This is a genomic window from Flavobacterium rhamnosi, assembly GCF_048286515.1.
In the GTDB taxonomy this organism is placed as follows: Bacteria; Bacteroidota; Bacteroidia; order Flavobacteriales; family Flavobacteriaceae; genus Flavobacterium.
This window is the reverse complement of the sequence record NZ_JBLVPS010000005.1, coordinates 173,014-258,220: the sequence shown is the minus strand read 5'-3', so window position 1 is coordinate 258,220 and position 85,207 is coordinate 173,014. Positions and strand designations below refer to the sequence as shown.

71 protein-coding genes, 1 tRNA gene and 1 CRISPR repeat array are annotated in these 85,207 nt (G+C 33.5%); of the genes, 43 read left to right on the top strand and 29 right to left on the bottom strand.

Annotation, left to right across the window (positions count from 1 at the left end; genetic code table 11):
• Positions 1-4,663: beta strand repeat-containing protein (locus ACNQGN_RS06615; protein WP_417987053.1), on the bottom strand; the 4,663-nt coding region annotated here is incomplete at its 3' end.
• 269 nt (positions 4,664-4,932) lie between these two features.
• Positions 4,933-5,403: a T9SS type A sorting domain-containing protein gene (locus tag ACNQGN_RS06610; RefSeq protein ID WP_417987052.1), complete on the bottom strand. Its 471-nt coding sequence runs from the start codon at positions 5,401-5,403 to the stop codon at positions 4,933-4,935.
• A gap of 299 nt (positions 5,404-5,702) precedes the next feature.
• On the opposite strand from ACNQGN_RS06610, the gene ACNQGN_RS06605 reads away from it, so the two are divergent.
• On the top strand, positions 5,703-6,875 hold the full coding sequence (locus ACNQGN_RS06605; RefSeq protein ID WP_417987051.1) for a helix-turn-helix domain-containing protein: 1,173 nt from the start codon (positions 5,703-5,705) through the stop codon (positions 6,873-6,875).
• A 48-nt stretch (positions 6,876-6,923) separates the two neighbouring features.
• On the opposite strand, the gene ACNQGN_RS06600 is transcribed toward ACNQGN_RS06605, so the two are convergent.
• Positions 6,924-10,133, bottom strand: coding sequence for a cytochrome c biogenesis protein CcsA (locus tag ACNQGN_RS06600; protein ID WP_417987050.1), 3,210 nt, complete (start codon positions 10,131-10,133; stop codon positions 6,924-6,926).
• Positions 10,134-10,331: 198 nt separating this feature from the next.
• On the opposite strand from ACNQGN_RS06600, the gene ACNQGN_RS06595 reads away from it, so the two are divergent.
• From ACNQGN_RS06595 to ACNQGN_RS06535, 13 genes are all read left to right on the top strand, one after another.
• The gene (locus ACNQGN_RS06595) at positions 10,332-11,105 is read left to right on the top strand and encodes a Rossmann-like and DUF2520 domain-containing protein (protein WP_417987049.1); all 774 of its coding nucleotides are present in this window, start codon (positions 10,332-10,334) and stop codon (positions 11,103-11,105) included.
• Positions 11,089-11,616, top strand: coding sequence for a KdsC family phosphatase (locus tag ACNQGN_RS06590; RefSeq protein WP_417987048.1), 528 nt, complete (start codon positions 11,089-11,091; stop codon positions 11,614-11,616). Before ACNQGN_RS06595 ends, ACNQGN_RS06590 begins: the two co-directional genes overlap by 17 nt.
• 57 nt (positions 11,617-11,673) lie before the next feature.
• Positions 11,674-12,594 (top strand): geranylgeranylglycerol-phosphate geranylgeranyltransferase, encoded by a 921-nt coding sequence (locus ACNQGN_RS06585; protein WP_417987047.1) that lies wholly within the window; start codon positions 11,674-11,676, stop codon positions 12,592-12,594.
• Entirely contained in the window at positions 12,587-13,171 is a 585-nt protein-coding gene (locus tag ACNQGN_RS06580; protein WP_417987046.1) for a Maf-like protein, read from the top strand. The genes ACNQGN_RS06585 and ACNQGN_RS06580 overlap by 8 nt, the downstream gene beginning before the upstream one ends.
• Before the next feature lie 14 nt (positions 13,172-13,185).
• Positions 13,186-13,716 carry a mechanosensitive ion channel domain-containing protein gene (locus ACNQGN_RS06575; RefSeq protein WP_417987045.1) on the top strand — a complete coding sequence of 177 codons (531 nt, stop codon included), beginning with the start codon at positions 13,186-13,188 and terminating at the stop codon, positions 13,714-13,716.
• 180 nt (positions 13,717-13,896) lie between these two features.
• Entirely contained in the window at positions 13,897-15,096 is a 1,200-nt protein-coding gene (locus ACNQGN_RS06570) for an AI-2E family transporter (protein WP_417987044.1), read from the top strand.
• Positions 15,097-15,138: 42 nt separating this feature from the next.
• On the top strand, positions 15,139-16,959 hold the full coding sequence (locus tag ACNQGN_RS06565) for a BamA/TamA family outer membrane protein (protein ID WP_417987043.1): 1,821 nt from the start codon (positions 15,139-15,141) through the stop codon (positions 16,957-16,959).
• Between the two features lie 167 nt (positions 16,960-17,126).
• Entirely contained in the window at positions 17,127-17,444 is a 318-nt protein-coding gene (locus tag ACNQGN_RS06560) for a hypothetical protein (RefSeq protein ID WP_416852644.1), read from the top strand.
• Positions 17,445-17,615: 171 nt separating this feature from the next.
• On the top strand, positions 17,616-18,116 hold the full coding sequence (locus tag ACNQGN_RS06555; protein WP_417987042.1) for a hypothetical protein: 501 nt from the start codon (positions 17,616-17,618) through the stop codon (positions 18,114-18,116).
• 305 nt (positions 18,117-18,421) lie between these two features.
• On the top strand, positions 18,422-18,739 hold the full coding sequence (locus ACNQGN_RS06550; RefSeq protein WP_417987041.1) for a hypothetical protein: 318 nt from the start codon (positions 18,422-18,424) through the stop codon (positions 18,737-18,739).
• A 179-nt stretch (positions 18,740-18,918) separates the two neighbouring features.
• Positions 18,919-19,515 (top strand): hypothetical protein, encoded by a 597-nt coding sequence (locus tag ACNQGN_RS06545; protein WP_417987040.1) that lies wholly within the window; start codon positions 18,919-18,921, stop codon positions 19,513-19,515.
• Between the two features lie 163 nt (positions 19,516-19,678).
• Positions 19,679-22,210: a PIG-L family deacetylase gene (locus ACNQGN_RS06540; protein WP_417987039.1), complete on the top strand. Its 2,532-nt coding sequence runs from the start codon at positions 19,679-19,681 to the stop codon at positions 22,208-22,210.
• 123 nt (positions 22,211-22,333) lie between these two features.
• Positions 22,334-24,052 carry a sodium:solute symporter family protein gene (locus ACNQGN_RS06535; protein ID WP_417987038.1) on the top strand — a complete coding sequence of 573 codons (1,719 nt, stop codon included), beginning with the start codon at positions 22,334-22,336 and terminating at the stop codon, positions 24,050-24,052.
• A gap of 67 nt (positions 24,053-24,119) precedes the next feature.
• Here the strand turns inward: ACNQGN_RS06535 and ACNQGN_RS06530 are convergent, their stop codons facing one another.
• The 5 genes from ACNQGN_RS06530 to ACNQGN_RS06510 are packed head-to-tail and all read right to left on the bottom strand — an operon-like array spanning position 24,120 to position 27,741.
• Positions 24,120-24,965, bottom strand: coding sequence for a DUF2911 domain-containing protein (locus ACNQGN_RS06530; RefSeq protein ID WP_417987037.1), 846 nt, complete (start codon positions 24,963-24,965; stop codon positions 24,120-24,122).
• A 50-nt stretch (positions 24,966-25,015) separates the two neighbouring features.
• Positions 25,016-25,690: an HAD family hydrolase gene (locus tag ACNQGN_RS06525; protein ID WP_417987036.1), complete on the bottom strand. Its 675-nt coding sequence runs from the start codon at positions 25,688-25,690 to the stop codon at positions 25,016-25,018.
• Positions 25,691-25,740: 50 nt separating this feature from the next.
• Positions 25,741-26,457, bottom strand: coding sequence for a tRNA threonylcarbamoyladenosine dehydratase (locus ACNQGN_RS06520; protein ID WP_416836881.1), 717 nt, complete (start codon positions 26,455-26,457; stop codon positions 25,741-25,743).
• Between the two features lie 25 nt (positions 26,458-26,482).
• Positions 26,483-27,139 carry a TatD family hydrolase gene (locus tag ACNQGN_RS06515; protein WP_417987035.1) on the bottom strand — a complete coding sequence of 219 codons (657 nt, stop codon included), beginning with the start codon at positions 27,137-27,139 and terminating at the stop codon, positions 26,483-26,485.
• Positions 27,139-27,741 (bottom strand): DUF1684 domain-containing protein, encoded by a 603-nt coding sequence (locus ACNQGN_RS06510; RefSeq protein WP_417987034.1) that lies wholly within the window; start codon positions 27,739-27,741, stop codon positions 27,139-27,141. Before ACNQGN_RS06510 ends, ACNQGN_RS06515 begins: the two co-directional genes overlap by 1 nt.
• Positions 27,742-27,836: 95 nt before the next feature.
• On the opposite strand from ACNQGN_RS06510, the gene ACNQGN_RS06505 reads away from it, so the two are divergent.
• The 4 genes from ACNQGN_RS06505 to ACNQGN_RS06490 all read left to right on the top strand — a co-directional run bounded on the left by ACNQGN_RS06505 (position 27,837) and on the right by ACNQGN_RS06490 (position 31,943).
• Complete coding sequence (locus tag ACNQGN_RS06505; protein WP_417987033.1) at positions 27,837-29,054, top strand: MDR family MFS transporter; 1,218 nt, start codon at positions 27,837-27,839, stop codon at positions 29,052-29,054.
• 370 nt (positions 29,055-29,424) lie between these two features.
• Positions 29,425-29,793, top strand: a complete 369-nt coding sequence (locus ACNQGN_RS06500) for a BlaI/MecI/CopY family transcriptional regulator (RefSeq protein ID WP_417987032.1) — start codon at positions 29,425-29,427, stop codon at positions 29,791-29,793.
• 71 nt (positions 29,794-29,864) lie between these two features.
• Positions 29,865-31,724, top strand: coding sequence for a M56 family metallopeptidase (locus ACNQGN_RS06495; protein ID WP_417987031.1), 1,860 nt, complete (start codon positions 29,865-29,867; stop codon positions 31,722-31,724).
• Positions 31,725-31,802: 78 nt separating this feature from the next.
• Complete coding sequence (locus tag ACNQGN_RS06490) at positions 31,803-31,943, top strand: SsrA-binding protein (protein ID WP_417987030.1); 141 nt, start codon at positions 31,803-31,805, stop codon at positions 31,941-31,943.
• Here ACNQGN_RS06490 and ACNQGN_RS06485 read toward each other — a convergent pair.
• Positions 31,940-32,452, bottom strand: coding sequence for an adenine phosphoribosyltransferase (locus tag ACNQGN_RS06485; protein ID WP_417987029.1), 513 nt, complete (start codon positions 32,450-32,452; stop codon positions 31,940-31,942). The genes ACNQGN_RS06490 and ACNQGN_RS06485 overlap by 4 nt on opposite strands.
• A 70-nt stretch (positions 32,453-32,522) precedes the next feature.
• Between ACNQGN_RS06485 and ACNQGN_RS06480 the strand changes: the two genes are divergently transcribed.
• Positions 32,523-32,596 (top strand) — tRNA-Arg (locus ACNQGN_RS06480).
• A gap of 520 nt (positions 32,597-33,116) precedes the next feature.
• Here ACNQGN_RS06480 and ACNQGN_RS06475 read toward each other — a convergent pair.
• Positions 33,117-33,257 (bottom strand): transposase, encoded by a 141-nt coding sequence (locus tag ACNQGN_RS06475; protein ID WP_417987054.1) that lies wholly within the window; start codon positions 33,255-33,257, stop codon positions 33,117-33,119.
• Between the two features lie 578 nt (positions 33,258-33,835).
• Here ACNQGN_RS06475 and cas9 point away from each other — a divergent pair.
• Genes cas9 through cas2 form a run of 3 tightly spaced genes read left to right on the top strand, consistent with a single transcriptional unit; the run spans position 33,836 to position 39,112 of the window.
• Positions 33,836-37,873 (top strand): type II CRISPR RNA-guided endonuclease Cas9, encoded by a 4,038-nt coding sequence (cas9, locus tag ACNQGN_RS06470; protein ID WP_417987028.1) that lies wholly within the window; start codon positions 33,836-33,838, stop codon positions 37,871-37,873.
• Between the two features lie 2 nt (positions 37,874-37,875).
• Positions 37,876-38,772 carry a type II CRISPR-associated endonuclease Cas1 gene (gene cas1, locus ACNQGN_RS06465; RefSeq protein WP_417987027.1) on the top strand — a complete coding sequence of 299 codons (897 nt, stop codon included), beginning with the start codon at positions 37,876-37,878 and terminating at the stop codon, positions 38,770-38,772.
• Positions 38,765-39,112: a CRISPR-associated endonuclease Cas2 gene (gene cas2, locus ACNQGN_RS06460; protein ID WP_132066196.1), complete on the top strand. Its 348-nt coding sequence runs from the start codon at positions 38,765-38,767 to the stop codon at positions 39,110-39,112. Before cas1 ends, cas2 begins: the two co-directional genes overlap by 8 nt.
• A gap of 117 nt (positions 39,113-39,229) precedes the next feature.
• A CRISPR array of direct repeats spans positions 39,230-44,585; the repeat unit is 46 nt; unit sequence GTTGGGAATCATAAGCTAAAATACAATTTTGAAAGCAATTCACAAC.
• A gap of 661 nt (positions 44,586-45,246) precedes the next feature.
• Here the strand turns inward: cas2 and ACNQGN_RS06455 are convergent.
• From ACNQGN_RS06455 to ACNQGN_RS06425, 7 genes are all read right to left on the bottom strand, one after another.
• Positions 45,247-45,468 carry a Fic family protein gene (locus ACNQGN_RS06455; protein ID WP_417987026.1) on the bottom strand — a complete coding sequence of 74 codons (222 nt, stop codon included), beginning with the start codon at positions 45,466-45,468 and terminating at the stop codon, positions 45,247-45,249.
• Positions 45,469-45,597: 129 nt separating this feature from the next.
• A complete protein-coding gene (locus ACNQGN_RS06450) occupies positions 45,598-45,993 on the bottom strand; it encodes a hypothetical protein (RefSeq protein WP_417987025.1) in 396 nt (131 codons plus the stop codon).
• A 653-nt stretch (positions 45,994-46,646) separates the two neighbouring features.
• A complete protein-coding gene (locus tag ACNQGN_RS06445) occupies positions 46,647-46,832 on the bottom strand; it encodes a hypothetical protein (RefSeq protein WP_417987024.1) in 186 nt (61 codons plus the stop codon).
• A 45-nt stretch (positions 46,833-46,877) separates the two neighbouring features.
• Positions 46,878-48,494, bottom strand: a complete 1,617-nt coding sequence (locus ACNQGN_RS06440; protein WP_417987023.1) for a hypothetical protein — start codon at positions 48,492-48,494, stop codon at positions 46,878-46,880.
• A complete protein-coding gene (locus ACNQGN_RS06435; RefSeq protein WP_417987022.1) occupies positions 48,491-49,123 on the bottom strand; it encodes a hypothetical protein in 633 nt (210 codons plus the stop codon). The genes ACNQGN_RS06440 and ACNQGN_RS06435 overlap by 4 nt, the downstream gene beginning before the upstream one ends.
• An 11-nt stretch (positions 49,124-49,134) precedes the next feature.
• Positions 49,135-49,428, bottom strand: a complete 294-nt coding sequence (locus ACNQGN_RS06430) for a hypothetical protein (RefSeq protein WP_417987021.1) — start codon at positions 49,426-49,428, stop codon at positions 49,135-49,137.
• A 151-nt stretch (positions 49,429-49,579) separates the two neighbouring features.
• Positions 49,580-49,744 (bottom strand): hypothetical protein, encoded by a 165-nt coding sequence (locus tag ACNQGN_RS06425; protein ID WP_417987020.1) that lies wholly within the window; start codon positions 49,742-49,744, stop codon positions 49,580-49,582.
• Between the two features lie 180 nt (positions 49,745-49,924).
• Here ACNQGN_RS06425 and ACNQGN_RS06420 point away from each other — a divergent pair, with 180 nt between their 5' ends.
• Positions 49,925-50,329, top strand: coding sequence for a helix-turn-helix domain-containing protein (locus ACNQGN_RS06420; protein ID WP_417987019.1), 405 nt, complete (start codon positions 49,925-49,927; stop codon positions 50,327-50,329).
• 1,213 nt (positions 50,330-51,542) lie between these two features.
• Here the strand turns inward: ACNQGN_RS06420 and ACNQGN_RS06415 are convergent.
• The 3 genes from ACNQGN_RS06415 to ACNQGN_RS06405 all read right to left on the bottom strand — a co-directional run bounded on the left by ACNQGN_RS06415 (position 51,543) and on the right by ACNQGN_RS06405 (position 53,044).
• Positions 51,543-51,887: a 5-carboxymethyl-2-hydroxymuconate Delta-isomerase gene (locus ACNQGN_RS06415; RefSeq protein ID WP_417987018.1), complete on the bottom strand. Its 345-nt coding sequence runs from the start codon at positions 51,885-51,887 to the stop codon at positions 51,543-51,545.
• Positions 51,888-51,997: 110 nt separating this feature from the next.
• A complete protein-coding gene (locus tag ACNQGN_RS06410) occupies positions 51,998-52,480 on the bottom strand; it encodes a lipocalin-like domain-containing protein (protein WP_417987017.1) in 483 nt (160 codons plus the stop codon).
• 3 nt (positions 52,481-52,483) lie between these two features.
• On the bottom strand, positions 52,484-53,044 hold the full coding sequence (locus ACNQGN_RS06405) for a short chain dehydrogenase (protein ID WP_417987016.1): 561 nt from the start codon (positions 53,042-53,044) through the stop codon (positions 52,484-52,486).
• A gap of 95 nt (positions 53,045-53,139) precedes the next feature.
• On the opposite strand from ACNQGN_RS06405, the gene ACNQGN_RS06400 reads away from it, so the two are divergent.
• Positions 53,140-53,979 (top strand): AraC family transcriptional regulator, encoded by an 840-nt coding sequence (locus ACNQGN_RS06400; protein WP_417987015.1) that lies wholly within the window; start codon positions 53,140-53,142, stop codon positions 53,977-53,979.
• A 408-nt stretch (positions 53,980-54,387) separates the two neighbouring features.
• Positions 54,388-54,765, top strand: a complete 378-nt coding sequence (locus ACNQGN_RS06395) for a hypothetical protein (RefSeq protein WP_417987014.1) — start codon at positions 54,388-54,390, stop codon at positions 54,763-54,765.
• 124 nt (positions 54,766-54,889) lie between these two features.
• On the opposite strand, the gene ACNQGN_RS06390 is transcribed toward ACNQGN_RS06395, so the two are convergent.
• A complete protein-coding gene (locus tag ACNQGN_RS06390) occupies positions 54,890-55,918 on the bottom strand; it encodes a rod shape-determining protein (RefSeq protein WP_417987013.1) in 1,029 nt (342 codons plus the stop codon).
• Positions 55,919-56,240: 322 nt separating this feature from the next.
• On the opposite strand from ACNQGN_RS06390, the gene ACNQGN_RS06385 reads away from it, so the two are divergent.
• Positions 56,241-56,978: a hypothetical protein gene (locus tag ACNQGN_RS06385; RefSeq protein ID WP_417987012.1), complete on the top strand. Its 738-nt coding sequence runs from the start codon at positions 56,241-56,243 to the stop codon at positions 56,976-56,978.
• A 440-nt stretch (positions 56,979-57,418) separates the two neighbouring features.
• Positions 57,419-58,969 (top strand): hypothetical protein, encoded by a 1,551-nt coding sequence (locus tag ACNQGN_RS06380; protein ID WP_417987011.1) that lies wholly within the window; start codon positions 57,419-57,421, stop codon positions 58,967-58,969.
• A gap of 255 nt (positions 58,970-59,224) precedes the next feature.
• On the opposite strand, the gene ACNQGN_RS06375 is transcribed toward ACNQGN_RS06380, so the two are convergent.
• The 3 genes from ACNQGN_RS06375 to ACNQGN_RS06365 form a co-directional block, all read right to left on the bottom strand.
• On the bottom strand, positions 59,225-59,830 hold the full coding sequence (locus tag ACNQGN_RS06375) for an NAD(P)H-dependent oxidoreductase (RefSeq protein ID WP_417987010.1): 606 nt from the start codon (positions 59,828-59,830) through the stop codon (positions 59,225-59,227).
• Between the two features lie 2 nt (positions 59,831-59,832).
• Complete coding sequence (locus ACNQGN_RS06370; protein WP_417987009.1) at positions 59,833-59,967, bottom strand: hypothetical protein; 135 nt, start codon at positions 59,965-59,967, stop codon at positions 59,833-59,835.
• 103 nt (positions 59,968-60,070) lie between these two features.
• On the bottom strand, positions 60,071-60,931 hold the full coding sequence (locus tag ACNQGN_RS06365; RefSeq protein ID WP_417987008.1) for an AraC family transcriptional regulator: 861 nt from the start codon (positions 60,929-60,931) through the stop codon (positions 60,071-60,073).
• A 268-nt stretch (positions 60,932-61,199) separates the two neighbouring features.
• On the opposite strand from ACNQGN_RS06365, the gene ACNQGN_RS06360 reads away from it, so the two are divergent.
• The 9 genes from ACNQGN_RS06360 (at position 61,200) to ACNQGN_RS06320 (ending at position 68,779) form a co-directional block, all read left to right on the top strand.
• A complete protein-coding gene (locus tag ACNQGN_RS06360; protein WP_417987007.1) occupies positions 61,200-62,063 on the top strand; it encodes an AraC family transcriptional regulator in 864 nt (287 codons plus the stop codon).
• Positions 62,064-62,151: 88 nt separating this feature from the next.
• Complete coding sequence (locus tag ACNQGN_RS06355; RefSeq protein ID WP_417987006.1) at positions 62,152-62,385, top strand: putative antibiotic biosynthesis monooxygenase; 234 nt, start codon at positions 62,152-62,154, stop codon at positions 62,383-62,385.
• 119 nt (positions 62,386-62,504) lie between these two features.
• A complete protein-coding gene (locus ACNQGN_RS06350; protein WP_417987005.1) occupies positions 62,505-63,413 on the top strand; it encodes an NAD(P)/FAD-dependent oxidoreductase in 909 nt (302 codons plus the stop codon).
• Between the two features lie 11 nt (positions 63,414-63,424).
• Positions 63,425-64,060 carry a class I SAM-dependent methyltransferase gene (locus ACNQGN_RS06345; RefSeq protein ID WP_417987004.1) on the top strand — a complete coding sequence of 212 codons (636 nt, stop codon included), beginning with the start codon at positions 63,425-63,427 and terminating at the stop codon, positions 64,058-64,060.
• Positions 64,061-64,301: 241 nt separating this feature from the next.
• Positions 64,302-64,898 carry a short chain dehydrogenase gene (locus ACNQGN_RS06340; RefSeq protein WP_417987003.1) on the top strand — a complete coding sequence of 199 codons (597 nt, stop codon included), beginning with the start codon at positions 64,302-64,304 and terminating at the stop codon, positions 64,896-64,898.
• A gap of 523 nt (positions 64,899-65,421) precedes the next feature.
• On the top strand, positions 65,422-65,685 hold the full coding sequence (locus tag ACNQGN_RS06335) for a hypothetical protein (protein ID WP_417987002.1): 264 nt from the start codon (positions 65,422-65,424) through the stop codon (positions 65,683-65,685).
• 10 nt (positions 65,686-65,695) lie between these two features.
• Positions 65,696-66,157: a GNAT family N-acetyltransferase gene (locus ACNQGN_RS06330; protein ID WP_417987001.1), complete on the top strand. Its 462-nt coding sequence runs from the start codon at positions 65,696-65,698 to the stop codon at positions 66,155-66,157.
• Between the two features lie 424 nt (positions 66,158-66,581).
• Positions 66,582-67,964: an alginate export family protein gene (locus tag ACNQGN_RS06325; RefSeq protein WP_417987000.1), complete on the top strand. Its 1,383-nt coding sequence runs from the start codon at positions 66,582-66,584 to the stop codon at positions 67,962-67,964.
• 233 nt (positions 67,965-68,197) lie between these two features.
• On the top strand, positions 68,198-68,779 hold the full coding sequence (locus ACNQGN_RS06320) for a Crp/Fnr family transcriptional regulator (RefSeq protein WP_417986999.1): 582 nt from the start codon (positions 68,198-68,200) through the stop codon (positions 68,777-68,779).
• A gap of 14 nt (positions 68,780-68,793) precedes the next feature.
• On the opposite strand, the gene ACNQGN_RS06315 is transcribed toward ACNQGN_RS06320, so the two are convergent.
• On the bottom strand, positions 68,794-69,762 hold the full coding sequence (locus ACNQGN_RS06315) for an NAD(P)-dependent alcohol dehydrogenase (protein ID WP_417986998.1): 969 nt from the start codon (positions 69,760-69,762) through the stop codon (positions 68,794-68,796).
• Positions 69,763-70,988: 1,226 nt separating this feature from the next.
• Here ACNQGN_RS06315 and ACNQGN_RS06310 point away from each other — a divergent pair.
• Positions 70,989-71,333, top strand: coding sequence for a DUF4870 domain-containing protein (locus ACNQGN_RS06310; RefSeq protein ID WP_417986997.1), 345 nt, complete (start codon positions 70,989-70,991; stop codon positions 71,331-71,333).
• Between the two features lie 391 nt (positions 71,334-71,724).
• Here ACNQGN_RS06310 and ACNQGN_RS06305 read toward each other — a convergent pair whose 3' ends face one another.
• Positions 71,725-71,853, bottom strand: coding sequence for a hypothetical protein (locus ACNQGN_RS06305; protein ID WP_417986996.1), 129 nt, complete (start codon positions 71,851-71,853; stop codon positions 71,725-71,727).
• A gap of 15 nt (positions 71,854-71,868) precedes the next feature.
• Here ACNQGN_RS06305 and ACNQGN_RS06300 point away from each other — a divergent pair, with 15 nt between their 5' ends.
• The 5 genes from ACNQGN_RS06300 (at position 71,869) to ACNQGN_RS06280 (ending at position 80,519) form a co-directional block, all read left to right on the top strand.
• Positions 71,869-75,942 carry a T9SS type B sorting domain-containing protein gene (locus ACNQGN_RS06300; protein ID WP_417986995.1) on the top strand — a complete coding sequence of 1,358 codons (4,074 nt, stop codon included), beginning with the start codon at positions 71,869-71,871 and terminating at the stop codon, positions 75,940-75,942.
• Between the two features lie 469 nt (positions 75,943-76,411).
• Positions 76,412-76,903 (top strand): T9SS type A sorting domain-containing protein, encoded by a 492-nt coding sequence (locus tag ACNQGN_RS06295; protein ID WP_417986994.1) that lies wholly within the window; start codon positions 76,412-76,414, stop codon positions 76,901-76,903.
• Positions 76,900-77,058: a hypothetical protein gene (locus ACNQGN_RS06290; RefSeq protein ID WP_417986993.1), complete on the top strand. Its 159-nt coding sequence runs from the start codon at positions 76,900-76,902 to the stop codon at positions 77,056-77,058. The genes ACNQGN_RS06295 and ACNQGN_RS06290 overlap by 4 nt, the downstream gene beginning before the upstream one ends.
• Before the next feature lie 376 nt (positions 77,059-77,434).
• On the top strand, positions 77,435-80,104 hold the full coding sequence (locus ACNQGN_RS06285) for a PAS domain-containing sensor histidine kinase (RefSeq protein ID WP_417986992.1): 2,670 nt from the start codon (positions 77,435-77,437) through the stop codon (positions 80,102-80,104).
• Positions 80,091-80,519, top strand: coding sequence for a response regulator (locus ACNQGN_RS06280; RefSeq protein ID WP_417986991.1), 429 nt, complete (start codon positions 80,091-80,093; stop codon positions 80,517-80,519). Before ACNQGN_RS06285 ends, ACNQGN_RS06280 begins: the two co-directional genes overlap by 14 nt.
• 30 nt (positions 80,520-80,549) lie before the next feature.
• Here ACNQGN_RS06280 and ACNQGN_RS06275 read toward each other — a convergent pair whose 3' ends face one another.
• From ACNQGN_RS06275 to ACNQGN_RS06265, 3 genes are all read right to left on the bottom strand, one after another.
• Positions 80,550-81,122, bottom strand: coding sequence for a Crp/Fnr family transcriptional regulator (locus ACNQGN_RS06275; protein ID WP_417986990.1), 573 nt, complete (start codon positions 81,120-81,122; stop codon positions 80,550-80,552).
• A gap of 716 nt (positions 81,123-81,838) precedes the next feature.
• Positions 81,839-82,402, bottom strand: coding sequence for a Crp/Fnr family transcriptional regulator (locus ACNQGN_RS06270; RefSeq protein WP_417986989.1), 564 nt, complete (start codon positions 82,400-82,402; stop codon positions 81,839-81,841).
• Between the two features lie 706 nt (positions 82,403-83,108).
• Positions 83,109-84,281 carry an MFS transporter gene (locus tag ACNQGN_RS06265; RefSeq protein ID WP_417986988.1) on the bottom strand — a complete coding sequence of 391 codons (1,173 nt, stop codon included), beginning with the start codon at positions 84,279-84,281 and terminating at the stop codon, positions 83,109-83,111.
• Between the two features lie 92 nt (positions 84,282-84,373).
• Here ACNQGN_RS06265 and ACNQGN_RS06260 point away from each other — a divergent pair, with 92 nt between their 5' ends.
• Positions 84,374-85,207: an AraC family transcriptional regulator gene (locus ACNQGN_RS06260; RefSeq protein WP_417986987.1), complete on the top strand. Its 834-nt coding sequence runs from the start codon at positions 84,374-84,376 to the stop codon at positions 85,205-85,207.

Sequence of the window (85,207 nt, the reverse complement as noted above, 5' to 3'; positions counted from 1 at the left end):
TTTTATTGGAATCAATAGTGGCTTGTAAAGTAGTATCGGCTGAATCGCTTGCCGCTTTATTAGCATCAACATCCGACTGAACTCCCGCAATAGCGCTATCAGTAGCGGTTTTATTGGTATCAATAGTAGCTTGTAAATTAGTCTCTGCTAAATCACTTGCCGCTTTATTAGCATCAACATCCGACTGAACTCCTGCAATAGCGGTATCAGTAGTCGTTTTATTGGTATCAATAGTGGTTTGTAAAGTAGTATCGGCTAAATCACTTGCGGTTTTATTGGAATCAATAGTGGCTTGTAAAGTAGTCTCCGCTAAATCACTTGTCGCTTTATTAGCATCAACATCCGACTGAACTCCCGCAATAGCGGTATCAGTAGCGGTTTTATTGGAATCAATAGTGGCTTGGAAAGTAGTATCGGCTGAATCGCTTGCCGCTTTATTAGCATCAACATCCGACTGAACTCCCGCAATAGCGCTATCAGTAGCGGTTTTATTGGTATCAATAGTGGTTTGTAAAGTAGTATCGGCTAAATCACTTGCGGTTTTATTGGTATCAATATTAGCTTGTAAAGTAGTCTCCGCTAAATCACTTGTCGCTTTATTAGCATCAACATCCGACTGAACTCCCGCAATAGCGGTATCAGTGGCCGTTTTATTGGTATCAATATTAGCTTGTAAAGTAGTATCAGCTAAATCGCTTGCTGCTTTATTAGCATCAACATCCGACTGAACACCTGCAATAGCGCTATCTGTAGCCGTTTTATTGGTATCAATATTAGCTTGTAAAGTAGTATCAGCTAAATCACTTGCCGCTTTATTGGTATCAACGTCAGACTGAACCCCTGCAATAGCGGTATCAGTGGCCGTTTTATTGGTATCAATATTAGCTTGTAAAGTAGTATCAGCTAAATCACTTGTTGCTTTATTAGTATCAACATCAGATTGAACACCCGCAATAGCAGTATCAGTGGCCGTTTTATTGGTATCAATATTAGCTTGTAAAGTAGTATCAGCTAAATCACTTGTCGCTTTATTAGTATCAACATCAGATTGAACCCCCGAAATAGAAGTATCAGTGGCCGTTTTATTGGTATCAATATTAGCTTGTAAAGTAGTATCAGCTAAATCACTTGTCGCTTTATTAGTATCAACATCAGATTGAACTCCCGCAATAGCGGTATCAGTGGCCGTTTTATTAGAATCAATATTAGTTTGTAAAGTAGTATCGGCTAAATCACTTGCCATTTTATTGGTATCAACATCCGACTGAACTCCCGCAATAGCGGTATCAGTAGCGGTTTTATTGTTATCAATATCCGCTTGTAAAGTAGTATCAGCTAAATCACTTGCCGCTTTATTAGCGTCAACATCCAACTGAACTCCCGTAATAGCGGTATCAGTAGCGGTTTTATTAGTATCAACATCAGATTGAACTCCTGCGATAGCGGTATCAGTAGCCGTTTTGTTAGAATCAATAGTGGCTTGTAAAGTAGTCTCTGCTAAATCGCTTGCCACTTTATTAGTATCAACAGCCGATTGAACCCCTGCAATAGCAGTATCTGTAGCCGTTTTACTAGAATCAATAGTGGTTTGTAAAGTAGTATCGGCTAAATCGCTTGCCGTTTTATTGGTATCAACATCCGACTGAACTCCCGCAATAGCGGTATCAGTGGCTGTTTTATTAGAATCAATACTAGTTTGTAAAGTAGTATCAGCTAAATCACTTGCCATATTATTAGCATCAACAGCAGATTGAACTCCCGCAATAGCAATAGCAGCGGCCGTTTTATTAGAATCAATAGTAGCTTGTAAAGTAGTATCAGCTAAATCACTTGTCGCTTTATTAGTATCAACATCAGATTGAACTCCCGCAATAGCGGTATCAGTAGTCGTTTTATTGGAATCAATAGTGGTTTGTAAAGTAGTATCGGCTAAATCACTTGCTGTTTTATTGGTATCAATAGTGGTTTGTAATGTAGTATCAGCTAAATCACTTGCCGCTTTATTAGTATCAACATCCGACTGAACCCCTGCAATAGCGGTATCAGTGGCCGTTTTATTGGAATCTATATTATCTTGTAAAGTAGTATCGGCTAAATCACTTGTCGCTTTATTAGTATCAACATCCGACTGAACTCCCGCAATAGCGGTATCCGTGGCCGTTTTATTGGAATCAATATTAGCTTGTAAAGTAGTATCGGCTAAATCACTTGTCGCTTTATTAGTATCAACATCAGATTGAACTCCTGCGATAGCGCTATCAATGGCCGTTTTATTAGAATCAATATTCGTTTGTAAAGCAGTATCGGCTAAATCACTTGCCGCTTTATTAGTATCAACATCAGATTGAACTCCTGCGATCGCGCTATCAATGGCCGTTTTATTAGAATCAATCTTCGTTTGTAAAGCAGTATCAGCTAAATCACTTGCCGCTTTATTAGCGTCAACATCAGATTGAACTCCTGCGATAGCGCTATCAATGGCCGTTTTATTAGAATCAATATTAGTTTGTAAAGTAGTATCGGCTAAATCACTTGCCATTTTATTGGTATCAACATCCGACTGAACTCCCGCAATAGCGGTATCAGTAGCGGTTTTATTGGTATCAATATTAGCTTGTAAAGTAGTATCAGCTAAATCACTTGCCGCTTTATTAGCGTCAACATCCAACTGAACTCCCGTAATAGCGGTATCAGTAGCAGTTTTATTAGTATCAACATCAGATTGAACTCCTGCGATAGCGGTATCAGTAGCCGTTTTGTTGGAATCAATAGTGGCTTGTAAAGTAGTCTCTGCTAAATCGCTTGCCACTTTATTAGTATCAACAGCCGATTGAACCCCTGCAATAGCAGTATCTGTAGCCGTTTTACTAGAATCAATAGTGGTTTGTAAAGTAGTATCGGCTAAATCGCTTGCCGTTTTATTGGTATCAACATCCGACTGAACTCCTGCGATCGCGCTATCAATGGCCGTTTTATTAGAATCAATCTTCGTTTGTAAAGCAGTATCAGCTAAATCACTTGCCGCTTTATTAGCGTCAACATCAGATTGAACTCCTGCGATAGCGCTATCAATGGCCGTTTTATTAGAATCAATATTAGTTTGTAAAGTAGTATCGGCTAAATCACTTGCCATTTTATTGGTATCAACATCCGACTGAACTCCCGCAATAGCGGTATCAGTAGCGGTTTTATTGGTATCAATATTAGCTTGTAAAGTAGTATCAGCTAAATCACTTGCCGCTTTATTAGCGTCAACATCCAACTGAACTCCTGTAATAGCGGTATCAGTAGCGGTTTTATTAGTATCAACATCAGATTGAACTCCTGCGATAGCGGTATCAGTAGCCGTTTTGTTAGAATCAATAGTGGCTTGTAAATTAGTCTCTGCTAAATCGCTTGCCACTTTATTAGTATCAACAGCCGATTGAACCCCTGCAATAGCAGTATCTGTAGCCGTTTTACTAGAATCAATAGTGGTTTGTAAAGTAGTATCGGCTAAATCGCTTGCCGTTTTATTGGTATCAACATCCGACTGAACTCCCGCAATAGCGGTATCAGTGGCTGTTTTATTAGAATCAATACTAGTTTGTAAAGTAGTATCAGCTAAATCACTTGCCATATTATTAGCATCAACAGCAGATTGAACTCCCGCAATAGCAATAGCAGCGGCCGTTTTATTAGAATCAATATTGGTTTGTAAAGTAGTACTATTCGTTTGTAAAGCAGTATTGGCTAAATCAATATTGGTTTGTAAAGTAATATCAGCGGCTGTTCTTGTAGCTTTTTCTAATCCGATATCTGTAGCCAAAACTCCTTCGGCAGTTGTAGATCTGAGAACTTCACTAGATAAATCTGTACCCAATTTAGTATCATTAGCAGCTCTAATTGTGGCTTCAGTAAGTAAATCAGAAGTTAAAATGCCTTCAGCAGATTTAGCTCGTGCTATTTCAAATTTTAAGGCTGCATTATTTGTTGACACATTAGCATCAAGATAGGATTTAACAGCTTTTACACTTGGGTATTTTATATCAGAATTACCATCTATAACAATGTCTGAGCTTTTATTTGAACCATCTTCTTTTGAACTCAATGCATTTACTTCCGCCAAACTAAGAGGCTTATCTAAATCACTTGTGTTATCAACATTTTCAATACCCAAATTCTTTTTTGCATCCAGAAGAGTCGTTGCATTCGTTCCTCCATTTTCAATAGATACAACCCCAATAACATTTGTAGCATTCTTCGCTGAATAGGCAAAAGGAACATAGGTAAACGGTTGATTGCTAATTTCCGTAAATGAAGAACAGTTCCCATTCGTATTTATAGCGACTACTAAACTTTTCTTTAAGGAATCCCATAAAATTGTTTCAAAAGAAGTGGCATAACCGTCAATTTGTGATCCAGTCCCTATTACCAAATTAACCATTCCATATTGATCCGTTTTAGTCTGAATAAGCTCTTGATATTCCAATTTTGAATACTCATCGAAGAATTCAAAGGACAAACAAACTTCTTTATCAACTAAAGGCAGATTTAAATTATTTGTACTTGATGATTGCGCTCCACTTGGATTTAAAATTACGGCTTGATACGTAATTCCATTGGTCTGAGCAAAACTTTTTGTAGCTAAAAAAAGTATAAAGAGTAAAATTATTTTTTTCATAATTTAAATAAATTGATGGTGAAAATGAACCATTATTATATATGACAGGTATTAAAATGATCTTATTTATTCTGTAACGCCAATGCAATTCTAACGTTTACAAAAAAAAATAATCAATATTAAAAAACCAAAATAAGTAATGGGATACTATACCTGAAATCTTAGAAATTCCATAAGATTTCGATAAAATTATTTCCAGTTGAGATAATTTTCTTTTAAAACCATTTGGTGTGTAGTAATCGAAATAGTAAGCAGAAAGTAGTTTTTTATCATCGTTTTATAATTTTAGTAAAAAAATTGAAGTTAGTTGCATTTAGTCGAACCAGATATTCTCCACTTGGTAATAGTGGTAAATCAATAGTCAAAATGTTATTATTTGCTTTTTTCTTTTCTTCATATATCAAATGCCCGCTAATGTCAAAAACATTTACATTGATAAAGTCAAAAATTGGTTTTGAAAATTCAAGATTAACAGTCTGAACAAATGGATTAGGATAAGTTGTGGCTGTTATACCATCTGATAAGTTTGATGAAATATATCTTCCCCAAACACTTTGCTGAAATCCTTGCATAACTAAATAATTGTTACTTGATGTACCAATTATAGACTGTTGTCCGATAGTCTGCGTGATAATCGAACCACCTGGCATCTTTCTAGAAATTCCTTGCGAGGAAAGCATTTCATGATGTAAAACTTGTCCATGAAAAGTCATGGTAAAAAATATAAGTAAGTACCTCATAAAATTTATTTTAATACGAATTTAACAATAAATATTGTATTTCATCGGTAAAATTTGCCTTTAAACGTAATTAAGTCTAATCAGTAAGAACTTTGCAGTTTTTAGTAACCATGAAATCGAAATGAAGTGAAATGGATAGACCTTCTAATCAATCCATAAAAGGAATATTTTTATAAGTAATTAATTTTTAACGAAACTCTGATTTAAGAATACCGTGTAGCAAATTTTCAATTTTTAGTAACTAAACCGTCTAACTGTTTTAAAAATAATGTACTTTTAGACTTGTAAAAATTAAATAAATGGCTACAAATTTACTTTTCATTATTACCGGCTTAATCGGTATAATTACCACCCTATTAGTTTTTACAAATTATAGATCTAATAAAATAATGAATTTATATATCATTTTGTTAATTGTTATAATTTCATTACGTTTTTTTTTATCTGGCTTAACGTATTTTATTTTTGATCTCTCTTTTAGAAGTACTTATTTTAAATATTCAAACTTATCAATAGTGGTTATCCCTATTTGTTATCTCTATTTTAAAGATTTGGCTGTGAATAAGACAACGTTTGATAAAAAAGAACTGTTACATTTCATCTTCCCAATATCCTTTTTCTTTTTCATGATACTGCATAACAATTTCTATTTCTATTCTATACGACTCGAAGTTATTTTATATACACTGTTTTTTATTTTCGCTTCTGTGTATGTTATTTTATGTTTTCGAATATTAAAAAATAATATTTGGAATAGAAAAGGTGAAATCAAAATAAATGAAAGGCATCATAAATTAATTAATAATTGGACATTTTTTTTATTTATTGCTCTCTCTTTAACAACATTCAGACTCTTTGTATCCATCTTTATAGAAATGTACTATAATGAAAGTATCAAAGGACATAGTTATCAGTGGATATCAGCGATTATTTGGCTAACTATTATACTAAAAATATTAATTTCTCCCGAAATTCTTTATGGATATAATGCACTTCAAAAAAAAATAAGTGAAAATAGAAATGTCTGCTTAGTATTAAATAACATTTGGAATATGGCTCCTACCATAGAATTAAATAATAGCCAACATTTAATTCTGAAAGAAAAAATAGATCAAAATATTCTTGACTATATCAAGGAAATTGAAACCATTTCATTCAAATTTGAACTATTTAGAAATTCAAAAATGACCATTACTGATCTAGCTAATAAATTAAATATTCCAAAAAGCCACCTCTCTTACTTATTTAAATACCATTCGACTATCTCTTTTTCCGAATATAAAAAAGTAATCCGTATTCATGATGCCATTAAGCACATCGAACTGAATTACCTAAAGAATAACACCTTAGATTCATTATCCAAAAAAGTTGGATTTACTTCCTACAATCCCTTTTTTACAAGTTTTAAAGAAATTTCAGGTGTATCTCCGTTGGAATATTACAAAATGACAAAAGTAGAAGTTGAAGAATAAAAAAAGGCTCAACAGAAGTTGAACCTTTATGATGGAAATAATTAAATCCTATTTCTTATAATACTTTTTGTATTTTGGATACGTAATAGCTCCAAATAAAGTTATTACTCCTAATGAATACCATATCCAGTTTAAGGAATGAGCTTCCCCACTCGCATAAGAATGTAATCCTACTAGATGAAAGTTCACTCCATAATAGGTAAACAAAATAGATATAAAGGCAAACATACTCATCAGGTTAAAAATCCATTTCCCTCTTAAAGATGGAACAAATCGAGCATGAATAACAAAAGCATACACCATAATACTGATTAATGCCCAAGTTTCTTTTGGATCCCATCCCCAGTAACGTCCCCAACTTTCATTAGCCCATTGTCCACCAAGGAAATTCCCAATGGTAAGCATGATTAAACCTATGGTCAAAGACAATTCGTTGATATATGTTATTTCTTGAATATTCAAATCCATTTTGGCTTTGTTTTTTTCATTTGTAAACAAAATCAGTAGTAGCGAAACCGCTCCTAAAATCATTCCCAATGCAAACGGACCATAACTGGCCACAATTACCGCAACGTGAATCATCAACCAGTACGAGTTCAAAACAGGCTGTAAATTGGCAATTTCCGGGTCAATCCAGTTCATATAAGCCGCCGCCAAGATCATCGCGGTCACAAAAGCTGAAGAAGCAACGGTAAGTTTCGATTTTATGTCGAAAGCCAAACCAAAGAACATCGTTGCCCAAGCCACATAAATAATAGATTCATATGCATTACTCCAAGGTGCGTGACCCGATATATACCATCGTGCGATCAAACCGAAAGTGTGCAATGCAAATAATAAACCTACTATTACATGCATAAAATTAACAAGATAATGCAATACCTTTCGCTCTTTGAAGATTTTAAGAATTGTAAACAGCAGCATTAAAATAGAAGCAAAAATATACCAGTACGGTAATTTTTTAAAAACATCGTATTTGTTATACAACACTTCTGATGTTATTTTTTCTTCGCTTGGTCTTACTTTACTACCAAATCTTTTTTGAAAACCATTAATGCTTTCCAGTAACTCATCCGCAGTTTTATATTCGTTCGAAGTTGAAGCGTTAGCCAAAGAACCAAAATACAAAGGCAATACATTTTTGGTGTACGTTGCTTCCATTCCTTTTAATCCAGCTTCATTTAATTCCAAATAGGAAATCCATTTATTGTTTTTATCATCCGGAATTGGAAAAATTTTCAATATTCTTCCGCTTAAGGCCGATTCCATTAGATTTACTTTTTTATCCGTTTCAATAAAATCTTTTTCGAATTGGTTTGGATTCGCTGATTTGAATGCCTGATCTAAATACTTAGAGAGTTTATAGTTCCCCTTTTCATCAAAAAAGGATACAAAAGGAGCAAATTCTGCTTTTTTATCAATTCCAATAATTTTTCTAATACTGTCATTCCCGCTTTTGATATAGATAATTGGAATTTCTATCCAATAATTGGCATATTGTGTCATTGATAGAAACACTTGGTCCGCATTCATTCCTTTGTAAGTATCATCATGACTCACTTTTCGCAACAATTCAGAAGAAAAAGTATTGATTGGTTTCATTCTTCCACCAGCATCCTGAATAATTAACCTTCCAAATTTTTCCGCATGCACTTCAGGAACTTTATATTTACTGATAAGCTCATCTAATTCCGTTTGACTTAATACTTTTTTAGTATGATTTGCATGGGTTGCCGGTGCTTCTTCGGCTTCCGTATGAGCATGTCCTTCATGATCCGCATGATTGTGCTCTTTTTCTTGTGCAAAGCTATTGAAACTGAATAACAAAACTAAAATGGTCAGCAGTTTTGCTTTTTTAGTTTTAACTACTTCCAGTTTTCTTTTTACATCAGCAAAACGAGAATGCTTCGTAAACATAATCGCCATCATGGCAAAAAACAACATAAAATAACCAGCGTACGTAATGCAGGTCCCCCAAAAATCATGATTTACAGACAATATTGTTCCTTTTTCGTCTGGATCAAATCCCGATTGGAAAAAGCGATATCCTTTATAATCCAACACATTATTCATATATATTCTGGCATCGAAAGGTTTAACGGAATCCTGAACCGTCACTTGACTTTCAAATGAGGAATAACTTTTCTCGGTCCCAGGATATTTCTCTGCAATAAAATCATTCAATTTTATCTTGAAAGGTAGGATATAGGCTTTACTACCGTAAAATAAAGTGTAATCATTCTTTCCTATTTTTACTGTTTTGGCGTCTCCAATCTTACCTTTTGAGCCTACTACCGTAACTGTTTTTTCTTGTCCGTCGGCGGTTATTTTTACCGTTAATGCATCTTCTAAATTCTTAGCTTTAAAATCATTCTTGGATTCATAATCAATTACACCTTTTACCGCTGGATCAGGAAACACAAATCGCATTTCACCAATAGTATACAACGAACGCATCATCAAAGGCTGACTATTGTCTTTTGTTACTTTACCTTGAAATTTATCGGCCATACGCATAAACGCACCTTCAAATGGGGTTTGAATGGTATAACTACTTCCCTTTGTATTGATATTTATAGCACCATCAGTATATTTATTCAAAGCAAATAATACATTGTGGATATTTTGCACTTCACCATCTTTCAAAAAATGCTCCTCACGTCCACCATCTCCTGCTTCCACTAATTTTAAATACCAAACTCCTTTAGGATCCGGCTTGATATACTCTTTAGCCCCCATGATAAAATTTTCATAGTTTACCTCAAACTCTGTATCGGCAAACTTATCAGAAATACTGAAATTATTATTAGTAGCCGGAGAAAGCAGTACTTGTTTTTCAAAAATCCTGCGCTTCATTTCCCCTTTATATTCGCCATCTACGAAAAGAGTAAGAAAGATTTTATCGGAAAAAATCTGATTTTCAGCTGCACCTTCGCGAATGGGCATCATTCCTTCGTAACTAATATAACGCGTCACGAAAGCTCCCAAAAGGATAAAAACAAAAGATAAATGGAGCAATAAAGTAGCCCATTTCTCTTTTTTCAACAATTGGTATCTTTTGATATTTCCAATAAAATTAATCAGGAAGAAAACCATGATAGCCTCAAACCACCAGGAGTTATAAACTAGAATTCGGGCTGTATCGGTGTTGTACTTGCTTTCGATGAAAGTTCCTGCTCCCATTGCGATTGCAAAAGTTAAGAATAGAATGGCCATTAATCGTGTAGAAAACAAAATCGAGAATATTTTTTTATCCATTTGTAAGGGATTACGTTTTATAAAAGTCGCACAAAAGTACTCAAAAATGTTGACTTCTATATTCCTACATTTGTTAATTTAATCCAAAATTAAGTCTTCCCATTTTGCTTAGAAAAGCATATTTCTACGCTAATTACGTTTTACAACCGATCCGAAATTTGAATAAAACTCTTAATATTTTTTTGCTAATTTTGCCAAATGACTAAAGTAATTATTATTGGTTCTGGAAATGTAGCGCAACATTTGATTGCAGCATTTCAAAATCCTCAAAATTTGGGGACAGAAATCGAATTGGTTCAAGTTTTTTCAAGACAAATAGGAAGCGTCTCTCACCTACTCGATTTAGATCATATTACAAATGATTTAGATACTTTAGCAGAAGCTGATTTGTATATCATTGCGGTTTCCGATGATGCAATTGCAGAGATTTCCTCAAAACTTCCGTTCAAAAATCGTTTGGTGGTTCATACTTCCGGAAGCGTTGCTTTGAATGCTTTGGATGACAACAACCGAAAAGGGGTTTTCTATCCATTGCAAACTTTTACCAAAAACAAAGACGTAGATTTTAGAACTATTCCCATTTGTTTGGAAAGCGAAAATGCTACCGATTATCAATTATTAGAAAAAGTGGCAAAAGCAATTTCTGACAAAACTTATGCGATCAATTCAGAACAACGAAAAGCATTACACATTGCAGCTGTATTTGTCAATAATTTCACCAATCACCTGTACCAGATAGGTCAGGAGATTTGTCTGGAAAACCAAGTCCCTTTCGAAATTCTGAAACCTTTAATTGCTGAAACCGCAAATAAAATCATGGTTCTCTCTCCCGAAGAAGCACAAACAGGACCTGCAAAACGGAATGACAGAGAGACTATTAAAGCGCATGAAGCCTTTCTATCCAATCAAAATCACTTAACAATCTATAAAACGCTAACACAATCTATACAACAAAATGGCAAAAAGTTATAAAGAAATAATGAACGACATCACCACTTTTATTTTTGATGTTGATGGCGTACTTACCGATAGCTCCGTTTTTGTAACCAATGAAGGAGAGATTCTGCGAACCATGAATATCCGCGATGGTTATGCGATGAAAGCAGCGGTAGAAAGTGGCTATAACGTTTGTATTATTTCCGGTGGAAGTAACGAAGGCGTTCGGGTTAGACTAAGAAATCTGGGAATTACCGACATTCATTTAGGGACACCCAACAAAGTGGAAACCTTTGATGAATACACCGATGTGTACCAAATAAATCCAGAGCACGTGTTGTATATGGGCGATGATATTCCCGATTACCACGTTATGAAATTGGTAGGATTACCTGCCTGTCCTCAAGATGCAAGCCCAGAAATTAAAGCCATTTCAAAATATATTTCGCATAAAAACGGAGGAAAAGGCGCTGCACGTGATGTAATTGAACAAGTCATGAAAGCACAAGGAAAATGGATGGCCTATTTTGACGGAAAACACGATTAGATTTCAGATTAAAACACAATTGCCTATTAACCGCACTCAAAAATTGCAACCTAAACAATGAACTTTTTAAAACTCATCCGATACCAAAACTTACTGATGCTTGCTTTTATGCAGCTTATTTTTAGGTACGGTTTTTTTGAATTTCAGAATATTCCATTGGCATTAAACAACTGGCAATTTGGGTTATTGGTAGCATCAACTGTGTTACTTGCTGCCGGAGGTTATGTCATCAATAATATTCTTGACCAAACTACAGATCATATCAATAAACCCAAAAACGTAATTGTAGGTAAAACAATTTCAGAAACCCACGCCTATAATCTATACATTGGACTTACTATAGCTGGCGTTGCGATTGGTTTTTATCTATCGAATGTCATACTTAAACCTGGTTTTGCATCTATTTTTATTTTGATTGCCGCTACACTCTATTTTTACGCAACTAGCCTAAAACAAATGATGCTTATTGGCAACAGTATAGTTGCTTTATTACTTTCATTTAGTGTTATAATCATTGGTGTTTTTGATTTGTATCCGGTAACATTTGAAAGCAATCAACAAAAAATGGCTATTGTTTTTTCAATCCTTTTAGATTACGCACTCTTTACTTTCCTACTTAATTTTATTCGTGAAATCGTAAAAGACTTAGAAGATGTAGATGGAGATTACAATCAAGGAATGAATACATTACCTATTGCTATAGGAATCAGTAGAACTTCAAAAATAGTTTTCGCATTAAGTTTTATACCTGTTCTGGCAATTCTTTTTTACATAAATAATTATCTTTTTCAACTGCAGTATGCAACACTATATCTCCTTATTTTTGTATTGGGACCACTTCTTTTTTTTACTTTGAAAATTTGGACAGCAAAAACTAAAAAGGACTTTCACAAATTGAGCTTACTTCTTAAGTGGATTCTTCTTTTCGGGATTATATCTATTGCTGTTATTACTATAAATATGAAACATAATGCTTAGAAATAAATTAAAAAAATACACCTTGATTCTGGCTTCAGGATCACCAAGACGTCAGCAATTCTTTAAAGATTTAGATTTAGACTTTGAAATTAGACTAAAAGAAATTGAAGAGGTTTATCCTCCGGAGTTAGAGGCTGCCCAAATCACTAATTATTTAGCAGAATTGAAAGCAAGTGCTTTTGAGGGTGAATTGCAAACCAATGAAATTCTTATCACAAGCGACACCATTGTCTGGCATAACAGCAAAGCACTGGGTAAACCAAAAGACGAGCAAGACGCCTTTGAAATTCTGAAATCTTTATCAAATACAACACATGAGGTGATTACTTCAGTTTGCTTTAAAACCAATGAAAAAATTGATTTATTGCACGAAATAACCAAAGTCACTTTCAATGAATTAACCGACGAATCCATTCGCTATTACTTAGAAAACTATAAACCCTATGACAAAGCAGGTGCTTATGGGATTCAGGAATGGATTGGCTTTATAGGCGTTTCAAAAATTGAAGGTTCCTATGCTAATGTGATGGGTATGCCAACGGATAAAGTTTACGAATATTTGAGTAAATTAGCTTAATTAAAATTATGGATATGTCTTTCTTTACCCAATATACAAAAGAACTAATTGCCACAGGAATTCTGTTTCTTTTGTTGATTTTATTACGAATTATTTCTACCAAATTGGTACGACAGTATGCAAAATCAAGCCATAGCATTGAGCATCGCACCAATTTAGTAATCAAATACATACATTTGTTTATTAATATCCTGGTAGTAACTGCTTTAATAATAATTTGGGGAGTGCAGACTAAAGATATTTTTATTGCACTTTCCTCAATTACAACTGTCGTAGGTGTTGCCATGTTTGCGCAATGGTCTATTTTAAGCAACATTACCTCTGGTATTATTCTTTTTTTTTCTTTTCCGTTTAAAATTGGTGATGTAATACGAATTCATGATAAAGATTTTCCTTTTGAAGCAGAAGTTGAAGATATCGGTGCTTTCCATGTGTACTTAAAAACCAATGAAGGAGAAAAGATTATTTATCCTAATAATTTGCTTTTGCAAAAAGGAATTTCAATTATGAAAAATCATTTTGACGATAAAGAATTCGTGGATTGATACCAACTTTATGCAAATTTAGGTTTCATTTCATCCCTAGATCAATAGCGTAAAAGTGATAATTATACAACTATTGATAAAAAATATATAATACTTTAGAATTTTTATTAAATCATATTTGCTTGTTAAACTTAGAACTAATCATAATTGATTTTTAATATAAATAAAAACAAAAAAGGTATGAATGACATTTTAAAATTCCCATTTTATGCAAAACTAACTCTGGTTCTACTGAGTATAATGGCTATTCTCTTTATTTTTTATATTGGTCAAGACATATTGATTCCTGTAATGATGTCGTTTTTATTTGCGATATTATTGTATCCTATTGTTCAGTTTTTAAAATCTAAACTTCGTTTTCCGCATGTTTTGGCAGTAATGCTTGCAGTGCTTTTATTCGTGTTGCTTTTTATTGGCCTTTTTGTTTTTCTATCCTTTCAAATTAGTGATTTCGCAGCTGATTTTGATAAAATTGAAAGAAACATTAATATTCATCTCCGAAATATTCAAGGGTTTATCAGAGACAATTTTCATTTAAGTTCAAGAGAACAAAGGCAATATATAGATACTGCCACTGAAGATTCAATGGAAAAAGGAAAAGAGCTGATTGGCACTACTTTGATGTCGTTTACGGATACTTTAGTAAATCTGACTTTGATACCTATTTATACTTTTTTAATTCTTCTGTACAGAACTCATTTTTTGCTGTTTTTATCTAAGTTATTCAAAAAAGAGAACCATGAACAGTTAAAAGATATACTAACAAATATAAGAGTAGCCATTAACAGTTACATCGTGGGCTTAATTATTGAAATGATTTTAGTCTCAACAATGACAACACTTGGATTTATGGTTATTGGTGTGAAATATGCTATTTTGTTGGGAGTTATCACAGGAATTTTAAATCTTATTCCTTACATCGGAATTCTATTTGCAGGAGTTTTAAGTATCGTTGCTTCACTTACCGGTTCACCTGATTTATCAATAATTATTGGCGTAATTGTGATTAGTATCGTAGTTCAGTTAATTGACAATAACATTCTGGTTCCTCTGATTGTAAGCTCCAAAGTGGAAATAAATGCATTTGTATCGATTGTTGGGATCATTATAGGAGGAGCAATCGCTGGAGTTTCCGGTATGTTTTTGGCACTTCCAATTCTTGCCGTACTTAAAGTGATTTTTGACAGGATAGAAGCATTAGAACCCTGGGGTTACCTGATGGGTGATCATTTACCAAAAACATACACTTGGCGTAGTATCAAATTCCCCTTGTTTGATTCCGATATATCTCCAAAAAAAACCATAATTAAAACAGATATTGCAATTCCAACGTTTACAGAAACAACTACAGAATCTGATGTAAATCGAACTGAAAATTAGGCGCTTAAATCTCAAAATCTATTTAAAATTAATTTTTTTAAGATGCTCCGAAAACAAAAACTGATATTAATCTTATTACTGCTCTCCTATTGTCAGGTTTCTTTTTCACAGGTAGATAAACCTAAAAAAGATTCTTCCGAAGTATATAGAGATATCCAAACCTTTTCCAAAAAAAGAAAATTCACCAAGGTATTGCACAAGTTAATTTTTGAGCCAATTAATTTAAAAACTAAAAAGAAAAAGGTAATACAAAAAAAATACATTGCCTTTGAAGGGAAAATCATCCGAAATATAAATATTGTAACACTAGACCCTTTTGGATTTTCAGAAATTGATTCTACAAAAGGTCCTAGAAACTGGGCAGAAGAAACCGGTAACCGGATACATATTAAAACCAGGAGACTTGCTATTCTGAATTTATTGCTCATTAGAAAAAACAGACCGCTGGATTCTTTATTGGTAAAAGAATCAGAACGTTTAATTAGAACGCAACGCTATGTCAACAGGGCTAATATAACACCCCAGTTAATCAAAAACAATCCCGATTCTGTCGATGTATTCATTCGTGTTCTGGATTCTTGGAGTATTATTCCAAAAGGTTCCATTTCAGGCACAAGGACTACTATTGAATTGAATGAGCGTAACTTTTTGGGGTCTGGACATGAATTTGACAATGAATACAAAACGAGATTCAGTGATGGAAAGAGCGCTTACAAATTCGCCTATAGCATTCCCAACATCAAAAACACCTACATAAAAACAAGGGTAAGTTATCAGATTGACTTAGACGGCTACTATGGAAAAAGTGTAACGGTTGATCGCCCTTTTTATTCTCCTTTTACAAAATGGGCCGGTGGTATTGCTATCGATCAACAATTTAGAAAAGATACACTACAGGATTCCAGTCTGACCTATGCCAAACAAAATTTCAAATACAATTCACAAGATCTATGGCTAGGCCAGGCTTTTCGAATATTTAAAGGAAATACAGAGGGAGAAAGAACTACAAATCTAATTTTATCTGGTAGATTTTTAAATATAAAATACATCGAAAGTCCAACGGTTGCCTATGATCCTATTGATTTCTATTCCGATGAAAAATTTATACTTTTCGGTATTGGTGTTACCTCTCGAAAATTCCTTGAGGATAAGTACATTTTTAAAAATGGAATCATAGAGGACGTTCCCATTGGTAAAATTTATGGAATAACAGGAGGCTATCAACTTAAAAATAACGCTGAACGCTATTACTTGGGTGGTAGAGCGGCATTTGGAAATTTCTATAAGTGGGGATTTTTAAGCGCCAATTTTGAACTAGGCTCCTTTTTTGATAAATCAATTACAACCCAGACCGCTTTTTCTTTTCAGGCAAATTATTTCACTAATTTAATTACGCTTGGAAAATGGAAATTACGACAGTTTGCAAAACCCCAGTTTATTCTTGGTATCAACCGTTTAAACTCTAATGGAGATCGGCTTACAATTAATGAAAATTATGGAATATCTGGTTTTAATAGTGCCGAATATGGCACCCAAAAAGCAGTATTGACACTACAAACTCAGGCCTATGCGCCATGGAACCTTTGGGGATTCAGATTGAATCCTTATTTTAACTATTCAATCGCTATGCTGGGAAATCCCGAAAAAGAGTTAGGTAAAAATAAAGCATATTCTAAAATCGGTATCGGATTTATTGTAAATAATGATTATTTGGTATTTAGTTCTTTTCAAATATCGCTTTCCTATTACCCGTCAATTCCTCGTGATGGCGAAAATATTTTCAAAACTAATTCTTTTGAAACCACGGATTTTGGTTTTCAGGATTTTGAATTGGCGAAGCCACGAACCGTTATTTATAAATAAAAAAAAATATTTAATACGTCTGGTTTAAAACGAGTTATACCACCACCCCTTTTTCTATAAGGTGTGAATTATATAATTCTGACCTATAATTCTATAAGTACCTACATGTAGTTATACTTTATCTTTACTGTACTAAAAATAGTATTAACTAAAACTACAAAAACAAGATGAAAAAAGTTACTGTTTATTTAATGATGATGGTATTATCATTAAGTGTAATTCCAACCACAATTATTGCTGCTGAAAAAAATCCAACAACAGTATCAAACAATCCTAAAGAAGTACCTGCAGAGGTTAAAGTTTTACTTTCTCGTTTAGATGAGATAAAAATGATGGACAAATCTTCCATGAAATCTTCAGAGAAAAAAGCGCTTCGTAAAGAAGTTCGTGCTATTAAATCTGAGTTAGCATCAACTGGAAATGGTGTTTATTTATCTGTTGGTGCAATTATAATTGTTATCCTTTTATTGATTCTTTTATTGTAATCAGTTTTCGAAATAAAATTTAAAGAGAAGCTAGAATACTTCTCTTTTTTTATGAAAACCAACGCCCCAATTAAACGTTAATTATTAAAATTGGCACAGTTGTTGGCTTTACGTAAGAAATAGTAACACAAACTAGTAACATTACATAACTATTAATTAAATATTTAAAAAATGAAAACATTAAAATTAATCGCCGTTGGTATAATTCTATTAGTATCAAGTGCAATACAAGCCCAGGTTTCTGTAAATGTAAACATAGGTTCACCTCCATCATGGGGACCTGTAGGATACTCTAACGTAGACTACTATTATTTGCCAGACGTTGAAGCCTATTATGATATCAGGGCGACACAATTTATTTATTTTGGTGGAGGAAATTGGATACGATCCAGAAATTTGCCTGGACAATACAGAAATTATAATTTATACAATGGATACAAAGTAGTCTTAAACGATTATCATGGTTCAAGACCTTATAGCAACTTTAAAAATCATAAAGTAAAATACTATAAAGGATACAAAGGTAAACCACAAAAATCTATAGGTTCTAATCGCAATAACAACCATAAAGCATACAAAAGCAATGGTAATAAAAGCAACGGAAATAGTAATGGAAATAGCAACGGTAATAATGGAAAAGGAAACAATGGTCATGGAAATGGAAAACATTAATACGTATTGATCTAAATTTAAAGAGAGTCCAAATTGGGCTCTCTTTTTTTGCTATAAACCCTTATGAAAATCATTTTTATAAGGGTTTCATACTTTCTAACTTTTACCCAATTCTTATACTCCCGACCTTTAAAACATAAAAAGACGCTAAAATTAAACTGTTTTGTAAAATCAAATAACATACTGTCTATTAAGCATATATAATATATTTCTTCTAAATAATTTATAAAATTTTGTAAAAAATTATTCTTATTATTCTTATATTTACACTAACAATATTGTTAAACCAAAAAACCATAAACAAGATGAAAAAGCTCACCTTTTATTTAATGATGATGGTATTATCATTAACTGTTGTTCCAAACACAATTATTGCCGCTGAAAAAAATCCAATTACAGTAACAAGCAATAGTAAAGAAGTTCCTGAAAATGTTAAAAAGTTGCTTTCCCGTTTAGATGAGATTAAGGCAATGGATAAATCCTCTATGAAATCCTCAGAGAAAAAAGCACTTCGTAAAGAAGTACGTGCGATTAACGCTGAGTTAAGAACTACCGGACACGGTATTTACTTATCTGTTGGCGCAATAATCATTGTTATTCTTTTATTGATTCTTTTGGTATAATTTTATTCAAATAAATATAAAAAAGAGAAGCCCCCAAAGCTTCTCTTTTTTATTGGAGCAAAGAAAGAAAATAGATATTTAAATGTTAATTATTTTATATTGGCACAGTTGTTGGATTTACAAAAAAAGTATTACCAAAGAGTAACTATTAAAATTATAAATCTATAAATATTAAAAAAATGAGAACATTAAAACTAATCGCCGTAGGAATTATCCTTTTTGCCTCTAGTGCAATACACGCACAAGTTTCAGTAAGTTTAAATATAGGTTCAGCTCCATCTTGGGGTCCTGTAGGATATGCAGAAGCAGAATACTATTATTTGCCAGATGTAGAAGCATATTACGATGTAAGAGCAACACAATTTATTTATTATGGTGGAGGAAGATGGGTACGATCTCGATATTTACCAAGACATTACAGAAATTATGATTTGTACAGCGGATACAAAGTAGTATTGAATGATTATCATGGTTCAAGACCTTATAATAACTTTAATCATCATAAAGTAAAATATTACAGAGGCTACCATGGTAGAGAACAAAGATCTATAGGACACAATAATAACCGCAGACAATATGATAACCATAGACAATACGATAACCATAGACAATATGATAACCGCAGAGTAGCTGATAATCGTAGACAAAATGATAACCGTAGAGACTATGATAATCGCAGACAAAATGATAATCATAGAGACAATAGAGATCGTGATCATGGAAATAATGGACATGGAAATGGACGCGGAAATGGAAATGGTCATGGAAGAGACTAATACCTGAAATTTAATATCAAAAAGAATAAAAATAGAGAGAGCCAAAATTGGTTCTCTCTATTTTTGTTTAATCAAATTTTTATTTTAAAGAAAACCCAAAACTATTTCAGAAAAAATTATTTAATTCCTACATTTGAAGCTATTGCAAATTAAATTTAAAAAAATGCAAAAAAAACACCTACAAACTATTGTCGTATTTCTTTTTTGTTTTCAAATAACAATTGCGCAACACCATCAAAAACCAAATGCAGTTGAAATTTACAATCAAATCCAAAAACTTAATTTTTTAGGTTCTGTACTTTATATAGCTGCACACCCGGATGATGAAAATACCCGTTTGATTTCTTATCTATCAAATCAGACTAAAGCAAGAACCGGCTATCTGTCTTTGACCCGAGGCGACGGAGGCCAAAATTTAATTGGCCCTCAATTACGGGAATTACTAGGTGTCATTCGTACCCAAGAACTCATAGAAGCCAGAAAAATTGATGGTGGAGAACAATTTTTTTCACGTGCCAATGATTTTGGATATTCCAAAAACCCAACTGAAACTTTAGAGATTTGGGACAAACAAAAAGTCCTTTCTGATATTGTCTGGGCAATCAGAAAATTTCAGCCTGATGTAATTATCAATCGCTTTGACCATCGTTCAGCAGGAACGACACACGGTCATCATACTGCATCGGCAATGCTGAGTGTAGAAAGTTTTGATTTGGCCAATAATCCCGCAATTTTTCCTGAACAACTGCAATCGGTTCAGCCGTGGCAAACCAAACGCCAGTTTTTTAATACATCATGGTGGTTTTATGGCAGCAAAGAAAAATTTGATGCCGCTGATAAATCAAATTTATCAGAGATGCAAATTGGTACTTATTTTCCATCTATAGGAAAATCAAACCAGGAAATTGCAGCTCTGAGCCGCAGCCGCCATCAATCTCAAGGTTTTGGAAGTACCGGAAGTCGCGGTGAGGAAACAGAATATTTAGAATTTATAAATGGTGAAGCCTTAAAAAACAAATCGTCTCTTTTTGAAGGGATCGATACAAGCTGGAACCGAGTAAAAGGTGGAAAACCCATTGGAGAATTAGTAGCAACAATTGCTGCTCAATATGATCATACCAATCCTTCGGCTAGTATTCCCAATTTGGTAAAAGCCTATACCATGATACAAGCTTTGGATGAAAAACATTGGACAGTACTAAAATCTAATGCCATCAAAGAAATTATTGCGGCATGTTCTGGATTGTATTTGGAAGCAGTTGCCCAAAATCAAGAAGCAACTCCAGGCAGCATTGTCAAACTAAAGCTTGAGACTATCAACAGAAGTGCCATTCCGATGCAATTAATAAGCATATCCACTTTGCCAGAACAAAAGAACACTCCACAAAACATCCCTTTAAACAATAATATACTAAAAAACAGTACGCTCGATTTACAATTACCACCAACCATCGACTACACCCAGCCGTATTGGTTAAAAGACAAAGGAACAGTTGGGATGTATGCCGTTGAAGAACAAAAAAACATCGGTATTCCTGATATTATTCGTGTAACAAAAGTAGTTTTTAATATCCAAATCAATGGAGTCGAAATCCCTTTTGAACGAAACGTTGTCTATAAATACAATGATGACGTAAAAGGCGAAATGTATAATTATTTAGACATTGTTCCCGAGATAACAACAACTATACTTGATAAAGTATCACTTTTTAAGGATACTAAAAATAAAACTGTAGCTGTAAAAATCAAAGCTGGAAAAGATGCGGTGAAAGGGAATCTACAACTGGAACTACCCAATAATTGGATCGTTTCCCCAAAATTAATTCCCTTTAATTTAGAAAAAAAGGGAACAGAACAAATCGTTTATTTTGAGGTAACTCCGCCAAATCAGCCTGATGCAGTTGTAGCCAAAAGTATTGCCATCATTAACAATATTCGATACGATAAAGACCAGGTTATCATCGATTACAATCATATTACAAAACAACAGGTATTAAAACCAGCCGAAGCCAAATTTATCAAGATGGATTTAAAAACCAACGCGGAAAAAATTGGTTACATTATGGGAGCTGGAGATGAAGTTCCTGAAAGCTTGGCACAAATGGGTTACAAAGTAACCCTCTTGAAAGCAGAAGAAATAACACCTGAAAAACTAGCCAGCCTTGATGTGGTTATCACCGGTGTACGAGCTTATAATACAGTACACGCATTAGCCAATAAACAAAATATTTTATTAGAATTTGTAAAAGAAGGGAAAACAATGCTGGTACAATACAATACTCCCGATGATGTTGTTCCTGTAAATATTGCTCCGTTTCCGCTAAAAATTTCACGTGACAGAGTCACTGAAGAAAATGCTGAAGTTCGATTTTTAGCGCCTGATCATCCCATTATGAATTCACCAAATAAAATCACATCAAAAGATTTTGAAGGTTGGAAACAAGAACAAGGATTGTACTATCCTAAAGAATTTGATAAAGCCTTCACTCCTATCCTATCGTCAAATGATAAAGGAGAAACACCAAAAGATGGCGCCTTATTAGTCGCTCCTTACGGAAAAGGGTATTATATTTATACCGGTTTAAGTTTTTTTAGAGAATTACCTGAAGGTATTCCCGGCGCTTATCGATTATTATCAAATATGATTTCGCTAAAATCAGCTATTAAAATCCCTGCCCAAAAAATTAAGCCTTAAAAAATAAATAAAATGTACCCAAAAAAAATAAAAACCTGGAAAAAAAACTACACTTGTGTCCTTGTAGCCAATGCCATTTATATTTTAGTTTTTTATCTAATAATGGAATTATACTCTTAAATTATGCAACTATTCGATTGGGTCATACTCATAGTAACTTTACTATTTATTGTAATTTATGGAGCCTGGAAAACCAGAGGAAGTAAAAATGTTGAAGATTTTATTCTTGGTGGTAACGAAACGCCATGGTATGTGGTTGGACTTTCGGTAATGGCTACACAAGCCAGTGCCATTACTTTTCTTTCAACTCCCGGACAGGCCTATCACGACGGAATGGGATTTGTACAATTCTATTTCGGATTGCCTATTGCCATGGTAGTTATTTGCGTAACTTTTATCCCCTTGTACCACAAATACAAAGTGTATACCGCTTACGAATACCTTGAAAAAAGATTTGATTTACAAACACGTTCACTTGCCGCCATACTTTTCCTGTTTCAAAGAGGTTTAGGAACAGGCCTTACCATATATGCTCCGGCTATTATTTTATCCGCAATATTGGGTTGGAACCTTACCATTATGAATATCATAATCGGTGTTTTGGTAATTATTTATACGTTTTCCGGTGGGACAAAAGCGGTAAACGTGACTCAAAAACAACAAATGTTTGTAATCATGTCAGGAATGTTAATCACATTTTTCCTCATATTACATTATTTACCTAATGATATGACTTTTACTAATGCTTTGCACATTGCAGGGGCAAATGATAAAATGAATATTGTGAGTTTTTCAACTGATCCAGAGGAAAAATACACTTTTTGGAGTGGTATCACGGGAGGTTTTTTCTTGGCATTGGCTTATTTTGGTACTGATCAATCGCAAGTAGGACGTTATTTATCTGGAAAATCTGTGCGGGAAAGTCAAATGGGATTAATCATGAACGGCCTTTTAAAAGTTCCTATGCAATTTTTTATTTTGCTGACCGGAGTTATGGTTTTTGTTTTTTTTCAATTCAATCCTGTTCCTTTAAATTTTAATCCCAACAATAAAATAGCCATTGAGAAATCACAATTCAAAGATGAGTATCACGTTTTAGAAAAAAAACTGGATGCTTTATCCGAAGACAAAAAGGTTATCAATCTATTGTATATCGATCAGCTCAATCAGGATTATGACAATCCAAGTCTTCGCAAAGAATTAATTGCATTATCCAACAAAGAAAAAGATTTGAGAGATCGTGCTAAAGAAATTATCCTAAAAGCTGACAATAACAGTGAAACCAATGATAAAGATTATGTGTTTTTTCACTTTATCCTGAATTATTTACCTAAGGGACTTATTGGTTTATTGCTTGCTGTGATTATTTCTGCAGCCATGTCTTCAACAGCATCCGGGCTCAATGCTTTGGCATCTACAACTGCAATTGATATTTACAAACGTAATCTGAAAGAAGAAAAATCAGAAAAGCATTACCTCAATGCTACAAAGTTTTTCACACTGGTGTGGGGAATTATCGCCATTCTTTTTGCTTGTGTCGGTACACTATTCGAAAATTTAATCCAATTGGTAAATATCATAGGATCCATTTTTTACGGAACTGTTTTGGGAATTTTTCTGGTTGGTTTTTATATCAAAAAAGTTCATGGTAAAGCCATTTTTAGCAGCGCCATAATAAGCCAACTGACCATTTTCATAATCTATTATTTCGCCATTTATATATACCCCAGCGGAGAAGAAAAGCTAGGTTATTTATGGCTCAATTTCATCGGAGCCTTGCTAACAATTGTAATATCTTCATTATTACAATGGACTATTTTTAGAAAGCAAAAAACTAATTAATGTTACTATATAAAAAATCCCGTCTAAAATTAGACGGGATTTTTCAGCTAAGAAGGAGTGCGAATACTTAATTTTTACTCCACTCGGCTATACTTTCTTTATTCATTTTTACATAGTCTTGGTTTTTAGCAGCCTCTGCTGCTGCAAGTGATAATTTAGCAGACTCAATAGCCCCTTTTTTATCCCCAAGCTTAGCTTGTATTAATGATTTCAACCTGTTATACCAAAACGGTTTTTCTGTACTCATATCCAAAGCTTTGTTTATATAACCTAATGCTTTTGCATTATCGCCATTCGACTGATATAAAAACTGTGCTGCAGAAAAATAGTCTCCGGCAGCTGGACCAGCTAATGCTTTCTCTATGTTAGCGGTTGCTTTTTTCTGTGTAGGCACTTCAAATTTTAAAGCTGCATACGAATTCTCCCAAGATATTTCTAAAAAAGCAAAATTATTGTCTAAACCACTTATTCCAATAGTAAATGTTTCCACATTTTTTGATAGCGTTTCAGGAGTAACAGTAGCTTTAAGCGCTACATTTTCTTCTTTCCATTCTTCCGGATTACCCCAGTTATCAGTAGTAGAATAAAATATTATTTCCCAACTTTCAATTTTCGGAATCGTATACAAAGCATATTTCCCTTTTTTCAAGGTTTTGCCATCAATAACCACATCATCACTAAATGATACCGTTGTGTTTTCATTTGCTCCTGTTCTCCATACTTTTCCAAAAGGAACCAAATTACCAAAAACAGCTCTTCCTCTGGCGCTAGGTCTAGAATAATTAATTTCCACATCTGTCAAGCCCACCGCTTGAATAATTGTAGCTTTCGGACTTGATTGAGGAGTCTTTACTTGCGCCTCCATAGCAAAATTTGCAATAATGATCGCTAATGCAATAAGTATTTTTTTCATATTATAAGTTTTTATGTTTCCAAATTTACAAATTCAGTTATTCCTAAATGTTAATTATTCCTTAATTTAGAATCCATATTTTGCACTTCATCAAAACCTAATTCATTGAAATGTTGGATCACTACATCTGCTTCTGATAAATCCTGATCTTTTGAGTGAATGCTGTTGTAACCCACACAAAAAATCCCGGCAGCTTTCGAAGCTCTAATTCCGTTTGTACTGTCTTCAATTACAATACAGCTTTCCTTTGGAACAATCGATAATGAAGCAGCGTGCTCAAAAATGGCAGGATGTGGTTTTGATTTAGGAAAATCTTCTCCACTGACCACATGCGTGAAATATTCATGCAGCTTAAAACGACGAAAAACACGCTCAATAGTAACTTTTGAAGCGGAGGAAGCCAAAATCAACTGCACTCCGTTTTGGTGCAATTCCTTGATTAATTTTTCAACACCTTCCAATAATTCCAAATCTTCTTTGCTATCAAAAGCATCATTAAAAATGGCTCTTTTTCTCAAAATCAAATCCTCAACATCTTGCTCAAGATTAAATTTTTCTTTTAATTTCTGAAATATATTTCGAGTGGAATTTCCGGTAAATGAAGTATACATTTCTTCGGTGACTGCAATGTTCATTTCTTCAAATTGTTTGAAATAGGCGTAACGGTGTACTGGTTCTGTGTCGACAATTACACCATCCATGTCGAAAATTACTGTTTGTATCATTTTGTTTTTTAGTTTTTTGAATCTGCTTTCCGCTATCTGCTGAAATCTGACTACTCTTTTTTAAGTAAATATCGAATCACCGTTTCAGCAGCATATAAACCAAACAAACCTGGCATATAACTATTGGTCCCGTAAAATGATTTTTTAAAATTGGAACCATCGGTCATTTTCAAACTTGATTCGTCTTGAATTTCAGAAGAAAACACCACTTTTAATTTATCAATTTTCACTTCTTTTAATCGTCTTCTGATCGTTTTCGCAAAGAAACAATTGACTGTATTTGTGATATCCGTTACTTTTACTTTGGAAGCTTCCATCTTTCCACCGGCACCCATACTACTTATGATTTTTACTCTTTTTCTTTTTGCTGCAATAATCAGATTCAATTTTGGAGTCACACTGTCAATACAATCCAAAACATAATCGAATTCCTCCGAAACGATCTCAAAAGCACGCTCGGGTGAAAGAAACTCTTGCACGCGTGTCAATTTTAATTCTGGATTAATGTCCATTAAACGATCCCCTACAACAGTAACTTTGGGTTGCCCCACTGAAGAGTGCAAAGCAGGCAATTGCCTGTTTATATTGGTAATATCAACCACATCGCCATCTACAATCGTCATTTTCCCCACTCCAGCTCTTGCCAAAAATTCTGCTGCAAAAGAACCTACTCCACCAAGTCCTACAACTAATACATTTGCATTTTGCAATTTATTTAAACCTTCTTTTTTAAATAAAAGTTCGGCTCTTTCTGTCCACTCTGCCATAATAAAAATTTATTCGTTACTTTATTTATCTGTTTTTTTTGTTAAACACAGTATCAAAATTACTATTTACCTGTTTCTGAATTTCTGTTACCGAAATTCCTTTGTATTTTGCCGCCAAAGCATAAACCGTCGCCAAACTTTCCGTTGCTGTATCGGTTTCCAGAAAAAATCGATCCTTCGGCATATTTTTAAAAACCGTTTCCAGTTCCGGATTTTGTAATAAATATTTTCCAAAGGAAATATAAAATCCATTATCCAGTAACTGTTTTGCCAACTGTTCGCTTTTAGAAAACCCATGAATCAGTATTGGAACCGAAATAGTTAACTTTTTCGTAATTTCAATCAATTCCTGAAAAGCAGCAACACAATGGATCACCACTGGTTTTTTATATTTCTGTGCCAAAAGCAATTGCTTTTCGAACACTAGCCGTTGCAATTCCATCGGAATTTCGATGCGCTTGTCCAGTCCACATTCGCCCACAGCAAGACAACCTGAATTCTGCAATTTGCTTTCGATTATTTCAAAATCAGATTCCAATCGGTCTTCAACAATAAACCAAGGATGAATTCCTATGGAATAAAATGGAATCATTGCATCGAACTCCCATGGATACTGATTGACTAACTCCAACAAATCAGGTTGGTTTGTATATTTATGTGTATGTAAATTAAAGAACTCCATTAGTCGTGAAATTTTTTAACACCTGCTTTTATTTCAATATTCAAATCGTTTTCCAAAGGAACTTTTGGACACGAATAGTTATGATTATAAGCACAGTACGGATTGTAAGAAGTATTGAAATCGATCGCAATTGTGTCTCCTTTCGGGGTTCTCAAATCGATATATTTTCCACCAATATAAGTTTCATTACCCGAAGTCAAATCAGAAAATGGTAAAAATAAATAATCTTCAAAGGATGCTTTTTTCGAAAGTTCAATATTTCGGTAAACATTCAATTTAAAATCCTGACCATCAATCGTAAAAAAAACTTCTCCGGATTTTACATACAAAGGCTTTCTGTCGGTAGAGGTTTCCATCTTAAATGGTTTTTCTTTTTTTGTTCTGACAAATCTAGCATTTACAAAAAAAGTATTATTGGCAGGGTAAAAATCCAATCCTTCAAATACAGCCAGATCTTCTGGTGTCAAAGGACTGGTCTTGACATCTGCGTATTCAGTGTTTATTTTTTTTTGAAATTTGGCAACAGCTGCCACATCAAATTTCTCCTGGCCAATGCCAAAGTTAAACTGTAACAAAAAAACCAAAGCGAATAGCGTTCTCATTTTTATAATTTTAAGCAAAAATAGTTTAAAAGTTACAATGGTACAAAGACGCATCGTTACAAAGTTTTCTACCTTTACAAAATTAGAACTTATATATGATCCAAACCGCTTTCCAACGCTACATTAATAATTTTAAAGGATTCACAAGAGAAGTATGGATTCTTACCTTAATTACTTTTATCAATCGCGCCGGCACGATGGTTCTGCCTTTTCTATCCAAATACCTGAAAGAAGATCTGAATTTCTCCTATGCACAGGTAGGATGGATTATGGTAGCTTTTGGTTTTGGATCCATGTTGGGATCCTGGCTGGGCGGAAAATTATCTGATAAAATTGGATTTTATAAAATTATGGTTTTCAGTTTATTTACCAGTGGAATCCTGTTATTCCTAGTACAATACATCCGTACTTTTTGGGGACTGTGTATTGGAATGTTTTTTATCATGACCGTCGCCGATATGTTTCGTCCGGCAATGTTCGTTTCTCTTGGGACGTATGCCAAACCTGAAAATCGCACCAGAGCACTGACATTAGTGCGATTGGCAGTTAATTTAGGCTTTACTGCAGGACCTGCTTTGGGAGGCTTAATAATCATGTATTTGGGATATAGTGGGCTTTTTTGGGTAGACGGGAGTTCTTGTATTGTATCGATTTTAATTTTTACACTATTGGTAAAAGAACGTAAAAAACCTGCCGATTTAAATGCCGACACCAGCACAACAGAAATACCTGCTTCCGTTTTCAAAGACAAAATATTCTGGACCTTTCTATTTGTCTGCTTTATTACAGCAATGCTCTTCTTTCAGCTTTTCACCACTTTACCATTGTATCACGCTGAAAAATTTGGACTTACAGAATTTCAAAGCGGACTTTTATTATCATTAAACGGATTATTGATTTTCTTTCTGGAAATGCCAATTGTCAGCATCAGCCAAAGAAAAAATATTGATAAACTAAAAATTATCCTTTGGGGCTCCCTGCTTATGTCCATTAGTTTCTATGTTTTAATGATCAATACATGGGCTGGAATACTAATTGTAAGCATCATTTTTATCACTTTTGGAGAAATGTTTATCTTCCCATTTTCGAATTCATTTGCCTTAAGTCGGGCACCAAGAGGACATGAAGGCCGCTACATGGCTTTGTTTACGATGAGTTTCAGCTTAGCACATATAGCAAGTTCAAAAACCGGACTTGAAATCATTGCCCATTTTGGTTATCAAAGCAATTGGTTTATCATGGGTACTTTAGGCATTCTATCGGTTGCAGGCTGTATTTGGCTGCAAAAACTTGTTCAAAATGAACAAAATTAATTCCCATTAAAATTTTTTTTTATATAACTACATTTAGAAAAAGGGTCTTCTCAGTATAACAGTACAGGAGACCCTTTTCTACTGTCTGGTTATAGATACTACCTTGGTAGTTAGCTGCAAATCACGCACTCCAGATTCCTGTCATAATACACTTGAAGTAAATCCGTACACATTCTAGTTCCTGTCGTAACACCGCTCTCATCCAAAGTCTTTCTACTTCCAAATTTCATTATATTTAAGGTTAACCCTATCTCTTGGATTCCATAATTACAGTCCAAATCAACTAAAAACTAAAAATTTAGTTAATTAACTATATCTATAGTTGCGTAACTAGAAATATAGTTGTAAGTTTGATTCAAATAATAAAATCATGCAAAAGTTAACCAACAAAGAAGAAGAAATCATGCACATTTTATGGAAGCTCAAAAAAGCTTTTGTAAAAGAAGTCATGGCCGAAATCACTGAAGACCAACCACATTACAACACCCTTTCCACTATTGTGCGCAATCTGGAAGAAAAAGGCTTTGTTTCTCATAATGCCTTTGGAAATACTCATCAATATTATCCTATCGTTAGTTTAGAAGACTATAGAAAACGTTTCATGAATACAGCAATCGATAACTACTTTAATAGTTCGTATAAAAATATGGTCTCCTTTTTTGCTAAAGAAGAGAAAATTTCTGCAGCGGAATTACGGGAGATTCTGATGATGATTGAAAATCAAAAAGAAGAGAAATAATTCCTATCAATAGGAGTTTAGTTACAGCAATAAAAGAATTAGTAAAGTAGAATAAAATAAAAACACATAGCATGGAAGCACTGTTTATTTATCTCATCAAATCCAGTGGACTAATTGTCCTATTTTATTTAGCCTATTTTTTCATGTTGCGAAAAGAAACCTTTTTCAACAGTAACCGCTGGTTTCTACTTGCAGGCCTAATTACTTCCGTTCTCCTGCCTTTTGTTGTTATTACAAAAATAATCTGGGTAGAACCAGCTACAACTCCAATGGATTGGTCCAATATTCCACTTACGAACTATACGCAGAAAAAAACATTTGAAGATTACTTACCAGTACTTACAGCTATTGCTTACGGAATCGGTACGCTGCTGCTACTGGCCAAATTTGTCTTTGACTTTTATAGCTTAAATATTGTTTTAAAAGGAAAATCCATTCAGCAGCAAGCCGACTTTAAATTTATAGATCTTAAAGAAAATGTTGCGCCATTTTCTTATTTCAATACTATTGTTTACAATTCGGATTTATACACAGCTTCTGAATTGGAAAATATTTTGGAACATGAAAAAGTCCACAGCGAACAAAACCACACGATCGATGTGTTAATTTCGAGACTGTTTTGTATTGTATTTTGGTTCAATCCATTCGTTTGGTTGTATACAAAAGCGATTTTGCAAAACCTAGAATTCATTGCCGATAACGAAGCCACAAAGAAAATATCAGACAAAAAAGCATACCAAATCACACTTCTAAAAATAACAACACACGAAAATTGTGTTGCCATCACCAATCATTTTTATCAATCATTAATCAAAAAACGAATCGTTATGTTAAACAAAAATCAATCAAAAAAATGGAATTCTTGGAAGTACGCCTTTATACTTCCAATACTAGCGGTATTTGTGTTTTTATTCCAAATTAAAACTATTGCGCAAGAGAAAACTGTAGAAATTCAAGAAATTGAAAACAAAAAAACAGATCCTAATTCCGTAGATGTTTACAAAATAAATAAAAACACAACAGATGAAGAATTAGATGGAAAAGCCTCAGCTATGAAAGATGCTTACGGTATTATAGCTACTTTTTCTAATGTAAAAAGAAACTCAGATAATGAACTAATTGCTATAACAGCTGAATTGAAAAAAGGAAACGAAATATCAAAAGTTATGGAAACCCAAGGAAACGAGGCTATAAAAACGTTCGGAATTGTAATTTCAAAAAACGCAGCAGGAATGTTAGCAATAGAGTTCGCTGCAGAGGATAAAATGAATACCAAGAGCGGTATCGTTTCACCAGACGAACCAATGATCATAAACAAAGAAATCTATATTAATGGAGAAAAAGCTAGTCAAAATGATTTGGATAAATTAAATCCGGATAAAATTGCAACCATGGATGTCAATAAAAATAAAGACAAACAAGAAATCCGAATAATTACAAATGAGCACTCCAAAATGCTTAATGAGAATGACATTTATATCAATGGTCAAAAGGTAACTCAAAATGAATTAAACCGTTTAGATCAAAATACCATTGACAAAATGGATGTCGATAAAAAAGAAAAAACAATTAGAATAGTTACCAAAACCAGAACCCAAACTTTTAACGGTAAGGATATTCCAACTCCTCCAACTCCTCCAAAATTTCCTGAAGGACCAATGCCAACACCCCCGGTTCCTGATATGTCAAAACTACCTGCTCCACCTACTGTTCCGTCGGATGTAAAAGATAAAAAGGCGATGGCATCGTTTGAGAAAAAAATGAAAGAATTCGAAAAAAAGATGGAGTCATTCGAACCTGATATGAGTGCTTATGAAAAACAAATTGAGGAAGTAATGGCTAAACGCGAACAAATATTTGAAAAAGAAATGGCTAAATATGAAGAAGCCATGGAAAAGTACAGAGAGACTATGGAAAAGCACAATAATTAAAACTATACTTCAAAAATCATTAAAAAGACGATCTCTAATCAAGAACGTCTTTTTTTATATCTTTGAAAAAAAATAGGTATGTTTAAAATATTAGCCCAAATCAACAAAGTCATTTTTCCAAGTTTCACCAAACAGAGATTGGATTTAGCCAAAGCTAAAAAGTGGCAAATGGCTATTATTGGCTATAGATATTATATAACAACCCGCGCCCTGGATTAGTATGTTATTGCCGCAAAAATCTCGTTTCCTTTAATCTTTGTTCTTCCATTAAGAAAAGCCAATTCCATAAGGAAATTACATTGTACTATTTCGCCTCCCAATCTTTCTACCAATTCACAAACAGCTTTTGCTGTTCCTCCTGTTGCCAAAACATCATCGTGAATTAGAATCCTGTCTCCTTTTTGAATCGCATCAATATGTATTTCTAAAGTATCCGTTCCATATTCCAAATCATAGGTAGCGGAAATGGTTTTATAAGGCAATTTTTTAGCTTTTCTGACAGGGATGAAACCAACATTCAACTCCTGTGCTATGAGCATACCAAAGAAAAAACCTCGACTCTCCACTCCTATTACCTTGTCAATTTTTTTATCTTTAAGTGTTGAAACCAATATTTCCAAGCATTTATTCCTCGCTTTCGGATCAATTAACAAAGGAGTAATGTCTTTAAATAAAATTCCTTCTTTTGGAAAGCCTTGAATATCACGTATGTAATTCTTTAGTGGCATATTTTTTAATTTTTTTATTTATTTAGACTTGCAAATTACACAATTATACTTATATTTGCACCCGCATAAAGGCCTTGTGGCGCAACTGAATAGCGCACTTGATTACGGCTCAAGAGGTTACTGGTTTGAATCCAGTCAAGGTCACTTTAAAAATCCCTAAGCGCTTGGTTTTCAAGACTTAGGGATTTTTTATTGCCTTATTTTGTACGATTTTTGTATTGTCAAGCTTTAACTTCTTTATTTTGTTATTAAACTAAATTTAAAAACTCATAATAAATACATTATATATCGGGATTAAAAGGGATCATGCGTAAAAGTTGTGGGGAAATATAAAAATCTAGATATTTGTACTTCCAAATTTTATACAAATGCAAGATTCTTTTACCAATATACTGAAGTTATTGTTACCTGAAATAATAGTAGACTACTTTGAGCTTACTTCTTATAAGAAGGAAGATGAAATACTTCATTTATATCTAAAAGAGATCTATTCAATTCCTAAAGAATACCGAGGGTCTAAGTTAACATCAAAAGGGATCAATCCTAAAACCTGTGGGGAAGCAAAAATTAAGCATAAATATTAGTTAGCCTAAAAAGGAAAAATGCAACGTTTCTCACTCCTCTAAATTGTGGATCAATCCGAAAACCTGTGGGGAAGCAAAAATTAAGCATAAATATTAGTTAGTCTAAAAAGGAAAAACGTAACGTTTCTAACGCCTCTAAATTGTGATCTAAATGCTTTTATTTTGGCATTGAAAGATTCCGCTGAAGTATTACTGCTTCTATTATCAAAATAGTTTAAAATAGTTTGATAATGATTTACTATAGATCGTGAGATAGTATTAAAGGATTTGAACCAGATTGATTTACTTTCTCATGCCATTTGGCTAACTTTGAAAGCCCAATAATTTTATCTGTTGTTTAATTAATGAAAGTGCTTAAATTCATTTTTTTTAATAGGTCAAATAAATTCAAGCATATCCATTTTTATTTTAACAATGGCTGCATTATTTTATATTAACAAGAATACGATCTATAAATTCACGTTCTTTTATTTTGCAATCACTATTTTCATTTTCTTCATTAAATTCAATACCTTCAATAATAAAGTTTAATTTTTTCCCATCCTCAATTATCAAATAATCACTTTTATATTTTTTAAAATCGGGCTTATCAATTGATATTTCAAAAATATCAAAAAAAAAAGCGACAACCGTAAGGATGCCGCTTTGAATGTTTTCACAACGGAATAATCCTTATTGTGAATTGCTTCAAAATTGTATTGCAAGTATACAACAAAAGTTTTAATGTTTGAATGAGGGTTTCCGTAAAGGAGTTAATTATTTTATTCGTAAGTTTCAAGCTACTAAAAAGCAATGAGTAATGAAAAAAATATTAGGTTTAGATTTAGGAACAACATCTATTGGATGGTCTTTTATAAACGAAGCAGAAAATGATAATGAAAACTCATCAATAATAAATATAGGAGTCCGCATTGTTCCACTAACAGCAGATGAAGAGTCAGATTACAAGAAAGGAAATACCATTTCTATCAATGCTGATAGAACTTTAAAACGCGGTGCGAGAAGAGGTTTACAACGTTTCAAACAAAGAAGAGATGCATTATTGGAATCTTTTAATAAAATAAAGCTTATTTCTTCCACTTTTATTTATGCAGAAACTGGTAAAGAAACCACTTTTTCGTCTTATAAATTAAGGGCTAAAGCAGCTAATGAATCCATTACTAAAGAAGAATTAGTAAAAGTTCTTTTGATGCTGAATAAAAAGCGCGGTTATAAAAGCAGTAGAAAAGCAAAAACAGCCGAAGAAGGACAAGCAATTGATGGAATGGCGATTGCTACCGCACTTTTCGAAAATAATCTCACTCCAGGGCAATGGGTTTATAATTCCTTGTTAAATGGCGGAAAATACATTCCTGATTTCTATCGTTCCGACTTGCAAAAGGAATTAGAAAAAATCGTGCATTTTCAGAAACAATTCCATCATGAAATTATAAATAACAACTTACTTGAAGATATTCAGGGAAAATCAAGAACGCAAACGTCTCAACATTTTAATAAAACATTAAAAATAGAACTTGCTGAAAATAAAGGCTCCCGAGAAGAAACAAAATTACAGCATTACAAATGGAGAAACGATGCTTTAGTAAATAAACTAGATTTAAAAGTTATTGCATTTATCACTACTGAAATCAATAATCAAATAAATCAGTCAAGCGGTTATCTTGGAGCTATCAGTGATCGAAGTAAAGAATTGTATTTTAACAAGGAAACTGTTGGACAATTTCAATACAAACAACTCCAAAACAGTGTACATTCAAAACTTAAAAACCAAGTTTTTTATCGTCAAGATTATTTAGATGAATTTGAAAGAATTTGGGAAACCCAAACCAAATATCATCCTGAATTAAACGACAAGCTAAAATCAGAAGTTAGAGATATTACTATTTTTTATCAAAGAAAATTAAAATCTCAGAAACATTTGATTAGCCATTGTGAATTTGAAAAAGGACATAAAGCTATTCCAAAATCATCTCCTTTATTTCAAGAATTCAGAATTTGGCAAAACTTGAATAATATTGCCGTTAAAAACGAAACTACAAAAGAAACCTATTTATTAAGTGAAGAATTAAAGCAACAAATTGCAGAAATTCTTCAGTTTAAAGACGGAATGACGGACATTCAGCTGATGGATTTCTGTGAACTGAAAAAAGGCAGTCACTCAGTTAATTTCAAAAAGATAGAAGGAAACAGAACCAATACGGCACTTTACAAAGCTTTTGAAAAATTACTTGAGGTTGAAGGTTATGAAATGGATTTTTCTAAAATGAAACCTTTTGAAATAAAAGAAGCTATTGTAAAAATATTTGAGAATTTAAATATTAATATTAATATACTCAATTTTGATCCAACCATTCAGGGAAATGAATTTGATAAACAGCCCTATTACCAATTGTGGCATTTACTCTACTCTTCGGAAGATGATGAACCCTTGAAAAAAACGTTAATTAATAAATTTAATTTTAAAGAGAATCACATTCCATTCCTTCTAAACATTAATTTACAAGCTGATTACGGTAGCTTAAGTGCAAAAGCTATTAAAAAAGTATTACCACATTTAATGGATGGACAAATTTATGATCAAGCTTGTTTCCTTTCTGGATACAATCATTCTTCTTCATTAACTAAAGAAGCAAATGACAGTAGAGTTCTAAAAGACACCTTAGAATTACTTAAGAAAAACAGTTTACGAAATCCAGTGGTAGAGAAAATCCTTAATCAAATGATTAACGTGATTAATGCCATAATTGCAGACCCAACAATGGGAAAACCAGATGAAATTCGTGTGGAATTAGCTCGTGAGTTGAAAAACAACAATGAACAACGTAGTGAAATGACTAAGGCTATTAATAAAAGTACAGCCGAACACGAGCAAATCAGAAAATTATTGCATACGGAATTTGGAATCCATCGTGTAACCAGAAACGACATTATTCGTTATAAACTTTGGAAAGAATCCGATGGAATTTCACTTTATACAGGAAAACCAATAGAACCATCAAAATTATTTTCAAAAGAATACGACATTGAACATATTATTCCAAAATCACGCTTGTTTGACGATAGTTTTTCTAACAAAACAATTTGTGAACGTCAGTTGAATATTGACAAAAGCAATAAAACAGCCTACTCTTTTTTAAAAGACAAATTATCTCCTGAAGACTTTGACCAATTCGAAAAAAGAGTAAAAAATTTATTTGGTAAAATAAGCAGAACCAAGCAGAATAAACTATTGATGGCAGACAGTGATATTCCCGAAGGCTTCATTGACCGACAATTAAGAGAAACACAATATATTGCCAAAAAAGCAAAAGAAATTCTTTTAGAAGTTTCTAGAAATGTAACAGCTACTATTGGAAGTGTTACCGACAAATTACGTGAAGACTGGGAACTTGTTGAAGTAATGAAAGAACTGAATTGGGACAAATATCATAAACTGGGATTAACAAAAGAGGAAGAAGGCAAAAACGGAGAACGTTTATACAAAATACAAGATTGGACCAAACGAAATGACCATCGCCACCACGCCATGGATGCCATAACAGTTGCATTCACTAAACCTGCTTATATTCAGTATTTGAATAACCTGAATGCTAGAGATATCAATAATAAAAAAGCACCTGTAATTTTAGGTATAGAATCAAAATATTTAAAAAGAGATAAAACCAATAAATTGCGATTCATTGCTCCGATGCCAAACTTTAGGGAAGAAGCAAAAAAACAATTAGAAAGTATATTGATTTCCTACAAAGCCAAAAACAAAGTAGTTACCAATAACAAAAATACCACAAAGATAAAAGGCGGCAGTAATCAAAAAATTCAACTCACGCCTCGTGGTCAATTGCACAAAGAAACCGTTTACGGAAAACTACAACAATATGTGACTAAAGAAGAAAAAGTGGGTGCTAATTTTACAACGGAATACATCAATAAAGTTGCTAAAAAACAATACCGTGAAGCATTATTGGTTCGTTTAGCAGAAAATAGCGACGACCCGAAAAAAGCTTTTACAGGAAAAAATGCCTTTGCTAAAAACCCTATTTATTTGGATTCAGAGAAAACAGAAATGGTTCCTGAAAAAGTTAAAACGGTTTGGTTTGAAGATAATTATACCATTAGAAAAGATATTACTCCCGATTTAAAAATCGACAAAGTTATCGACACAGGATTAAAAACCATTCTTCAAAATCGTTTGAACGAATATAACAATGATCCTAAAAAAGCTTTTGTCAATTTGGATGAAAATCCTATTTGGCAAAACAAAGAAAAAGGAATAGCGATAAAAAGAGTAACTATTAGTGGTGTGAGTAATGCACAATCTTTACATACTAAAAAAGATCATTTTGGAAATGAAATTTTTGACGAAAAAGGCAATCCAATTCCAGCAGATTTTGTCAGTACTGGAAACAACCATCATGTAGCTATTTACAAAGATGGAAAAGGAAATTTACAAGAAGAAGTAGTTTCTTTTTATGATGCTGTAGTTCGTCAGAACTTAGGATTATCTATTATCAATAAAAATCATGCAAACGGTTGGGAATTTATGTTTACTATGAAGCAAAATGAGTTTTTTATATTTCCGACGGATTCTTTTAATCCTCAAGAGATTGATTTAAAAAACCCCAATAATTATTATTTGATTAGTCCCAATATATTTAGAGTTCAGAAAATTGCAACTAAAAATTATATGTTTAGACATCATTTAGAGACAATCATTGAAGAGAAAAACGAATTAAAAGATGTAACCTATAGGAGTATTAGAAGTACATCTCCTTTATCAGGGATTGTCAAAGTTAGAATTAATCATTTAGGTAAAATTGTTCAACTAGGAGAATATTAACTATGATAAAACGAACCCTTTTCTTTGGTAATCCAGCTTATTTAAGCACTAAAAATGAGCAAATTGTAATCTCTTATCCTGACAAAGAACAAGAGACTAAAACTGTAGCTATAGAAGATATTGGGGTTGTCGTTTTGGAAAATCAACAAATCACGATTACCAATGGTTTGTTAGAAAAATTAATTCAGAACAATGTAGCGCTAATCAATTGCGACCAATACCATTTACCTATTGGTTTGTTAATGCCTTTGAACGGACACACGGAACAATCAGAACGGTTCAAAAACCAAATTAATGCTTCTGCCCCTCTCAAAAAGAATTTGTGGCAACAAACCATATCTGCCAAAATTAATAACCAAGCGGGACTGCTCAAAGAAAAAGGAATACCGTGCCGAAAAATGGAGCTTTGGGCAAAGGAAGTCACGTCGGGAGACGCACTCAATCATGAATCGAGAGCGGCAGTTTTTTATTGGCTAAATCTTATTCCATTAGAAAACTTCACTAGAGGACAAAAAGAAATTCCGCCAAATAATTTACTAAATTATGGCTATGCCATTTTACGAGCTATTACAGCACGAGCCATTGTGAGTTCGGGGATGCTGCCCACTCTAGGCATTTTTCATCGTAACAAATACAACGCCTATTGTCTTGCCGATGATATAATGGAGCCCTATCGTCCTTATGTGGACTTAATTGTTTGTCATATTATGGAAACTGAGGATACTTTTGAGAAGTTAACCATAAACATCAAAAAACAATTATTGAGTATTGCCACCATAGATGTTTTTATTGACGGAAAAAATAGTCCGTTAATGGTCGCAATGAGCAGAACAACACATTCCTTGCATGAATGTTTCGAGGGAAAGACAAGGAAAATTTTATACCCTGTTTATGTATGACGAACATTACACCCGTTTAAACCAATATAGAAGTTTGTGGATATTAGTATTTTTTGACCTGCCAACGGAAACGCGAAAAGAGCGCAAAATAGCCAGTACATTTCGCAAGAAATTATTAGACGATGGGTTTTCTATGTTTCAATTTTCAATCTACATGAGATTTTGTGCCAGCCGAGAAAATGCTGAAGTACACACCAAAAGAATAAAGAATAACTTACCCGAACATGGCAAAATTGGCGTCATGCAAATAACCGATAAACAATTTGGGATGATGGAACTTTTTTATGGAAAAAAATTGGTAGAAACAGACAAACCTTCACAACAATTAGAATTATTTTAGTGCTACAGGATTAGAAAAAGGATATCATCCTGTATTACACCACATAAAACACTTCCTTTTTTCGATTTCAAAACAAACCTATAACTATCAACATATCAAATGATTACATCACGATATGTTGGGAATCATAAGCTAAAATACAATTTTGAAAGCAATTCACAACCAAAACCGCCAATCCTTCGAGATTCTTAATGTTGGGAATCATAAGCTAAAATACAATTTTGAAAGCAATTCACAACGGTAAAAACGAACGCGACAACACGCTTTCCGTTGGGAATCATAAGCTAAAATACAATTTTGAAAGCAATTCACAACGGAACGGTATAACAATTATGAAGAACTTCGGTTGGGAATCATAAGCTAAAATACAATTTTGAAAGCAATTCACAACGGACTCGGCATCAACGAGCGCGTCGGCTGGGTTGGGAATCATAAGCTAAAATACAATTTTGAAAGCAATTCACAACAAACGAACCATTCATGGAGTATAGAATTGGTTGGGAATCATAAGCTAAAATACAATTTTGAAAGCAATTCACAACGGTAAAAACGAACGCGACAACACGCTTTCCGTTGGGAATCATAAGCTAAAATACAATTTTGAAAGCAATTCACAACCGTTCGTCGCAACATCAATAAGTATTGGCAGTTGGGAATCATAAGCTAAAATACAATTTTGAAAGCAATTCACAACTGCAAGTGGTTACAACGCTCTAGGAAACTCGTTGGGAATCATAAGCTAAAATACAATTTTGAAAGCAATTCACAACTATTCTGAAAAAAGATCGTTCCTGCAGGTGTTGGGAATCATAAGCTAAAATACAATTTTGAAAGCAATTCACAACGGAAACGGAAAAGTAGCCGTTACAAAAGGAGTTGGGAATCATAAGCTAAAATACAATTTTGAAAGCAATTCACAACATAGCGTTGTTATGTTACCAATCGGTAAACGTTGGGAATCATAAGCTAAAATACAATTTTGAAAGCAATTCACAACGGTTGGTTTCTTCACTGTTCGCCATCTGAAGTTGGGAATCATAAGCTAAAATACAATTTTGAAAGCAATTCACAACATGTACTCTGCTTTGGATTTCAGCACATTCGTTGGGAATCATAAGCTAAAATACAATTTTGAAAGCAATTCACAACCATTAATCCAAACGGGTTCTTGAATTTTTGTTGGGAATCATAAGCTAAAATACAATTTTGAAAGCAATTCACAACTCCAGCACTTGTATAACCAAAAGTAATTGTGTTGGGAATCATAAGCTAAAATACAATTTTGAAAGCAATTCACAACAACAGCGTTCAGTCCTTTGAGCAAGCGCAAGTTGGGAATCATAAGCTAAAATACAATTTTGAAAGCAATTCACAACCCATATTGCCATGGTTGGTACTTTAAAACTGTTGGGAATCATAAGCTAAAATACAATTTTGAAAGCAATTCACAACTAACGACTTAGATATTATAAAGTCGTCATAGTTGGGAATCATAAGCTAAAATACAATTTTGAAAGCAATTCACAACTCCGGAACAATTACGACATCATCAGCAGGGTTGGGAATCATAAGCTAAAATACAATTTTGAAAGCAATTCACAACGATAGAGAATGGAAAAACGATAAAAGAGATGTTGGGAATCATAAGCTAAAATACAATTTTGAAAGCAATTCACAACATAAAAGGCATTTATAAATACTTCCCAGAGTTGGGAATCATAAGCTAAAATACAATTTTGAAAGCAATTCACAACGTCAATCGTGAAGATGTGTTGAATAAACAGGTTGGGAATCATAAGCTAAAATACAATTTTGAAAGCAATTCACAACAATTTTTAGAGAATCCATTTGGTTTGCCATGTTGGGAATCATAAGCTAAAATACAATTTTGAAAGCAATTCACAACCTTCGTTTTAACTTCGTCTTCATGTAACCAGTTGGGAATCATAAGCTAAAATACAATTTTGAAAGCAATTCACAACACTTCGTGAAAAACAATATTACTGCTCGTAGTTGGGAATCATAAGCTAAAATACAATTTTGAAAGCAATTCACAACCTAATGGATATATTCCTATAAGATACGATAGTTGGGAATCATAAGCTAAAATACAATTTTGAAAGCAATTCACAACCCCGGAAGTAATCTTTATACATGGCTATCTGTTGGGAATCATAAGCTAAAATACAATTTTGAAAGCAATTCACAACTATATCGTGGCGCTTAATTTATTGCTTGAGGTTGGGAATCATAAGCTAAAATACAATTTTGAAAGCAATTCACAACACTCAAAGAACACTTAGAAAAACGTAGACTGTTGGGAATCATAAGCTAAAATACAATTTTGAAAGCAATTCACAACACTTTTAGCGTTATCTTTTCGCCTCCGGTTGTTGGGAATCATAAGCTAAAATACAATTTTGAAAGCAATTCACAACGGGCAATAGCAACCAAAGAAAGTATGTGCGTTGGGAATCATAAGCTAAAATACAATTTTGAAAGCAATTCACAACTATACAATTGTTTTTAGGTAGATAGTCTTTGTTGGGAATCATAAGCTAAAATACAATTTTGAAAGCAATTCACAACGTGCAATTTGAAACGGCGAAATAACGCTAAGTTGGGAATCATAAGCTAAAATACAATTTTGAAAGCAATTCACAACGTGGGTAATGATGGGCAAACGATCATTTGGTTGGGAATCATAAGCTAAAATACAATTTTGAAAGCAATTCACAACCGACTGCAAAAAAACATTTCAGAAACCTATGTTGGGAATCATAAGCTAAAATACAATTTTGAAAGCAATTCACAACTAATTTGTTTGAACGGTCTTCATTGTCTTTGTTGGGAATCATAAGCTAAAATACAATTTTGAAAGCAATTCACAACGGAGTAGGTAAAAATATGCAGCCTTATATTGTTGGGAATCATAAGCTAAAATACAATTTTGAAAGCAATTCACAACCAAATATATAAACATATTTCAAATACATCCGTTGGGAATCATAAGCTAAAATACAATTTTGAAAGCAATTCACAACGTTCCTCAATGGTAATTTTGATTTTCTTTTGTTGGGAATCATAAGCTAAAATACAATTTTGAAAGCAATTCACAACTGGAGTGAAGTTGTCGAAACCATCACCAAAGGTTGGGAATCATAAGCTAAAATACAATTTTGAAAGCAATTCACAACGATCTACTGTTTCTTTACCATCGACAAAAAGTTGGGAATCATAAGCTAAAATACAATTTTGAAAGCAATTCACAACTGACGGTTGATGTACATGGAAATGCGGCTTGTTGGGAATCATAAGCTAAAATACAATTTTGAAAGCAATTCACAACGTCCGAATAGTCTTTTTGCGCCTTTCTCAAGTTGGGAATCATAAGCTAAAATACAATTTTGAAAGCAATTCACAACTAGCGACAAGCAAGGGAAAGTAAGAATTGAGTTGGGAATCATAAGCTAAAATACAATTTTGAAAGCAATTCACAACGAAAACCTTGAAATGATACCATGGTATTGTGTTGGGAATCATAAGCTAAAATACAATTTTGAAAGCAATTCACAACGAGAGTCAGTATTTAAGAAGTGATCCCGATGTTGGGAATCATAAGCTAAAATACAATTTTGAAAGCAATTCACAACATACCAACTACCTTATTTGTAGTTGAAAAAGTTGGGAATCATAAGCTAAAATACAATTTTGAAAGCAATTCACAACCGCAGTATATGCACTCGGTTACTATTTTGAGTTGGGAATCATAAGCTAAAATACAATTTTGAAAGCAATTCACAACCAGCTTTATGATGGCACGATAGAGATTTACGTTGGGAATCATAAGCTAAAATACAATTTTGAAAGCAATTCACAACCGTTTCAACATCCCCCCCGAAAGAGCGTATGTTGGGAATCATAAGCTAAAATACAATTTTGAAAGCAATTCACAACTATTGTGGTGCATCGGAAAGAATAGGGATGGTTGGGAATCATAAGCTAAAATACAATTTTGAAAGCAATTCACAACTATCTTTGCTGAACTATTAATCAGTAAAACGTTGGGAATCATAAGCTAAAATACAATTTTGAAAGCAATTCACAACGGAAGCAAGCGACTAAGAAATTCAGAATACGTTGGGAATCATAAGCTAAAATACAATTTTGAAAGCAATTCACAACTCTGTAACTAAAGTTTCCTGTTTTTCTTTCGTTGGGAATCATAAGCTAAAATACAATTTTGAAAGCAATTCACAACCGACACCTTCAAGGCATTGTTCGTTTGCAGTTGGGAATCATAAGCTAAAATACAATTTTGAAAGCAATTCACAACAATGCAATTCTATTAAAAAAAGATCAATCGGTTGGGAATCATAAGCTAAAATACAATTTTGAAAGCAATTCACAACAACACACGCACCACTGCTCCCACCGCGGCGTTGGGAATCATAAGCTAAAATACAATTTTGAAAGCAATTCACAACTAAATCGTCAACTTGGAACTTTACTATAAAGTTGGGAATCATAAGCTAAAATACAATTTTGAAAGCAATTCACAACCGTAGTGTTTCGCATTCATCACCTGGTAAGTTGGGAATCATAAGCTAAAATACAATTTTGAAAGCAATTCGCAACTCCACCGCTAAGCTATTTTGTTTGTTCGTTGTTGGGAATCATAAGCTAAAATACAATTTTGAAAGCAATTCACAACACGACTACTCCTCTAGCCAACAAAGATGTTGTTGGGAATCATAAGCTAAAATACAATTTTGAAAGCAATTCACAACCCTATGGTAATAGTATCATTGTATAACATTGTTGGGAATCATAAGCTAAAATACAATTTTGAAAGCAATTCACAACCGATACCGCTATCGGAATACCTTAAGATTGGTTGGGAATCATAAGCTAAAATACAATTTTGAAAGCAATTCACAACGAAAATAACATACGTATATCAGGCGGTTTTGTTGGGAATCATAAGCTAAAATACAATTTTGAAAGCAATTCACAACCCAGCAGTAAAATAAGCGTGTTGACCGTTGGTTGGGAATCATAAGCTAAAATACAATTTTGAAAGCAATTCACAACACCGAGGCGTCACTATTTCAGCAACAAGTAGTTGGGAATCATAAGCTAAAATACAATTTTGAAAGCAATTCACAACACTTTAATCATTCACTTAAAAAACTAGAAAGTTGGGAATCATAAGCTAAAATACAATTTTGAAAGCAATTCACAACAATCAGGCTGTTGGAATAATTAGCAACATCGTTGGGAATCATAAGCTAAAATACAATTTTGAAAGCAATTCACAACAAAAACCGTGCGTTACTCCAGTTAAAGATCGTTGGGAATCATAAGCTAAAATACAATTTTGAAAGCAATTCACAACAAAGAAGAAGGAGACGAACTGAAGCATTGGTTGGGAATCATAAGCTAAAATACAATTTTGAAAGCAATTCACGGATCATGCGCAAAAGTTGGGGATTAGGCAAAAAGATTAGATAATCTGAATCACCATATTGACTTCCAATAGCAAACTCCTTAGGACTTACCCTATATCGGGTAAAATTCCCCTCATGCAAAGCGAGAATTTCGGTTTCTGCTGCCTCGATAAACTGCGCCTGGTCTACTTGTGGTAATTTAGCCGAGGTATTTTGGATCAACTTTATGGCATCTTTGGAATTCATAGGTTCTTTCATAATGATACTAATCAGTTCGCGTATTTGATTACGGTACAACAACCTGAAAGGGTCAGGATTACCAAGTGATTCCCTGACTACTGCATATCGTGATGCTGAGCGCTCGTAAGCCCATAAGAATACATCTTTCAACAGACAGGTCTCATTTAGCTCGTAAACAGCCACCATCCCTTGGATATAAAGATCATCCGGAACATCTATAAAAGACAGTGGTGAAAGATTACACTGAACCAAGGAGATATTCGCGGCGAGACGTGAAACCCGCTTATTGACATCATCGAAAGGCTGAAGATATGGGAGATGTACCATCATAAAAAAAGCTTGTTCAAATGGGTCTTCGATCTGTTTAGCCTTTTCCAAAATAATCAAACAATTCGCTTATAAGCTGGGGGATTGCCAAGGGGGTATAAACTGATCCGGAAATACCTACAGCCATCGATCCGAGTCGGGAGCCTGAGGGTCTGGCAACAGGTTATTGGCCAGCATAGCATGAAGATTTAGTAACGTGTAGCGATTAAATCCAATCTCTTCCGCTGCCTGGACGATAAACTCTATCGCGTCTTTGTGATTAAGTATCATTTGTGCTTCCTTGGCTGATTTTGTATCATCAGCCTGACCCTGATCTATTAGGCGTTCGGTATCAAGCAAGCTGTAGGTATTGCCTTCCAGTCTGCTGGAATTCCATGACAAATCTATAAGCAATCGGTTAAGTATCTGTTGTGCGTATGTTCCGGCCGGTTGATCAATTTTAGTACCTCCGATTGCCGCAAGACCTGTTCATTCTTCCTTGGTGAGATAACTGTCAACATTTGGTCGGTAAAATTCCAAAAAATATCGCTGATAGCCGATAGGTTTGCGCTGTTGTATAAGCGCAGTAACTAAAGAACGTACCTGTTCACTTTCCTTTGAAATTGGGATTAAAATTGCAGGCCGCGTTACCTCTGCCGATGCGACTCGGTTAACTGCAGGATGCTTATAAAGGGTCGCACGTGCATTTCCGGAGATGATAATCGCACTCTGTTCCGACAATTTAGCCAACCGCCGCTGTAGGGTACGAATCTTTATTTCAGAGTTATGAGCCAGTCTTATTTCATCAATATTCGCCCCGTTAGGGAAGTTTTTCAGAATTGACAAGATTTCGTCATTTTGCGGATAAACCTTATTGACTTTCATAGTATTGCGACAATTAATAATTAATCCCGACAAATACAAATCTATATTGTCGCAATACCACAAATAACGACAGTTTTCAATCGTTTTTGTCGGGATAATTTTATAGTGACAACAAAAGAAAATGATCCTATTCCTGAGTATCATTGTATCAGACATAGGACTGATCCTGTTTTTCCTTATCAGCGATTTGCCTTTGCCCTGCCCTTTGCATTTAAAAATACAATTGAAATTAACTATCCTTTCAAATAAGTGATTATTGGATCAACCCATTTTTGAGCCATGTAAATGGATTTATGAAAATCAAAAGAACAATGTGTGGAAGGGCTGGATTTCAATTATTAAGAAACCATGGTGTTATCCATCAGGTCGATTTTAGATCACCAAAATTGACGAAGAACTAGTTTGCCCCGGAATACCTATAAAGATAAGATCTTGATTTCTAATGATCATAAGTAAAATATATTTATGACGGCTGTGGATTGTTATTCTTTGAGAATATTTTCATCTTCATTTCTAGAATCTGCAGGAAACAATATTCTGATTTCATTTAGCAGCTCAAATTCATCAATTGGGAATAATTGCAAAGCAATCCCCAGTATAAGTCCGACATCAATCGACTGATTTTTTATCGTAATCGGAACTTCAGCGCCATCTTAATCCAGAGCCACGATACATAATTTCAGTAGATTTCTAATAACCGAAGCGAGTTCATAATAATCATACACTCTTATTTTTGCGGTATGAATCCCGCTTTTATCGTCAACTGGCTTCAGAGTGTTGAGACAATTGAAAGTTAATCTTTTAATAGCCTCTAGCTTTTCAATTTCATCTTTTTCCATGATCTTTATTTTTAAATCGGTTAATTTTTATTAAATGATAATGTATTAGTCTCGCTCAAAGCTTAATAATAAGCCGTCCTCAATAACCAAATTGTGTAATTCATGCATTAGTTTTTCAACAATAACATTCATCTGATCAACCTCCTCTTTGTTGAGCTTTGACAACTTATGATGAAGTATTATATGTCTATCCAAATAAGGGAAGAAATCAGTCCAGAACTGCTCTATTAAATAATTATACTTTCTCATGTCGGAATCGGCATAAATACATAATTGCCATAACGTTTGAATTGACAGATAATTAGGCAGGTAATAAGTCTTAATAAAAATATATGTTCTACAAAAGGACATAAAAAACAATGTAAAAAGGGAATCTAAACCTTGATAGTTTTCTTTACTATCATTGACTATTGTGAAAAATTGCAAGGCAATGTCCTTCGTCGGCTTATAATAAAAATGTAGATCAGCGTGATAAGGATTGTGAGGAATCTCCCAATGAAGTTCTGGATGATACTCGTTGGATGAATATATTAGGTACTTCCCTTGAATAATGTTGGCAAAGAAACTTTGATGCTGATACAGATTAGTTTGTATCCAGTAACGGCTGTGGCTTAACAAAACGAAATTATATTTTTCACCAATTTTGCTTTTTAGAGATTGTGTGATTAATTTTAATTTTTCATTGCCTGTACCCATCGCTATAAGCATCAGGTAATAAGTCGTTTTTTCATGGTCAGTAATTTGATGATATAAGTAGATCTGTTCGACTTCAACCGAATTCAATATGGTTTCTATTGCAACGCTGAGAATTCTATTTTTAGGTTTATCATCAATTTGACATACAACTTCATTACTTTCAAATAATCCTTTTTTTATCTGATTTTTTAATTCATCAAACCTTTCTTCGATAAGATGATAGAGACTTTGTTCAGCAATCCCAACAGCTTTATACATTTCCTCCTTATAAATTGCCTCATCATCGGCGGTTGCTTCTTTTACTTTCACAAACAAATCAGTAAGATAAAATTTGTTATGGCTATATCTTACAAAGTATTTTTGAATATCAGGAATGTATTCTATAAGATTATTGATCCTTTCATCTAAACTTAGTAAAGCAGATTTATTTCCCGAATACAGTTCTTCTAAATATTCAAGATCATATTCAATCAATCTTGCATAGGATGTAAAAACACTGTTTGAAGAACCTTCTGAAATCAGATTTTGGACTTGTGACATATGAAGATCGTGATCATGATGAAAATGGTCTTGAAACACATTAAACCTCTTCTTGTATTTTTTCCAATCCCTTGTAATGATAAGCGGATTTTCCAACTCTTTATTTTGGTAGATAATAGCTGAAGGCTTGCAGTAAAATTCAATAAACGGATGTCCTAAAGAAAATCTATGATGAAGCCTTTCAGAGTAAATGAAATAGACATCGATCTGATAGCGTTTTCTAACTTTTTTTACCCATTTGTTCTGTTGTAGCTCTTGTGCATCTATATTTTTTTCGATGTGGATAATAAGATATGAAAACATGCACGAGGGCTGTTTGCTAAAAAACATCTGAAAGATATTGTGCTGATTAACCAATTGTCTCAGGATATTTTCTAAAAACTCATTTTCGAGTTTTGGAAATGAAAGTTTTTTTGAAGTTTTCATACTGTCGTGTTTTTGAGGTTTTGATCAGGATTGTTGAAATAAGTATAAACTGATTCTAAAAATAGACGGGCTAATGCAAACCAGACCATCAGGTCAATGTGTTCCTGCAATTCAGGATCGCTTTCCAGATCTATTGCATTTTTTAAATCAAAATCTAAGTATTGAATTCTCTGCTGAAACTTTTCGTAATAGTTTTCTCCGACCACAGATACGATCGTAATGAGCAGTTCGTTTATGAATTGGGAAGAAGTAATCGAATTTAAGATATACCTTAGACTATCAAATCTATTATCATCTGGATTTGGATTTTCTTTTAGTTCATAACAAAAATGTATCAGTAATTCTAGGCACGAAAGCAGTCCCGCCGTCTTTACGTCCTGCCTCTCTATATCAGTGATCTCAAGACTACCTGAAAGCAATTGTTCCAAGTCGTATTCCTGTAGGAGATCAGGATATCTGTCCAGTAATAAATTGAGTTTGGGATTTTTTAATTTGTCTATAAGTCCTGAAATTCCGCTTTCAAGATTCAGATTTTCTGAATCTTGAAGTAACATATTCAATGCTGTCTTGGCCTGTGCAAAGGATTTTACAAGCCTTTTTTCTTTCTTAAAGTTTTTATCATTTTTCATATCAAAAAAATTTAGCTTTGGTAAAGTTGGGAATGTGTAAAGGGATATTCTATTCCGTTACAGGATATTTTATCCTCAAGGCTGTTCAACATTTTTAATCTTTTCAACGCCTCTTTCACGAATAAGATGGCTTGCATCCAGCATATTAAATGGATATAGGGCGTCATCAGATCGTAATCAAATTCTATGGTACTAGGAGATAAAGACAGATGTGTTATTTCGCATAGGAAGAATTCGAAGTCATTTAAGGATTTCGCTGCAAATGCATTTTGGAAGACAATAAAAGGATTAATGTACTCTTCCATTGTAAGGGAAGCCTGTTGGAGAATTGACCTGCGCTCAGATGATAGCTCCTTTACTTTCCATTTTTTATTTTTATATTGCAGACAAAAGCAAGCTTTAACAAAAGAGCGAAGTCCAGTATAGAAAACAAAGACTTCTCCCGGATAATCTTTTTTATACACTTCCTCTTTTATTGATATAAAACACCGCTTCGCATAAAGTCTGTTTATAGTAATCAAGATGGGCATAGTCAAAAAATGCATTAACGACCTCAAACGGGTTTGCTATCTCATAGGCTACCCAAAAATTAGTTTCAAAGGATATTTTATTCTTTTTCATAATCAGAAGATTTAATATTGATTAGCGAAGTTCTATTCTTTGAAGAGGATAATCTATTAGAAATGCGGATATAATATCTGATAAAATGGATATTTTACAGGATATTTTTTTATCTTTGAAACTCAGACTTTTTAATCCAAATAGCTTTATCTTTGAGCCTTTAGAAAATTGATACTCATTATGGAACAAAAAATACATCAGGGAAAAAACGTAAAACGCTTCAGAGAAATGCTTGGCATCAAACAAGAGGCATTGGCTTTTGATTTGGGACATGACTGGAATCAAAAGAAAATTTCTATGCTGGAGCAAAAAGATATAATTGAAGATGATATGCTTAGGCAAATCTCAGATGCGTTAAAAATTCCCGTGGAAGCGTTTCAGAATTTTGGTGAGGAGCAGGCTGTGAATGTAATTGCAAATACTTTTGGTAATAATGGTATCGGATATCAGAGAAATGATAATCCTACTTTTAATCCTATAGAACAAGTGCTAAAGATGCACGAAGAAAAAATTGCTTTATATGAAAGGATGTTGAAGGAGAAAGATGAAATGATGGTAAGGCTTGAAAAATTAATCAATAAATAATTTCAGAATAATTCAAATTCATATTTGGAAAAACTAAATGCGAAATAATCATTTATAAAAGATATATTAATTCCAAGAGGCTGCCCGAAAAATTACTTTTCGGACAGCCTCTTTTTCATGCGCTTTTAACACCTTTTAACCAGTATACACACCTAAAAATAGAAATGGTTTGAATGTCCCGTAGAGTTACCTCAAGCCTTGCACTATCATAAATACTGATTTAAAAGCTTAAACAAAGTTTCCCTAATACCCTAATCAAATAGGCAAAAATGCTAAACTAGTATGTACTAATCAGGCGGCGTAACCCCGGATTGTAATATTGCTTAGCCCATGGCAGGGACTGGAGATTTTAATCCAGGACTTCCGGAAATAACCTGAAAAGTAATTTGACATTATCAATGCCGCATCAGTATTTCTCTATATTTACGACTAGGGATATCATCTGTATAAATACCAACAACTCCTCTTTCTTGTAATTCCTTCAAGAACTTAAGCGCTTCTATAAATCGTTCACGTGGTGCTGCCATAACTTTTTTAAGATGTTAAATACAAATGGATTTATCTATTAAATAATGTTGTGCAAATTCTATTAAATTATGTCGTTAAAAATCTATTATATTGTGTTGTGTAAAATCTATTAAACAGTGTTTGTGTGAGTTTATTAACCAAAGTAATAAAAATTCTATTAGATGATATATGTGGAAAAACCGGTCAAATTGACCAAATTTTTCCAACCATATTACCTTATAAAGTCTGAGTTCCTGAATGCTAGGATGTAGTGTTTTTTAATTCTTATACTGTAAAGAGTAATTAACGAAAGGAATGGGTAAATAATAATTTTCATGATTAATTTAATTATGACTATTGTTTGTTGATAATGTTTTGGATGAGCGTAAAAATCAAATAGTAAAAAGCAAAATTCCAGTGCCTCAATAAAAACAAAACAACTTGTTTATAGCGATTAAAACAAAATGGAATCTCAAAATCCCGCTAAGTATGTAATTATTGGTGGAAGTGTTGGCGGCATTCAAATATTAGTACCAATGGTGTTATCTAGGTCGATTCTATAGCTCCACAATTGACGAAGAACCCCTTTGCAGCGAAATATCCAATGAGTAAAGCAAATTAAGATAAGGATAGAATAAACCGTTTTATTACTATTATTTTTTACTGCTCAGATTTGATTTTCGTTTAAATTTATTGTCATAATTTTTTAAACCATTTCTTTATTACAATAAGTAGCTTTTTCAAAATCTCTGATATTTATCGAAAGCATTGAAACTTCCGGAAACATTACTTTTAAGTTTTTAATAATTTCTTTTGAAAGCATACTTTTTTGAATCGTAGTCCTTCCTTCTAATAAATTTCCAAAAATATGAATAAAATCATCCTTTGAGTTTCCAACATTATAATATTGAAATGGATTAATTCTTACTTTGATATCCCCTAAATCGAAAAGTTCTGTCGATTCGGCAGAATTATATACATTTTGCATTATTTCTTCTGGAGATTTCAATTTCAATATTTTTTCTGAGCAATCAATTACAAAATGCGGCATATGTTTTTAATTTAGATTCTATTTCTATTGTTTTATCTGTTGCCATATGATGAGAGCTATATCTGTCTGCTCCCATCATAGTTGGCTTTTTCTTTTAGATATCAAATGCTTTATAACTTCCGCCATACTACTTCGGCAATTATAGATTGACCACCTTGTGTTGTATTGGTTACAACATATTTAATTTCATTTTCAGTGCGAATATAAGAACGTTTTTGAGTCGTCCCTTCCCAATTAGGGAACGATGCAGATTCTATTTTGAACACCATTATTTTATGCTCTTCATCCATTTCATATTTGCCAAAATGAGAATTACTTCCTTGTACGAGTGTTGCGTTTTCTTCAGCAGTGCAGGTGTTTTTATCACCAGATACAATTTTTGATCTTACTGCTTTTAGGATTTGAATGGCATAATTTCCATTGGCATCAAAGATTAATAACCCTTTTGGATTTTCTCCGTATGGATGAACTCTACTGCTATCAGGATAAATATTGTCTATAGAAACTAATGACCAGCTTCCAACCAGCTTTTCTTGTGCAATTGATAGCGTTACGTTTAAAAATGCAAATGTTAAGATTATTCCTTTTTTCATTTTTTAATAATTTATTTTAATAATTTCTCCATTTGCTATACCTTCAATACTTTTAAGATAGCCATTAATTAAGTCATTCATCGGAATGTCGGCTACCTTTGAAGGGCTTACTACATTGATTCTTAAACCACGTGGCATTTCTAGTGAAGCCGCCAGTCCAAAACTATTAACCCCTCCATTAACAATTGCTTTACCAGCTGCATTTTTCACAGGTTTATCTCCCATTTTTCCAGATGTTAAGGTAAATGAGCCATTTTCATTCAAGTAGTTTTGTCCAATAAGAACCAGATTGGCTTGTCCGATAAGCTTATTTTTAATTCCAAGATTCAGATTCTCTTCGGTAAGTGACAATAGATCTCCTGTGTAGCTATCCCCGGCAACACAAACACAAGCATCAATATTTTTTACTTGATTAAACATTGCTTCAATAGAGCTAGCCGAAGAAAGATCAACTTTAATATCTCCACTATTTCTTCCTGCGGTAATGACTTCGTGCTTTTGTTCAAGAATTGGAGTTATTATTTCCCCAATTGCACCGGTAGCACCAATAATAAGAATTTTCATTTTGTTTGTTTTTTGAATTACTAATACTGCAAATTTATACTGTTAATACTATTCTAAAATTGTATATTTTCGCACTAATTCAGTAAATTTGCAAAATGAAAAACGTAAATCTATACCACCCATTTGAAGTTGATGTTAAAGAATTGGATAGTTTTCCTAAAGTATTGGAAGTGAATAATTTCTTTAAATTAATTTATATTATTGATGGAACGGGAGTTCAATTTATTGGTAATAATAAGTTTAATTATCGCAAAGGGAATTTGTTTTTAATAACACCGCAGGATGTACACTCTTTTGAGATAGTAACACGTACAAAATTCTTTTTTCTTCGCTTTGAAGATTCTTTTATTACTCCAAAAGCCAATAAAGAAAAGGATACTATACAACATATGAATTATATTCTTCAAAATGCAAGTCATCGCCCTGGTTGTATTATGAAAAACAAAGTAGACAAACCTTTCATAGCTTTATTAGTTGAAAGTATTCTTAATGAATTAGAAAATGAGCAATTATATCATCATAAAATCATAGAGCAAATTGTAAATACTATGATCATTATTGTAGCTAGAAATATTGCCTTAAAATTGCCTAAAAACATAAAAGAAAATACCGGTGAAACCGTACTTGAAATATTACACTATATTCAGCAAAATATATTTGAACCCGAAATGCTAAAAGCCGAAAAACTGAGTATACATTTTAGTATTTCGATCCATTATCTCGGGAAATATTTTAAGAAACAAACAGGAGAAACCTTGCAAGGCTATATCTCCAATTACAAGTTACGTTTGATAGAAACTAGATTATTACATAGCGATATGCGTATTAATGAAATTGCCTACGAATTAAATTACACCGATGAAAGTCATTTAAATAGGGCGTTCAAAAAGTTTAAAGGAATTAGCCCATCGGAGTATAGAAAACAATTTTCTTAATGATTTACGAAAATAAATTTGCAGCATTCAGATACCGATTTTGGTTATTTGAGTAAAGTGAACAAAGGATGTTTATAAAGGATCAATCCCATAAATTGCTACCTGGAAAAAAAAAACCTTTTCAAAAAAGCAGAAAAAATCAAAAAACACATTCAAAAAATCACGGACAAATGGTTACAATCCTAAAAACCAGCCATTCCATCCGCAGCATTTTTAACTACAATGTAAACTAAGTTACGGCTGGTGTTGCTTAGTGCATCGCAGCGGGGATAATCCATTTTGCAAATCGAATAATGGATTTATTATTGCCAATATTGCGGTCAATCTTATGTTACGGTAAATCATAATCTTTACACAAAAACTCCTATTTTAGTTTATAGAAGGTTATCTTTATTAAAATATAAAAATATGTCAGATAAAAACAAAAAGTCGTTTGGAGTTTGGATGGATTCACACAACGCAACAATCGTAGGAAAAGAAAATGTTGATAATGGAGAATTTGTGATACTCGGACATGTAAAAAATGCAGGACCGGATAATAATTCGAATGAAAAAACTTCAAACAATCAAGAAATTAGCTTAACACAAAAATTTTTTAAAGAGATTACCAGTAAGATGCCCAACATTGATCAAATTCATATAACTGGAACGGGGCAAAGCCAAGAACAGTTTATAAATTATTTAACGGAAACTCCACAATATAAAAACGCAGTAGCAAGTGAAAGTACGTCAAATAAAATGAATGATGAAAATCTTCTTACATACATTACGAAATATTTCAATTAGATATTTTTCAAAAATTGTAATATTATTAGAGGCAGTTCAATTTTGAACTGCCTCTTTCAATACATCCAACAAAATTTTGTCGAATTAGGCACTAAAGATCAATGTTATAGATGCAATATTGAGCTTATTTTATCAGTACCCTTTTATATTTAGGAATATCTTTTAAGACAGCACCGGTACCTCTAACCACAGCTTTTAAAGGATCTTCCGCAATATAAACTGGCAAATCCGTCTTTTGCGAAATCCTTTTATCAAGACCGCGCAGCATTGCCCCTCCCCCCGCAAGATACAAGCCTGTATTATAAATATCAGCAGCCAGTTCTGGTGGTGTCAATGAAAGCGTTACCATAATAGCGTCTTCAATTCTCTGTATTGATTTATCCAAAGCTCTTGCAATTTCCCTAGAGGCAATGCTGACCTCTTTAGGCTTCCCGGTAAGAAGATCTCTTCCCCTGACCGTTATATCATCAGGAGCATCCTCAAGTTCTTCCATTGCAGCGCCAACATCAATTTTTATTCTCTCAGCAGAAGCGTCTCCAACATACAAATTATGCTGCGTTCTCATATAAAACAATATATCATTGGTAAAAACGTCCCCAGCAATTTTTATGGATTTGTCACAAACTATTCCTCCGAGTGCAATAACCGCAATTTCCGTAGTCCCTCCTCCTATATCAACGACGATAATTCCCTTAGGCTCCATCACATCTAAACCCATTCCGATAGCAGCAGCCATAGGCTCATGAATTAAATACACTTCTTTCCCGTTTACCCGTTCGCAGGACTCCTTTACGGCTCTCATTTCTACCTCGGTAATACCACTGGGAATACATACAACCATTCTCAGTGCGGGAGTGAAAAAATTTTTCTTTAATTCAGGTATGTTTTTTATAAACCAACTGATCATTTTCTCTGAGGCATCAAAATCTGCAATAACCCCGTCTTTAAGCGGTCGGATTGTTTTAATATTCTCATGTGTCTTACCCTGCATTAAACTGGCCTCTTTACCTACAGCAATAATTTTCCCGTTTCTAATATCCCTGGCCACCATCGAAGGACTGTCCACCACAATTTTTCCATCATAAATTATTAAAGTATTAGCCGTCCCTAAATCCATAGCTATCTCCACTATCATAAAATCAAATAAGCCCATAATATAGTTTTGTTTAAGAACGCTATTGTTGCTGTTTTATTCTCTACAAGATAAAATACACTGCATATAGAATAATATACTTCGTATAACAATGATCTTTAGTATTCAAAATGGAACGATTTTTAACTCCAAAATTAATCTTACCCTTAGATACGACAGAACCTAAACCAACTTAATTAATCGTACTGTTTTCGATAATTTGTCTTTTTCTATAACTCTTTGGAAAGCATAAATCCCTATATTTACTTTCTGGTTGACAAAATTACGTTGTGCGAATAGTCAATTCCTGCAGCGTTAGGCCAATTAATTTTAAGTAGTCAAGATGGAAAAATATCCTATATCAGTAGCATCGTTACCTCTGGGTGATAATCCAATACCGAATAGTCAAATAATGAAAGCCGATTTACTACCCGATCCGGAATCTCAGTTAGATTCTATGGAAATGAAGGAAAAACCTATCGCAGATTCCAGTATTCCATTTAGAGATCTGACTGATTCTGCCAGTAAAAAAGAAAGTATTGCCCGACTCATTGACAAACTGGATGTTGCTACAAATGTCAGGTATCAAAGAACAGTAGAAGATACTTATTGCAATGTGTACTCTTACGATTATTGTTATTTCTGTAAAGTGTATCTTCCCACAGTTTGGTGGACGGATGAAGCTCTGGAAAAAATAGTGCAGGGACAGGAAATAGAAGCTATTTTTGAGCAAACTGTTGATCGCATTTACTCCAGTGCCATACACGATTGGTTCTTACAATGGGGCGCCAGTTTTGGTTGGAAAAGAATGCTTACTGCTGATGAAATTCAAAATAAAGTGAATGCCACTGGCGGAATTGGAATAATTTGCGCCAAAAGAAAAGAAAAAGGACTCTCTGGACATATTGTTCCTGTTGTTCCCGAAACGGATTTGAATAAAGCGTATCGAGAGAATGGCATAGTAGTGTATCCACTGCAATCACAAGCAGGAAAGTTGAATTACAATTACTTTTCGGATGTTAGAAAAGATTGGTGGAATGATGCGTTATATTCCTCTTATGTTTTTTATTACCATGAATAAACAAAAACAATTAACCCGATTGTTCAGACATCCAAAACCTTTATTGATTGTCAGCATGTTAACTACTTGGAAATGACACAATAAAGAACTACTTTTGCAACTTGGAAAAAACAAGAATTGTAAAAGTTGTAATTGGGCTATTCGTCAGCTTAAATCATTGATATAAAAAGTGATAATAGTAATTTTATAACCCCATTATAAAATTTTGCTTGTTTATCAATCTTTCAGTCGATACAAGTGCAAAATTTCTGAGACTGAAATTTAAATTCCTATAATTTAAAAAGTAATATGAAACTTTTTAATGGATCTAAAACAATCCAGTTTTAGACCCATTAAAAGATTTCTTCCCTTTGATTTCTAATAGATTAGATTCGTATTTCCGAATAAAAATAATGACTTTAAAAAGTTCAATAAACCATAAAAAAAGAAAAGTAGTATAAATGAAAGACAATCAGACAAAAAAATATTATTGGGGAATAGGATTAGAAAACGAAACCTACATGCAATTTGAAGAATCCCTAGTAGTTTCTGGTGAATTTATACAAGAAAAAATTGGTTTTGAGAAATACAGTATTGACTATAGAAAATGCTATAAACCTGACAGCTTAGCTCCTTTGCTGAAAAAAGCTTTTGGCATGAATGAAAATTATAAAGTGAGCCGAATGATGAATAGTCATTCGCTTGAAAAACTGGATATAAATTATCAGCACAAAACATTATCGGCAGTAAAAACAGTAGTTGCTACCCCAGAAACAACTGAAGTAAACCCACAGCCACTTGAAAATCCTGAATATCTAGGAAAATCAATTATGGAGCTTTTCCTTGAGGATCAACCGTACAATATTCAAAGTATGATTACCCAAAGAAACAAAACGATGGGGTCGGTACATTTTGATGGAGATTCTATTGAATTTGTGACCAAATATTTTGAAAACCGAACGATAGCTGATTCGTGCAAAGAACTAAAAGCTACCAAAAAGCTATTCCTCGATAAAATCAATGAATCATCTGTGCTAAATGGGAAATTAAATTTTCCCGATTACAACAATGGTCTTAATATGTTCATGACTAATCAGGAAAACCTCGTTTTGTTTAACAATGGAACGTACCATTTTCATATTACTTTACCGTCATTAACTGAAGACAGTAGGATTGTGGATTACAATGCTTTTGATAAAACACACGCCAACGCCATTTATTTATTACAATGGTTTGAGCCATTTTTTATAGCAACTCTTGGAAGTCCTGACATTATGGGAGTGATCAGTGATACGTACAGTTTGGACAAAAAATTTACTTTGGGTTCTATGAGAAATGCTATGTCTCGTTACATTGGCGTAGGAACTTTTAATAAATCGATGCCAAAAGGTAAAATTCTAACGTATAAAGTAGATGATTTTAGAAAACTGCTGAAATTTGAAAAAGAAGAAAATATCTGGTGGCGAGATCAGATTGAAGTAGACATGGAATATGAATTGCTTTCAGATGTGGGTCTTGATTTTAATCAGGAAAAAATGTACCAAAGCGGTTTTGAATTCAGAAGCTTTGACGAGTTTCCGGCAGAGTACTTAAATGATGTTCTTTTTTCCATTATTCTAATTTGTGAGCATTCTTTAAATCTACCCAATATTCAATGGGGACACGATAGTGTGGCTTGGAATAATTTGGTTTTTAAAACTTTAAAAATGGGTTATTTAGCTGAAATCAATGAAGCTGAAAAGAACGAAGTTCTAGATTTACTGAAACTATTAAATCCATCAGATAGTAATTATAATACACTAAAATCAGAATTTGAAGCTATCGTAATGCTAGATCAATTTTTCTTTAAAATTTTGGCTGTTTTACATGATAAATACAAAGATAACAATGTTTGTCTGGATTCCATGTACGGACAAAAAACAAGTTCTCCTCCAAAATGGGATAACTTTAATAAATACCAAACCGAGAGACATTTGCAACAAATAGGGTCGTTCTGTGAGATCATCCACTAGAATTCTCAAAAAAAACATTACTACAGATTAATGTCTTCCAATTGAAGTAATGGTTAAAGTTTTGCTCTTTTTATTTTGATATAAATTGCACTTATCTTGTATCTCAAAATCTGTAAATCCTAGTCAATATTGGTCTCCCAATTCTTACAGGGAAAATCAAATTGCAAAACTATAATCATTTACATTGTCGTGACAGTGTCACGACAATGTAATATCATCTCTAAATTTTAGTCATGATATTACTGACAATACGTTTTAAAAAATTAAGGCATCTGATAAATGTGACGGATAATTTTGTAAGTCTTCTTCAATTTGAGCGCTTTTAAAAATGTCGAAACAATTGTAATCCGGCAAAATATCAAAACCACAGAATCGGTAGTTGCTGCTTATGTTTAAGAACAAATCAGCAGTACTTTTTCCTTTCATTAGCATTTGATTTGAGTTCTCAAAAGCTTCGGCAGGAGCATTCCAAGTTGCAGTAATCATAAATTTTTTTCCTTGCATTTTGCCACCCGTACCATATTGTTTTGTTACATCTTCTCTTGTTCTCCCGTCGCCGGAAAGGAATTTTTGACTGTTAAGCCCACTATTAAAGACTTCGTCCACATATTTTTTGTATATCCATGGTGCGCCAAACCAGTTTATGGGAGTTTGCAAAATAACAATATCGGCCTGTAAATGTTTTTCCACTTCTTCTTCTGGATTATAGCCTTCCTGTATTTTTGTTTCTATTACTTCATAGGATTTTGAAATAAAGAAATCCCTCGCGATTTGAATAAAGGCATTGTTTAAGGTTCCCTCTGTCCAATTGGGATAGATTAAATGGGTATTGATTAGTAATACTTTTTTTACGTTTTTCATATTTAAAATCGATTTTTATTAATTTTCAGGCTCCCGTTTTTGAATGTTACCCTTGAAAAGGAAGCTGTTTGAGCCGATATACTATATCCTGCTGTTAACATAGTTAGTAGTGCCAGAACTACGATTTTTGTTTTCATTTTGTTTCCATTTAATTACGGGACAAAATTAAAAATTAGCTTTGTTGCTTAAGGACACAGACTACTAAAAAAAAGGAATCATTTTACTGATACAGTACAATTATTACTTTACTTTTCGAACGCTTTTACGGTATTCTTTTGGTGTAAGGTTCAGGTGTTTTTTAAAAAACTTGGCAAAGTAATTAGGATATTCAAAGCCGAGTTCATAGCCAATTTCAGTATTGTTTAAATCGGTCCGTCCTTCTAACAATTCTTTGGCTTTTTTAATAATGACTTCATGTATCGTTTCAAGAGCCGATTTACCAGAAAAATGTTTGATAATGTCGCCCAAATAGTTCGGTGTTAATTTTAATTGATTAGCAAAATAATAAACAGTTGGTAACTGCTTAATGGGCTGATCATAATATTCGTTCAACAATTGTTGAAAATCAGATAAAATGCGATTGTATTGCTTGGGATTGGTATCAAATTGTCTTTTGTAAAATGCTTCAACCAAAGATATCAGTACATGAACATAGGACAGCAGTATTTCAAAATGTTCGTGCTTTGAATCATAATATTGGAACATTAGATTAAAAATAGTTCTAATTTCCAGTTCTTCTTTTTCAGTTAAAATTAGTGCCTCGTGTTCGCCATAATCTAAATAATGTTTGAAAAGAAAACGGTTTTCTTCAATAAGTGTTTTTGACAATTGAACATACATACCGTTGTAAGTTGGCTCTATATCCCAACCATTGGCTCGTTCAGGGCTATTAAAAAAAACTGCTGTGATGGGCTTTGGATTAGGAACGGATTTATCTGTAAAGTTAGCCTTAATAGAAATACGGTAAAAATCTACCATCACCGGCTCTGATTGCAGGCGCATTATTTTGGGATCATAATAGCCAATATCGAGGTTGCTGTCCAATGGTTTTGGCAGGCCCACATATTCGTTAAATGAGGTAAAGTCCTTGAACAATTTCATTTTGCAAATTTACGATTTTACCTGTCAAATTTAATTTTAAAACAGAAACAAACTACTTATTAACGTTCATTTAATAAAACCGATCATACAACATCTCTTGGTAAAATGCGCATACTTTAGCTACGACACAATTTTAAGTGCCCCATATAACTAAGATCACAATCGATAAACGGAACACTTCCTATAGCTGAACTTTGGTAATTAAAAAAGGTTTCGCTTCCTTTGTAAAAATTTATCAGCTTTCCAATCCGCCGAGAATCAAACAAAAATGGAAAAAATTCCAATAAGGCATATTCATGAAATCCAGAAAGAACCCAACTTATCTGGGAGCTTTAGTATAAGGGATATTGAGGAGTTGCTGGATGGAAAGGACCTGATTCAGGAGCTTCACAGGCATGATTTCTTTTATATACTAGTTTTGAAAAAGGGACAGGGTTCTCATGAGATAGACTTTACACATTATGAAGTTCAGGACCATTCTGTATTCTTAATGCGCCCGGGACAGGTGCATCAGCTTACGTTGAAAGCTGGAAGTGCCGGATATTTACTTCAATTTAAGAGCGATTTTTTTTATTCTCAAAACAAATTATCACAAGAGCTTTTACGCAAGGTAAGTCATCTGGTTTTTTGCAACCTTGATAGCATTGGATTTAAAAAACTGGATGCCATTTTGGCTTATATTCTCAAAGAGTTTATAGAAAAACAAGAAGAATACCAGGAGGTTATAAAATCAAATCTTAGTATTTTCTTAATTGAGCTTGTTAGACATCGACAAAATAAGACAATTGCTTCTACTGATAGTAACCCATACTCACAAGAACAATTAGAGAAATTTTTACACCTTTTAGAGACTAATATCACTAAAAATAAACAAGTGTCTCAATACGCCGAGCTATTGAACATCTCCACGTATCAACTTAATGCTATTACTAAGAAATCATTACATAAAACGCCTTCGGAACTTATTAATGAATATATTATTTTAGAATCAAAAAGACAACTTCTTGCAACATCTAATCAGGTAAATCAAATAGCAGATCATCTGGGTTACGAAGACATTTCCTATTTTATAAGGTTTTTTAAAAAAAATACCGGGTATTCACCCGAGGCATTCAGGCACAATTTAAAATAAGTCCTATTCAACTTCATTTTTGTCCTATCCTATAGATTTCATCTCGTAATACCTTTGCTGAATATAAACATTCAAAAAAGTAGTCTGTATGAAAACAAAAATGAAATTAATTGCATCGATAAAGATCTGGGTTGTAATTTACCCTTCCATTACAGTGTTTCTTTATCTATTAGGAAAATCGTCATTGGTTTTACCTTTGTATCAAAAAACGTTATTCCTTACGTTAACACTAGTTCCTTGGATCGTTTTTATTGGTGTTCCTTTTGTGGATTTTATCATCGGTCTCTTTCAGACAAAAGTGACCAAAAATAATCCAAGCTGAAAGTTGTAAAGGAAACTTTATCCTCTTCTTCCAGACGTGAATTTATCAAGCAAAGTGGACTGGCAATTACAGCACTCAATTTACTATTCCCTTTATCAAAAATTTCAAAATATACTAGAATGACAGCTAACAAACAATTTGATGTAATTATCATTGGGGGAAGTTACTCAGGGCTTGCGGCAGGCATGGCTTTGGGAAGAGCATTAAAACGGGTTTTAATTATTGATAGCGAAAAGCCTTGTAATGAGCAAACACCTCATTCGCATAACTTCCTGACACAAGATGGAAAAACCCCGACAGAAATCGCAAACCTTGGAAAAGAGCAAGTACAAATATATAAAACAGTAACGTTTTTAAACAGTTTAGCCACTAGTGGAAGAAAAAGGAATAATCTTTATGAAGTCCAAGTAGCATCAGGTGAAATATTTCAGGCAAACAAGTTGATTTTTGCAACGGGCATCAGAGATGCTATGCCTGACATTGACGGATTTTCAGCCTGTTGGGGTATTTCGGTGCTGCATTGCCCTTATTGTCACGGATACGAGGTAAGGAATGAAAAAACCGGCATTCTGGGCAATGGAGAATATGGTTATGAGCTATCCAAGCTTATTTCTAATTGGACAAATGATTTAACGCTGTTTACCAACGGAATCTCAACATTGACAGTCGAGCAAAGGGAGAAACTGGAGAAACATCATATTAAAATAGTAGAAAAGAAAGTTGAAAGATTGGAACATACCAATGGCCATCTTCAAAACATCATTTTCACAGGCGGCACCAAATCTTCCGTGAAAGCAATCTACTCACGTAACTCCTTTGAGCAGCATTGTCCCATTCCGCAATCTTTGGGATGCGAATTAAATGACGAAGGTTATATTAAGGTTGACCATTTTCAAGAAACCACGGTTATTGGTGTTTTTGCCTGCGGCGATAATACGACCCGTATTCGTACCGTTGCAAATGCTGTAGCAATGGGAACAACGGCTGGCATGACCGCAAGCAAGAAAATGATTTTGGAACAATTTTAACAGTAAGACTTATGAATGAATCTTGGGATAATGCATACAAAAATATGTGGGATGATCGCTATAAAGAACAGGGTCACTCCTATGGAAAAGGTCCAAATGTCTTTTTTAAAGAATGGCTTCAAAAATTTGAACCTGGAACTATATTGATGCCAGCGGATGGCGAAGGACGTAACGGAGTCTTTGCTGCACAATTAGGTTGGGAAGTAACTTCTTTTGATCTAAGTGTAGAAGGAAAATCAAAGGCACTAGAACTTGCAAAGGAGAACCACACTACTCTGGATTATATTGTCGGAGATCTGGAACAACTTCAGTTTAAAAAAGAATCATTTGATGCCATTGGATTGGTCTATGCCCATTTTGCGGCCGAAAAAAAAGCACTTTTTCACAAAAAATTAAATGAATATCTCAAACCAGGAGGCATAATTATTTTTGAGGCTTTTAGCAAAAAGCACTTGCGCTTTAATGAACTTAATTCAAAAGTAGGAGGCCCAAAAGATAGTGCTATGTTATTTTCTAAAGCAGAAATAACAGCTGACTTTGAAAACTATGACACAATATTACTAGAGGAAAGAGAAGTCCTTTTAGACGAAGGAAAATACCATAATGGAAAGGGATCTGTGATTAGATTTGCCGGAAGAAAAAAATAAATTACTCTAAATAGCTCACACTAAAGACAAGAAGAAAAGACTATAAATTGCAGGCTAATTTCTATTATCCTGATGACAAAATACCGGGACAGCTATTGCCTAAAAATTCATTAAAAAAGCCTATCCCCTGCAGCGTTCACACAATTTCAAATAAGTCCTATTCAACTTCATTTTTGTCCTATCCCGCAGATTGCATCTGGATCTACCTTTGCTTAATCAATTAAATAAATAAACATAAAAAATGAAAATTATCATCGTAGGTGCATCAGGTACCATGGGAACGCACTTAGTAAGTGCATTTGAAAAAGATCACGAAATAATAAGAGTCGGTTCCAAAAGTGGAGACGTCCAAGTTGATATTACTTCACCTGAAGAAATAGAAAATTTCTTCAAAAAAGCAGGTCCATTTGATGCTCTTATATCAACAGCAGGACCAACCTATGTAGGGCCTTGGAAAAAAATGACCGATAAGGAATTCAGAAAAGGAGTCGAAGGAAAAATGATGGGACAAATTAATTTGGTACTTATCGGGCAGCATTATATCAATCCTAAAGGCTCATTTACATTGATCACCGGTGGTTTAACGCATGAACCACAATTAAATTTCGCAAATGCATCGGCCGCCAACGGAGCGGTTGAGGGATTTGTACGCGCAGCGGCAATTGAACTCGAAAACGGAGTTCGTATCAATGCTGTGAGTCCTACTGTTATAGAAAATTCTCCGCAATATTTTCCTTTTTTCCCTGGAGAAATTCCGGTAACAATGAAACAACTCGAATATGGCTTTCGCAAAAGCGTGTTCGGGGCCAACACAGGACAAGTAATAAAGCCTTACTGATTTTAATACGCGAAAGCGACAGCACCCATAGGTCATTATTAATATGATAATGATCTGCGGTTGACTGTAAGTTTTCAATTTGACATCGAGAATTCCAACTTACTAAAACAAAAAAAAGGCCCGCAATTCTAAAAGGCGAGACCGTTGAATTAGTACCATTAAAAAAAGTAATCGTGAAAATTTATTTTTAGGCGGCTTCTGAAAAAAAAATTGGGTACTTTTAGCTGGAGATTGTTCAAATAGAAATACGTTTGATGCTGCGTATGCTATTATAAACGATACCTTTTAGAGAGTCGCTGCTTTTCGTAAATCCCGTAACAAATTTTGAAAAGAAATTATAAATATTAAATTGAATAACTCAATAAATAACTGCAGCTAATTATCACTTTCCTATATGACACAAAATGAAATAATAATTCTAAATTTTGAAGAAATCAGAAGACGAAGTTTGAAACTTTGAACAGGAATTACTCCAGAAATTTATTTTTGGAAACCCGATAATGAAGCAATGAATACAATTGAAATGATAAGACACATTTTGGAAGCAGAACATTTGTTTCATAAAATTGTAAATGAAAGAGGGAATATTGGAGATTATGTTTCACCGTGGAGTGAAAGAATATTTGCTAAGAATTTCATATCACGAATCAGTTCATACCGGGCAAATCTTGTCATATATGAGAACTTTTGGACTAGAACGTCCGTTAATTTGGGATTAAAACATGAAATAAAAAAAATAGAAATACACCTGAATAACAACACACTAACGCCAATAAAATCGTATTGAAAATAAAAAAATGGAAACAATAGAAGTTAATTTTGAAGACTTTATAATTACGACCGATAAAACCAAAATGGACGTTTTATCAATTCACGATTTCCTGTCAAATTATTCGGGCTGGAGTGATAATATTTCTATTGAATCAGTCAAAATTTCTATTGAAAACTCACTTAATTTTGGGCTGTTTCATCAAAACAAGCAAATCGGATTTGCAAGAGTAATCTCTGACTTCTCCACAATTGCATATTTAGGAGACATTTATGTATTAGAAAATTACCGTGGAAAAGGGCTTTCAAAAAAGCTTATGAACACTGTTATGAAACATCCTAACTTACAGGGTTTGAGACGCTGGATTTTATTAACATCAACAGCAGACTGGTTATATGAAAAATATGGATTTTCAAAATTGCCAAAACCAGAAATATATATGGAACTTTTCAATCCAGATATTTATAAAAATGCACGACAAAAAAAATAAACTGCTAAAAATACAAAAAGGCTTTTTTTATTTAGTTGACCGGGTGACCAGAGCTTTGTACTCTGAAAAACAACCAAATGTAAAGTTCGAAAACGTTATTAGCTTCCAATCAGTGAACCTAAGCAATTAAAAATATAAATTCTCACACAAATCGGTTGGTAACGAAACCGGATAAGACATACAATATCATTAGTAAAACTTAGCCTTCTTATTGAGAATGATGCCTCTACATTGATTCAAATAAAAAGAGATGTATAGCTATATTTAAAACTGAAATAGAAATTTGAAAATAAACCGCATACTCACAACGGCAATTTCACGAAATGTGGGTTGCAGGCACACTTTATAGCCAATCTTACAGTAATCAAAAATTTAAATTTAATCAATCGACGGAGGGTTCTAAAACCAGCCGACTACACTACCTATGAAAAAAATTAATCATTTAATTTACAGAATAACGGTTGTCTTATCAATGGTAGTTGCTCCTACTCTAGCGCAAAATAAAATCAGCCTATTGCGCCAGGATGACGACTTTTCGCTTTTAAAAAATGACAGCCTTAAACAAGGGCTTGATCAACTGAAATATATTGCGGCAGGAGATAAAAATTATATTTCTTTTGGAGGCGAATTGCGCGAACAGTTTCAGGTTTTCAACAATATAAACTTTGGAGACGTACCACCAACCTATCCGGATAGTAACAGCAGTCAACTTCTTCATAGACTTCTGCTGCATTCTAGTATTGACCTGGGCAATCATTTTCGATTCTTTGTCCAGCTTAACAATACACTCCGTTTGTTTAATGACAGTCCAGTTGTTCCAGAAATGGATGAAAATCAATTAAGTCTGCATCAGGCCTTTGCTGAAATAAAATCAAACCATTGGAAATTAAGAGTAGGAAGACAAGAATTCTTTTATGGTAATCATCGGTTATTAACAGGGAGAGAAGGTCCAAATACGCGACAAGCTTTTGACGGAGTCATAGTTAAAAATTCATTTAAAAACGGAGGAATTGACTTCATTGCAGTTTCAAAAGTAATATCAAGACAATATGCTTTTGATGATGAGCACTTCAATGAAGGATTGATTGGTATCTATGGAACGCACTATTTTTTTAATCGTAAAATAGGATTGGATTATTTTGCTGTTAATTTTCAATCCAAATTGAGAAAATACAACTATCAGTCAGGATTTGAAAACAGGCAAACTTTTGGCACGCGCTTATTTTCAAATTATAAGACATTAAATTTTGAAATAGAAGGAGCTTATCAGTCCGGTAAATTCAATGCTTTAACTATTAGTGCCTATACTATTTTAGCGGATGTTAATTTAATGCTACTGCCCGCTAAAAAGGGAATAATTGGTTTTGCGGCCAATGCAGCTTCGGGAGATAAAAATAGCGGGGACAACAAATTAAATACCTATAATTTATTGTATGCCAAACCTGCTTATGGCCTGGCAATACCTATTGGATCTACAAACATAATAAGCTTATATCCGTACCTTAAAATAAATCCAACCCAAAAACTAAACATTGTGGCACAACTATTCTTTCTGGCAAGAAATAACAATCAAGACGGAACTTATTCACCAGGAATGGTCCAAAACAGACCCAGACCAAATTTTCTTTTTAGTTCTACTAAAAGAACCTTGGGTACATTCTATGTTGTTGAAACCATCTACCAGCAAACAAAAAATCTATCTTTCTCTTTTGATGCATCTTATTTTAAAGCAGGAAGCTATCCTATGTCCACAGGAAGTGGCAAAGACATTACCTATGTATCTTTTAAAGCAACATTCAAATTATAAATCAAAGAGAAACACATTGCTACTTTTAGCAATCGCATCACAAGCTATTTGCATTAAAAACCCCTTAAAACATTTGCGTAATTCATTGAATTTCATTATTTTTAGTACTAGAATTCATCATTGGACAACACCTACAGAAATACCAGCATTAAGGTCTTAAAACACCTACAATTCTGTGCTATTATCAACCATTGACATAACACAGGTGTTAAATGGCAAACTAAAAGACGACTATGCAAAATAAATTTGTAAACTATTTTTCAAGAATGACAACTCTTTCAGAAGAAGAATCAAAAGCTATTTCCGAGAGTATGGTTACTAAGACATTCAAAAAAGGGTCTCTTTTATTAGAAGAAGGACAGCAATCTATTGACACCTACTTTATTCTGGAAGGTTGTATCAGAGAGTATATTGTGAGTGACGGGGAAGAAAAAACCACTAATTTTTTTACCGAAGAACAATGGGTAATTTCACTCAGCAACTTTAATACGGAAAAACTTGTAGTACATAATCTGGTTTGCGTTGAAGATACAACTGTGAGTATTGGGAATGAACAACAAGCCCAGGAAATGTTTAAACGGTTCCCAAGATTTGAAACACTGTCGCGAATTATAGTGGAAGCTGATTTTGCTGAGCAAAAGAAATTATTAACTTCGTATCTTACTGATTCCCCCGAACAACGCTATCTAAAGTTATTAAAAACGAGGCCCGATTTATTTCAAAGAATTCCTCAATATCAATTGGCAAGTTATATTGGTGTTAAACCTGAATCATTGAGTAGAATCAGGAAAAGGGTTCTTCTAAAGTATAAGTAGTCCTTGGCCTTAACTTAAACGCAAATTACAACGCTCCCTCTTTTGTGCCCTTTTTCTACGTAAGTATGGGCTTCTGCAACTTGTGATAATGGATAACAAGTATCAATAACAGTTTTAATTTTTTCTGTCTCCAATAATTCTTTAAGTTCAATAAAATAGTTTAAGCGTTCTTGAACCGGAAGCATTCCTGTTGCCGAAGACTTTACTTTTTTACCACTAAATAGTGAAGTCCAAATCATTTCCATAAAAAGTGTTAAATCAAGAACTGCTGAAAGATAAACACCATTTTTCGTGAGTGAATTTTTACATTCTGAAAATGATCTTTTACCTACTGTGTCAAAGATTATATCATATTGTTCCCCGCTTTTCGTAAAATCTTCCGCACTATAGTCAATCACCTTGTCGGCTCCCAAAAATTTTACCAACGCTACATTATTGGTGCTACATACTCCGGTAACTTCCCCCCCGAAATGCTTTGCAATTTGAATCGCATAGGTCCCTAACCCTCCTGAAGCGCCGTTAATCAAAACCTTATGATTTTTCTGAATTTTGCCTAAACCCTTTAAAAAGTTCATGACGGTGATAGCGCTTCCATTTACAGGAGCTGCTTCCTCATAACTACTATTATTTGGCATCGTAATTACAACATCTTTTTCATTTACACAGACATACTCTGCATAACAGCCCAGCATAGTGGTTCCTCCAAAAACCTTGTCTTTAATCTTAAACAAGGTGACCTCTTGACCCACCTCCACAATCTCACCAGCAAACTCAAATCCAAGGATTCTTCTTTTTGGTCTTTTTAAACCAGTGTAAAATCGACCTATATATGGTTTACCTTTTCTCATCATAACGTCAGCTCCCGTTACTGTGGTGGCATAAACCCTAATTAACAACTCGTTTGGCTTAGGACAAGGTTTTGCTACCTGACTTAGGTGAAGAACTTCTGGAGATCCGTATTGTTTATATTCAATTGCTTGCATTCTAATTTGTGTTTTTAGTACGTGTTTCAAAGCATAAAAGTAAACACTTCGTTTTCCAATCTAGTTAACTATAGTTAAGAAATCCAAGCCTTACGCTACCAACCAATATAAAAGCACGTCCTATAAAATTACACTACGGTTTGTTACACTCCTTTTGTTTTCGCAAATAAATTCGCTGTAATTCATTTATTAACTTAGGTGCATAAAAAATAAAAAAAACTAACGCAAGTTTGCAGCATAATAAAAAAACACATAAAAATATGTTAGCAAATCAATCAAAAAACAGTTCCTATCATTCATCTAATACCGCTAAAAAAAGTTGTAAATAAGTTTTTGCAGTAGTATCACATCAATCTTTACAGACTACTTTCAGCGCCAGTTGACGCTATTAAAACTTGGGAATAATACTCCTTATGCTTTTAGGAATTTAGTGTACTGCAAAAAAATGATACCCTAAAATTACTTTAATGTTCCGATAGATTTTAGTACAGATTTGTTTTTGTTGTTTCAGGTGGCTCCTACTTATTTATTAAGAATTTGTAGTATTGTTTTAAGTAGTGAATTAATTTGGGGAAATTTAGCTGCCTGATCAACAATTATAAATTAAAATAAAGTTTCAATGCTTTATACCTATCCATTTTTTTCTACCTATATATCAAAAATCTAAATCCAAAATAAAACACCTTAATGACTGAATAACTTCCCAGGAGAAGGACAAAAAAATTCAAAATTTATCAAGAGATCTAAAATAAAATTACAGAATAATGCATAAAAAAAAGGGGTTAGTTTTTGATAACCAAAATTATTTTTCGAAGCTCATAAAAAAGAATTTCAAGGAGCAAATTTCTTTTGATACCTGTAAAAATTTTAGATACTTCGATAAAATATTAAATAACTATTCTGTAATAATATTTGTAATCTATTCTGAAGATGAAATCTTTGAATTTATAAAGGCCTACAATATAGGAGTCCCTTTGATACTATGTACGTTCAACAAAGAAATCCTAGTAAAACTACGTAGAATTGATGACATCATGCTATTGGATGCATCCAAAATACTGCCCGAAATTGTTACGGAATTGAGGTCTTATTTTGGTCTAAAAAATCTTCTTTGACTAAAAAAATTGTCTCGTACGATTATAACAACAGTTAAGTATTTCAATATTAATATACTATTTCACAGACATACTAAGTGCGAATGATTAAAGCTTTTACTTAATGAGTATATGAAATTTAAAACCAAAATGAATAAAAAAAAAATTTCACTTATTAGCTACATTACTATATTAGGCTGGATAGTCTCATTTATATTGTATAGCAACGGTGGGAAATCCCCATTAGCAAAATACCACCTAAAACAATCATTTGGTTTAGGAATCCTGGGAGTTTTACCTAGTATTACCCCCATAATAATTGATTCTACTTCTCCAACAATTACGATACTATTCATCCTAACAGAACTTGTGTTATTTATCCTTTTGACTTTGGGAATTCGTAATGCCATAAACCAACAAAAAAAACCCATACCCGTAATTGGTTCAATCTTTATCGATAGGTTTTATTTTATCTAATTATAACAGAGGTTTTGCATACTAAAGTCCCCTATAAGTTACAACCATAGCAAGGTTAAAATTTCATTTTTCAATTTAAAAAATCATAAAAACAACTTTTACTATTCATAAGAACTAAAAAAATAATTATGTCAAATTGCAGCAATTGTGGATTCCATATACTTCCTAACAGGGAATCAATGCGAGAAATCTATACCGCACCAACGATCCAAATAAACTATATAAAAAGAAAATTATTCCGAAAACGAATAGATTATAAAAAACAATTGGTATGCCGCATTTGTGCAAGAGAGATTGATCTTGCCAATATGAAATACGAATTTTATATAGTAATTATACTTTTAATTTTTACAATGGTTCTTATCTCTGCGCTCCTATTTTAAGCGAATGGCTATTCCCAATAGACTCCTGAAAGCAAAAATTTTATTTGTAAAAAGCCATTACTATTTCCATGATAGTCCCTATAGTGAACTAAATAGTAGCTGGCATCAATTTCAAGCAATCCTAAAAACTCATTCATTATTATAATTTATTTATGAAAATTTTTATTTTTTTGCTCCTAATACTGTTTCCTTCTATTTCGTTTTCACAAGGAATTACAGTTGACACTACTACATTAAGTGTTCCACAGCTGGTTCGAAATGAATTGATGCAAAACTCTTGTTCTAACCTAACAAATTTTGTATTTTCTTCCCATAAAGGTATTGGGCAGTTTACCAATACAAATGCACTTTTTCCCATCTCAAATGGTATAATTATCCGAAATGGTATTGCAAAATATACCGAAGGTACCTACACAGGAATCAATGAAAGCAGCCAGATCACCACTACTGTAGCTCTTGATGTTCAATCCATAAGCGACAACAATGGACAAACTGCGCCAATAACGGATGTAGCTTTTATTCAATTCGATTTTACCCCCTTATCCAGTAATTTTAGTTTCGATTTTTTGTTTGCTTCTAATGAATATGGCCAATACCAATGCGGTTTCAGTGATGTTTTTGCTTTTTTGCTGACTGATTTAACCACGGACACTACTGTTAACTTGGCAGTAATTCCCGGAACAGCTATTCCGGTTTCTGTAAAAAACATTCGAGACTTTGCCTATAATTCCTCTTGTTTATCCGCCAATGCAAATTTATTTTCTACCTATAATGTATCCAACTCAGCTACTTCAGCTATAAACATGCGGGGCGAAACCGTACTCTTAAAAGCATCATCTACTGTTATTCCCAATCGAACCTATCGAATAAAATTAGCTATTGGCGATTATAATGACAGTAATTTAGATTCTGCCGTATTTATTAAAGGAGGAAGTTTCACTACTACGACCAACTTAGGTCCTGATCAAACTATCTGTCAAAGCGAAAACATTCTTCTTGACAGTGGACTTGGCATAAATTATAACTACTCCTGGACATTAAACGGCTCAATTATTCCTGGAGCAACTACCGCTACATTAAAGGCAACACAAGCTGGAACATATGGAATTAATGCAGTACTTCCAGCTTCAGGATGTACGATTACTGACGAAGTTACTCTTTTCGATTTACAAACTATCTCACCAAAAAATTTATCCACTTGCTATACTGGTCAGACCACATATCAGTATGATTTGACACAAAACAATCTTGTTGCATTAGGATTAAATTCTGATGAATATTCCATTCAGTATTTTGATTCTTTAGCCAGTGCGAATGCCAATGGACCACAAATTCCTGCAGCGCAAGTATCGTCTTATACAAGTATTGGAAACCAGACCCTATATATTAAAGCAATCCATATTTCAAATGGAAATACAATTTGCGACAACTTACTATCATTTAATCTTTTAGTAAATGCCCCCATTAAAGCCACTACCCCTCCACCATTATCTTTTTGTGACAACAATTCAGGAACAGTAATGGCCAATTTAACAGTTCAAAATGCTGTAGTACTCAATGGACAAAATACTGCCAGTTACATTATTTCTTATTTTACATCTCAATATGACGCTCACAACAATATAAATCCAATAGCAAATCCAAGTGCTTTCCCTATAACCATTGCACAATCAGTGCAAACAATTTGGGTCAGAATGGTTGATGTTTCAAACTCTTCCTGTTTTAATAGTGTCAATTTCGATGTTACAGTTTCACCGTTGCCCCCAGTGGATATTATTCCTAATGCAATTGAATGCAGTAAATATATCTTACCCCCGATAAACAATGGTAATTATTACACTGGCACAGACAAAACAGGACTTCTATTAAATGCCGGCGATGTGATACATAATGGTGGCACCTACTATATTTCTAATGGTCCTTATACTTCCGACCGTTGTATGAATCAAAGTTCTTTTACCATAATTTTAATTGATGAAATCAGTATTCCAACTACTGGTTGTGGTCACTATATAATTCCTGCACCACCCGCGGGAAATTTCTTTACAGCGCCAAGCGGAGCAGGTACGCAAATTCCAGCAGGAACCGTTTTAACCAGTGACCAGACCATATACTATTATGCTGTTATTAATGGTGTTGTCTGTAGAGATGAAGCTCTAGTGATTACGATTTTTCCGCTACCTCTGGTTGATAGTCCAGACGATGTGGTTACCTGTAATTCTTATACGCTGCCTCCATTAAACAACGGAAACTACTTTTCCGGCCCTGGAGGAACAGGAAATAATTTAAATGCAGGCGATGTACTGACTTCTAGTCAAAATGTGTATGTATTTGCAATTGATGGCCTTTGTACAAATCAGGATGTGTTTAGTATTTATATTGTTGATACCTCATTGTACCAACCAATTTTTTCATGCGGAAGTTATACTTTACCCGCTGTTCCTTTTGGCAATTATTATGATCAGCCTTTAGGAGCTGGAACTATTATTTCGGCCGGAACAGTAATTAGAAGTTTGCAAACTGTTTATTATTACGTTAACACATCAACCGCCCCCAATTGCACCGCTAATTTAAGTTATCAAATTACAATACAACCAGTACCAGAGATAATTGATATAGCCGACGAAACCAGATGTGAAGATGACTATTTTATTTTACCGTATCTATCCAATGGAAGCTATTACGATCAGCCTAATGGCGGTGGAAACAAATTAAAAGAAGGAAATCCAATCACCCTATCCGGAACATATTACATTTACGATACCAATAGTATTGGGTGTACAGCACAGGATTTATTTACCATTACCTACAGAAAGAAACCTGATGCTGATAGCTTTACTGATGTGTTCACCTGCAATGGTTTTACCCTTCAAACATTAAATAATGGAACGTATTATACCGCTTCCGGAGGGAGACATGGTGTTGGATCTGTCATTCCTTCGGGAACTGTTATTACTACCTCACAAACAATCTATATTTATAATGAATGGAATGATTTTAGCTCTTGTAGTTCTGAAACTTTTTTTAAAGTTGATGCTGCAGGTATTGAAGTTGGTACTTTTACAGATGTAAACAGCTGCGACAGTTATACACTGCCGATGTTAACGATTGGTAATTATTATTCTCAATCCAATGGAAAAGGGCCCATTATTTCTGCAGGAACAGTAGTAACTACGTCGCAAACAATTTACGTTTATGCAATAGCCGGCAGCCGACTTACCTGTTCTGATGAGGATAATTTTATTGTCACCATTTCTGCAACACCTATTTTAGCACGCCAGCCAGACGTAGAGGCTTGCGGAAGATACGCACTCCCTTCACTATTGTTAGGCAATTATTTTTCCGGACCGAATGGAACAGGAACTAGATATGTTGCCGGTCAAAATATCTTTATAAATCAAATAATGTATATCTATGCTGTATCACAATCCAGTCCAGGTTGTTCCACTCAAGATCAATTTAACATCACAGTTTATCCATTAAGAAACCTTGTAATTGAAGGTGGGGTGCTTTGTGTCGATCTCAAAAATGGTGCTCTCCTAAATCCTCTCGAACTAGTTACAGGTCTTAATCCTGCTATTTTTACAGCAGAATGGTACTTAAACGGCACATTAATGGGCACTGGAGTTAATTATAATGCTATCTATGAGGGAACTTACACCGTTAGTGTTCTAAAAAAAACAATTGATACAGGCGATGATTGTAACTACAATCCAACAACAGTTCTTGTTGAAAAATCGAGCTTAGCATCTGCAAATATAACGGTGACTGCTCCTTTTGAAGACCGTATTGATATAGTCGCAACTATTAACAGCGGCTTTGGGTCTTACGAATACCAATTGGACAATGGTTCTTATCAGACAAACAACGTTTTCCAGGATGTACCCTCAGGCAGGCATAGTATTAGTATTAATGATACAAAAGGAGATTGCGGCGCTATTACATTATTTGCTAATGTATTGAAATATCCGATTTTTTTCACCCCTAATGCAGATGGTTATCACGATAACTGGAATATTTGGGATTTAGCAGATCAGCCTGATGCCATAATCTATCTTTATGACCGCTATGGGAAACTTATAAAACAACTAAGTCCTGCGGGTCCAGGATGGGATGGTACCTCTAATGGATATCCTCTCCCTTCAGCAGATTACTGGTTTCAGGTATTTTATAAGAACAGTGGTGCTATGCAGGAATTCAAGTCGCATTTTAGTATGAGAAGATGATCATTATTCAGTATAAGACATAGTGCACTATATCCTGTCGCTTTACCTCCATTTTCAATCGGAAACATCCTTAACTCTTTAAATTATAAGAATAGGGAAAGATCACTATTATATTCTTTTCATTACCTTATAAAACAGCTGTTTAGCTGGCTTATATTCTTATAAAATTCTCGTACCTGCTTTTTAGACATTTGTCTAGTGTAGTCCTCTCAATATTTAGAAAATTTGTCCACAAAAAATTTGACATAAATCATCACAATATTATGCAGATTCAATATGTATTTTTAAAATACAATGGATTTAAAAATCCTTTGATTCTTTGGGAATACCGATGTAAAAATATTTTTTACAGGGATATATAAAACGGTTTATTAGTAATAGCCAAAAACACAAAATTAAAGCCGTAGTAGCTCTTTAACAATTGTCTAAATCAAAAAAACAAACCTTTCTATTCTATAAATAGCTAAAAATGATAAAAAAAATATTGATTATTCTATTTTTTGGTTTCAGTGTTCAGGGACAAGGACAGGAATTGCATCATCAGATGCTATCTGGCCAGGGTGACCGTAAACTTTTGCCAAGTGGGGTCACCGTATGGCAAACGATAGGGCAACAGAGTATATCAGGAAATTATAAAAATAATAATTTGGTAGTTGGCCAAGGTTACCAGCAAAGTACCTATTCTCGGGAGAATTTACATAATATGCCATATGCCATGACCACAACGACCTATCCAAATCCCGTTTCAGACTATGTAAGTTTTAAGTTTTCATCTGTAATAGATGGCTTCATTAAAGTAATCATTTTTGATTTACTAGGAAAAGTGGTTTTTTATCAAGAAAAAAAGGCCTACCAAAATATTCTGACTATTGACAATATTTATCTATCAGAAGGTACCTACTTGGTAAAATTAACTGCCTCAAAATACAATTATTCAACCAAAATATTAAAATTAAAATGAACAAATCATTTTTTATGGCTCCTACAAATGGATATTCCCAAACAGTATATTTCTATGCAGGAAAGAACTATACCCAATGTAAATTTAAAAGCGCGACCGAAACAGCAAGTATAGACTTCCAAATCAGCACAGGAAGTAACTTTGAAATCGGCTAAAAAATAAAAACTGTATTGTCTATCCTTCTTATTTTGTGGCTTCTCTGTTACAAATAGGTCAAAACACTAAAACGTATTAAACATACTGAAGAACAGCATATACTAAAAAAGGTCTACTCTATTCTATCTCTTCTGCCCTGCCATTTAATAGATAGCCTCTGATTATTTATCAACTCCTAATTTAATTTTTAGACTTATGTCCATTAAATTCAATTTGTTCTTATAGATATTAGCACCGTTAAATAATACAAAAGCAATATGCAATTTATTAAAAAGAAACTCCCCACTCCTTCTTTCGGTTGTCAGAAACTCCAATTAGGATAAATCAACCAGTCGTAAAACAAATAAAAATAATACCTAAATGCCTTAAAATGTAATGGAAAAATTGAGTCGTGAGAAAGTTAGCAAAAAAACAATAAACTTATTTATAAGCAATCTAGAGAACCCGACCCTTCAAAAATTGGGAAGTCTGGGCAAAATAGGTTTTATCGAATTTAATCTGCAGACTGCTGCTCTTTATTGGAGTGATGAAGTTTTTACAATATGGGGAAAGGATAGAATGTCCTATGTCCCGTGTTGGAAAGACTTTATTGAAACCATCCATTTTGATGATCAGGAAAATTACAACCAAGAACATACCTCTTTTGTGCTGGGGTTAAAAAAGTTTGATGTTGAGTACAGGATTATTTTACACGATGGTGCAATAAAATGGATTCAGGAGCGAGGTGAATTGCTAAAAGACAGTCAAAGCAATCAACTTAGCAGACATGGAATAGTACAAGACATTACGGAGTATAAAAAAGAAATTGATAAATTAACTCAAAAAGAATCGCTCTACAGAACTATCATACAAAAGCAAACAAAATATATAATCAGAACAAATCTAGAAGGATCATTTACCTATTTTAATGATAAATTTCTAGAAGATTTTTGCGACAGATTTGAAACCAAATGCTTTCTTGGCACTAATTTTCTTTCCACTTTAAAACAATATCATCAAAACAAGATAATTGCAGTGGTAAAAAAATGTCTGAACCATCCCAATAGAATTTTTCAGGTTACTATAAGCACAAGTAGTACCAAATCTATTCTTTGGAACATCAGTAGTCTAACGAATGCTGACGGAGCGCTAGAGGAGATTCACGCTTTCGGAACTGATATATCAGATCGGACAAAGACAGAAGAGTCTTTGCGAGAAAGCGAGGCCAGATACAGGCTTGCATGCAAAGCTACTTCAGATGCTATTTGGGATTGGGAATCCAAATCAAATCGCTTATTTTGGGGTCAAGGCTTCTCTACTTTATTTGGACACGATTCGGGACTATTTAATTCTAACAGATACAAATGGGAAAGTCATCTTCATCCTCAGGACGCGCTAAAGACAATCAATACTATTAATGAAATAATTGAAGGAACAGGCACGTATTGGCTAGCAGAATACCGCTTTAAGAAAGGAGACGGAAATTATGCGTACGTAATTGATCGGGCATTAATTATTCGAGATAAAAAAAATAAAATCATCCGTATTGTAGGTGCACTTCAAGATATTACGGAGAAAAAAAAATTAGAACGGCTATTAGAGAAAGTAACCTTTCTTTCCCGAATAGGGAGTTTTGAGATCGATTTAATCACAAATGAGATCTACTGGTCTGACATGGCAAAAAAAATACATGAAGTAGAAGCTGATTTTATTCCTGATGTAACTAATATCTATTCCTTTTACAAACTTGGAGCAAACCGGGAGAGCATGGAGCAGTTGTTCATGGACAGTGCAAAAAAAAATATCCCTTTTGATATTGAAGTGCAGATAATCTCTGCTAAAGGGAATGAGCGCTGGGTAAGAGTAATTGCAGTACCGGAATTTTGTAAAGAAAAATGCCTTCGGATTATCGGAAGTTTTCAGGATATTGATACAATTATTAAGGTACAATCAGAAGTTTTAAAAGTAAATGAAGACAAAGAATTTATTTTGGAAAGTATTGGTGATGCCTTTTTTGCTATAGATTATGACGGAATAATTACCTATTGGAATAAACAGTCTGAAACCTTGCTGAATTTTTCAAGAAAAAAAACAATAGGACAAAATATATGGGAAATATTCCCAGAAGTTGTATCCGCTTCTTTTTTCGTGTACTACCAAAAATGTATTGAAGAAAAAAGTATTCAGGATTTTGAAATTTATATAGATTCCATGAACAGATGGTTTGGGGTTACGGCATATCCCTCTATAAATGGAATTTCTGTGTATTTTAGAGATATTTCATTACGAAAAGAAACTGATTCTCGTTTACTGAAATTAAATAAAAATTTACAGGAATACACCGAGGAGCTGGTTACCGCAAACAAAAATCTTGAACAATTTTCTTTTATTCTATCGCATAATCTGCGTGCTCCAGTGGCAAACATACTTGGATTAGTCAACCTATTGGACAGTGAAGAATATCTTCCGGAGGTAAAAGAAACCTTTTTAAAAGAAATCTCCGATAATGTAAATCGACTGGATAACATCATTCTCGATTTAAACAATATCCTGCAGGTAAAATCAAATATTTCGCTGCATAAAGTGCCGGTTGACTTAGAGAATCTTGTAAATTCAATTAATCTAGGAATTCAGAACTTAGTTCAAAAAGAGCAGGTTCAAATCATTACCAGGTTCAAAGATGCGCCCGAATTTAAAACTGTTAGATCCTACTTGCACAGTATCTTTTTCAATCTGATAACCAATAGTATTAAGTACCGCAAACAGGATCTTTCGCCAGTAATTGAAATCTATTCAGAAAAAAACAAGGGAGGTATTAAAATTACCTATAAAGATAATGGATTGGGGATTGACCTCGCTAAAAAGGGTAAAAACATTTTTGGTCTTTACCAAAGATTTCACCTCCATATTGAAGGGAAAGGGATGGGCTTATTCATGGTTAAAACACAGGTGGAACTATTAGGTGGAAAAATTAATGTTTTAAGTGAGGTGGGTAAAGGAACCCAATTTATCTTAGAATTTAAAAATGAATACTCTAATTTAATTACTCAGGATGAAAATAACTAATTTTGTACTGGTTGACGATGACCGTACGAGTCTTTTGATTGGTAAATTTATGATTCAAAAGTTTAACCAGCAGGCTAAAGTAGTAACGTTTATAGAACCAGAAATAGCGCTTATAAAAATCGAAAAAAGCCTTGGAGATTGCACTGAAGATAATCAGACCATTCTATTTTTGGATATCAATATGCCGACTATGACAGGTTGGGAGTTTTTGGATGCATTCAATAATTTTGAACCGATAATAAAGGAAAAGTTTCTTATCTACATATTATCCTCTTCGCTAGAAGATTTTGAAAAAAAAGCACAAAAATATCCCTTTGTATGCGGTTTCCTTTCTAAACCAATAAAGCAAAAATATTTGGAGGATATAAATATTCGTAAAGAATCAAATTTGCAATTCTTAAAGTCCCTGCTATGAAGTCTCCGCTACTTTTATTATTAAAAAAAATCAGAATAAAATTCTTTTTCTAATTCGGCTTAAAGACTGCGGTTTAACACCTACATAAGAAGCAATATGATACTGTGGAATTCGTTGTTGGACTTCAGGGTATTTTATAATGAAACTTTCGTAACGTTGTTTTATACTGTCTTTATAAAATGACTTTAATTTACGAACCACATCTATCATTTCATACTCCAACGCTAACCTTCCAAAACGCTCTCCATTTTCAACTTTAGAATAAAATTGCTGCAAATCATTGTAAGAAATAATAAAAACGATACTGTCTTCTAATGCCTGAATATTTTGCAAGGTTGCTATTTGAGGAACAAAACTTTCATAATCTGTCATAAAACAGTTTTCGTGTCCAAAATAAAATGTTTTTTCTTCCCCTTCCTGGTTGATGTAATATCGGAACAAACCTTTTTTCACAAAACATATTTGCATTGAAATTTGTCCCTCCTTTAAAAAATAATCATTTTTTTTTATTTCTCTCATTTGAAAAAGTTGTTTAATGATTACCAAATCCTTTTCTGAAAGGGTAATGAATGACTTTATTTTATTAATTAATGCTATGTACATAATTTTTTATTTGATAGGTAACATAATGTCTTGCGCGCTTAGATCAGTAACGAATTTTCTTATAGTCTTCAACCAAACCGGCACCTTAATACGGAAGTTTTACAAAATTCTTCGAACTCCCCTTCATAAGTTTTTAAATCTAATAACGTTTACTTCCGGGATTAAACACTTGATACTTATGTTCCTTTTCCAAAAATTGTGCATGTATTTTGTATGGTGAATTATTCCATCAACCACTTTAATTCGAGTTTCAAATTTCTTTGCTAATTTTAAAGGCAATTCTATCTCAAAAAGAATGTAGTTGATTCCGTTAATTGAATAAATTAATTTTTCCATTTTTTAATTTTGCTTATAACTCAAACTGAAACAACGTTCTTGTAGTAACAACGATTCATTATTTAACATAAATCTATTTTGTATTTGTAATTTTTGCTTCGTCTAAAAATTCGAAATCTACTTACCATCATTTACGTTTGCAGATGATTAGCAAAAAATAAAAATACTTTTGTGGAAACAATAAGTAAAAATGAATACATTTTATTTGTTTTTTAAACTAGTTTGAACACTTTTTTTATAAACACAAAGTTTCGAATTATAGCATTAATTTTACTAGACAAAAGTCTAAAAAGCTAAAAGTACCAATATGCCGCTATTTATAAAAAATTCCCTATTTCGCAATTATTTTTTACTTTTAGGGTTCCAATATATAGAAAAAATTAACGGGTATTATTTCGGATGCGGCTTAAATGGCGAGGGGTAACACCAAGTATAGATGCCAAATACTGTAGTGGGATTTTTTGCAAAAGCTGAGGCTCCTCTTTTAACATTTTCTCGTATCGCTGCTCTCCACTGAGCAGTATAAGGTCATGACGATTAGCGTCGATACTACAAATAGAACTTTCTAAAAGGTTAATATAAAAATCTTTGAATCTGGGGACTTCATTTATCAGTTTTTTAAGATTGGTTTTACTAATAATGCTAACGCTCCCATCTGTTAATGCTCTCACGTTTTCAATAGCAGGAGTTTCATTCACGAAACTTAAACGCGAAGCCATAAAAGTGTTCTCAATTGAAACATATGTAGTTCTAATTTCACCTTCTTTCAAAACGTAATATTGAAACATTCCAGTTTCAATAAAGCCCAAATGTTTGCTTATTTTATCTTCTTTTACAAAAAATTCATGTTTTTTAAATATTTGGAGTCGAAACGAATTTAAAATTCTATCTAAATCATTCTCTTCAAAACCTAACATTTTAAAATATCCTTTTAGCTTTATCATGCTTGTTCTATAGTATTAAATACGATTATGTATTTGCAGTTCTCTAAAAATCTCAAAGAATAATTATGAAACACATACTGATAAAATGTGTTCGTAAAAGAAACTTAAAAAAAGAATACTAAAAACAGTACGGTAGGAACAAATTAATTTTCGCGGCATTTTCTATTTAATTTAAATTGTATTTAATTTATTATAAAGCAATTAAAGCACTAAAAACATTTCATTTATTTTATTATAATAAAAAAAAATACTTAACGCATAATTACCACTTCCAAAAGGAGTCCAAGCAAGACAATTATTCGACAAAAATAGTATTGACACCTTTTTAATCTAATTAACTTTAGTTAAGAAATAAAACCTTCCTTTTGTGCGTTATAATTGCTAACAAAAAAAGCCTGTCACGGACGCATACATCGACACTTTATAAAAAAGCAAAAAAATAGAATAGCCCCATAATGGAGCAAATTCCTTTCGGATTTACTCGATTATGGGGCTATTTTACGTCAGAAAAACGAAAACACTTCTTTTAAGTACTTACTTCAAAAAGCATCACCTTGACCCCCTTTCCTTTAGAAAATTTCCCACTGAAACGACGACCAAACTGGAATCCTACAACTATAGTGACAACACAGCACTAAGAAATCAGTTGTACTTTATTATATTTTTGTGTCTTTACGCATTAGAGTTAAAAAAAAAATTATTTAATTCAAACGCCAACTGTCTTCAATTTCAAACTATTTCTCCTGTTTTGTATGAAAATAAATGTAAAAATCAATCCTAAAATTGACATGACAACTCCAACCAAATTTGGTGAAGCATAAGTATAGCCCGCCGTTAAAGGCAGCCCTCCCAAGAAAGCTCCCAATGCATTTCCAATATTAAAACTTGCCTGAATTGCAGCCGAAGCAATCATTTCTGCACCTCTTGCCGTCTGAATCATCAGCATCTGGATAGGTGCCACAATCGAAAAGGAAATACACCCCGTTAGGAAGACCAAGAACAATGAAGCATATTGGTTTGATGAAAAGAAAAAAACCAAAAGTAAATCGATTACCATAAACAAGAGTAAGAACATCACGGTTTTTTCAGGTGAGAACTTATCGGCTACTTTGCCTCCTGTCAAATTACCGACTACCATACCTAACCCCGCAAGAATCAATATATAAGGAACATCTTTCGCAGAGAATTTAGAAACATCCGTAAGTAAAGGAGCGATATAACTTATCCATGCAAACAACCCCCCAAAACCAATTGCAGTAATTGCAATAATCAGCCACGCCTCTTTTTTCTTGAAAAATTCTAATTGACTTTTCATACTTTCATTTCCTTTTGATTCTAAATTTGGCATATATAAATACAGAAAAATAAGGGTCAATAAACCAACTATCGCTATCAAAACAAACGTATACCTCCAGGAGAAATGATGTCCAATGTAAGTCCCTATAGGAACTCCGATCAGGTTCGCTAATGTCAAGCCTCCAAACATAATAGAAACGGCTTGTGCCTCTTTCCCTTTATCGGCTAAACGACTTGCCACAACTGCTCCAACTCCAAAAAATGCGCCATGAGGCAAACCCGAAAGCAATCGTGAGGCAAATAAAATAGTATATGTGGGTGCAATAATCGATAAGGCATTGAAAACTGTCAGCATCACAGCCAAAATCATAAGTATTTTTTTTGGAGGATAATTTCTGCCTATGATTACCAATAATGGAGCGCCAATTACGACACCTAAAGCATAGGCAGAAATTAAATATCCTGCCACCGGAATTGATACTTTTAAATCAGAAGCGATGTCTGGTAGTAAACCCATCATTACAAATTCGGTAATTCCTATTGTTAAACCACCTAAAGCAAGTGCGAAGAGACTTTTTTTCATTTTAATTATAGTGCAAATTTATGGGTACAAATTTATCAATAACGAATTCTAAAAAGTTGTATTTTTGCGCTATATAATTGTAATTATAAGCTATGTCCAAATTAAATCAGTTTGAAACGCTTGTTATTGATGAATTTGAAGAAGAGAAATTTCATCTTCCGGTTCACAGTCATACCTATTACGAAATTATTTATATTGTAAAAGGCTATGGAATTCACCATCTGAACAAAAACCTGCTTCATTATAAACCAGGTGATCTATTTGTGATTTCACCAGATGACGAGCATTATTTTGACATAAAAAAAACTACGCGATTTGTTTTTATAAAATTCACTGACAATTATTTTAATTCGAATAAAAAGCTTTCGTGTGATGAGTTTTTGCTCAATACACCCGAAAATTTTATGCGTGATAAATTACTTAAGGAAACGGTTTTAAAATTAGATGATCCATGTAAGACGATTTTAAAAAATACGGTTGAAAATATAACGGCTTATAATTCTAAAACTGATGTTTCAACTTCTCCAATTGTGTTTTATCAGATTCTTTCCATCTTTGGATTAATCAAAGAAACAATGCGCTGTATGAATTTGAAAATCAAAGGGAATTATATTGACAACAAACAGATTATATCTTATATTCATCAAAACATTTACGATCCCAAATTGATTCAGATTAAATCGATTTCAAACCATTTCAACATTGCCCAATCGTATTTTAGCGCTTACTTCAAGAGAAATTTTTTGATTACTTATCGCGATTACATCAATAATTTACGAATAAAATTGATTGAAAATCGAATCTCGAACAACCAGATACCAATCAAGCAGATTGCTTATGAATTTGGCTTTTCCGATGAAAGTCATTTATCCAATTACTTTAAAAAGAAAAAAAATAGCAGTCCAAGAGAATTTAAGAAGCTATAA

Bases quoted from the DNA above. Each gene is read 5' to 3' on its own strand.
- ACNQGN_RS06325 (WP_417987000.1), top strand. From the start codon at position 66,582: ATGAAAAAAATTAATCATTTAATTTACAGAATAACGGTTGTCTTATCA.
- ACNQGN_RS06580 (WP_417987046.1), top strand. From the start codon at position 12,587: ATGCTTAGAAATAAATTAAAAAAATACACCTTGATTCTGGCTTCAGGA.
- ACNQGN_RS06265 (WP_417986988.1), bottom strand. From the start codon at position 84,281: ATGAAAAAAAGTCTCTTCGCACTTGCTTTAGGTGGTTTAACAATAGGA.
- ACNQGN_RS06395 (WP_417987014.1), top strand. From the start codon at position 54,388: ATGTCAGATAAAAACAAAAAGTCGTTTGGAGTTTGGATGGATTCACAC.
- ACNQGN_RS06540 (WP_417987039.1), top strand. From the start codon at position 19,679: ATGCAAAAAAAACACCTACAAACTATTGTCGTATTTCTTTTTTGTTTT.
- ACNQGN_RS06420 (WP_417987019.1), top strand. From the start codon at position 49,925: ATGGAACAAAAAATACATCAGGGAAAAAACGTAAAACGCTTCAGAGAA.
- ACNQGN_RS06520 (WP_416836881.1), bottom strand. From the start codon at position 26,457: ATGGCAGAGTGGACAGAAAGAGCCGAACTTTTATTTAAAAAAGAAGGT.
- ACNQGN_RS06405 (WP_417987016.1), bottom strand. From the start codon at position 53,044: ATGAAAATTCTTATTATTGGTGCTACCGGTGCAATTGGGGAAATAATA.
- ACNQGN_RS06605 (WP_417987051.1), top strand. From the start codon at position 5,703: ATGGCTACAAATTTACTTTTCATTATTACCGGCTTAATCGGTATAATT.
- ACNQGN_RS06330 (WP_417987001.1), top strand. From the start codon at position 65,696: ATGGAAACAATAGAAGTTAATTTTGAAGACTTTATAATTACGACCGAT.
- ACNQGN_RS06370 (WP_417987009.1), bottom strand. From the start codon at position 59,967: ATGAAAACAAAAATCGTAGTTCTGGCACTACTAACTATGTTAACAGCA.
- ACNQGN_RS06590 (WP_417987048.1), top strand. From the start codon at position 11,089: ATGGCAAAAAGTTATAAAGAAATAATGAACGACATCACCACTTTTATT.
- ACNQGN_RS06345 (WP_417987004.1), top strand. From the start codon at position 63,425: ATGAATGAATCTTGGGATAATGCATACAAAAATATGTGGGATGATCGC.
- ACNQGN_RS06315 (WP_417986998.1), bottom strand. From the start codon at position 69,762: ATGCAAGCAATTGAATATAAACAATACGGATCTCCAGAAGTTCTTCAC.
- ACNQGN_RS06610 (WP_417987052.1), bottom strand. From the start codon at position 5,403: ATGAGGTACTTACTTATATTTTTTACCATGACTTTTCATGGACAAGTT.
- ACNQGN_RS06510 (WP_417987034.1), bottom strand. From the start codon at position 27,741: ATGAGAACGCTATTCGCTTTGGTTTTTTTGTTACAGTTTAACTTTGGC.
- ACNQGN_RS06380 (WP_417987011.1), top strand. From the start codon at position 57,419: ATGAAAGACAATCAGACAAAAAAATATTATTGGGGAATAGGATTAGAA.
- ACNQGN_RS06530 (WP_417987037.1), bottom strand. From the start codon at position 24,965: ATGAAAAAAATACTTATTGCATTAGCGATCATTATTGCAAATTTTGCT.
- ACNQGN_RS06450 (WP_417987025.1), bottom strand. From the start codon at position 45,993: ATGAAAGTCAATAAGGTTTATCCGCAAAATGACGAAATCTTGTCAATT.
- ACNQGN_RS06545 (WP_417987040.1), top strand. From the start codon at position 18,919: ATGAGAACATTAAAACTAATCGCCGTAGGAATTATCCTTTTTGCCTCT.
- ACNQGN_RS06305 (WP_417986996.1), bottom strand. From the start codon at position 71,853: ATGAATGAGTTTTTAGGATTGCTTGAAATTGATGCCAGCTACTATTTA.
- ACNQGN_RS06280 (WP_417986991.1), top strand. From the start codon at position 80,091: ATGAAAATAACTAATTTTGTACTGGTTGACGATGACCGTACGAGTCTT.
- ACNQGN_RS06415 (WP_417987018.1), bottom strand. From the start codon at position 51,887: ATGCCGCATTTTGTAATTGATTGCTCAGAAAAAATATTGAAATTGAAA.
- ACNQGN_RS06600 (WP_417987050.1), bottom strand. From the start codon at position 10,133: ATGGATAAAAAAATATTCTCGATTTTGTTTTCTACACGATTAATGGCC.
- ACNQGN_RS06535 (WP_417987038.1), top strand. From the start codon at position 22,334: ATGCAACTATTCGATTGGGTCATACTCATAGTAACTTTACTATTTATT.
- ACNQGN_RS06295 (WP_417986994.1), top strand. From the start codon at position 76,412: ATGATAAAAAAAATATTGATTATTCTATTTTTTGGTTTCAGTGTTCAG.
- ACNQGN_RS06525 (WP_417987036.1), bottom strand. From the start codon at position 25,690: ATGATACAAACAGTAATTTTCGACATGGATGGTGTAATTGTCGACACA.
- ACNQGN_RS06335 (WP_417987002.1), top strand. From the start codon at position 65,422: ATGATAAGACACATTTTGGAAGCAGAACATTTGTTTCATAAAATTGTA.
- cas1 (WP_417987027.1), top strand. From the start codon at position 37,876: ATGATAAAACGAACCCTTTTCTTTGGTAATCCAGCTTATTTAAGCACT.
- ACNQGN_RS06350 (WP_417987005.1), top strand. From the start codon at position 62,505: ATGACAGCTAACAAACAATTTGATGTAATTATCATTGGGGGAAGTTAC.
- ACNQGN_RS06485 (WP_417987029.1), bottom strand. From the start codon at position 32,452: ATGCCACTAAAGAATTACATACGTGATATTCAAGGCTTTCCAAAAGAA.
- ACNQGN_RS06270 (WP_417986989.1), bottom strand. From the start codon at position 82,402: ATGATAAAGCTAAAAGGATATTTTAAAATGTTAGGTTTTGAAGAGAAT.
- ACNQGN_RS06375 (WP_417987010.1), bottom strand. From the start codon at position 59,830: ATGAAAAACGTAAAAAAAGTATTACTAATCAATACCCATTTAATCTAT.
- ACNQGN_RS06560 (WP_416852644.1), top strand. From the start codon at position 17,127: ATGAAAAAAGTTACTGTTTATTTAATGATGATGGTATTATCATTAAGT.
- ACNQGN_RS06585 (WP_417987047.1), top strand. From the start codon at position 11,674: ATGAACTTTTTAAAACTCATCCGATACCAAAACTTACTGATGCTTGCT.
- ACNQGN_RS06505 (WP_417987033.1), top strand. From the start codon at position 27,837: ATGATCCAAACCGCTTTCCAACGCTACATTAATAATTTTAAAGGATTC.
- ACNQGN_RS06400 (WP_417987015.1), top strand. From the start codon at position 53,140: ATGAAAAACGTAAATCTATACCACCCATTTGAAGTTGATGTTAAAGAA.
- ACNQGN_RS06390 (WP_417987013.1), bottom strand. From the start codon at position 55,918: ATGGGCTTATTTGATTTTATGATAGTGGAGATAGCTATGGATTTAGGG.
- ACNQGN_RS06500 (WP_417987032.1), top strand. From the start codon at position 29,425: ATGCAAAAGTTAACCAACAAAGAAGAAGAAATCATGCACATTTTATGG.
- cas2 (WP_132066196.1), top strand. From the start codon at position 38,765: ATGTATGACGAACATTACACCCGTTTAAACCAATATAGAAGTTTGTGG.
- ACNQGN_RS06575 (WP_417987045.1), top strand. From the start codon at position 13,186: ATGTCTTTCTTTACCCAATATACAAAAGAACTAATTGCCACAGGAATT.
- ACNQGN_RS06565 (WP_417987043.1), top strand. From the start codon at position 15,139: ATGCTCCGAAAACAAAAACTGATATTAATCTTATTACTGCTCTCCTAT.
- ACNQGN_RS06425 (WP_417987020.1), bottom strand. From the start codon at position 49,744: ATGAAAAAGAATAAAATATCCTTTGAAACTAATTTTTGGGTAGCCTAT.
- ACNQGN_RS06515 (WP_417987035.1), bottom strand. From the start codon at position 27,139: ATGGAGTTCTTTAATTTACATACACATAAATATACAAACCAACCTGAT.
- ACNQGN_RS06555 (WP_417987042.1), top strand. From the start codon at position 17,616: ATGAAAACATTAAAATTAATCGCCGTTGGTATAATTCTATTAGTATCA.
- ACNQGN_RS06550 (WP_417987041.1), top strand. From the start codon at position 18,422: ATGAAAAAGCTCACCTTTTATTTAATGATGATGGTATTATCATTAACT.
- ACNQGN_RS06385 (WP_417987012.1), top strand. From the start codon at position 56,241: ATGGAAAAATATCCTATATCAGTAGCATCGTTACCTCTGGGTGATAAT.
- ACNQGN_RS06410 (WP_417987017.1), bottom strand. From the start codon at position 52,480: ATGAAAAAAGGAATAATCTTAACATTTGCATTTTTAAACGTAACGCTA.
- ACNQGN_RS06495 (WP_417987031.1), top strand. From the start codon at position 29,865: ATGGAAGCACTGTTTATTTATCTCATCAAATCCAGTGGACTAATTGTC.
- ACNQGN_RS06290 (WP_417986993.1), top strand. From the start codon at position 76,900: ATGAACAAATCATTTTTTATGGCTCCTACAAATGGATATTCCCAAACA.
- ACNQGN_RS06310 (WP_417986997.1), top strand. From the start codon at position 70,989: ATGAAATTTAAAACCAAAATGAATAAAAAAAAAATTTCACTTATTAGC.
- ACNQGN_RS06320 (WP_417986999.1), top strand. From the start codon at position 68,198: ATGCAAAATAAATTTGTAAACTATTTTTCAAGAATGACAACTCTTTCA.
- ACNQGN_RS06340 (WP_417987003.1), top strand. From the start codon at position 64,302: ATGAAAATTATCATCGTAGGTGCATCAGGTACCATGGGAACGCACTTA.
- ACNQGN_RS06260 (WP_417986987.1), top strand. From the start codon at position 84,374: ATGTCCAAATTAAATCAGTTTGAAACGCTTGTTATTGATGAATTTGAA.
- ACNQGN_RS06435 (WP_417987022.1), bottom strand. From the start codon at position 49,123: ATGAAAAATGATAAAAACTTTAAGAAAGAAAAAAGGCTTGTAAAATCC.
- ACNQGN_RS06355 (WP_417987006.1), top strand. From the start codon at position 62,152: ATGAAAACAAAAATGAAATTAATTGCATCGATAAAGATCTGGGTTGTA.
- ACNQGN_RS06430 (WP_417987021.1), bottom strand. From the start codon at position 49,428: ATGGAAGAGTACATTAATCCTTTTATTGTCTTCCAAAATGCATTTGCA.
- ACNQGN_RS06445 (WP_417987024.1), bottom strand. From the start codon at position 46,832: ATGGAAAAAGATGAAATTGAAAAGCTAGAGGCTATTAAAAGATTAACT.
- ACNQGN_RS06490 (WP_417987030.1), top strand. From the start codon at position 31,803: ATGTTTAAAATATTAGCCCAAATCAACAAAGTCATTTTTCCAAGTTTC.
- ACNQGN_RS06570 (WP_417987044.1), top strand. From the start codon at position 13,897: ATGAATGACATTTTAAAATTCCCATTTTATGCAAAACTAACTCTGGTT.
- ACNQGN_RS06360 (WP_417987007.1), top strand. From the start codon at position 61,200: ATGGAAAAAATTCCAATAAGGCATATTCATGAAATCCAGAAAGAACCC.
- cas9 (WP_417987028.1), top strand. From the start codon at position 33,836: ATGAAAAAAATATTAGGTTTAGATTTAGGAACAACATCTATTGGATGG.
- ACNQGN_RS06285 (WP_417986992.1), top strand. From the start codon at position 77,435: ATGGAAAAATTGAGTCGTGAGAAAGTTAGCAAAAAAACAATAAACTTA.
- ACNQGN_RS06365 (WP_417987008.1), bottom strand. From the start codon at position 60,931: ATGAAATTGTTCAAGGACTTTACCTCATTTAACGAATATGTGGGCCTG.
- ACNQGN_RS06440 (WP_417987023.1), bottom strand. From the start codon at position 48,494: ATGAAAACTTCAAAAAAACTTTCATTTCCAAAACTCGAAAATGAGTTT.
- ACNQGN_RS06300 (WP_417986995.1), top strand. From the start codon at position 71,869: ATGAAAATTTTTATTTTTTTGCTCCTAATACTGTTTCCTTCTATTTCG.
- ACNQGN_RS06275 (WP_417986990.1), bottom strand. From the start codon at position 81,122: ATGTACATAGCATTAATTAATAAAATAAAGTCATTCATTACCCTTTCA.
- ACNQGN_RS06595 (WP_417987049.1), top strand. From the start codon at position 10,332: ATGACTAAAGTAATTATTATTGGTTCTGGAAATGTAGCGCAACATTTG.